The sequence below is a fragment of the Nonomuraea monospora genome (assembly GCF_039531895.1).
Lineage (GTDB): Bacteria > Actinomycetota > Actinomycetes > Streptosporangiales > Streptosporangiaceae > Nonomuraea > Nonomuraea monospora.
This window is the reverse complement of the sequence record NZ_BAAAQX010000021.1, coordinates 113285-208236: the sequence shown is the minus strand read 5'-3', so window position 1 is coordinate 208236 and position 94952 is coordinate 113285. Positions and strand designations below refer to the sequence as shown.

Here is a 94952-nt window from a genome sequence, read left to right as displayed (position 1 = left end):
CCCGCACCTGAGGATCAGGGACCTCCGGATCCGGCTTGCTTGCTCCCACGAAGGGATGTCTCCTTCCCCACCCTCAGCACAGAGTTTCATGCCTGTTTGCTACCTCTGTCCATTTTGACAGGGAGGGCAACGACACCGCTACGCTTGATCTCATTCGGCTACTTGCACCAGCCCACCAAGCCCGACGGTCCTGAAGCCGATCGGATCGAGGACGTCCGTGAACGCCTGCGCGATCCCGCGGTCGCCAAGGAGATCCTCGACCTGGACGGTCTGCATCCCCGCGTGCAGGACATAATCCTCAACACCCCCGGAGCTCCAGAGCCCATCGACAACCTCGTCGCCTACGCGCTCGTGCCCACCGGCCCGAAAGTGATCGCTCTTGGTTGCGCAGGCGGGAAACACCGTGCTGCTGGCCTGGTGGAGCTCACCGCCAGACGCGTTCCCGGCCGCGGGCGCGAGGTCGAAGCCGAGCACCTCCACGTCCACCTCCCCCGCGTGCTCGGGCGGGCCAGTTCGTGATCACTTCCTTGGCCCGGAAGGCGCCGCTGTCATCAAGCTGGGACGGGGTCGTCAGCAGAGCCGTCACCATACATGCTGCCCGCAGTGAGGCCCTCGACGAACGAGCGGAAGTCACCAGCCAGGACGAATTCCGCGTCGAGGTCGGTCTCGAACCACGTAACCGAAGGCTCTCCATCCCGCCCACAGGCGCGGTAGTCGAGCCCAAGCCAGCAGTGCCCATCGCCGGAGAGCAGCACAAGCGGTGCCGGCATACCCCACTCCTCGACCAAGTACGGGGTGTCGAGCAACGAGGTCATCCCGTCGCGTCGCCCGATGCCCATCAGGTTGTCGAAGGGAACGTGGTCTTCGCTCCACGAGGTCGGCTGACTGGCCGGGAACGCATCGTGATCAGCGGCCACGATGCCGCCGTTCTGAACCCGCAGAAGGTCCAGAAGGGCCGAGGGCAACGTCACACCGAGCACACGCTCAGCTTCTCGCACCATCTCGTCCGTCAGGGGCTGCTGGACACCGTAATCACCGTCACCCCAGAACGTCGCCGTGACCTCATCGAATCGCCCCATGGCACGCAGCCTACGGCTCAGCAGCACTGGCTTCAGCTTCAAGATCGTTTTATAGCCCGGAAAAGTGCTGCTGGCCTGGTGGCCCTCACCGTCAGATGCGTTTGTGCCTGCGGCCGCGACGTCGAGATCGAACGCCTCCACGCCCTCCTGCCCCGCGCCCTGAAGACGGCCTCGTCATGATCGCCGCTGGAATTGCTCGCATGCGCCTAACTTGTCGTTCAGAACGGCCACGACGAGCACTGCCACGAGCGCCCGTCGTACTCAACGACGAATGGGACCGCATGAGGAAGCGGTGCGCCCCACACCCGTTGGCCCAACCCACACAGAGCGCTGAGGCCGGTGGTGAGGCTCGCCACATGTCCTACGACGGCGACCGTCTCGCCTGGATGCTCAGCAGCGATCGAGGTGAGGGCAGCCACTATTCGCGCGGTGACCGCATGCCCGTCCTCTCCGTCGGCCACCGCTTCCCCGAGGTCCCCGTCCACGATCCACGAGCGGAGAACGGTCGCCGTGCGTGCTCGAATCTTGGGATCAACGGCGCCTTCTGAACGGCCGACGCCAACCTCGACAAGATCTTGCATTGGCACGACATCAACTCTGAGCGTTCGCGCCAGGATCTCAGCGGTTTGCCGAGCCCGAACCGCAGTGCTGGCATATATCCGCGTTATTCCCTCGTTGATCAGGCGCTTCGCCGCTTCGCCAGCCTGTAGACGTCCCTTTGCGGTCAGACTCGCGAGGGGAAGCGCGCCAGCGGCACCGGCTATGACGTTCTCGGACTCCGCGTGGCGCAGGCACAGCAGCCGAACATGATCACTCATGGCTTGACCCTACGAGCTTGCTCAGATTCGGCGTCCCTACAGGGGAATCAAGCTCGCAGTCCGGAAAGCGCGTATTGGGTGGGGCGTGCGTGCGAGATGGTTGTGCGTGTTCGTGAAGGCGTGCAGGTGTGGCGGACATTCGGGTTCGTGCGGGGTGCTCATGTGACGGTCGGTCGCGGTGGCGGGTGCGTACGTGGTGGTCATGCTTCCCTGCATGGACGGTGCAGCAACTCTCATCCGGCGGCATGGGCTGGCGGGCGGTCTCGTCCGGGCATGTGCCGAGTCAGCCCCGTCCGGGAAGGTGCCGGGCGGGGCTGCTCGGGAAGGGTGGGCCTACGTCGGGGTCATCGGACGGGCACTTGTGAGGCGGCCGTGCCGCCGTTTGGGGCCTGCCATCCGGCCACTACCACCGGGCGCGTGCCCAGGGCTCGGGTCAAGGGGACGGTGACGGTCGTGGTGCCCTTGGTGGAGATGGTTACGACACGGCTGGCCGCGGTGCCCTGGTCATCTCGTACGAACAGGTGTATTTCGCCTCGTGAGGTGCTCCGGAGAGTCACCTTCACCGCGTCAGCGCCGCCCGAGGTCGAGGCTGAGACGATGCGGCCGGTTTGGGAGGGCGGGGCGGCGGGGCCGGAGGGAGGGATGTTGACGCGTATGGACTGCTCCAGGGATTGGGGCGAGTCCAGGCTGGACAGGGCCGTGTTCGGGATGACCGGGTCTGGTGGGGTGGTGGGGCGGTCGGGTGGGGGTTGGTAGCCGGGCAGGGTGGCCAGGCCCCAGCGGTATGGGTCGCCTTGTACGCCGCCCCACGTTGACCAGCCGATGCGGGTCTGGCCGGTTCTGTCCTGGGTGTCGGAGTCGTAGACGAGGATGTTGAGGCCCAGGTGCCCGGGGTCGATGGCGCCTGGCAGGACCTGCAGCGGGATGGACATCTCCACCGTGTACTCGCCGGCGGACACCTTCGAGGCCACCCGCATGCCCGGGGCGGTCTCCTCGCCCGGGCCCTGCCGGTTGTCGGCGTCGCGCAGGTGGCAGGGCGGGCCCTCGGCCGTCACGGGCAGGACCGCGGTCTTGAACGTGGTGGAGGTGTTCTCGGAGGTGCCGCGCGGGTCGAGGGTGACCTCGACGGAGTCGGTACGCCAGTGCCGCTTGCAGTCGGAGGCGGCCAGTCGCGTGCCGAGGACGTCGTCCTGGACGTGAACCAGCACGTACAGCGTGTCATCGTGCCAGGTGATCTTGGCCGTGCCCGAGCAGTCGGCCGCCGAGGAGCACGCGGTGCCCTCCCAGAGGCGGGAGATGTTCAGCTCGGTGCCGCCGTACTCGCCGTGGGACTCGGCGCCGTCCACGGCCGGGGCGGTGGACGCCTGGGGGACTGAGGCGGCGGGGACCAGTTCCAGGGCTGGGCGGCTGGTGGTGGTGCCGTCCTCGCCGGTGGTGGTGATGGTGTAGGTGTAGTCGCCGCCCTCGTTCGAGGTCTTCAGGGTGGGGTCGGAGTTGGTGACGGTGAACGGGAGCGTTGTCGACGTGCCTGCCGCCAGGTCGGTGTACGAGGCCTGTACGCGGTCGGACGTGAAGCCCGGTGGCAGGTCGATGCGGACCATGCCGGAGGTGGCGGCGTCGCTGACGTTCGTGACGGTGATGCCGATCTGCCTGGTGCCGGACGAGGGGAGGGTCAGGACGGGGGTGACCAGGCCGCGGAGTTGGGGTACGGCGGTCTCGTCGGTCCACTTCTCGTACTGGGCGACCTGGGGGAGGGGTTGCTGGGCGGTGCGTACGGAACGGACGACCTCGACCTGGCGGTCCGTGTAGCCGGTGCCGCGTTCGGTGGTGAGTGCGGCCGCGATGCGGGCCCGGCCCAGGGTGGCCTGTGCTGGTGGGGTCACCTTGAACGTGGCCGAGGCGCCGCGCCCCGCGGCGAGCCTTCCCACGGTGGCGGACGGGTTTGTGGAGGTGGTCGCGTTCGTGGTGCTGACTTGCCACCCGGCGGGGACGTTCAGCGCGACCGATGAGCGGCCGAGCGGTTCGCGGGGCGGTGCCTTCATGGACACCTCGACCGTGAACGGTGTGCCGGGACGGACGTCGAACGTGCTGGTACGCAGCCCGAGCTGAGTCCCGAGCGGCACCGTGCCGTCCGCTCTCGTCAGGGCGCCGTCGAGGACGGACGTCGGCGCGGCGGCGGCCGGGCTGCCCGGTGCGGGGAACGGCACCCGGGCGTCCACCTGGGTGAAGAAGTCGCAGCCGAGCTGGGCGGGATCGGTCGGTACATCCGGGAAGCCGGCCCAGCCCTGCGAGGCGTACACGCGCTGCGCCTCCCGCTCCACGGCCGCCCACGTCTTGCCGCGGCTGGCTGAGGGGCGTCCGCTCCAGACGCCGAACACGTTCTGCGCCGCGTTGGCGGGACGGAACGTCGAGGCGCAGGCGGGGCCGGTCTGCGAGGTGCCGCGTGCGCCGCCGGTGAGCAGGCGCGCCGGTGCGAACGGGCGCAGGCCCTCGCGGCTGATCTGCTCGGGGAACGCCTTCGGGTCGGCCGCCGCGTAGAACGCCTCGATGGCCAGGCGGGCGGCCTCCTGGTGGTTGCCGTGGTTGCCCGGGGTGGGGGCCGGGTCCATGGTGAGCAGGATCTCCGGCCTCGTCATGCGGACGAGGCGGACCACCTTCTCCAGGGTGTCGCCGCCCCACACCTGGTCGGTGAGCGGGGCGCTGACCGTGTAGTAGAAGTCGACGTCGTCGAGGTTGAACACCTCCGTCACGGCTGCCTTGGCGACCGCCGTGCGTTCCTCGGCCTCGCGCAGGAGGCCGAGGGCCGGGCCCTCCTCGGGGCCGACGGCGTTTCCGCCGCCCTCGCCTCGGGTGACCGTGACTACGCCGGTGCGTACGTGGTGGTACTCGTTCCACTGGCCGAGGGTGGAGAGGGTGAAGGCCTCGTCGTCGGGGTGAGCGCCGATGAACAGGGCGTCGAGGTCGATGGGGGTCGCGGTGCCGCCGGTAAGAGCGGTGGCGTTGCGCAGGGCGGCGGTGGTCTCGGCGGTGGGTGGGGTGGCGTCGTTGGCTGGCGCTGAAGACGCGGGGGTGGCGGCCTCTGCGGTCGCGGTGGCGGCGGCGTCAGAGGGCGAGGTGGCGGTGGGCGCTGTGGTTGTGGCGGAGGCGGGGGTGCCGGGGAGCAGCGCGAGCGTGACAGCGGCGGCGGCCAGCACCGCCAGGCGGTTGCGCCGTGACACCGGGCGATTGCGCCGGGACACCGGGCGGCTGCGGCATGGCGCGGCGTGGCCGGGTTGCGGTGGGGAGGGGCTGGGGCGTGGCGCCGAGTCGCTGGGCTGCGGTGTCAGATGGCCAGGTTGTGGTGCCGAGGGGCTGAGGTGTGGCGCTGAGTCGCTGGGTTGCGGTGCCGAGGGGCTGAGAGGTGGTGCCGAGTCGCCGGGATGGCGCGCTGAGTCGCCGGGGTGTGGTGTCGGGTGGGAGGTGGGTGTGGACTGCGGGACGGTTGTGCGGGTGGTGGCTGTGGGTCCGGTCGCCGTTTTGGCGGGTTTGGTGCGCATCGAACCTCCGGAGGGTTACTCGCGGACCGCCCCCTGGAGCAGCCCGCGGACGAAGTGGCGCTGGAGGAACAGGTAGAAGATCACGACAGGCGTGGCCACGATGACCGAACCGGCCGCCAGCAGGGTGAACCCGGAGGTGTACTGCCCCTGGAAGAAGGCCAGCCCCAGCGGCGCCGTACGCAGCGACTCGCTGGTCACCATGATCAGCGGGATGAGGAACTCGTTCCACGTCCACATGAACACGAGCACGGTCAGCGTGACGACGGCGGGCCGCGCGGCGGGCAGCAGGACCTGCCACAGGATGCGCCAGCTCGACGCGCCGTCGATGCGGGCCGCCTCGACGATCGCGCGGTTCGAGGCCAGGAAGTACGCCCGCATCCAGAACGTGCCGAACGCCACAGACAGCGCCACCTGCGGCAGCGTGATCGACCAGAACGTGTCGATCAGCCCGAGGGAGCGCAGGTCGAAGTAGAGCGGCACCGCCACGGCCTCGCTCGGCATCATGATCCCGAGCATGAACAGGTAGAACAGCAGGGACCGGCCGCGGAAGCGCATCGTGCCGAACGCGTACCCGCTCATGATGGACAGCACGACGCTGACGACCACGACGAACACCGACACGGCCAGGCTGGTGCGCAGGTAGGAGCCGAAGCGGCCGATCTCCCAGGCGGCCGCGAAGTTCGCCAGGCCGGACGTGCCGCCGCTGTCGGCCGGGCCGAGGGCGGCCGTCAGGATGACGATGATCGGGTAGAGGGCGAAGGCGGCGAACACGGACAGGATGACGTAGTTCGCCACCCGCTCCCCGCGAGAAATCATGAAGCTCTCCCAGGTGGGCGGTGGGGGGTGACCAAGTCCCCGTACGGGCGGCGCCGGTTCATGAGACGTTCCTGTCCGCGAACCGGTTGATCCCGAACGAGATCACAAAGATCACCACAGTGAGCGTGACGCCGATGGCCGCCGCCGACCCCACCTGCCCCAGCCCGAAAGCACGGTGATAAACCTCGTAAGAAGGCACGGACGTGGAATCCCCCGGCCCCCCGCGCGTAGTCACGTAAACCAGGTCGAACGTGCGCAGCGCGGCGATCACCGTCAACGTCAGCGCCACCGCGATCTCCGCCCGCACCGACGGCAGCGTGACGGAGAAGAACTCGCGCACGGCCCCCGCCCCGTCCAGCCGCGCCGCCTCGTACAGGGACAGGGGGATGCGGCTCATGCCGGCCAGCAGCAGCACCGTCACCAGCCCCGTCTCGAACCAGGTGCCGACCACCCCCACCGCCGGCAGCGCGAAGGTGTAGTCGCCCAGCCAGCCGCGGGTCAGGGAGTCGAGCCCGAGCGCGCCGAGCAGCGTGTTGAGGGAGCCGTCCGGGGCGTAGACGCGCCGCCACGCCACCGCGACCACCACCATGGCGATGACCTGCGGCAGGAACACGACGGTGCGGAAGAAGCCCAGCCCGCGCACCTTGGCGTGGTTGAGTATCGCGGCCAGCGTCAGCCCGATGACGAGCGGCGCGCCGGCGTAGAAGATCATGAGGACCAGGGCGTGCGCGAAGGCCGCCCGCAGGCTCTCGTCGGCGACGATGGCCACGTAGTTGTCGAGCCCTGCCCAGGTGCCGAGGGACAGGCCGTCCCAGTCGAACAGGGAGATCTGCACGGCCCGGCCGATCGGGTACAGCAGGAAGATCGCGTAGACGGCGAAGGCGGGCAGCAGGTACAGGTAGGCGACGCGACGGGGCTCGCCGGGGGGTGCCGCCATGCTCAGCCGTTGCTCTCGGCGAAGGTCTTGTAGTCCTTCTCCAGGGTGGCGAGGAACTCCTGCGGCGCCGCCTTCTTGGCGAGCAGGTCCTGAAGGGCCGCGCCGAGGGTGTCGGCGAAGGTGGGGGTGGCGTAGTCGAGGTACGGCACCAGCCCGTCCTTGCCGGTCACCGTCCCGAACGCGGTGAACACGTCCTTCTGCGGACCCTCCGCCACCGTCTGCGCGGCGGTGTCGGCGACCGGCAGGTTGCCGGTCTCGGTGAGCACCTTCATCGCGTCGGCGTCGGTGATGAAGTCGATGTACGCCGCCGCCGCGTCCGGGTGCGGGCTCTTGGCCGTGACGGCGAACGGCAGGCCCGTCCCCCCGGTCGCCACCGGCGCCGCGTCCGGCGTGGCGCCCGGCGGCAGCATGAACGCGAGGTCCGCGCCGAGCGCCTTCTGCAGGTCGGCCAGCAGCCAGGTGCCCGCGATCAGGAAGACGCCCTGGCCCTTGCCGAACGCCTGCCACGCCGCGTCGTACCCCTGCCCGTTGAAGCCCTTGGCGAAGTACCCCTTGTCCACCCAGCTCACGAGCTGCTCGGCGGCCTTGACGTTCTCGGGGGTGTTCCAGGAGGCGCCCTTGCGGCCGAACGCGAGCGTGCCGATCTGGCCGGGCGGCACGGTACGGCCCTGCACGGTGCCGAACACGTGCACGGCCGGCCACTTGTCGAGGTTGCCGAACTGCAGGGGCACCTCGCCGGCCGCCTTGGCCTTGTCCAGGGCGGTCTCGAACTCGGCCCACGTCCTCGGCGGCTCCAGGCCGAGCCGCTTCAGCTTGGCGGCGTTGTAGAAGAGGCCGACGACCTCGCCGACCTGCGGCAGGCCGTACAGGTTGCCCTCGCCGAAGAGCTTGCCGTCGGCGCTGTAGCGGGAGTAGCGCAGCACCGACTCCGGGTAGCGCTGCTTCCAGCCGTACGCCTCCGCGTAGTCGTCCAGCGGACGGAGCTGGCCCGCCTTGACGAACGCGCCCATCGCGGAGCGGCCGTTGTTGGCCTCCACCACGTCGGGCGGCTCGTTGCCGCTCAGCGCCAGGCGCAGCGTGGTGTTCAGGTCGTCGAAGGAGCGGGAGACGCGGTTCAGCTTGATGTTGGGGTACTTGGCCTGGAACGCGGCGTTCAGCTTCTCCATCTGGGCGGCCTGGCCGCCGCGGACCTCCTGGTCCCAGACCGTCAGGGTGACGTTGCCGAGCGCGGAGGCGTCGGTGCGGACGGCCGTGGCGGACGGCTTCGAGGCGGCCGGGGGAGGGGCGGAGGAGCCGGGCGCGCACGCGGCCGAGCACACGGCCACGGCGCCCGCGGCCAGCAGGGCCAGCGCTCCGACCCGGTGCGGCCGTCGCCGGTGGGCGGTCGGGGTGCCGGCTTCGCGCGGCTGCGGCTTCTCGGCGGTCAACGGCTTCTCGGGGGTCAACGGCTTACTCCTTCTGCGCGGGCGCGCGAGGCGCATCCGGTTCCCCGCCGCCGGAGGGGTTCTCGCCGGCGGGGTGTGTCACGTTAGAGTCCGCACGCTTCCCCGGGACGGGCGGTGCCATGCCGACGTCGGCGTACCGGGCGATGGTGGCGGCGGCACGGCGCACGGCCCCCACCGGCACCGAGGGCACCAGCCGGTCGAGGAAGGCGTAGCGGCGGGCCAGCGCGCTGCCGTAGGCGCCGCTGTGGTCGGCGGCGGCCCGCACCTCGTGCCACCAGTCGGCGATGTCGCCCCATCCTGGCGCCGCCAGCGAGCCGCCGAACTGCTGCACCGCCAGCGCCGCGCACACCCCCGCGAACGCCAGCCGGTCGGCCAGCGGCCAGTGGGACAGCGTGCCGAGCACGATGCCGGCGCCGAACACGTCGCCCGCGCCGGTCGGGTCGAGCGCCGTCACGCGGGGCGCGGGCACGAACGCCTCCTCGCCCGTCGTCGAGTCGATCGCCATGGCGCCGTTGGCCCCGTCGGTCACCACGGCCAGCGGCACCTTGTCGGCGATCGCGTACAGCGCGTCCCTCGGCGTGTCCGTGCCGGTGTAGGCCATGGCCTCGGTCGCGTTCGGCATGAACGCGTGGCAGACGTCCAACTGGTCGAGCACCGAGCGCGACCAGACGCCCGACGGGTCCCAGCCCACGTCGGCGAAGATCAGCGAGCCCTCGCGGCGCGCCAGCTCCGCCCAGTTGCACGCGCTGCCGGGCTCGCCCAGCGGCTCCTCCGCGGACAGGCTCACGATCACCGCGCGGGAGCGCGGCGGCGAGCCGATCATCGCGGAAGCCGTCATGGGCGCGGGATGGCCGTGCGTGACCATGCTGCGGTCGCGGTCGACCGCCATGGAGACCGTCACCGGCGAGTGCCAGTGCTCGAACCGCCTGGACCTGGACAGGTCCACCGCTTCCTGCCGCTCCAGCGTGCGCCAGCAGAAGTCGCCGTAGTCGTCGTCGCCGAACGCCGCCGCCAGCGACGTGCGCAGCCCCAGCCGGCTGGTCGCGATGGCCAGGTTGGCGATGCCGCCGGGACACGAGCCCATGCCTTCGGCCCAGATCTCCGTGCCGGCCGCGGGCATCGCCGGCAGGCCGGTGAAGATGATGTCCAGGAAGACAGTCCCGGCCAGGAAGACGTCGAACTGCGGACCCTCCGGGGTGCGCTCGCCGGCGAGAGGGTCGTACGCCTGGACAGACACGGGAATAGGTCCTCCTCGACACACCGGTTGTGCGCAATCTTGCACGTTTGCTCGAACACTTCAAGTGCACGATGCTCACTTCTGCGCGAATTTGACTGATAGGATCCCGCTGTGCTCCAGCGCCTCCGGCATGCCGAGATCATGCGCCGCGTCCGCGTCTCCGGTGCCACGAGCGTGCGCGATCTCGCGAGTCAGCTCGGCGTGAGCCCGTCCACCATCCGCAGGGACCTCGAGGTGCTCGACCGCGACGGCACCCTGCGCCGCGTCCGGGGCGGCGCGCTGCCCTGCGCCGACGCCGACGCCGACCGGCCGTTCGCCGAGGTGGCGGGCACGGACGAGCAGGATAAGGAGGCGGTCGCCGCCCGTGCCGCCCGGCTCGTCGCCGACGGCGACGTGGTGCTGCTCGACATCGGCACCACCACGATGCGGCTGGCCCGGCGGCTGCGCGGGCGGCGTGTCACCGTGGTGACCTCCAGCCTGGCCGTCCTCGACGTGCTGCGCGCCGACCCGGAGGTGGAGCTGCTGCTGCTCGGGGGCATGGTGCGCAGGCCGTACCACTCGCTGGTGGGGGTGCTGACGGAGGCGGCGCTCGGGCAGGTGGTGGCCGACCGGGTGTTCCTGGGCGCCAGCGGGGTGCGTCCGGACGGGCAGCTCGTGGACACCACGCTGGCCGAGGTGCCGCTCAAGCGCGCCATGATGGCGGCGGCCGGGCAGGTCGTGCTGCTGGTGGACCGGCACAAGTTCCCCGGCACCGGCGCGCTGCGGGTGTGCGGGCCCGAGGACATCGATGTGCTCGTCACCAACGACGGCGCCGACGAGGCCACGCTGCGCGCCTGCGCGGCGGCGGGCGCGGAGGTCCTGCTCGCGTGAACGAGGTTCTCCTGAGGCGGCGAGGTCCTGCTCGCGTGAACGACGGGAAGGGATGCGGATGAGGCTGGCCGTTCTGGGCGGCGGGGGGTTCAGGGTCCCGCTCGTGTACGGCGCGCTGCTGCGCGACACCGCCACCAAGCCGCGGGTGGAGGAGGTGGTGCTGTACGACGTCTCGCCCGGACGGCTGGAGACCGTGTCCCACGTGCTGCGCGGCATGGCCGCCGGACACGACGACCCGCCGCTCGTCCGCACCACGACCGACCTCGACACCGCGCTGCGCGACGCGACCTTCGTCTTCTCCGCCATCCGGGTGGGCGGCCTGGCGGGCCGCACCGCCGACGAGCGCGTCGCGCTGGAGCTGGGCCTGGTCGGGCAGGAGACGACCGGTCCGGGCGGCGTCGCGTTCGGGCTGCGCACGGTGCCCGTCGCGGTGCGCGTGGCGGAACGGGTGGCCGCGCTCGCGCCCGGCGCGTGGGTCATCAACTTCACCAACCCGGCGGGCATGATCACCGAGGCGATGCGGCGGGTGCTCGGCGACCGCGTGATCGGCATCTGCGACTCGCCGATCGGGCTCGTACGGCGCGCCGCCGCCGCACTCGGGCTCGACCCCGCCCGCGTCTCACCCGACTACGCGGGGCTCAACCACCTCGGCTGGTTGCGCGGCCTCACCCACGACGGTCAGGACGTGCTGCCCAGACTTCTCGCCGACGACGCGCTGCTGGGGCAGGTCGAGGAGGCGCGGCTGTTCGGGCCCGGCTGGGTGCGGACGCTGGAGGCGCTGCCGAACGAGTACCTGTACTACTACTACTTCACGCGGGAGGCGGTGGCGGGAAGCTCGGGGCGTACCCGGGGGGAGTCGCTGCTGGAACAGCAGGACCGCTTCTACGCCGCCGTCCGCGCCCGGCCGGGGGAGGCGCTGGCCGAGTGGACGCGGGCGCGCAGGGAGCGGGACACCTCGTACATGGCGGAGGCCCGCGACGCCACGGGCGCGGGCGAGCGCTCCGCCGCCGACCTGGAGGCGGGCGGGTACGAAGGGATCGCGCTGGCCCTCATGGCCGCCATCGCGCGCGGCGAGCCCAGCACCATGATCCTCAACGTGCGCAACGGCACGGCGGTGCCGGGGCTGCCGCCGGACGCCGTCGTCGAGATCCCCTGCGCGGTGGACGGCGCCGGGGTCCGGCCGCTGGCCACCGGGGGGTTGCCCGGGCGGTTCCTGGGGCTGGTGCAGCAGGTCAAGGCGGTGGAGCAGACGGTTATCGAGGCGGCGCTGACAGGGTCGTCGCGGCTGGCGGTGGCGGCGTTCGCGTTGCATCCGCTGGTGGATTCGGTGAGCACGGCTGAGCGGCTGCTGGACGGGTATCGCGCCCGCATCCCGGAACTGGCGGCGGTCTTCCCGTCCTGACCCGCGACGCACGGCACGCGGCGCACGGCACGGCGCACGGCACGAGGGCGCCGCAGCCGCGCCCGCCCTTGCGCGGCTTCCGAAGGACCCCGGCCGAAGTACGGCGGGATCGTCGCGTCGGGAGGGTCAGGGGGCGGCGAACGGGTCGCGGCGGGTGAAGCGGGCCGTGGCGAACCGCCAAGCGATCTTGCCCGGCGTCAGCCACCGCACCCGGGCCCCGTTACGCGCCCCGCCGACCACCCGGTCAGCCAGCCAGGGCGCCACGGTCTCCACCCGATCGGCCAGGATCGACAACACCCGCGACGCCCGCCGCCGCTCCTCCTCCGAATACCCGAACGTCAGCAGATCGGTGACCACCATCCCGGGGCTGAGCAACCCCACCCCCACCCCCGGCGGCACCTCCTTGGCCAGCGCGTCCGTGAGGTAGCCGACGGCCCGCTTGGTGGCGCCGTACACGCCGAGCCCCGGCACGAGCCGCCCGTCGGTGCCGAGCCCCTCCATGTTCCACACGTGACCACCGCCCTGCGCCGCCATGCCGGCGATGGCGACGGCGCAGCCGTTCAGCACGCCGACGAGGTTCACGTCCACGACGTGCCTGGCCTGGTCGGCGGGCAGCCGCCAGGCGGGCTCGCGCGGATGTGAGACGCCCGCGTTGTTGATCCACACGTCCACCCGCCCGCAGGTGTCGGCGGCGTGGTCCCACAGCGCCTGGAGCTGGTCGCGGTCGGCCACGTCGGCGACGAGGCCGGGCAGGCCGCACGCCCGCACCCGTTCCGGGTCGGTGCCGCACACCACGACCTGGTGCCCCCGCTCCACCAGGGCCCGCGCCAGGCCGAGCCCGAGGCCCCGCGTGCCGCCCGTGATAACGACAGTGCTCATCCGGCCACCGCCTCGGCCCTGGCCGCCGCCGTGGCCTTGATGCCGCTCTCCAGGAACCGTCCGATGAGCCGCCGTTCCTCGGCCGTGAACGCCTCGATCGCCTCCGTCAGGTGCCGTCCGAGCGGGGCGAAGAAGCGGCGGGCCAGCACGGCGGCCTGCTCGTTCAGCGTGACCTCGACCTTGCGCCGGTCGGTGGCGCTGCGCCGCCGCTCGACGTGCCCTGCGTGCTCCAGCCGGTCGATCAGCGCGGTGGTGGCGGGCGGGCTGAGGTTGAGCGCCGTCCCGAGCCCGCCCGGCGTGAGCGGGGTGCCCGCGCGGGCGGCGTCGAGGATGACGACGAGCGCGTTGAGGTCGGTCCGGTGCAACCGGTGCAGGGCGGCGAAGCGTTCGGCGAACCGGTCGCTCTCCACGTTCAGTGCTCGCATCATCACCATCAGCTCGAACGCGCCGGGCGCGTCCTCGTTCGCTGTCATGCCCACTAGCATTCCATGATGGAAACATTCCATGATGGAAATACTTGAACGGAGTCCTCCCATGACAGCGCTGCGCAACGTCAGCGCGGGCCGCGCCCTCCTGCTCGGCGTGGCGGCCAGCGCGGCGATGACCGGGCTGATCTGGCTGCTCGGCGGACGGTTGCAGGGCATCGAGCTGCTGCCCGACCAGGGCGCGTCCTGGTACTACTGGAAGCTCCCGCACCCCACGCTCTGGACCAGGCTGTCGGCGTGGCTCGGCTACGCGGCCCACCAGATCGCGTTCTGGTGGCTGATCTACTACGCCCAGACCAGGGTCCGCCGCTACACCTCGGGCCTGCACCCGGTCAACGTCGTCGCGCTGGCCGTGAACACCGGCTTCATCGCCCTGCACACGCTGCAGACCCACCTGTTCTACGACGGGCTCGCCCAGGACGTGTCCATCTTCAGCTCGCAGGGCTCAGTGGTGCTGCTGCTCGTGGTCGTGCTGCTGATGGAGAACCGGCGGCGCGGCCTGTTCGCCGGCAAGCCCGTCCCCCTCGGCCGGGCCGTGGTCGACTTCGCCTGCCGCTACCACGGCTACCTGTTCAGCTGGGCCGCCGTCTACACCTTCTGGTACCACCCGGCGGAGGCCACCTCAGGCCACCTGATCGGCTTCTTCTACATGTTCCTGCTGCTTCTGCAGGGCTCGCTCTTCCTCACCAGAGCGCACACCAACCGCTGGTGGACGTTCACCCTGGAGGCCATGGTGGCCGTGCACGGCACGCTGGTGGCCGTCATGACCTCCGGGCCGGACGGGGCGTGGCCGATGTTCCTGTTCGGCTTCCTCGGGGTGTTCGTCATCACGCAGATGCACGGTCTCGGGCTGTCCGCCGCCGTCCGGTGGGTGCTGGCCGCCTGTTACGCCGGCGCCGCTCTTCTTGTGTACGGGGTGCGCGGCCATCTCGTCGGCGCGGTCACCGAGTCCGTCAGGATTCCCGTGATCGAGTACCTGCTGGTCGGTGTGCTCGCGCTGCTGCTGTGGCTCGGCCTGCGCGCCGCCGCGATCTTCAGACGGCCCTCGCCCCAGCCCCCGTCCCGGCCCTTGTCTCCGCCCTTGTCCGGGGGCCCGTCTGAGGCACCGTCCGAGATTCCGTCCGAGATTCCGTCCGAGATTCCGTCCGAGGTTCGGTCAGGAGCTCCGCGAGGTGGTCAGCGAGCGCGGTGAGCCGGTCCAGCGGCGCGCCGCCGCGCGCGACGCGGAACCCGTGGCGGCGGCCCCAGAACCCGGCCCGCACGGCGTGGAACTGAGCCCACCGCCGCACCCGCTCACGGTCCAGCCCGGCCTCCCCGGCGAACACGTCGAGGACGCGGTGCACGGCCGCGCCCAGCTCGTCCGCCTCGGCCAGCCTGAACGCGAGCGACTTGAGCAGCGTGCCGCCGTCGTAGGCGGGATCCCCCACATACCCCTTGGGGTCGACGGCCAGCCACGGCTCGCGGCCGGCGCGCAGGATGTTCCTCGGGTGCAGGTCGCCGTGGACGAGCAGGTCGGGCTGGGCGGGGCCGAGCTCGCGGGCGGTCGCCACGGCTTCGCCCACCACGCGGGCGGGCATCGTGTGCGGCAGCTCGGCGGCGTCCTCGCGCAGCTCCCGCTCCCACTCGCCGGCCTGCTCCCTCAACCGGGGCAGGCCGGGCGGGGCGGGGATCGCCAGCCGGCGGCTGAGGCGCCCCGCCACCGTCGCCATCTCCTCCACGTCGCCGCTCTCCGCCAGGGTTTCCGGCCGGACCCGTTCCAGCAGCATGGCGTACCGGTCGTCGGCGCGCTCGTACAGGTGGACGGCGCCGCGCCCGCCCCACACGGCGAAGGCGTCCGGCTCGTGCACGTTGCCGGGATGCGGGAACGACACCTTCAACACGGCCCCCACACCGCCGGCCCACCGCACGTCTTTTGCGCCGTCCGCCTGCCACACGGCGTCCCCTGCGTCCGCGTGCCGTGTGGCGTCCAATGCGTCGGCCTGCCGCATGGAGTCCCCTGCGTCCGCTTGTCGTATGGGGCCGTCGCCGTCCGTCCGGCGCACGGGGACGATCACGCCGACGCCGCCGTGCAGCACCTCGCCGTCGGGCACGCACTTCCACCGCTCCAGCAGCTCCGCCACGATCCCGGGCAGCTTCGCCAGCCAGGCCGCCCCGGCCGCGCCCTCCCGTTCGACCGCGGCGCGCGCGAACGTCTCCGGGATCACGCGTCGAACCAGGGCCGGCCGTCGGCCCAGTGCCGCACCCAGCCCGCGAAGCCGGGCTCGCCCGTCGTGTGGCCGAACTCGGCGCCGAAGGGGGCGGCGCCCTCGCCGGTGATGTTCCAGACGTGGCCGCGATGGGGGCCGGTGACGATCAGGTGCCAGTACATGCCGCAGCCGTCCGTGCCCAGCACGATCGAGCCCGCGTCGTAGACCGGGCCGAGCAGCGCCTCGATCTCCTCGTCCGGGCGCGGGTCGTCCTCCCACACCCACGGCTCGGTCAGCGGGAACGGCTCGGCCAGCACCCGTTCGGGCCGGTCGCCGCCCCAGTCGTCGGGCAGCTCGGCCAGCGCCTCCAGGCCGAAGTCGGGCGGGCCGGTGTGGGAGCCGTCGCAGATCTCGGCCACGAACGTGCGGTACGGCTCGGGCAGGACGACCCCGTGCTCGGCCTCGAAGGCGCGGACGGCGTCCCAGCCCAGGGGAGGACCGCCGCCGGGGAAGGCGGCCCGCAGGGCGGCGAGGTCGGCGGGGCTCGCGTGGTCGGTGTTCACGGTCACCATGATCACACCCCACCGGCGTGCGCGGTCACCGCGATCACCGTGATCCCAGCCCGCCGGTGTGCGCGGTCACCGCGATCACGTCTTGCGGGGACGCGTGATCACCGTGATCCCACCTCGTGCGGATGCGTGATCCCCGTGATCACGCCTCGCCGGGTCCGGCCACACCCGTCACCGAGCCGCCCGCGTCGGTCGTGTACCGCCCCTTGGACAGGTCGAGCAGCACCAGCACGTTCCCGAACGGATCGGCCACCACCGCCAACCGGCCCACCGGAATGTCAGCGGCCTCGGCCACCACCCGCCCGCCAGCCGCGACCACCTCGGCGGCGGCCTCGTCCGCCGAGGTGACCAGCCACGCCGGCGCCAGATCGCCCCCGGTGGACAGGACGATCTCCGCGTCGCTCTCGGGCAGCGCCAGCCCGGCCTGGCGGAGCTCGTCGTTGCGCCACAGCAGCTCGTGCCCGAGCCTGTCCCGGTAGAACCGCAGGCCAGCGTCGAGGTCAGGCACAGGGACGGCGACGGAGTCGATCTTCCTGATCAGCGGGGACACCGCGTCAGGCTCCCTCGTGGTTCATCGGGAAGAGCCGCTCGGTGACCGCCATCCACGCCGCGAACACCAGGCAGCCGCCCTCGAAGGCGACGAGCCGCGCGTCCCACGCCTCGCCGGGCTGCCCGGCCCGCGCCGACGCGCGCAGCAGCGCCAGCCCGCCCGCCAGGTTGGCCGCGCCCCACAGCAGGTTGACGCCCGGCCCGGACCGGCGCCCCGCCAGCGGGGTGAGATGGCGGCGGCCGGTGACGGCCGTGGCCAGGTGCGGGGCGCTGTTGCTCACCAGCAGCCCCGCCACGAACGACCGGGCGGCCGGCGTGAACCTCACCGGCCGACCCCCCACCCGTGGGTCTTCATCAGCCGGGCCGCGACCCGGGCGAACCGCTCGCCGTCGAGCACCGCGCCCTCGCGCCTGATGTCGTCCTCGTCGAGCACGAACACCCGGTCCAGCCGCACGTACGACGTCTTGCCGTCACGCCCCCACGCCCCCAGCTCCAGCCAGTCGGGCCCGTCGTCGCCCCTGCTGGACAGCATCATGCCCAGCAGCCGGCGGCCCGTGCGGCCCACGACCAGCAGCGGCCGGTCCTTGCCCCGCGACGGGTCCTCCTCGTACGGCACCCACGCCCAGATGATCTCCCCCGGGTCGGCCAGGCCGTCGAGGTCGGGGGAGTAGGCCAGGGTGACGGCCTCCCGGAGTGAGTGGATCTCGCGTACCGCGCCCCGGGACGGCCGGGGGTCCTCACCTAGATCGCGCATCTACCGGAGCTTACGGACCTCCGCGCGGGTCAGGCCAGCCCGGAGAAGAACTCGCGGACGTCCGCCACGAACAGATCAGGCGCCTGGAGCGCGGCGGGAAAGGGGTAGTGTGCGCGCTCGGCGGTTCGCCTGATCTCTGTCTAGAATATCGTTCTGTGACATCAGCGTTCTTCACGCACAAAAGGGACGAGCTGGTCCCCGCCCCCCACGCCCGCGGCCCCTGGTCCCCCGACATGCTCCACGGCCGCCTGCTCGGCGGGCTGGCCGCCCGTGCCCTGGAGGAGCGGTACGCCGAGCCGGGCCTGCGCTTCGCCCGGCTGACCGTGGACCTGTTCCGCAACAGCCCGATGCTCCCCGTCACCGTGGAGACCACGCTGGTCAGGGACGGCCGCAGGATCCGGGTGGCCGACGCCGTGATCTCCACCGAGCAGGGCGTGATCGCGCGGGCGTCCGGCGTGCTGCTGCGGGAGAGTGAGCAGCCCGGCGGCGAGCGGGCGCTGGTCACCCCCGCCTGGGACGAGCCGCCGCCCGCCGCGCCGCCGACCGAGGGTGACGGGTGGCGGCCGCCGTTCGATCTGTGGTGGGTGAGGCCGTTCGGTGAGCCGGGGCGGGCCTGGCTGCGTGAGAAGCACCCGCTGGTGGACGACGAGCCGCTGACCCCGTTCGTACGGACGGCGCTGGCCGCCGACTTCGCCAGCCCGCTCGCCAACGCCCAGCGGGACGGGCTGCGCTTCATCAACGCCGACTACACGCTGACGCTCGCCAGGCTGCCCGAGGGCGACCTGGTCGGGGTCGAGTCCACCGGGCACGCCAGCGCCGACGGCGTCGCCACAGGTCAGGTGACCATGCACGACACCGCCGGGCCCATCGGCTTCTGCCTGGTGACGGCGCTCGCCAACCCGGTGATCGGCAGCGGCCGCTGAGACCCGCCGCCGCACGGTCGGCGAGAGCCATGCCGGTCGCGTCCGTGCGGGCGGCAGAAGCCGTACGGGCGGTAGAAGCCGTGCGGGCGGTAGAAGCCGTGCGGGCGGCAGAAGCCGTGCGGGCGGCAGAAGCCGCGCCGGTCGGGCCGTACGAGAGCCGAGTGCTGCTCGCCGACCCGATGACAGACAGGTGAGGGCTACGCCGGCCGCTCCGTGCGGTCGCCGGACCAGTCCGTGTGGAAGGTGCCCTCCTTGTCCACCCGGCGGTAGGTGTGCGCGCCGAAGAAGTCGCGCAGTCCCTGCACCAGCGCCGCCGGGAGGCGGTCGCGGCGCAGCCCGTCATAGTAGGCCAGGGCCGAGGAGAAGCCGGGCGTCGGCACGCCGATCTGCACCGCGGTGGTGACGACGCGCCGCCACGACTCCTGCGCCGTCTCCAGCGCGCCCGCGAACGTCGGGTCGGCGAGCAGCGTCGGCAGGTTCGGGTTCGCGTCGTACGCCGCCCTGATCCGGTCGAGGAACTTGGCGCGGATGATGCAGCCGCCCCGCCAGATCGTGGCCATGGCGCCCAGGTCGAGGTCCCAGCCGTACTCCTTCGAGGCCGCCGCCATCTGGTCGAAGCCCTGGGCGTAGGCGACGATCTTGGAGGCGTACAGGGCCTGCCGCACGTCCTCGATCAGCTCGCGCCCGCCGACCCCGGACAGCTTCGGCCCGGCCAGCGACTGGGCGGCGGCGCGCTGCTCGGGGTGGCCCGACAGGGCCCGCGCGAACGTGGCCTCCGCGATGCCCGTCACGGGAACGCCCAGGTCGAGGGCGCTCTGCACGGTCCAGCGGCCGGTGCCCTTCTGCTCGGCCTGGTCGACCACGAGGTCCACGAACGGCTTTCCGGTCTCGGCGTCCACCTGGTCGAGCACCTCGGCGGTGATCTCGATCAGGTAGGAGTCGAGCTCGCCGCGGTTCCACTCCCTGAACACCTCGGCCAGCTCCGCCGGCGTCGCGCCCAGGGCCTGCCGCAGCAGGTCGTACGACTCCGCGATGAGCTGCATGTCGGAGTACTCGATGCCGTTGTGCACCATCTTCACGAAGTGCCCGGCGCCGTCGGGGCCGACGTGCACGGAACACGGCACGCCGTCCACCTTGGCCGCGATGTCCTGCAGGATCGGGCCGAGCGCCTCCCACGACTCCTTCGAGCCGCCCGGCATGATGCTCGGGCCGTTCAGCGCGCCCTCCTCGCCGCCGGAGATGCCGGTGCCGACGAAGTGCAGGCCGCGCTCGCGCAGCGCCGCCTCGCGCCGCCGGGTGTCCTCGAAGTGCGCGTTGCCGCCGTCGACGATCATGTCGCCCGGCTCCATCAGGTCGGCGAGCTGGTCGATCACCGCGTCGGTGCCGGCGCCCGCCTTCACCATGATGATCGCGCGCCGCGGCCGCTTCAGCGAGGCCACGAAGGCGGCGAGGTCCTCGGACGGGATGAACGTGCCCTCCCCGCCGAACTCCTTCACCAACTGCTCGGTACGGCTGTGCGACCGGTTGTGCACGGCCACGGCATAGCCGTGCCTGGCCAGGTTGCGGGCCAGGTTGCGCCCCATGGTCGCCAGACCGGTGACGCCGATGTCTGCCAAGTCCATCTCAGCTCCTCTTTGGGGAATACGCATGATCCAGCTCGGGGGTTCGCGGAGATATTCCCATGTCAATCACTTTGACGGACCCCGAGCTCGTCGAGCCGGTCGAGCATGTCCGCCGGGTCGGCGTACACCCTGAACGCGCCCGCGCGCTCCAGCTCGTCCCTGCCGTACCCGCCGGACAGCAGCCCGATGCCCAGCGAGCCGGCCCGGCGGGCGGCGAGCAGGTCCCAGACGCTGTCGCCCACCACCATGGCGTGCGCCGGATCGACCCGCACCAGCGCCGCACCGGCGAGGAACAGGTCGGGGTCCGGCTTGGCCCGGCGCACCAGGTCGCGGGTGACCATCGGGGTGTCGCCGGGCAGGTCGAGCATGCCCAGCGCGAGGCGGGCCGTCCGGGCGTACCCGCTGGTGCAGATCGCCCACGGCACGCTGCGCGCGCTCAGCTCGCCCAGCAGCTCCTTCGCGCCGGGCAGCGGCTTGACGGAGCCGACCTGCTGCTCGTACGCGTCGGCGTGGTGGGTCTGCAGCTCGTCGATCTGCTCCCGGGTCAGCTTGAGCCCGGTCTCGCGCAGCAGCGCGCTGACGAACAGCCCGCCGCTCATGCCGATGCGCCGGTGGATCCGCCACACCGACAGGTCGATGCCCATCCCGGACAGCGCCTGCCGCCAGGCCACCACGTGCTGGTAGACGCTGTCGATCAGGGTGCCGTCCAGGTCGAACAGGAACGCGGGGGTGGGTGCCTCCGGGAAGTCGTACATGCGTCCATGACACCATGGCCGCTATGCGGATCATCATCGCGGGGGGACACGGGAAGATCGCGCTGCGGCTGGCCGCCAGGCTCAAGTCGGGGGCGGTGGGTCTGGTACGCAATCCGGCGCACCTCGCCGACGTCGAGGCGACCGGGGCCGAGGCCGTGCTGTGCGACCTGGAACGGGCGAGCGTCGAGGAGGTCGCGCGGATCGTCGAGGGGGCCGACGCCGTCGTCTTCGCCGCGGGCGCGGGCCCCGGCAGCGGCGCGGCCCGCAAGGACACCGTCGACCGCGGCGCGTCCGCGCTGCTCGCCGACGCGGCCGAGCGGGCGGGCGTGCGGCGCTTCATCCAGATCTCCTCCATCGGCGCGGGCAAGCCGATCGCGCCCGGCCGTGACCCAGGTGATGACGAGGTGTGGGCCGCCTACATCAAGGCCAAGACGGAGGCCGAGGAGGACCTGCGGGGCCGCGATCTGGCCTGGACCATCCTGAGGCCCGGCCGCCTCACCGACGAGCCCGGCACGGGGCTGGTGCGGCTGGCGCCCGAGGTGCCGCCGGGCGCGGTGCCGCGCGACGACGTGGCCGCCGTGATCGTGGCGCTCCTGGACAACCCCGGCACGTCCGGGCGGACGCTGGAGCTCGTGTCCGGCGACACCCCGATCATCGACCTCGTGGCTTCGAACGAATGACCTCTTTACCGGTGGTTGGCGTTGTCATGCGGTGAGTGCGGCTAGATGTCCCCTGACTGCGAGGGGGACCTGTGATGTCGAGTTCGTTCTTCGGTGGAGACCCGTTCAGAGGGTTCGAGGAGCTCACCGGCCGCGTGTTCGGCGGCATGGAGGGCTGGCCGCCGTCCCGGCCCAGCGTCCAGCGGGTGGACGTGGGCCGGCTGCTCAGCGCCGAGGCCAGGGAGGTGCTGAGCGACGCGCTGGAGCGCGCGGGCCGGCGCGGCGCCGCCGACCTCGACGTGCTCGACCTGCTGGACGCGCTGACCGACCTCGACTCCGGGCAGGCGTTGCTGCGCGCGGCGGGCGTGGACGTGGGGCGGCTGCGCGACCGCATCGACGACGCCGCCGGGCCCGGCGAGCCCGCCGAGCCGCCCACCACGCTGTCCCCGGCGACCAAACGCGCCATCCTCGACGCCCAGCGCATCTCGCGGGCCCTGCAGTCGTCCTACATCGGCCCTGAGCACCTGCTGCTCGCGCTGGCCGCCAACCCCGACTCCGTCGCCGCCCGCCTCCTGCAGGAGCAGGGCGTCTCGGCGAACGAGCTGCAGCAGGCCCTCATGGCCCGCCCGGCGGGCGGCGGTGGCGGCGGGGGCCGGGGCGACGGCCGCCGCGCCAGTGACACGCCCTCGCTCGACGAGTACGGCCGCGACCTCACCGAGGAGGCCAGGCAGGGCCGCATCGACCCCGTCGTGGGCCGCGAGGACGAGATCGAGCAGTGCATCGAGGTGCTGTCGCGGCGCACCAAGAACAACCCGTGCCTGATCGGCGAGCCAGGCGTCGGCAAGACCGCGATCGTCGAGGGCATCGCCCAGCGCATCGTGAACGGCAGCGTCCCCGACACGCTCAAGGACCGCCGCGTCGTCGCCCTCGACCTGACAGGGATGGTGGCCGGGTCGAAGTACCGCGGCGAGTTCGAGGAGCGCATCAAGAAGGTCATCGACGAGGTGCGGGCGCACGCCGACGAGATCATCGTCTTCATCGACGAGGTGCACACCCTGGTCGGCGCGGGCTCCGCCGAGGGCGGCATGGACGCCGCCAACATTCTCAAGCCCGCCCTGGCCCGCGGCGAGCTGCACGTCGTCGCGGCCACCACCATCGACGAGTACCGCAAGAACATCGAGAAGGACGCCGCGCTCGAACGCCGCTTCCAGCCCATCCTGGTCGCCGAGCCCACCGTGGAGCAGACGGTCGAGATCCTGGCCGGCCTGCGGGACGCGTACGAGGCCCACCACCAGGTCCGCATCACCGACGAGGCCCTCGACGCGGCGGCCAACCTGTCGGCCCGCTACATCTCCGACCGGTTCCTGCCCGACAAGGCCATCGACCTCATCGACCAGGCCGCCGCCCGCGTCCGGCTGCGCTCCAGCACGCCCGGCAGCGACGTGCGCGAGCTGGAGGAACGCCTGCGGTCGCTGCGCCGCGACAAGGACCAGGCCGTCTCCGCCGACGACTTCGACCGCGCCAAGGAGCTGACCGTCCAGATCGACAAGCTCCGCCCCGAGGTGGACCGGGCCAGGCACGGCGAGGACAGCGTGCCGCAGGTCATGGTGGAGGACATCGCCGAGGTCGTCTCCCGCCGCACCGGCATCCCCGTCACCCAGCTCACCGAGCAGGAACGCGACCGGCTCATGCGGCTGGAGGAGCACCTGCACAAACGGGTCATCGGCCAGGACGAGGCCGTCGTCGCCATCGCCGAGGCCGTGCGCAGGGCCAGGGCCGGCCTGTCGGACCCGAACCGGCCCATCGGCAGCTTCCTGTTCCTCGGCCCCACAGGCGTCGGCAAGACCGAGCTGGCCAGGGCGCTCGCGGCGGCGCTGTTCGGCGGCGAGGAGCACATGGTGCGCATCGACATGAGCGAGTTCCAGGAGCGGCACACGGTCTCGCGGCTCATCGGGGCGCCGCCCGGCTACGTCGGGTACGAGGAGGCGGGGCAGCTCACCGAGGCCGTCCGCCGCCGCCCGCACTGTGTCGTCCTGCTCGACGAGATCGAGAAGGCCCACCCCGACGTCATGAACATCCTGCTGCAGATGCTGGACGACGGCCGCCTCACCGACGGCCAGGGACGCACCGTCGACTTCACCAACACGATCGTCATCATGACCAGCAACATCGGCGCGCAGCTCGTCCTGGAGGCCACCGGGGACGTCGAGCAGCAGCTCATGGACCTGCTGCGCCGCTCGCTGCGGCCCGAGCTGCTCAACCGCATCGACGAGACGATCATCTTCAAGCGGCTGGAGCGCGAGCAGCTCCGCCAGATCGTGGACCTGCTGCTGGAGCGGACCCGGCAGCGGCTGCGCGGCCAGGGCGTGACGCTGGAGGTCACGGACGCGGCCAAGGACTGGCTGGCCCAGCGGGGGTACCAGCCCGAGTTCGGGGCGCGGCCGTTGCGCCGGACGGTGCAGCGGGAGCTGGACAACCGGTTGTCGACGATGTTGCTGACCGGGGAGGTGGCGGAGCACGGGAAGGTGACGGTGGACGTCGAGGGCGACCGGCTGAGCCTCAAGGCGCACAACCCGGAACCGGCCGCTCCGGTCGCCTGACCTCCCGTCCTACTCCAGCGCGGCGCGAGCCCGTTCGCGGCATTCGTCCAGAGTGACCTCCGCGAGCGCCTCGCGCACCGCCGGGACGCACACGCCCGCCATCGACAGGCTCGTCACCCCCAGACCGACCAGCAGCGGCGCCAGCAACGGGTCGCCGGCCGCCTCGCCGCACACCCCGACCGGTTTGCCCGCCCGGACGCCCGCCTCCGCGCACCTGGCGATCAGCTCCAGCAGGGCCGGCTGGCGCGGGTCCAGCAGGTCGGCCAGGACGGAGTGCTGGCGGTCGGCGGCGAAGGTGTACTGGGCCAGGTCGTTGGTGCCGATGCTGAGGAAGTCCACCTCCCGCAGCAGCCGCCCCGCGCGCAGCGCCGCCGCCGGGACCTCCACCATCACGCCCACCCGCGCGATGCCCTTGGCGCGCGCCCGCCGGGCGAAGTCGCCCGCCTCCCCGGCCGTGGTCACCATGGGCGCCATCACCCAGGGCTCGGCGCCCGCCTGACGCGCCGCGGTGGCGATCGCGTCGAGCTGGGTGTCCAGGACGCCGGGCAGCAGCCGGTCCACCCGCAGGCCGCGCACGCCCAGCGCCGGGTTCTGCTCCCCGGGGAGGCCGAGGAAGGGCAGCGGCTTGTCGGTGCCGGCGTCGAGCGTGCGCACCACCACGTGCTCCGCCCGGGCGAACACCTCCGCGTAGGCCGAGACCTGCTCCTCGAACGACGGCGGCTGCTTGCGGTCGAGGAACAGGAACTCCGTCCTGAACAGCCCGACCCCTTCAGCGTCCGCCCCGTCCTCACCCTGGGGCAGGTCGGCGGCCGAGCCGATGTTGAGCAGCAGCTTCACCGCGTGCCCGTCGGCCGTGCCGCCCGGCCCGCGGCTCGCCTGGAGCCGGGCCCTGCGCGCCGTCTCACCCTGGACGACCTCGGACGTCTCCTGCTCGCTGAGCCCGATCGCCACCTCGCCGGTGCCGCCGTCCACACCGATCATCGTCCCGTCGTCGAGATCCATGACGCCCGCGCACGCCACCACGGCGGGCAGCCCCCTGCTCCTGGCCAGGATCGCGGTGTGGCTCGTGGGCCCGCCGCGCTCGGTGACCAGCGCCAGCACGTCCGGGCCGAGCCCGGCGGTGTCGGCGGGGGAGAGGTCGGTGGCGACCAGCACGTACGGGTGGCCGGGGGAGGGCAGGCCGGGCATCGGCAGGCCGAGGGCGGAGGCCACGGCGCGGTGCTTGAGATCGTCGAGGTCGGCGGCCCGTTCGGCGAGGTAGCCGCCGAGCGCGGCCAGGGCCTCGCGGTGCTTGGTGAAGGCGGCGTCCAGGGCGTGGGGGGCGGCGTGGCCGCCGGCCGTGTGCCGCTCGGCCTCCTCCAGCAGGATGGGGTCCTCGGCGATCATGGCGAGGGCCTCCAGGATCTCGGCCGCCTCGCCGCCCGCCGCCAGGGCGCGCCGGTTCAGCTCGGCGGCGACCGCCTCCAGCGCCTTGCCGACGGTGGCCGCCTCGGCGCCAGGATCCGTGACGGGGCCGGGGGCGGGCAGCTTCGGCGGCTCGCCCAGCCGGATCATCGGCCCGGCGGCCCGCCCCTGACTGACCCCCAGCCCGACCAGCCGCCCCCCGGCCCCCTCCCAGGGCCCCTTCATGTGCCCACGAGCGCCGCCGTCCCCGCTCGGGCGGTCATCAGCGCGCGCGCCGTCGTCGCGACGCGGGCCGTCGTCAGGCATCGAGGGCCTCTTCCGCGTCCAGGTCGCGGGCCAGCAGCGCCGCCAGCGCGTCCAGCGCCTCCTCGGCCCCCGGCCCCTCCGCCTCCAGCGTGACCTCCGTGCCCTGCACGACCCCGAGCGACAACACCCCCAGCATGCTCTTGGCCGGCACCGTCTTCTCCCCGGCCCGGATCGTCACCGGCACCCCCGACTTCACCGCCGCCTGCACGAACAGCTTGGCCGGACGGGCGTGCAGGCCGCTGGCAGAGCCCACGACCACGGTTCGCTGCGCCATCGCAAACCTCCTCTCAGGGTTCAATGGTGACCTTGATGGCCTCGCCACGGCGGACGAGGTCGATCCCGTCCAGCACGCGCGGCAGCGGCAGCCGGTGGGTGATCAGGTCGGACACCGGCACGGCGCCCTCCGCCACCAGCCGCAGCGCCTCGGCGTTGTGGGCAGGGCTGGAGCCGTTCGCGCCGACGATCGTCAGCTCCCGGTAGTGCACGAGGTTGGAGTCGAGCGCGATGATCGGGTCGTCCTTGGGCAGCCCGCCGAAGAAGCTGATCCGCCCTTGCCGGGCCGCCATCCGCACCGCCTGCTCCTGTGCGGCGCCCGACGCCGCCGCCGTGATCACGACGTCGGCGCCCCGGCCGCCGGTCAGCTTGAGCACCTGCTCGACGGGGTCGGCGTCGACGGCCGCGTCGGGACGGACGAGCTCGGCGGCCATCGCCAGGCGTTCGGCGTTGACGTCCACGAGGAACACCCGGTTCGCCCCGCGCGCCCGGGCCAGCCGCACATGCAGGCAGCCGATCGGGCCCGCGCCCATCACCACCACGTCGTCGCCTGGCCCGACGCGGGCGAGCGTCTGGCCGTTGAGCACGCACGCGAGCGGCTCGGCCACGGACGCCTCCGCGAAGCCCACGCCGTCGGGGATGGCGTTGACGCCGTCCACGGCCAGCACCTTCGCCGGAATGATCATGTACTCGGCGAACCCGCCGTCGTAGTGGTAGCCCATCGACTCCTGGTTCGGGCACACCGTACGGCGGCCGGCCGCGCAGTCGGGGCACGTGCCGCACGGGATCGCGGCGATCACCTGCACGCGGGCGCCGGTGTCCACCACCTCCCCGGCGATCTCGTGGCCCATCACGCGCGGCGGCACGATGTGGTGGTGCCCGAACTTGTAGATCTTGGCGTCGGTGCCGCAGGTCGAGCAGTTGCGTACCCGGATCTTCAGCTCGCCGGGGCCGGCGACCGGCTCGGGCGCGTCCTCGATCCTGATGTCGCCGGGCGCGTGGAAGCGCGCGACCTTCATGTTGTCAGCTCCTTGATGACGTCCGAGACCTCGGTGGCCTCGCGCAGTGCTCGCGCCCGGTCGGGGTCGAGCAGGATCTCGGCCAGCGCCGCCAGCAGCGGCACGTGACCGTCGTCCTTGGCGGCGATGCCGACGCAGAGCGTGACGTGCTCGCCGTCCCAGTCGACGCCGCCGGGGAAGCGCACGACGCAGATCGCGTCGCGCAGGACGTCCCCCTTGGAGGCGTTCGTCCCGTGCGGGATGGCCACGCCCTCGCCGACGTAGGTGGAGATCGACCGCTCGCGTTCGAGCATCGCCTCGATGTACGGCTCCGCGACCGCGCCCACCTCGACGAGCGCCCGCCCGCACCGGTGGATGGCCGCCGTGCGGTCGGGGGCGCTCTCGTGCAGCAGGACGGCCCGCGGGTCGAGCAGGTCGTCACGCATCGACCGTGCCGCCGTTCTTGATGGTGTTCACCAGCCGGGTCACCGCCGGGTCGCCGAGGAAGATCTGGAACGACACCAGTACCTTCCCCGGAGCGGCCGCCTTCGCACGCGCGGCCAGGCCCGAGTGGCACAGGACGACGTCGGCGTCGTCCGGGATGGAGTTGACCGGGGTGTGCTCCACGGTCACGCCGGTCCCCTTGAGCTGCTTCTTGAGCTGGGAGGCGAGCATGACGCTGCTGCCCATGCCCGCGTCGCAGGCCACGATGATCTTGTGGATGTCCTTGCTGTCGATGCCTGCCATGTCTCAGCTCTCCTTCTGGGTGGTTTCTGCGGCGTCGGCGGGCTCGGCCTTCTCGCCCCTGCCGAACCCGAGCAGGACGGCCGCGACGGCGAACGTCACGCCGGTCGCCACCAGGATCCCGAGGCTGGAGCTGAGCCAGCCGCCCTTCGGGGTGACCGCGAGGTAGGCGAAGATGCTGCCGGGTGACGGCGTGGCGACCAGGCCGGCGCCGGTGACCATGAACGTGAACACCCCGGCCGCGCCGCCCACGATGACGGCGAGGATGAGGCGGGGCTTCATGAGCACGTACGGGAAGTAGATCTCGTGGATGCCGCCGAAGAAGTGGATGATCATCGCGGCGGGGGTGGTCGGCCGCATGGCGCGCGGGCCGAAGAGCAGGAACGCCAGCAGCAGGCCCAGGCCGGGCCCCGGGTTCGACTCCAGCATGAACAGGATCGACTTGCCCGTCTCGGCGGCCTCTGCCACGCCCAGCGGGCTCAGCACGCCGTGGTTGATGGCGTTGTTCAGGAACAGCACCTTGGCCGGCTCGATCAGCACGGAGGAGATCGGCAGCAGGTTGTTGGTGATCAGCCACTCCACCGCGTTGCCTGCGGCGGTGGTGACGGTCTGGACGATCGGGCCGATGCCGTAGAAGCCGACGATGGCCATCGCGCCGCCCACGATGCCGGCGGAGAAGTTGTCCACCAGCATCTCGAAGCCGGCCTTGGTGCGCTCCTCCGTGAACTTGTCCACATATTTCAGGATCAGAGCGGTGAGCGGGCCGATGATCATGGCGCCGAGGAACATCGGCGATTCCGTGCCCACCACGACGCCCATCACCGCGACGGCGCCGACGACCGCACCGCGCTGCCCGTGCACCATCCGGCCGCCGGTGTAGGCGATGAGGACCGGGAGCAGCGTCCCGATGATGGGGCCGACCATCTTCGCGAGGTCCTCGTTGGGCAGCCAGCCCGTCGGGATGAACAGGGCGGTGATCAGGCCCCAGGCGATGAACGCGCCGATGTTCGGCATGATCATGCCGGCCAGGTGGCCGCCGATGCGCTGGATGGTGGCCTTGACTCCGGTCCCGGTGACCGGAGGGGTGTAGGTGTCGGCCATGGACGTGCTCCTTCTGGGGGGTTGAGCAGCCGCTTTCTCTGTCGGGATGCGTGCGCCGGGGCTCTTCAGACGAGGGAGTTCGGGGGCCCTCAGGAGAAGGGGGTTTCGGGTGAAGGGGAGGTCGGAGCTATCAGGCGAAGCGTTGGGGTGTAGGGGAAGGTCGGGGTTCAGGCGAAGGGTCGGAGTTCGGGCGAAGGGTCAGGGTTCAGGCGAATGGGGAGGTCGAGAGCGGGCGTTGGGGGTCGGGCGGGCCGATGGTGACGGCGCCGTGGTCGATGTCGGCGGGGCCCGGCATGCGGCTGCCGGGCAGTCGGACGGCGGCGGCGCCCCAGGCCAGCGCCTGTTCCAGCGCCTCGGGCCCGGAGCCTCCAGCGGCGAGGAAACCGGCCAGCATGGCGTCGCCCGCGCCGACGGAGCTGCGCGGCTCGGTGACGGCGGCCTCGCCGTACCAGCTGCCGCGCTCCTCGACGAGCACCGCGCCGTCGGCGCCCAGGCTGGCCAGCACGGTACGCGCGCCGGCCGCCCGCAGCTTGCCCGCCGCCTCGGCCACGTCGCCCAGGCTGCGGATCGGCATGCCGGTGGCCGCCGACAGCTCCTCCAGGTTCGGCTTGACCAGGGCGGGCGCGGCGCCGAGCGCGCAGGACAGCGCGGGCCCGCTGGTGTCGACGGCCATGTGGATGCCGGCGCCGGCGAACCTGCGGCACAGCCGGGCGTACACGTCGGCGGGCACCTCGGGCGGCAGGCTCCCCGAGGCCACCACCCAGTCGGCCCCCTGAACGCCCGCGTGGGCGGCGGCCAGCACGGCGTCGGCGATCGTGTCCAACTCGTCGGGAGACAGTGCGGTGCCCGGCTCGTTGATCTTGGTGACGGTGCCGTCGGGCTCGGCGAGCGTGACGTTCGACCGAGTCGGGCCCGTCACCGGGACGGTCACCATGTCGAGCCCCTCGGCGGCCAGCAGGCGGACGAGCTGCCTGCCCTCGTCCCCGCCGTACGGGATCACCGCCCTGCTCGCCACGTCGTTGGCCAGCAGGGCGCGCGAGACGTTCACCCCCTTGCCGCCGGGGTCGAGGTGGGCGGCGGCGGCGCGGATGACCGCGCCGCGGTCGAGCGAGGCGATCTCGATGGTGCGGTCGAGGCTGGGGTTGAGGGTCAGGGTGAGGATCACGCCCTGATCACCTCCGGACCGGCCGCCGCCAGGTCGGCGGCCAGCGTCATGTCGAGGCCGGTGTCGGTGATCACCACGTCGATCTCGCTCAGCTCCGCGAACGTGGACAGGTACGTGTTGCCGAACTTCGTGTGGTCGGCCAGCAGCACGCTGCGCTGCGCGGCCTTGACCATGGCCCGCTTGATCGCCGCCTCCGCCGGGTCGGGCGTGGTCAGGCCGCGGGTCGGCGAGCAGCCGTTGGTGGCCATGAACGCCACGTCCACGTTGAGGTAGGCCAGCGGGCGCAGCGCCCAGTCGTCCACCGTGGCGAGCGTCTTGCCGCGGACCCGGCCGCCCAGCATGATCACGTGCAGGTTGGCGCGGGCGGCCAGCACGGTGGCCAGCGGCGGGGAGTTGACCACCACGGTCAGCTCCCGGTCGGCGGGCAGCACCTGCACCAGGCGGCCCGTCGTGGTGCCCGCGTCGATGATCACGGACCCGTCCTCGGGCAGCTCGGCCAGCGCCGCCTTGGCGATGCGCTCCTTCTCAGCCGTCATGACCTCGTCGCGGGTGGCCAGCGCGGGCTCGAACCCCAGCCGCTCCACGGGGATCGCGCCCCCGTGCACGCGGCGCAGCACGCCCGCCCGCTCCAGCGACGTCAGGTCGCGGCGGATCGTCTCTGTGGTCACGTCGAGCTCGGCGGCCAGCGTCACCACGTCGACGCGGCCCGCTGCCCGCGCTCTCCGCAGGATCTCCTGCTGCCGCTCCTCGGCGTACATGATGTTGATTCACCGCCGTTTCGGGTTGGTTTCTTCTGTGTTTATACCCGCTTTCGTTGGTCGGTCAAGAGTGGGTTGGCGAAATCTGGTAGTTATAGGCGGGTGCGAATCTTGCCCACGGCCGCAACCCCGTTCGTCGCAGCTCCGCTCGTCGCGGTCCCTCTCGTCGCCGCCCCGCTCGCGAGCCCAGCCCACGCCACGCTCGCGAGTCCCGCCCACGCCGCACTCGCGAGTCCCGTTCGCGCAGCCGGGGCGGTCCAGCCGCCCCGCGTCCCGGCCGGGACGACCGCGGCCTGGGTGGTCTTCGACCGGCAGGCCGGCAAGATCGTCGCCACGCGGAACGCGCACCGGAAGTACCGCTCGGCCTCCGTCGTCAAGATCCTCATCGCGATCGACTACCTGGAGCGGCGCAAGAGCGTGCCCGCCGCCGACGCCAGGCTGCTGAAGATCATGCTGCGCTCCAGCGACGACGACGCCGCCTCCACCCTGTGGGACCGGCTGGGCAAGGGGCAGATCATCGTCAGGCAGGCACGCAGGCTCGGGCTGTCCGACACCGCGCCGCCGCCCGCGTCCAAGCCCGGGTTCTGGGGGTACACGTCGCTGAGCGCGTACGACATCGTGCGCACCTACCGCTACCTGCTCGACAGGGCCGAGCCCCGCGTCAGGGACACCATCCTCGGGCACCTGCGGCAGTCCACGCCGTGCGGCACCGACGGCTTCGACCAGACCTTCGGCATCCCCGACGGGGTGCCGCGGCCGTGGGCGGTCAAGCAGGGCTGGTCGGGCTTCGGCACCACGCCCCCGGTCCGATGCAACGCGCGCGCCGCCCAGACCGCCTCATCCTCCGTTTCGCCGCCCGCCGCCACGGCGGCGCCCGCTGTGTACACCACGGACGCCAGGGCCGTCGGGGCGCCCATCTCGTGGATCTCGCAGCGGGCCACCGGCTCGGGCGTGCCCGACTACGGCCGGCCGGTGCTGCACACGACCGGACTGGCGGGCAAGGGCGACCGGTTCGTCATGGCCGTGCTGACGGCGCACCCGGCGGGCGGCACGTGGAGCTCCTCGGTCAAGCGCACCACCGCGATCGCCCGCGACCTCTACCGCTACGTCACCCGCTGACCGACCACGCGCGGAGGCGTCACCCGCTGACCGGCCGCGCGCCGAGGCCGTCGGCGGACGAAACGTGAACACCCACCGCTCGGGCTCCAGCGCCATCGGCGGAGGTCAGCGAATGAACGTGAACATCCGCCGGTCAGGCTCCAGCGCCACCGGCGGACCGGCGTACCGGTGCACCCCGACCCCGTACTTGGTGCCCTCGCCCTCGACCGCCACCCGCTCGAACCCGCAGCCCTCGAACCACCCGCAGATCGCCGGCACCAGGTCGGGCTCGTGCCGCCCCCTGGTCCAGATCACCATCGCGCCGGGCGCGCAGAGCTGCGGCAGGGTGGCGACCGTGCGGCGGATGTCGTCGTCGGTGATGTTCCCGAACACCCCGCACACCAGCACCAGGTCCGCAGGCACGGCGCCCGCGTAGGCTCCCGTCACCGCCGCGTCCCCGCACACCACCTCGGCCCCTTCGGGCGCGGCGCTCCTGGCGACGGCGGCGTTCCGCTCGTCCAGCTCCACGAGCCGCGCCCGCACCTGGCCGCGCCGGGGATGCCCGGCCAGCACCGGCAGCAGGTCGCGGCCCTGCCCCGCGCACAGGCTGACCACCTGTGACGCGCCCTCGTCGAGCGCCGTCCCGACCCACCTGCGCACGTGGTCGAGGCGGTCTTTCAGGGACGAGCCCGGCTCGTCGTAGGCGTCATGCCAGCGCACCCAGTCCTGCTGCGTCATGATCAGTGATCCTGGTCGAGGGCGGGGGAGCGGGCAAGCGCTTTTCCCTCCGGCGCGAGGGCGCTCAGGACGTGGTCGATGAGTTTCCCCAGCTCCGCGCGGGTGTGCAGGTCGCCCTGGTGGAGCAGCAGGCGGTAGTAGACGGGGCCGTAGAGAAGCTCCAGGGCCAGGTCGAGGTCGGCATCGGGGTCGATCTGACCGTCGGTCTTCGCCTTGGTGAGGCGGGCTCGGGCCTCGTCGGCGCGCGGCCGGATCAGGTCGTCGTTCAGGCTGCGGGCCAGGTCGGGATCGTGCTGGGTGTCGGCGATCAGGCCGGTCAGCGCGCGCCCGGTGCGTGGCTCGGTCATGACGCCGTGCAGGAGCCCCCACATCTGGGCCTCCAGGTCGGCGCGGAGGTCGCCGGTGTCGGGGAACGCGATGGCGGGGTTGACGGTCTCGTCCAGCGCGTCCAGGACCACCGCGCCCTTGGACGGCCACCAGCGGTAGATCGTCTTCTTGCTCACCTTGGCGCGGGCGGCGATCGCCTCGACCGTGACGTGCCCGTACCCGTGCTCGGCGCACAGCTCCAGGGCGGCCTCGATGATCGCGGTCCGGCTCTTCTCGCTGCGTCGCTGCGGGTTGGGCTCCTGGGGCATGCGGCCCACCCTACAGGAAACGACACGGCGCGTGTTGACACACTCGGGGAGTGGATGGCAAGGTCTGCTGCGAGGAAACGACACGTGTCGTGTGTAGCGAAGGAGTATGTGATGACCAGCACGTATGAAGGGTTCACGGCCGAGGAGCGGGCCGCGATGCGGGACCACGCCAAGGAGCTGAAGACGGCCACGCGCCGCGGCTCGAAGGCGGACAAGGCGGAGGAGGCCAGGCGGGACGTCCTCGCGAAGATCGCCGAGATGCAGGAGCCGGACCGGACCCTGGCCGAGCGCGTCCACGCCGTCATCACCGCCAGCGCGCCGGAGCTCGCGCCCAAGCTCTGGTACGGCATGCCCGCCTACGCGCGGGACGGCAAGCTCGTCTGCCACTTCCAGCCCGCGGCCAAGTTCAAGACGCGGTACGCGACGCTCGGGTTCAGCGACCAGGCGCGGCTGGACGAAGGGGCGATGTGGCCGGCCGCCTTCGCGCTGACCGAGATGACGGCCGAGGTGGAGGCGCGGATCGGCGCGCTGGTGAAGCAGGCGGTGAGCTGAGCAGGGCGCCTGCCACCGGCGCACGCTGAACGGAGGGCCCGCCGTCTCCACGCACGGGCCGGGGCCCGCCGTCAGCACGCACGGGCCAGGGCCTGCCGTCGGCCCGCGCAGAGCTGGGGGTTGTCGTCGGCTGGCGCTGGGTCAGGCGCTCGAAGCAAGCGCGCGAGAGGCCGGGCGCGCGCGGAGGCGGACGCTCGCTGGCATGCGCGGGCCGGGGCGGGTGCTCGCCGCTAGAGCGTGCGTCCGGCGGCGAGCTCCTGCTCCAGCCGCACCTTCTTGGGTACGCACATCCGCCACGCCTCCAGCACCAGCTCCCGCATCTCCGCCACGTCGATGGCGGCGGTGCGCACCTCGACCCAGTGAAAACGCATGTCGGACTCCCGCGGAAGCAGGAACTTCTCAGGCTCGGCAGCCACCAGGGCGGCGCGTTCCTCCTTGGGAAACCCGAACCCCATCAGGCTCTCGTCACGCGAGAACGCCACGTAGACGATCTTGCCTACGCGGAACTTCACGCGGTCCCTGATGAGGTGCTCCGAGGAACGCGGGAGCGTGCGCGCGAACTGCCGTACGTCATCGACCGTCACCACACGGCCGACGCTACTACCTGATTACCTACCGGTTGCCCGCCGCGGCCGAGATGTCGGCGAGGGCGGAGTTCGGGTCGCGCTCCATGGCCAGGTCGCCCAGGCTGACGACGCCGACCGCGCGGCCGTCCTCGACCACAGGCAGGCGGCGCACGGCGTGCGTGCGCATGAGCTGGACGGCCTGGTCGATGCTGGTGTCGGGGCCGACGGCCTCGACGGACGGGCTGCACGCCTCGCGCACCGGGGTGTCGGGGCCGCGCTCGTCGGCGACGACGCGGACGGTGATGTCGCGGTCGGTGACGATGCCCTTGATGCGGCCGTTGTCGTTGACGATGACCGCGCCGGTGTCGTTGTCGCGCATGAGCGACGCCGCGACGGACACCGGCTGGTCGGCCTCAACCGTCGCCGGGTGAGAGGTCATCACATCTGCCACGGTCTTCGCCATGGGATCCTCCTGTAGGTCGGGTCAGCCGACCCCCTACCCGGGCGGATGTGCCTCTCACCGCCCCGCGCCGCTTCGCCGGGAGGGCGGGGCGTGCCGATCTCCCGCTAGACGCTAGAGCAGCGCCTTGGCCGCCAGGCGGATCTCGTCCAGGAGCACCACCAGGTCCTGCTCGGTGGTGTCCGGGTGCAGGATGCAGGTGCGCAGCGCGTCCCGCCCGCCGAGCCGGGTGCCGGTGAGGAACGCGTTGCCGCGCGCCTGCACCGCGACCGGGATGGCCCGGTTCAGCTCGTCCAGCCCGTCGGCCCGCGGGGTGTGCCGGAAGGCGGTGATGGAGGTGGTGACCGGGGCGAGCAGCTCGAAGTCGGGAGCCGCCTCGACCATCGCGCCGAGCGTGCGCGCCATCCCCGTCGTGTGGTCGACCAGGCGCTTGACGCCCGACCGGCCCAGGTGCGACAGCGTCGCCCAGGTCTTCAGCGCGCGGAACGGCCGGGTCTGCTCGGGCCCGTACTCGGCGAACCAGCCCAGGTCGCCCCCGTTCTCGTCCACCAGGTACGACGGCACCAGGCTGAACGCGGCCCGCGCGGCGGACGGGTCGCGCAGCAGCGCGCAGCCGCAGCCCACCGGCACGCCCAGCCACTTGTGCGGGTCGAGGGCCAGCGAGTCGGCCCGCTCCAGCCCCGCGTAGTGCGGCGCCGCCCCGTCGGCCAGCACGCCGAGCGCGCCGTAGGCCCCGTCCACGTGGAACCACAGCCCGTACGCCGCCGCCACGTCGGCGATCTCGTCGAGCGGGTCGACCGCGCCGGAGTTCACGGTGCCCGCGCTGCCCGCCACGCAGAACGGCCGCAGCCCCGCGTCCAGGTCCTCGGCGATCATCGCGCGCAGCGCCCGCACGTCCATCCGGTACGCCGCGTCCACCGGCACGGTCCGGACGTTCCGCGCGCCGAGGCCGAGGAGCTGGGCCGCCTTGTGCAGGCAGCTGTGCCCCTCCTCGGTGACGTACATGACCATGGGCGGACGCCCGGACAGGCCCTCCTCGCGGGCGTCCCAGCCGGCCGCGAGGGCCGCCTGCTGCCGGGCGGTGGCCAGGCAGATCACGGTCGCCATGGACGCGCCGCTGGTCAGCAGCCCGCCGCCGGGCGGGTGCGGGAAGCCGACGAGCCCGGCCAGCCAGCGCACCACCGCCCGCTCCAGGTGCGGGCCCGCGTGGTCGCCGCCCGCGCAGCTCGGGTTGAGCGCCGCGGCCAGCGGCTCGACCAGCACGCCCGCCGGGTTGGGCGGCGAGTTCACCCAGCCGAAGAAGCGCGGGTGGCCGTTGCCCATCGGGTACGGCAGCACGTGCTCGCGCGCGTCCTCCAGCAGCTCGTCGAGCGCGCGGCCGGTCTCGGGCAGCTCCTGGCCGGTGAGCCAGGCCAGCTCGCCGCCGGGCACCGGCTGCCACACCGGCCGCTCCGCGACGCCTTCGAGATGGTCGGCCATGATCTGGGCGGCCTTGAGGCCGGCGCGGCGAAGCTCATGCATCGGGGGAGTCCCTCCGTCGTTCGTGGTGCCCGGCTCCGCCCACCTCCATGGCGAGGTAGAAGACGCAGTCGGTGGTGCCGTGGTTGGCGTAGGCGTGGCGGCAGTCGCCCGGGTAGTAGACCGAGTCGCCGGCGGTCAGCTCGTACGGCCTGCCGTTGATCGTCAGCCGTAGGCCGCCGTGCTCGACGGCGAGGTACTCGCGGGAGCCGGGCGCGTGCGGCATGAACTCGCCCGCGTCCACGCCGGGGCCGATGGTCGTGCGCATGAACTCGAACTCCACCTCGCCGAGTACCGGCGACAGCACCCGCCGCTCCCAGCCGGACGGGTCGCGCAGGACCCGCTGCTCGGCGTGCCGCAGCACCCGCATCGCGCCGTGCGCGGGCTCGTCGAGCAGCCGCGAGATGGACGTGCCCAGCGCCGTGGCCAGCCGGTCGAGCACCAGCACGGTCGGCGTCTTCGTGCCCCGCTCGACCTCGGAGACCATGCTCCTGCTGATGCCGCTCAGCTCGGCCAGCCGCTCGATGGACAGCCCGCGCGCCTGCCGCTCACCGCGGATGCGCTGCCCCAGCTCGGCCATGGACAGGCCGCTGGACAGGACCCCTTCGCCTTCCATTCCTCCACTATAGCGGTGATTTATCCGCTTTAGTGGTGGATCAGCCGCCGCTGTCGCGTGCGGCGAGGGAGTCCTGGTACGCCGCCAGCACCTGCTTGCGCCGCTTGACCGGCAGTCGGTCGATGTAGAGGTAGCCGTCGAGATGGTCGGTCTCGTGCTGCAGGCACCGGGCCAGGAACCCGGTGCCCTCGACTGTCACGGGCTCGCCGGTCGTGTCGAAGCCGCGCACGGTGGCGCGGTCGGAGCGGGGGAGCGGCGCGTACTGGCCGGGCACCGACAGGCAGCCCTCGTCGCCGCCGTCGAGGTGCCGCTCGCCGAGCCCGGGCATCTCCAGCACGGGGTTGACCACGACGCCCTTGTGGCGCACGTCCTCGTCGTCCGGGCAGTCGTAGACGAACACGCGCAGCGGCACGCCGATCTGGTTGGCGGCCAGGCCGACGCCCTCGGCCGCGTACATGCTGGCGAACATGTCGTCCACGAGCGCCGCCAGTTCGCCGTCGAACCGGGTGACCGGCTCGCACGGGCGATGCAGCACCGGGTCCCCCACGGTCACGATCGGCCGGACCTCTCCCACCACCAGTGTCCCTTCCTCAAACGATTCCGGCACAAGTGTATGCAGTGCGGGATATGTCTTGAAATATAAGACAGATTCTCTTAAATAATGAGATGGCGTTAGGGTGGCGGCAACGTCGCCGAGAACGAGGGAGTTCACCGATGGACGCCGTCTACACCCATGGCCACCACGAGTCCGTGCTGCGCTCCCACCGCTGGCGCACCGCGGAGAACTCCGCCGCGTACCTGCTGCCGCACCTCAAGCCGCACATGAGGATCCTGGACGTCGGCAGCGGCCCCGGCACGATCACCGCCGACCTGGCGGCGCTCGTCCCCGACGGCCGGGTGACGGCGTCCGAGGTCACCGCGGACGCGCTGGAGCTGGCCAAGGCCGAGGTGGCGGCCAGAGGGCTGACGAACGTGGACTTCGCCGTGGCGGACGTGCACGCGCTGGACCACCCGGACGACACGTTCTGCGTGGTCCACGCCCACCAGGTGCTGCAGCACGTCGGCGACCCGGTGCGGGCGCTGCGGGAGATGCGGCGGGTCACCAAGCCGGGCGGGTTCGTGGCGGTGCGGGACAGCGACTACGCGGCGTTCACCTGGTGGCCGCGGGTGCCGGCGCTGGACGAGTGGATGGCGCTCTACCAGCGGGTCGCGCGCGGCAACGGGGGCGAGCCCGACGCGGGGCGGCGGCTGCTGTCCTGGGCGCGGCAGGCCGGTTTCGCGGACGTCACCGCCACGTCCAGCACCTGGACCTTCGCCAACCCGGAGGACCGGGCCTGGTGGGGCGGGATGTGGGCCGAGCGCGTCGTGAGCTCGGCGATGGCCGGGCAGGCGGTGGCCACCGGCGCCGCCACGGAGGCGGACCTGCGGCGCATGTCGGAGGGGTGGCAGGAGTGGGCGGCGGCCGGCGACGGATGGCTGTCCGTCCTGCACGGCGAGATCCTCTGCCGCGTCACCACCTGACCGCGAGCCGGAGGCCGAGGTGCCTGCCGGAAGCGGAACGCCGTCAAAAGCCCAGGGTGCGCACCCGCTGCCACTGCGGGTCGCGGTAGAGCACCATGTCGGCGCCCACCATCTCATCGGGCGCCGACAACATGGTGATCTCACCCGCCGCCTGCAACTGCAGCAGCAGGTCGCGCACCCGCGGCCCCACCGGCAGCCTGCCCGTGGGCAGCCCGAGCCCGTTGCGCACCGTGTCGGCCACCTCGGACAGCCGGAACGGCCCGTCGAAGGCAGCCACGACCCCGCGCACCACCGTGATCGTGATCAGATGCTCGGCCTCGGCGTGCGCGAGCTGCCAGGTCACCTGCTCCCTGCGCCGCCCGGTGCCCGCGCAGGACTGGCAGGGCCGGCTCAGCTCCGGCGCCACCTCCTCCTCGGCCGTGCCGAGGCAGGCCGAGCACAGGCCGTTCTCGGCGGCGTGCAGCTCGGCGGTCATCCGGCCGCCGAGGATCACGCCGCAGCCGCAGGCGAACGCGTCGCCCAGGATGCCGGACTGGGGGGAGATCGCATGCTCAGTCACCGAGCCGACTCTACCCCCGCCCCTGCCGTCACATGGCCACCATGCGTCACTTCGGCCTCACCCGCGGAGGTCGGCCAGCCCCCGCAACCGCCGCAACGCCTTGCGCGCCGCCGCCACCACCCGCTCGTCCGGATGATGGTCGATGAACACCCGCAGCACCTGCCCCGTCCACGGATGATCCCCGAACGCCAGGATCGCGATCGTGCCCGCCTGCTCCTCGGGCTTCATCCCCATCGCGATCGACTCGATCACCTCGCCCGTCTCCCCGCCGAACTCCAGCAGCGCCGCCGCCATGTCCACCAGCACCCAGGCGATCTCGTCCGGCGTCGGCTGCCGCTCCTCGCGCCCGGTCCTGGCCGCGATCACCGCCCCCAGCTTGGGCTCCTCCAGCAGCCGGGCCAGCGCCCGCCGTCCCTCCTCGCCGAACGCGGTGGACAGCAGCTCCACGCCGACCGCCCTGCTCAGCGGGCTCACGGTGCCCAGCACGGACGCGATCTCGTCCGCCGCCGCCTGCTCGTCGCGGCCCTCCAGCCATCCGGCCAGCTCCTCGCCGCGCTCGCTCTCCGGATACGACCGCAGCCCGTGCAGCAGCGCCGCCGCGTCGGCGCCGGCGAGCGTCCCCATGACGGGGATGTCCTGCCCGGTGGTCTCGGCGATGATCTGCCGCGCCACCCACAGCCCGAGCCAGCTCAACGTGTACGGCTCCGCCTGCCGTACCAGGCCGAGCCCCGTCAGCGTCGGGGACGCCTTGCCCCTGAGCGGCTCCCTCGACAGGAACAGCCGGACCAGCTCCAGCAGCAGCCCCTCGTCCCCGGCCAGCCGCTTGCGGCAGTGATCCGCCCAGAAGGCCAGCACCTCCGTGTCGTCACCCTCCGGCTGCAGCGCTCCGGCCATGGGAGCGGCGCGCACGGCGGACGCGAGCGTGGCCTTGTCGGGCAGCCGGATGGGGGGCTGCAGGGGCAGCGTGTCGTCGTCGTAGGAGCTCACCCGCCCATCCTTTCGCGAGTTATCCGCTAGAGTGGCCCGCCGACGCCGAAAAGTCAGAAGAAAGGAGGCGCACTGAGATGTTCGGCACGTTCCGTGGCGCTCAACGCGCCCGCTTCTGCTTCTCGGAGGATTCATGCGTTTCCGTCCCGCCGTCGAGGACGATCTAGACCGCCTGCTCGGCTGCGTCGTCGACGAGTCCATCAGCTGGTCCCACCCCGACCGGCTGCTGTCGTTCCTGGAGAGCGGCAACTACCGCTACGACCGCGTCTGGCTCGCCGAGGACGAGCCCGGCGGTGAGATCATGGCGCGCGCCGTGTGGTGGGGATTCCCCGGCGACCGGCCGCTCGCGCTCGACTGCCTGTACGTCGCCCCCTCGGCCCCCGACCGCGTCGGCCTGGCCGCCGAGCTGCTGCGCCGGGCCCACGCCGCGTTCGGCGAGTCGCCCGCGTACCACGTGTTCGTCTCCAACGGCTGGCGCGACGACCCGAAGGCCAGTGCGGCCATAGCCTGGCGCTGGGAGGCCGCGGGGCGCGCGGGGCTGACCGACGAGCTGGAACGCCTGCGTTACGAGTGGACGGCGGACGACGCGGGCGTGCCCGAGCCGTCCGGCCGGCTGGAGTTCCGCGCGGAGGACGACGACGAGGCGTTCGTGTCGGCGTTCGTCAGGGTGGCGGCCGGGACGCTCGACCACCACACCCGCCAGGCCCTGGCCACCATGGGCCCGGAGGAGCAGGCGCGCGAGGACCTCCGCGACCTCAGGTCCATGCCGGGCGACCGGGCGTGGTGGCGGCTCGCCCACGACAAGGCGGGCGAGCTGGTGGGGGTCGCGCTGCCGTCGGCGAACAACGCGGGGCCCGTCGTGGGCTACCTCGGGGTGGTGCCGGAGAAGCGCGGCCACGGCTACGTCGACGACCTGCTCGCCGAGATCACCCGCTGTCACGCGGAGCGCGGCGCGCAGCGCGTCGTGGCCGACACGGACGCGGGGAACGTGCCGATGGCCCGCGCGTTCGAACGGGCCGGATACCGGAATTTCTCCGTAAGACTGGTCCTGTCGGCTGATCCCGTGAACACGTGATGCGCGCACCCCTGTAGCGACACCCTGCGCGCCGTCACGCGGGTGCGGCAAGGTTCTCCTTCCGCACCCGCACCAGGAACTCCTCCACCCGCCCCCGATCCGGCTCCGGCGGCAGGGCGCCAGGCTCGGCGGCCAGTTCGGCGGACAGGGCGGCCCGCCAGGCGAGCAGCGCGTCCCACGGCACCTCGCCCCGCCGGACCGCCAGCAGCCGCTCCCTGTGGGCGGCCATCCCGACGAGCGGCTCGCCGTGCCGGACCAGGTGCAGCCCGCTGATCAGCAGCCGGATCATGTGCATGGCCTGCTTCCAGTTGGGCTGCTCCGGGTCGAGCCGCCGCAGTTGCGCCTCGGCGTACCCGGCGAAGGAGCGTCGCGCCCGTACGGACAGGAAGGCCTCGCGCAGGTCGCGCAAGCGCTGACCCGTGGGGGTGACGACCTCGACGAGAGGGGTCCACAGGCATTCCAGGATGGTGGGGTTCGCGTCGAGGGCCAGGCCGCAGAAGCGCTCCACCTCCCAGGAGAATTGTTCGGGCAGGGGCCCGTCCCGGTGTGTGGGTGGCTTGTCGAGGCGCCAGAAGGCCGAGGTCGGCGCCACGAACACGCCGCGCCGGTCGGTGTCGGACGCGTCGGTGTCCAGTTCGTACGCCCTCGACCCCACCACCACGGAAAGGATCACGTCATCGCTCACCCGGATATCTTGCGTCATGGGGCCGCGGGCTGTTCTGATCGACGGGTGAGCGCTTTCGACGAGGTCTACCGGCGCAGCATCGACCAGCCCGAGCGGTTCTGGGGGGAGGCGGCCCGCGGGATCGACTGGGACGTGCCGCCCGCGACCGTGTACGGCGAGGGCCGCTGGTTCCCCGACGGACGGCTCAACACCTGCCACAACGCCCTCGACCGGCATGTCGAGCGGGGCCGCGGCGAGCAGGCGGCGCTGATCTACGACAGCCCGGTGACCGGCACGGTCCGCGTGTACACCTATGCCGAGCTGCTGGACGAGGTGGCCAGGGCGGCGGGCATGCTGCGGGGCCTCGGGGTGGCGGCGGGCGACACCGTGGTGATCTACATGCCGATGGTGCCGGAGGCGGTGGTCGCGATGCTGGCCTGTGCCCGGCTCGGGGCGGTGCACTCGGTGGTGTTCGGCGGGTTCGCGGCCAGGGAGCTGGCGGTGCGGATCGACCACGCCAGGCCGAAGGTGGTGCTGTCGGCGTCGTGCGGGATCGAGCCGGCGCGGGTGGTGGCGTACAAGCCGCTGCTCGACGACGCGCTGGAGCAGGCGGAGCACCGCCCGGAGCGGTGCGTGATCCTGCAGCGCCCCCAGTGCGTGGCGGAGCTGCGCGAGGGACGGGACCTCGACTGGGCGCGGGCGGTGGCGGGCGCGCAGAGCGCGCCGTGCGTGAGCGTGGCCGCGACCGACCCGCTGTACATCCTCTACACCTCGGGCACGACCGGCACGCCGAAGGGGGTCGTGCGCGACAACGGCGGCCACGCGGTGGCGCTGCACTGGAGCATGGCGCACGTGTACGGCGCCGCCCCCGGCGAGGTCTACTGGGCCGCCTCCGACGTGGGCTGGGTGGTGGGCCACTCCTACATCGTGTACGCGCCGCTGCTGGCGGGCTGCACGACGGTCCTGTACGAGGGCAAGCCGGTCGGCACCCCCGACCCGGGCGCGTTCTGGCGGGTGGTGTCCACGCACGACGTGCGGACGCTGTTCACGGCGCCGACCGCGATCCGCGCCATCAAAAAAGAGGACCCTTCCGGCAATTTCGCGAAAAAGTGGGACCTGTCGGGGCTGCGGTACCTGTTCCTCGCGGGTGAGCGGCTCGACCCCGACACCTACCACTGGGCGGGCGACCTGCTCGGCATCCCCGTCATCGACCACTGGTGGCAGACCGAGACCGGCTGGCCGATCGCCGCCAACTGCGTCGGCATCGAGCCGCTGCCCATCAAGCCCGGCTCCCCGACCAGGCCGGTCCCGGGCTGGGACGTGCACGTCCTCGACGGCGAGGGCAACGACTGCCCGCCGGGCGCCGAGGGGTCGGTCACCGTGAAGCTGCCGCTGCCGCCCGGCGCGCTGCCCACCCTCTACCGCGACGAGGCCCGCTTCCACCGCTCCTACCTGGAGCGCTACCCCGGCCACTACCTGACGGGCGACGGCGGCCACCTCGACGCCGACGGCTACCTCTACGTCATGGGCCGCATCGACGACGTCATCAACGTGGCCGGGCACCGCCTGTCCACCGGCGCCATGGAGGAGGTCATCGCCGCCCACCCCGACGTCGCCGAATGCGCGGTGATCGGCGTGGCCGACGAGCTGAAGGGCCAGCTCCCGATGGGGTTCGTGGTGCTGAAGGCGGGCGCGGAGCGCGACCCGGAGGAGGTCGAGCGGGAGCTGACGGCGCTGGTGCGCGAGCGCATCGGCCCGGTGGCCGCGTTCCGCCGCGCCGTCGTGGTGTCCCGGCTGCCGAAGACCCGCTCGGGCAAGATCCTGCGCGCCACGATGCGCAACATCGCCGACGGCGACCCGTACGACATCCCCTCCACCATCGAGGACCCTGGCGCGCTGCCGGAGATAGCACAGGCCGTGAAAGGAACGTGACGCGCGGGTGACGTCTCGGTCGTCCTGGCGAACAAGCCTGCGCCGAACGGGGCGTTCATCGCATGATGGGACATCCCAGTCCCAGGGAGAAGGCCATGATCGACACCCCGAGCTACGCCGACGCCCTGCGGATTCTCGGCTGCAAGGACGGCAGGCTCGTCAAGGTGATCGGGCTCGCCTCCGAGGCCGAGCGCACCGGCTGGGCGCTGGCGGGCGGCACCCGGCTCACCACGAGCCTGCGCGACCTGCGCGACGGCATCGTCTCCTACGGCGAGGACGTCGTGCGCCGGATGCCCGAGCTGAAGAGCGGCGTGAACCGCTTCACCCGCACCCAGCGGCTGGCCGCCGCGCACGCCGCGATCGTCGTGGCGGCCTGGTTCGAGGCGCTCGGCGAGGCGAAGCTGCCGTTCACGCTGGACCAGCTCGACCGCGGCGACCGCATCTCCCACGGCGTGCCGACGGCAGAACGCCACGCCAGGCTGGTGGCGGGCCTGCTGCTGGAGCGGCTGCCCACCCCCGAGCCGCACGTGCCGTACGCCGAGACCCGCGCCGACGTGGAACGTGCCTACCTGCGCATGTCCGAGGCCATGACCGGGTACGTCGGCGGCCTGTCCGTCTGGGACGAACTGGCCGTGGAGGACCAGCTCGCGCTGCCCCGCCTGCTGTCGGAGGGGCCGACCGCGCACGCGCTGCGCATCTACGACGAGGACTATCGGTCGCTGGCGCTCGACAGCCACGAGTTCGGGGTGCGCAGCCTGGTCACCGAACGGCCGCAGCCTGCCACGGCGCTGTCGCGGGTGGCGTGGCTGCTCGCCGAGCTGGCCCCGCCCCGGGTCGGCGACCGCCCGATGATCCACCAGGTCAGGATGGCCGCCAACGCCCTCGACCAGCCGCTCCTGCTGGCCGGCAAGCTGCCCGAGGACGTCTACCTGCCGCTGCTCGGCGAGGGCTACCTCAGCCCGCGCTGCCGGGTGGCGGAGCTGAGCCGCGAGTCCTCGCCCGCCGAGCGGAGCTGGTGGGACAGGCAGCGGCTGCTGCCCGACGCGGAGGCGTTCCTGGTCGGCCACCTCACCTCGCTGCGCGCCACGCAGACGCCGCTGCTCGTGCTGGGCGAACCGGGCTCGGGCAAGACCAAGCTGACCGAGGTGCTGGGGGCCCGCCTGGCCAGGTCGGAGTTCCTGCCGTTCCGGGTGGAGCTGCGCGCCGTGCGGGCCCTGGCGGACCTGGACGGGCAGATCGAGCAGGCCGTCGGCGAGGTGCTGGGGCAGGAGGTGCCCTACGCCGACCTGGTGGCGGCGGGCGACGGCGCGATGCCGGTCATCCTGCTGGACGGCTTCGACGAGCTGGTGCAGGGCGGCCTCAGCCGCTACGACTACCTGGAGCGGGTGCGCGAGTTCCAGGCCAGGGAGGCGGCGCTCGGGCGGCCCGTCGCGGTGATCGTGACCAGCCGCACGGTGGTGGCCGACCGCGTCCGCTTCCCCGACGGGCTGCTGGCGCTGCAGCTCCTGCCGTTCGACGACGACCAGGTGCGCCAGTGGCTCGACATCTGGGACCAGGCCAACCGCGGCCTGCTCGCCAGGCGCGACCTCAAGCCGTTACCCGCGCAGGCGGCGCTGGTGCACGGCGAGATGGCCAGGCAGCCGCTGCTCCTGCTGCTGCTCGCGCTCTACGACGCCGGCGGCAACGCGCTGCAGCACGACCACGGCCCGCTGCGCAGGTCCCGCCTGTACGAGGTGCTGCTGCGCGACTACACAGAACGCGAGACGGGCGGCGCCCGCCGGGTCGTCATCGACCAGGAGCTGGTGCTGCTCGGCGCGGTGGCGCTGTCCATGCTGGCCCGCGGCAGCCAGGTCATCACCGACGAGCAGCTCGACCGCGACCTGCCCGCCCTGTGCCACGGCGGCGAGGACGACCAGGACGACGAGGAGGAACGCGTCGACTGGGCGCGCAAGGCCACCGAGCGCTTCTTCTTCGTGCGCAGGAAGGGGCACGCGTTCCTGCACTCCACGTTCGGCGAGTTCCTGGTGGCCTGGCTGACCCTGTACGCGCTGCGCGACCTCGACCGGCGCCGCCGCCTGGCGGGCGACGAGCCGCTCGCCGTCGTCCAGGCGGTCGACGACGACCTGCTGTACGCGGTCACGTCCCACTCGTGCCTGGCCGAGCGCGGCCCCACCGTCGGCTTCATCGTGGAGCTGCTGGAGGAGGTGCCCGCGGCGGTGCGGGCGCGCTGCGCCGAACTGCTGGCGGGCCTGCTGCGGCGGGCCCTTCACGAGCGGACGCGCCGCCACTTCACCGGCTTCCGCCCCGTCCGGCACACGGTCACCCGCCGCCTGGCCGCCTACTCGGCCAACCTCACCCTGCTCATCGTCGCCGTCTCGGACGAGCCCGTCGCGGTGTCGTCCATCCTGCCGGGGCCCGGCCACCTGGAGCGCTGGTCGGCGCTCACCCACCTGTGGAAGGGCCAGCTCGGCGCGGAAGGCTGGGCCGGGCTGGTCACCGCGCTGTCCGCGCACCGCGTGGTGGTGGACGGCGAGGAGGACGTCGTGCTCGGCGGCACGGAGCCCAGCGGGATGGGCGACGTCGTCGTCGCGGTCGCCACCGGGCACGCGCCCCGCCACCGCAGGCTGCTCGACCTGCTGCTGCGGGCGCTGGGGGAGGGGCAGGCGCTGCCGTTCCGCGACCGTGTCGGCATCCTGGACGAGCTGCTGCGCACCGTCGCCGTCCGCTCGCCCGCGATGCACCAGGCGCTCGGCGCGATGTGGCACGAGGAGGGCGCCGACAGGGCCGCGATCAAGCCGCTGCTGCGGGCGATGCTCGCCGACCCGGCCGACCGGATGGCGACGTGGGAGCAGCTCGTCAAGTCCGGCGTCCCCGAGAGCGCGCTGTGGGAGATCCACCAGGACGTCCTGCACCCGGACGGCTGATCATCACATCGCGGCGGGGTCGGCGGGCAGCTCCACCGTGATCGTCAGCCCGCCCTCCTCGCGCGGCCTGGCCAGCACCGTCCCGCCGTGCGCCTCCGCGATCACCCGCACGATCGACAGCCCGAGCCCGCTGCCCCGGTCCGACCGCAGCCGGTCGCCGTGCAGCCGCCGGAACGGCTCGAAGATCGTCTCTATCTCGTACGGCGGCACCTGCAGCCCGGTGTTGGCCACCACCAGCTCCACCCGGTCGGCCCGCCCGCGCGTCGTCACCCACACCTCGCCCTTGGGATGGTTGTGCCGGATCGCGTTCTCCACCAGGTTCTGCACCAGCCGCTCCACCAGCACCGCCTCCCCGGCCGTCGGCGCGGAGTCCAGCAGCCGGTGGATGCTCACCTCCCGCTCGGCCGCCTCGGCCGCCGCCTGGTCGAGGACGTGCTCGGCCACGTCCGTCAGGTCGAACGGCCGCCGGTCCAGCACCGCCTGCTCGCCCTCCGCCAGCGCCAGCAGGCCGTCGATGAGGCGTTCGTGGCGGGCGTTGACCAGCAGCAGCGACTCGCCGAGCCGCTTGACGTCGTCGGTGGCGTCGGGGCGGCGGACGGCCACGTCCACCAGCGTGCGGTTGATCGTCAGAGGGGTGCGCAGCTCGTGGGCGGCGTTGGCGACGAACCTGCGCTGCCCGTCGAACGAGCGGGCCAGCCGGGTGTGCATCGTGTCGAAGGTGTCGGCCAGCTCCTTGATCTCGTCGTGCGGCCCCTCGAACCCGATCCGCTGCTTGAGGTTCTGCCCCAGCAGGACCCGCTGCGGGTCCTGGCCCAGCAGGACTCGCTGCGCCGTCTCGTTGACCGACCGCAGCGGGCGCACCACCCATCCGGCCGAGCGCCAGCCCAGCCCGAAGGCGAGCCCGGCGCCGCCCAGCACGCCGACGGCGCCCCAGAGGCGCACATTGCGGAGCGTGTCGGCCTGGTAGACGGCGCGGACCTGGTCGGCCCGCTTCCTGGCGACCTCGTACTGCTGCGAGAAGCGCTCGAACCAGCCGGGGCCGTACTGCGCCGGCACCTCCACCTGGATGTGCGCCGGCGTGAGCAGGCCGTTGCGATACTCCAGGCTCTGCCGCACCACGAAGTAGACCACGGCCACCACGACGACGCCGACCAGCACGAACACGCCGGCGCAGGACAGCGCGAAACGCATGCGCACGCTCATGGGATGCGATACCCCGATCCCGGCACGGTCTCGATGACCTGCGGCTCGCCGAGCTTCTTGCGCAGCTTCATCATCGTCGTGCGCACCGTGTTCGTGAACGGGTCGATGTGCTCGTCCCACACCTTCTCCAGCAGCGTCTCCGCCGACACCACCGCCCCGCGCGCCCGCAGCAGCTCGGCCAGCACGCCGAACTCCTTGCGGGCCAGCGGCACGTACCGGCCGTCGCGGAACACCTGCCGGTGCGCCCAGTCCAGCCGCACCCCCGCCCGCTCCAGCATCGGCGGGTCCGCCCTGCGCGCCCGCCGCCCGAGCGCGTGCACCCGCGCCACCAGCTCCTCGAACGCGAACGGCTTGGGCAGGTAGTCGTCCGCTCCCAGCGACAGCCCCGCCACCCTGGCCCGCACGTCGGAGGCCGCCGTCAGCATCAGCACCCGCACCAGCCAGCCCTGCTCCACCACCGTCCTGCACACCTCGTCGCCGTGCGTGCCCGGCAGGTCCCTGTCGAGGATCAGCACGTCGTAGTCGTGCACCCCGAGCCGCTCCAGCGCCGCCTCGCCGTCGTAGGCGACGTCCACGGCCAGCGCCTCCCCGCGCAGCCCCTCGGCGATCGAGTCGGCGAGCATGCGCTCGTCCTCGGCGATCAGTACACGCACCCGCGCCCCCAAAGATCTTCAAATGCCGTTCAGTGTGGAGGGCCCGGCATAACGCGGGCATAACCACCACTTCCCTGGCAGGCTAGCGGGGTTTCCGATCAGACCCGGCCGCGCGCTCCGCGGGTTTTCGACCAGAGCCGGCCGCGCTCCGCGGGTTTCCGACCAGAGCGGGCCGCGCTTCCCCGCCGCGCGTCAGAGCCAGCCGCGCTCCTCAGCCACCCGGACGGCCTCCGCGCGGTTGCGCGCGCCCGTCTTGCCGATCGCCGACGACAGGTAGTTGCGGACGGTGCCCTCCGTCAGGAACAGCCGCCTGGCGATCGCCGCGACGGTCGGCTCGCCCGACGCCACCCGCAGCACCTCCGCCTCCCGCTGGGTGAGCGGGCTCGGGCCGGTGGTCAGCGCCGTCACGGCCAGCCTGGGATCGATGACCCGCTCGCCCGCCATCACCTTCCGGACGGCCGCGGCCAGCTCGGCGGCCGGCGCGTCCTTGACCACGAACCCGGCCACGCCCGCGTCCAGCGCCCTGCTGAGGTAGCCGGGCCTGCCGAACGTGGTCACGATGATCACGCGGCGGTCGCGGAGCCGTTCGGCCACCTCCAGGCCGGACAGGCCGGGCATCTCGATGTCGAGCAGGATCACGTCCGGGTCGTGCTCGTACGTCGCCGCCCGCACCTCGTCGCCCCGGCCGACCTCGGCCACCACCTCGATGTCGTCCTCCAGGCCGAGCAGCGCGGCCAGGCCGCCCCTGACGAGGTCCTGGTCGTCGGCGATCAGCACCCGGATCACGGCGCCGGTGCTCGCGCGGTCGCGGGTCACGGCGCCTCCACGGGGATCTGCGCGTAGAGGCGGTAGCCGCCCCCGGGCAGGGCGCCGACCTCCAGACGCCCGCCGGCGGCACCGATCCGCTCCGCCAGCCCCGTCAGCCCGTTACCCGCCCGCGCCCCCACCAGCCACTCATCCGGCCGCTCGTCCGGCGCGTCGCTCGCCCGCGCCCTCGTCGGCCGCTCGTCCGGCCGCGCCCTCGTCGGCTCCTCGTCCGGCGCGTCGCTCGCTCGCGCCCCCGCTGGCCCGTCATCCGGCGCGTCGCTCGGCCGCGTCCCCGCTGGCCCCGCGTCCGGCGCGTCGCCCGTCCGCGCCCCTCGCTCACGGGATGCGTCCGGCTCGCCGTCGTCACGGACCTCCACCGCCGCCATCCTCCCGTCCACCCCCAGGCGGATGTCGCACCGCCGGGCCCGGCTGTGGCGCAGCACGTTCGTGGCCGCCTCCCGTACGACCCAGGCGAGCTGCGCCTCGGCGCCGGCCGGGATGGGCCCGTCGGCGGGGGAGACCGTCACCTCGATCCCCGCCACCCCCAGGTTGCGGGTCGCGTTCTCCAGCTCCTGCGACAACGACGGCGCGCGATACCCGGCGATGGCGTGCCGAACCTCGTCCAGCGCCCGCCGCGCGGCCCTCTCCACCTCGGTCATCTCCCTGGCGGCCCGCCCGGCGTCGGACGCGGCCAGCCGCGCGGCGAGCTGGCTCCTGATCGTGATGGAGGTGAGCGTGTGCCCCAGGGTGTCATGCAGGTCCCTGGCGAAGCGCAGCCGCTCGTTCTCCACGGCCAGCCGCGCCACCTCGCCCCGCGCCTCGTTCAGGCGGGCGATGAGCAGCCCCATGCTCTTCATCGCCCCTCCTGCCATCGCCTGCACCGCGATGACCAGCGGCACCCACCACACCTGCGACGGCGGCACGCCGTCGGCCAGCAGCGCCGCCACCACCACGACCGCCGTCACGGCCGCCGACGCGGCGAAGGCGCGGGTGCCCATCGACGCGCCCAGCGCGCTGACCGCGAACACGAACGAGGTGTACGCCCACGGCGCCCCGAACAGCGGCAGCAGCGCCACCCCCGACCCGATCAGCCCCGCCAGCGCCCACGGCAGCGGCGTGCCCGCCGACGGGCTCAGCATCCGCCACATGATCATCAGCCAGCAGGCCGCGAACAGCGCCACCAGCCCCAGCGCCGCCGCCACCGCCGGCGGTTCGGGGGCGGCGGCGAAGAACGTCCAGAGCGGCCAGGAGATCAGCAGCAGCCAGGCGGCGGAGCCCACCCGGGCCGCCGTCCGGCCCCTGCCGACGTCGGGCTGCGAGAGCGTCATACTGCCCGACGCTAACGCCACAGGGCCGACGCGTGTCAGAGTGCCTGGCGGTAACGCCACAGGCTCGGCTCGCGTCATAGCGCCCGGCGGTAACGCCACAGGGCCAGCGCGGCGAAGAGCGCGGTCCACGCCGCCAGCACGGCCAGCGACGTGCCCGACGGCGCCAGCCCGTCCAGCGCCCGCCAGCCCAGCGAGCCCGCCGCGTAGGCCGGGCTGAGCTCGGCCACCGCGCGCATGCCCGCCGGCATGGCCTCCACGGGCAGCCACAGCCCGCCCAGGATGGTCAGCAGGAAGTAGACGATCATCATGGCCAGGTTCGCGGCCTGCCCCTGGATCGCGTACCCGAAGGCCGTGCCGAGCGCCGCGAACGGCAGCACGCCCGCCCAGATCAGCACGACCAGCAGCGGCCACGTCCCGAGCGGCAGCCGAACCCCCGACAGCAGCGCCCCGCCGGCCAGCACCACGACGATGCTCGGCAGCACCATGATCGCGCCGCTGACCAGCTTGGCCGTCACGTAGCCGTGCGCGGGCAGCGGCGTGATCGCGAGCTGCGCCAGCCAGCCCTTCGAGCGCTCCAGCGCGATGGCGCCCCCGATGAACAGCGCCGACCCCATCGCGCCGTACGTGGCCATCGACACCATCGCGTACGCCGCGAAGTCGTCCACCCCCGGCGGCGTGACGCTGAGCACCCGTGTGAACACCAGGTAGATGCCGAGCGGGAAGAACGTCGTCATGACCAGCCCCATCGGGTTGCGCAGCCCGCGCGTCAGCTCCAGCCGCAGGTACGACCCCATCAGTCCCGCCCTCCCGTCAGGCTCACGAACGCGCTCTCCAGGTCCGCGCTCTCCACCCGTACGTCCCTGACGTCGCCGAACATCGCGAACAGCGCCCGCAAGGTCGCGTCCGAGTCCTTCGTCCGCAGCGACACCGACCGGCCCTCCACGCTCACCCGCAGCACCCCCGGCAGGATCTCCAGGTCCGACAGGTCCGCGTCGTGCAGCGTGCACCGCACCTCGTTCCCGCCGACCAGCGACTTCACGGTGGCCACCGAGCCGTCCGCGACCACCCTGCCGCCTGCCAGCAGCACGACCCGGTCGGCGTAGTCGTCGGCCTCCGCCAGGTAGTGGGTGGCGAAGACGGCGGTACGGCCCTGCCCGGTCCGCGCCCGCAGCTCCTTCCACAGGGCGCGGCGGCCTTCCACGTCCAGGCCGACCGTAGGCTCGTCCAGCACCAGCAGGTCCGGATCGCCCACCACGCACAGCGCGAACCGCACCCGCTGCCGCTGCCCGCCCGACAGCCGCCCCACCCGCTGCCCGGCCAGCTCCTCGACGCCCGCCGCCCGCATCGCCCGCTCCGGCGTCAGCGGCGCGGGATACATCCCGGCGACCGCCGCCACCAGCTCGCCCACCCGCACGTCCTCCAGCAGCCCGGACTCCTGCAGCAGCACCCCGATCCGGCCCGCCCGCAACGCCTCCAGCGGCCTGCGTCCCAGCACCCTCGCGGTGCCCGAGCCGGGGGTGCGCAGGCCGAGCGCGATGGACAGCAACGTGCTCTTGCCCGCCCCGTTGGGGCCCAGCAGGGCCACCGTCTCGCCCTCGCCGACGTCCAGATCGACGTCCGCGAGCGCGGTCACCGGGCCGTAGTCCTTCGTCACGGCCCTCAACTCCAGTGCGCTTCCCGTCATGCGCCCAGCCTGGGTCAACGGGGCGGCGCGGGTGTAGTGCCGTACGTCAGCCGGGCCCGTATGACGGATGTCATGGGTACGGCGGCGGGCTCGCCGGGACGGCGCGGGTCATTACCGCCGCGGCTACGATCATGTTCTGTGTGTTCGCGGCGTTCGGCGCCTCCGACGATCGCGCGCTGCGCGTCATGGGGCCGTCGCGGTGCTGGTGGATGCCATTGTGGTGCGCCTGGTTCCGGTGCCGGTCGCCATGGAAGTGATCGGTGAGGGAAACCGGTGGTTTCCTGTCCTGACCTTTCGGAGGCTGACACCGAGGCGGAATCGTACGTAATATCCAGACATCACGAGCGTTGGGGGCGCCAGGGTGCCAGGACAGAACGTGGGTGTGGTAGTAGATCCGCAAGTGCCGCGCGAGGTGGCCGGTCTGTTACGCGCCAACGCCCCCTTACTGTCCAGGGTGAAAGCCGGTTGGGTGCCCCCCGCCGTGACCCCGGCGCGCCGCCGCAGCCCCTCCAGCGCGCTGCTGCTGGCCGCCACCCCCGTGGTGATCGCGCTCATGGCCGTCCTGCTGGCCTCGCAGGCCTCGGCGGCCGGGTTCGTGCTGCTCGGCACGTACGTCTTCATCGTCCTGGTGAAGATCGCCTCCATGAGCGAGACCCCCGAGGAGGAGCGCCCGCAGGAGCGCGGCGTGTACGAGCAGGCCCGCTGGTACGACGGCCGCTTCCTGCTCCCCGAGGACTTCGACCACGACGCCAGGCTCGTCCTGTCCAGGGCGCAACGCGCCATCGGCTCGGTGCTGCGCTCGCACGTCAACGCCGAGGGCCTGCTGGACGACGCCCGCAACGCGGTGATGCTGCCCGCGCAGGAGTGGGAGATCGCCCGCCTGCTGGCCAAGCTGTCGGCGCTGCGGCTGGAGCACAGGGAACTGCTGGCCAGAGGCATCGCGCCGGAGGTGGCGGCGGTGATCGAGCCGCTCGAACGGGCCCTGGTCAACAGCGAGGCCGCCGTGGTCGCGCGGGTCGAGGCGCTGGAACGTTACGCCGGGCACGTCGCCGAGGCCGAGCGCGCCTACCACGCCCGAGGCCAGATCGAGGAGCTGCGCGCCCGCCTGCCCCGCTACGAGGAGCTGCTGGCGGAGGCGGGCGCCGACCGGCTCGGCGTGGCGGAGATCGAACGGCTGGCGCAGGACGCCGACCTCCTGGAGCGCACCTTACGCCGCAGCGTCGAGTCCGCCCACGAGGCGTTCCGCCACCTGGAGAGCTGACACTCCGACAGAAAGTCACAGAGGATCGATAACGTGCCAGGACGTCAGGCGAAGGTGATAGTCGATCCGGCGGTGCCCGACGACGTCGCGGCCCTCCTGAAGGACCACCGCAAGCTGCTCATGCGCATGGAGTCGGGCTGGGTCCCGCCGCGCGGGAGGCGTTTCCCCGTGGCGGCCGCGGGAGCCAGGCTGGCCGCCGCCGCGACGGCTCTGGCGGCGGCGGTGTACGGGCTGGCGCTGTTCGTGGACGAGCGCTACACGCCCTTCGTGGTGATCATGACAGGTTCGGCGCTGCTGATGGTCAGCGTCCTGCTGCGGCCCCGGCCGGACGCCGAGGTGGAGCGGCGGCGCGCCAAGGAGCGCGAGGTGTACGAGGCCGCCCGCCGCCACGAGGGCCGCTACGTGCTGCGCGAGCGGCTCGACGACCCCGCCAGGACGCTCATGTCCCGCGCCCAGGCCGCCATCGAGCAGGTCGTCGACTCCAGCGTGAACGCCGAGGGCCTGCTGGACGACGTGCGCAACGGCGTGATGCTGCCCGCCCAGGAGTGGGAGATCGCCCGCCTGCTGGCCAAGCTGTCGCAGCTGCGGGCCGAGCACCAGGACGTCGTCGCCGAGGGCGTCACCCCCGAGGTGGCCGCCGTGGCCGAGCCGCTCGCCCACGCCCTCGACAGCAGCCAGGAGGCGGTGCTGGCCCGCGTCGAGGCCCTCGAACGGTACGCGGGCCACGTGGCCGACGCCGAGCGCGCCTACCGCGCCAGGAACCAGATCCAGCGCCTCAGCGCCAAGCTGCCCCGCTACGAGGAGCTGCTCGCGGAGTCGGGCGCGGACGGCTCCGCGGTGCCCGAGCTGGGCAGGTTGTCCGACGACGCCGACCGGCTCGAGCAGGCGCTGCGCGACAGCGTCAGCTCAGCTCACGAGGCTTTTCGTCACTTGAATAGCTGATTTCCCTTAGGATCCGGATTCGTGGCGGATGTGGTAGTAGACCCCGAGGTACCACCGGACGACGCCCAGCTCCTCAGGGACAGCCGTCAGGTTCTGATCAAGATGCGCCACGGCTGGACGCCCCAGCCGCGACCGTCCGTCTCCAGCGCGCACCGCCGCATGATGATGGCGTTCGCCGGGGCGGCCTTCTTCGGGCTCCTGATGGGCTTCGGCTCGCCGGCCCGCGGTCTCGGGCTGCTGATGATGGTGCTGTTCGGCATCCCGCTGGTGATCGTGCTGTTCGTCCGCAACGACGTGCCCGAGGACGACGAGGACGCCTACGAGCGCGAGGTCTACGACCAGCTCCGCTGGTACGAGGGCCGCTACGTGCTCACCGACGACCTCGACGAGTCCTCGGCCAGGCTCCTGGCCCGCGCCCAGCGCGCCATCGCCGCCGTGACCGGCTCCCGCGTCAACGCCGAGGGCCTGCTGGACGACGTGCGCAACGGCGTGATGCTGCCCGCGCAGGAGTGGGAGATCGCCCGGCTGCTGGCCAAGCTGTCCGCGTTGCGCGCCAAGCACAGGGAGACGGTCTCGCAGGGGCTCACCCCCGAGGTGGAGGCCGTCGCCCGGCCGCTGGCGCGGGCGCTGGACAACAGCGAGGAGGCCGTGCTGGGGCGCGTCGAGGCGCTCGAACGGTACGCGGCCAACGTGGCCGACGCCGAGCGGGCGTACGTGGCGCACCACCAGATCGAGGAGCTGCGCGGCCGGATGCACCAGTACGAGGAACTGGTGGCCGAGACGGGGGCCGACGGGTTCGTCGTACCGGAGCTGGAGCGCCTGGCCGCCGACGCCGACCGGCTGGAGCAGGCGCTGCGGCGCAGCGTGACCTCGGCGCAGGAGGCCTTCCGCCACCTGGAGCCGTGAAGGCCCAGAAGAGGGTCCAGAAGGCCTTCCGCCGCCCGGACCCGTACAGGTCCAGAAGGCGGAAGGTGGTCAGGCGTGGTGGGCGGCGCGCAACAGCAGGTCGCACAGCGCGTCGGCGGCGTCCAGCCGGCCCAGCTTGGCCGCCGCCTGCCCCATGCCCTGCCGCAGCCCGGGGTCGGCCAGCAGCGGCATCAGCTCGGCCAGCAGCATGTCGGCCGTGGGGTGCGGCTCCAGCAGCGCGCGGGCCGCGCCCGCGGAGGCCAGGTAGCCGGCGTTCTTGCGCTGCTCGTCGCCGCCGGTCGGGATGAGCGGGATCAGCACGGACGGCTTGCCGATGGCGGTCAGCTCCGACACCGTGCCGGCCCCGCTGCGGGAGATCACCACGTCGGCCGCCGCGAACAGGTCGGCCAGCTCGCCCCCCACGTACGGGACCGGGTGGTAGCGGTCGGCCAGCTCGGGCGGCAGCGCCACGGCGCGCATCTGGTCGATCCAGGCGGGCCCGCACTGGTGCACGATCTGCGCGTGCGGCAGCAGCCGGGGCAGGCTCTCCGCGATGAGCGTGTTGATCTGCTTGCTGCCCTGCGCGCCGCCCGTCACGTAGATGAGCGGCACCTCGAACGTCAGCCCGAACAGGTCGTAGGCCGCCGCGCGGTTGCCCTGCAGCAGCTCAGGCCTGATCGGGTTGCCGGTCACGACGGCCTTGGCGCGGGCCGAGGCGGGCAGGTACTGCAGCGAGGACTCGTGCGACAGCGCGATGGTGGTCGCCAGCCTGGACAGGATGCGGTTGGCCAGGCCCACCACGGTGGTCTGCTCGTGCATCACCAGCGGCCGGCGGATGATCTTGGCGGCCACGCCGATGGGCACCGCCACGTAACCCCCGGTCGACAGCACCACGTCCGGCAGGTAGCGGGCGGCGTGCCCGATCGCCTGGAACACCCCGACGGGGATGCGGAACACGTCGGCGATGTTGGTGCCCAGCTCCTTGAGGTTGGGCCGGCGGCGCAGCTTGCCCGTGGTGATCGCCTTGAACGGGATGCCGTGCTCGGCGGTGATCCGCGCCTCCAGGCCGTTGGCGGTGCCCACCCAGAGCACGTCGTGCGGCACCTGACGTCGCTGGACGGCCGACAGGGTCGTCAGAGCCGGATAGGTGTGACCGCCGGTGCCGCCGCCGGTGATCAACAGTCGCAGGGTTCGTGACATGCGATCAGCGTAGGGCCGCGCAGCGGAAGCCGGTGTGCCCGGTCGAGGAGTCGGGCGTGTTGTTCGTCCGCGCGGCCACCCGGTAACGGTTGCAGTAGGAGTCGTGACACAGGTACGACCCGCCGCGGATCACCTTGGCGGCGCCCTCGGCGGGCCCGGCCGGGTTGTCGGCGGACGGCTCCCACTCCACGCCCCACCAGTCGGCGGTCCACTCCCACACGTTGCCGGAGACGTTGTAGAGGCCGTAGCCGTTGGGCTGGAACGACTTGACCGGCATCGTCCCCTTGCTCGGCGCGGTAGGGAAGCGGCCCTGCCAGATGTTGCACCGCTGCCGCCCCTTGGGCGCCAGCTCGTCGCCCCACGGGTAACGCGCGCGCTCCAGGCCGCCCCTGGCCGCCATCTCCCACTCCGCCTCCGTGGGCAGCCGCTTGCCCGCCCAGGCGGCGTACGCGGTGGCGTCGTTCCACGAGACGTGCACGACGGGATGGTTCTGCCGGTCGCCGATCGTCGAGCCGGGGCCCTCGGGGGAGCGCCAGGCGGCCCCCTCGACGCCCGCCCACCAGGGCGCGCCCGGCACCGTCGCCTCCATCACGCCGGTCGTGGCGAACTGGCGGAAGACGAACGACCAGCCGATCCGCTCGGCCTCGGTGACGTAGCCGGTCTCCTTCACGAACGTGGCGAACTGCGCGTTCGTCACACATGTGGGGTCGATCCAGAACGGGTCGACCCGCACCTCGCGCACCGGGCCCTCGCCGTCCTCGGGGCGCCCGTCGGGGTCGTCGCCGCCCATGAGGAACGTGCCTCCGGGGATGCGCACCATCCCGCGTGGCGGCCCGCTCGGCGCGGGGCGCCGAACGGCGATCTGGACCTCGCCCGCCGGCCCGGCGGCGGGGTCGCGGCTCGGGCCACAACATGCGCTCAAGAGTCCCCCCAAAGTGTCACGACACCAAGGAAGGGTAGTGCCTGAGGCATGGCCAGGATGACGCGCCCGCCGCGCCGGGCGCACTCCTGCGTGAGCGCTCAGTCACTCCGTCCGTCACGTTGGAGGATCCGGTGCCCGTCGAGCTTCGCCACAGCCACCTCAGTTTCGCCGTAAAAGCCGCAGACCGGTAGCTTTCTACCATGCGACTCGGCGTGCTGGACATCGGCTCGAACACCGTCCACTTACTGGTCGTCGACGCCCACCGCGGCGCGCGGCCCATGCCTGCCTACTCCCACAAGGTCGACCTTCGCCTCACCGAGCACCTCGACAAGGACCAGAAGCTCGGCAAGGTCGGCGTCGAGCGGCTCGGCAGCTTCGTCGAGGAGGCCGTCCACCTCGCCGAGGACAAGGGGGTGGAGGACCTGCTGGCCTTCGCCACCTCCGCCGTGCGCGAGGCCGCCAACGGCGAGCAGGTGCTCGCCGAGATCGACAAGCGCTGCGGCGTGCACATCGCGGTGCTGTCCGGCCGCGACGAGGCCAGATTGACGTTCCTGGCGGTGCGGCGGTGGTTCGGCTGGTCGTCCGGCCGGTTGCTGGCCTTCGACATCGGGGGCGGCTCGCTGGAGATCGCCGCCGGGGTGGACGAGGAGCCCGACGTCGCCGTGTCGCTGCCGCTGGGCGCGGGGCGCCTGACGCGCGACTGGTTCACGGGTGACCCGCCGGGCAGCGACGAGGTGCGCAAGCTGCGCAAGCACGTACGGGCCGAGATCGCCCGCAGGGTCGGCGACGTGGTCAGGTTCGGCGAGCCCGACTGCGCCGTGGCCACGTCGAAGACGTTCAAGCAGCTCGCCAGGATCGCCGGGGCGGCGCCGTCGAGCGACGGGGCCTACGTGTCCCGCTCGCTGTCGCGCGAGGACATGGCCGACTGGGCCGTCAAGCTGACCAGCATGAAGTCGGCCGAGCGGGCCCAGCTCTCCGGCGTGTCCGAGGGGCGGGCGGCGCAGCTCGCGGCGGGCGCGCTGGTCGCCGACGCGGCCATGGACCTGTTCGAGGTGGACCGGCTGGAAGTGTGCCCGTGGGCGCTGCGCGAGGGCGTGATACTGCGCAGGCTCGACCTGCTGCCCGGGCGGCTCGACCAGCTCAACGGCGGCCCCGACCAGTGAGCCAGATCAAAGAGGTCAAGGTAAGGTCGATATATCCTTATTCGTTGGCATAAAGCGCTGGTGGGCGGGCATTTTTCGCCGAATGATGACAGTGCTCGGCGCGATCGGATCCCTGGCAGTCGTTCTCCTGCTCATCGTCCTGGCGGTGCTGCTCATCTCGGTCGTCGCGATGCTCGGCCTGCTCGCGATGGCGGCCTCGATGACCCACTGGAAACGGATCTGGAGGCGGCTGTCCAGGCGGGAGCCCCGGCTGGAGCTGAAGCTCAGCGGGGAGACGGTGCCCGAGCGGCGGCGGGCGGAGCTGAGCGGTAACGAGCCCCGGGTACGCCGCCGCTTCCTGCTCGGCGACGCACGGCCCCGAGAGGCGAAGCGCGGCCCCGGCCTGCGCGGCTACCGCCTGCACCGCCCGCTCGACAGGAGCACCAGGGTCTGAAAGGACGCGGAGGCCCCGCGTCGAAGTGCCGCACCGGAACCTTGGTTCCGGTGCGGCACTGGGTGGGTTGAACGGCGGGAGCTCCGCCTGGGGGTCAGGTGGCCATGAGGTGCTGCCCGGCGGCGCCCGGCGCGTAGCGCAGGCGTTTCTCCAGGCAGACCACGGAGCCGTGCTCCCGCCGGTTGGTGAAACGGATGTCGTCGGCGAGTGCCCGCATGATCTGCAGCCCACGCCCGTGCTCGGCGCCCGGTTCGGGCTCCGCCACCTCGCGCGGGTCGAATCCGTCGCCGTTGTCGACCACCTTGATCACACACAGGTGGTCGTGGACGGACGCGCTGACCGTGTAGTCGTCGCTGGGCGCCGCATGTCTGATCACATTGGAGCACGCCTCGGTGAGCATGAGCTCGATGTCATCTCGGACCTGGGGCTCGACGCCGAGCGACCGCAGCGTGCCGTCCAGCATCTGCCTGATCAGCGGGACGCTCGCCGCATCCCTGGGCAGTCGGAGTGCCATCGTAGCCTCCACTGCGCCTCCTCCCGTCTGGATGCGTGCGAGCCTTCTGCCCACGAATCCGTGTCCCAATCGTCGTTATCGGACGGGACGGGGCCGAAAACCTCATCGCTCCAGGAGGCGGTGGGCCACTTCCAGGCAGGCCTTGTGGATCTCGTCCTCGGACAGCTCGCCCTCCTTCATTAGCCACTTGCCCGCGTGCAGGGCGAACAGCGCCAGCGAATGACTGATGCGCTCGGCGGGCGGGGCGCCCGGCTCGCTGATCTCGGACGTGAGCTCTCCCATGCGCTGCCGGATCTTGATCAGCGTGGGGTGGTCGCGCAGCGCCGTCTGGTTGCGCTCCAGGAACCTGGCGATGCCGAGGTGCCGGGTCGCGCGGATCTTCTCGGCGTAGCGGTCGACCAGCTCGCGGCGCGTCTCCGGGCCCCTGGGCCGGCTCCTGACCCAGGCGAGCAGCTCGTCGAGCTCCTCCAGGCGCTGCTCGACCAGGCTCGCCACGATGTCGTCCTTGGTCTTGAAGTGGTAGTAAAGAGCGGCTTTCGTCACGCCGAGCTCCTCGGCGATCTCCCGCAGGGACGTCGCCTCGTACCCCTGCTCGGTGAACAGCCTCAGCGCGATCTCCTGGATTCGGGTTCGCGTGTCTTCCCGCACTTCGCACCTTTTCTACTTGACGGCCGGCAAGTAAGTATTTACCTTATCTTACGCTTGCCGGTCGGCAAGTAAGCAAACGTTCAACCATCTGGGGGTAAAGGATGACGGAGCCTGTTGCCGGCCGCCGCCGCGAGGTCATGGTCGTCCTGCCCGGCCTGATGCTCGCGATGGTGCTGGCCATGCTGGACAACATGATCGTGGGCACGGCCATGCCCCGCATCGTGGGGGAGCTGGGCGGGCTGACGTACCTGTCCTGGGTCGTGACGGCGTACGTGCTGGGCACGACCGTCTCCACGCCGATCTGGGGCAAGATCGGCGACCTGTACGGGCGCAAGACCATCTTCATCATCTCGATCCTCATCTTCATGGCCGGATCGGTGCTGTGCGGCATGGCGGGCTCCGCGATGTTCGGCGGCCCCGAGGGCGGCATGGCCGAGCTGATCGCGTTCCGCGCGGTGCAGGGCCTCGGCGCCGGCGGCCTCATGGTGAACGTCATGGCCATCATCGGCGACCTGGTGCCGCCCCGCGAGCGCGGCCAGTACCAGGGCATCACCGCCGGCGTCATGTCGCTGGCCATGATCGCCGGGCCGCTGGTCGGCGGGTTCATCACCGACCACCTCGACTGGCGCTGGGCCTTCTACGTGAACCTGCCCGTCGGCGCGATCGCGCTGGCCCTCATCATCGCCAAGCTGCACCTGCCCCCGGTGAACAGGACGAACGTGCGCATCGACTGGGCGGGCGCCGCCCTGCTGTCGATCAGCATCACCGCCATGGTGCTCATCACCACCTGGGGCGGCAACGACTACGCCTGGAACTCCTGGCAGATCCTCGGCCTCGGCGCGCTGGCCCTGATCACGCTGGCGGTGTTCATCCTGGTCGAGCGGCGCACCGTCGAGCCGATCATGCCGCTGCAGCTCTTCCGCAACCGCAACTTCACGCTGATCTCGATCATCGGCTTCCTGCTCGGCTTCGCCATGTTCGGCGCGATCAACTTCCTGCCGCTGTTCCAGCAGCTCGTGCAGGGCTCCACCGCCACCAACTCCGGCCTGCTCATGCTGCCCATGATGGGCGCCGCCATGGTCGTGTCGATCTTCGTGGGCCGGGCCATCACCAGCACGGGCAAGTACAAGATCTACCCCGTGATCGGCGGCCTCGGCATGGTCGCCGGCATGTGGCTGCTGTCCACCATGGACGTGGCCACGCCGTCCTGGGAGACCGGCCTCTACATCGCGGTGCTCGGCCTCGGCATGGGCTTCCTCATGCAGACCACGATGCTCATCGCGCAGAACAGCGTCGAGCAGCGCGACCTCGGCGTCGCCAGCAGCACCAGCACCTTCTTCCGCTCGATCGGCGGGTCCTTCGGCGTCTCCCTGTTCGGCGCGGTCTTCAACAACCACCTGCTGGCGGAGCTGACCGCCCGCTTCGGCGAGAGCGCGGCCGGGAGCATGGCGGGCAACGGCGCCAGGATGGACCCCGCGGCGGTCGCCCAGCTTCCCGCCCAGGCGCGCACCGGGCTGCTGGAGTCGCTGGCCGTCTCCATCTCCGGCGTGTTCTCGTGGGCCATCGCGTTCGCCGTCGTCGTGCCGGTGCTGGCGGTGTTCGTCAAGGAGATCCCGCTGCGCGGCGCCAGCCCGTCCGACGAGAAGGCGGCCACCCCCGCCGCCGGGTGAAAAATGGGAGGCGCCGGACCGGTCGCTTCCAGGACAATCCTGCCCATGCATACCATCCGCCGGCCACGCGTGGACGACGCCGCGGCCATCCACGAGCTCGTCGCCGCGAGCGACACGGCGGTCATCGGCGCCGCGGACTCCACCCTGGAGGACATCGCCGACGAGCTGGTCGAGCCCGGCTTCGACCGCGAGCGGGACGGCTGGCTGGCCCACGACGCCGGCGGCCGGCTCGACGGCTGGGCCTGGGCCTGCCGCAACGGCGACAGCGACCTCGTGGACGTCGAGGTCGTCGTCCGTCCCGGCGTGGACGGGCTGGCCGAGGAGCTGTGGCCCACCGTGCTGGCCCGCGCCGCCGAGCTGGGCAAGGAACGCGGCCACGACACCGTCACCCTGCATGTCGGCGTCTACCGCAGCGACGCGGCCAAGCGGGCGCGGGTGCAGGAGCTCGGCTTCGAGCCGGGCACCAGCTACCACCGCATGCGCATCGACCACGACGGCCCCGTGGAGCCGCTCGCCGCCCCCGCCGGGCTCACGCTGCAGTCCGGGGAGAGCGAGGAGGTGCGGCGCGAGGCGCACCTTGTGCACCAGAAGGGGTTCGCCGAGCACTTCGGGTTCGTCCCGGTCGGCTACGAGCAGTGGTACGAGCGCCGGCAGGCCTCCAGCACGAACGACTGGAGCCAGCTCGTGCTGGCCCGCCTCGACGGGCAGCCCGCCGCGGTGCTCATCGGCAGCAACGCCTTCGCGCTCGACGAGGGCTGCGGCTACGTGGCCACGCTCGCGGTGCTGCCCGAGTACCGGGGCCGGGGGCTGGGGCGGTTCCTGCTGCGGCACGCCTTCGCCGCCGACGCCGCGCGCGGGCGCAAGGGGACGATCCTGCACGTCGACTCCAACAACACGACCCCCGCGCTCGGCCTGTACGAGTCGGCGGGGATGCGGCTGGTCATGGCCATCGACGTCTGGCAGCGCAACCTGCCCTGACGTCCTGTCCTGAAGACCTGGCGCGGCGACCTGGCGCGAGGACGCGGTGGCTCAGACCCGGTGGCGGGCCAGGTGCTCCAGGACCGACTGGTTGGCCTCCCACCCGTCGGGGAACTTCACCGGCACCCCGAGCTGCACCGGCTCCGCCGAAGGGTGCGCGTCCAGCAGCTCGGCGATGCCCGCCCTGGCCACCACCACGCACGCGTGCCGATGCCGGGACGCCAGCACGCATAGCCGCCCCGACTCCAGGTGGAACGCCGTCGCGTCGCGCCGCCCCGACAGCGGGTGCAGCACGATCGTCACGTCGTACTCGCGGCCCTGCAGCCGGTTGGCGGTGTCCACGGTGATCTCCGCGGGCAGGCCCGCCGCACGGATGGCCGCCACCTGGTCCCTGTGCGCCGCCCCGACCGCGATCCGGTCCGCCGTCACCGGCCGCTCGCCCTGCTCGGACCCGGCCATCGCGCCGCGCTGCAGCAGCCGCTCGGCCAGCCGCGCCACCGCCTCCACGGCCTCGCCGTCGGTCCGGACGGTGTGCCGGTTCGGCAGCTCCAGCAGCGCCCACCCCGACCTGGCCGCCTCCTCCAGCGCCCGGTCGTGCACGCCGCCCATGCCGCCGGTCGACAGCTCCAGCCACCGGTCGCCGTGATCGGTGCCGGAGCGGAACCCGGTGAACGGGTAGAACGCCCGCGACACCACCGGCGCAGCCGAGGCGGGCAGCCGCCACGAGACCGGCAGCCGGTGCACCGGCAGGTCCGGGTTGTGCCGCAGCAGCACCGACACCGCGCTCTGCAGCGGGTCCCACGACAAGCCCGACCAGCGGTCGCCGTCCACGATCGAGAACGGGTCGAGCTGCCCGGGGTCGCCCACGAACAGCGCCCGCTCGAACAGCCCCGCGATGCGCAGCAGCTTGTCCGAGCGCATCTGGTACGCCTCGTCCACGATCGCCCACGGCCACACCCGGTCGCCGATCCACGCCCATTTGTCGGCCGTGGCGATGACGATGTCCGGGTCGCCCAGGTCCTGGATGCGGGTGCCGACCCGGACGCCGGGCAGCTCCAGCATGCGCAGCGGCGGCACGTACCCGCCGGCCGACAGGCGGCCCACGGTCAGGTGCGGGTGCTTGTCGCAGATCCGCGCCACCAGGTCGTCGACCTGCTCGTTGGTCTGCGCCACGATCATCAGCGGCTCGCCGGTCGCCGCGATGTGCGCCGCCGCCCGTACGACCAGCGTGGACTTGCCCGCCCCCGGCGGCGAGTCGACCACCACGCCCCGGTGGCGCGGCAGGTCGGCGAGGACGTTCCTGATGACCTGCTCCGGGCTGAGCGTCGTCTCCTCGCCGGTCACGACCATTCCTCCTGGGCGTCCTCGTCGTCGGGCACGTACTCCTGCGGCGGGCCGCCGTGCGTCCACGGCGTGGCCTCGGGCTCGGGCAGGGCGGGGGAGCCCTGGAAGTCGTCGGTCAGCGAGGTGTAGCAGACCCGCTCGCCGACCTCGGGCACCGCGCCGGGCGCCGGGGTCTTGCCCCGGCCCATGCCCTTGGTGATCTTGAGGGTGACCAGGCCCTGCGCGGCCTCCACCAGCTCGGCGCCCTGGCTGCGGCGCTGCGGGGTGCCCAGCGAGGTGCCGGGCGGCAGGCGTACCGGATCGTCGGTCTTGATCACCACGAGCGGGCGCAGCTTGCGCGAGCGGCCCTCGCCCTCGGTGTTGTCGGGCACCGTCTCGATCACCTCGCCCGCGAACGCCTCGCCGGTCAGCCGGTACTCGGCCATCACCAGCGGGTCGTCGTAGGCGCGCTGCACGTCGTAGGCGGCCTGGGCGCGCTCCATGCGGGCCAGCTTCGCCGCGGCGGTGACCGCGCCGTCGCGCCGCGCCTGCGGCGGCGCGCCCTCGGCGACGTGCACCGCCATGCCGCTGAACGAGCCGCGGTCCTGCTCCCACCGCTGCGCCACGCTCGCGCCCTCGGGCAGCCCGGCCAGCAGGTCGATCGCCTGCCACATCAGCCGCCAGGTGGGTTCGAGCTGGGTGCGCAGCGCCTCGGTGACGCGTTCTGCGGATTCGCTCTCCATCGCGGGGGCGAGCACCTCCGCGTCGAAGCCGGGGTCGGTGGCAGGGCCGGCGGGCGGCCAGATCAGCGGGTCCTCGGCCTCGTCGCTGGGCCCCGTGGTGATCCAGGCGAGCAGCGCCGCCAGGTTGGCGTCCTCCAGCGAGCTCTGCCCGCTGGCCCAGTGCCGGCCCAGCTCCTCGGTGGCGGCCAGCATCAGCGACGAGCCCGGGTACGCCGCCCGCTCCCCGAGATAGGTCAGCCACCGGCCCAGCAGCGGCACCGACTCCGGCACCGGGTAGGGGCCGTCGGTGCGGCGGAAGCGGGTCGAGCGGCCGAGCAGCCGGGTGAAGGCCACGCCCGTCTGGTTCGGGACGATCACCTGCGGGGCGTCGATCGCCCGCTCGTACGGGTCGGCGTTCTTGCGCTCCACCGACTCGGTGTCGTTCATGAAGCCCTCGATGTAGGGCAGCAGCACCGCGGCCACCTCGGCGGCCCAGGCGAAGCGCAGGTCGCGGTTGCGCGGCTGGGTGACCACGAGCAGCCGCGGCCGTTCCCGGTCGGTGCCGAGCATCGCGGCCAGCGGCGCGGCGGCCTCGCCCGACAGCTTGAGCGGGATGAACACCATGGGACGGTCGGACAGGTGGCAGTGCCTGACGGTCGCGACGGGCTGCGCGACGCCCTCGTCCAGGGCGCGCAGCCGGGCTAGCGAGGTCAGCAGGCTCATGTCGGGCGTCTCCGCGGCAGGCGGGTGGTCGGCGGCTTCAGGCTCGTCAGCGGCGCAGGCGGCTGAGGCGGCTGAGGGCGCTTCGTCGGCGGGGTCAATTGAGGCACTCTCTGCGCAGGCGTTCGGCGTTGCGGAGCAGCCGGGCGATCTCCTCCTGCCCCTCGGCCGGGTCGCGGGACCCGTCGGCCAGGCCCAGCGCCTCGGCCACCGAGGCGACCCCGCCCAGCTCGTCGCGCACCTGCCGGCCCAGCAGGTCGGAGGCGCCCTCCTGGCGGGCCTCGTCGCGGCAGAAGAAGCACAGGTCGCACGTGGACAGGCAGTCGGGCGCGTACCGGGCGGTGGTCCTGCGCAGAGCGTCGGCCAGCTCGGCCACCGGCCTGGTGGGCCGGCCGTCCTCGTCGGGCAGCAGGTCGAGGGTGAGGTCGTCGGGCAGGCCGTCGAGCAGCCGGTCGAGCGTGGTCATGCGGGCGAGCTGGCGGCGCAGCACGGCGAGCTGCTTGCGCACGTCCACCAGGGTCGCGACCGGCCGGTTGGCGAAGTTCTCCGGGCAGACCAGCACCACGTCGTGGGAGACCTTCAGCGGGTCGTGGCCCAGCTCCTCCAGCAGGTTGCGCAGCGCCAGCACGTACACCGCCGCCTGCCGCGCCGCCGCGGCCACCGCCGACGGCTCGGCCTGGCCGTCGATCACCGCGAACGACTTGATCTCCACGATGTGGAAGCGCCCGCCGAGCTGGAAGGCCACCACGTCGGGCTCCAGGTACGCGGTGTGCCCGGCGATGCGCAGGCTGAGCAGCGGATGGTCGTACAGGGTGCCCGCGTCCTGCCCCTCGCGCGCCGCCCGGTCGAACAGCGCCTTGGTGTGCGCGTGCCGCAGGTGCGCGCCGATGTTCTCCACGTCGTGGTAGGCCACCTCGGCGACGGGCAGGCCGAGCACCTCGCGCAGCATGCGCAGCAGCTCCGCGCAGCCGTCGGCCTTGACCAGCGCCTCGAACAGGTTGCCGCGCGTGATCGCGAACGGCGACTGGCCGAACGGCGCGGGGAAGCCGAGGTGCCGGGCGGCGGCGTCCTTGTCGATGCCGGCGCCGTCCATCAGGGCGCGGCGGGTGCAGCCGGGGTTCGCGGCCAGCGCCGCGATGGCGCGCGCGTCGTGCGGCTGCTGCGGGGTCGTGCCCCGCAGCGCGTCCAGCCGGTGCACCTGGTCGCCTTCGCGCTTCAAGCCGCTCACTTGGCCTTCTCCTTCTTGATCGTGCTCAGCGTAGCGGCGCCGAACAGCCGAGCGGCGTCATCGAGCTGTGCTTTGGCGCGTTCTGCCAGCTCGGCGCGATCCCGCGTGTCGCGATCCGCGTGCACGCGCAGCTCGGCGCGGGCCGCCTCGACCACCTGCGCGGGGTCGGGCAGGGCCAGGGTGCCGTCGGTGGCGCCGGGGATGTTCCTGGCCATTCGGACCAGTAAGCGCAGCGCCCGCTCGTCCTCCGAATAGTGTTCCGCCACCGCGATGGCGCAGGTCAGGAAGTCGACGCGGAGGCTGAGCGGGCCGACCACCCGCCGCTCCAGCGGCCAGGTGCTGAGCGTGAGCAGGCCGCGGGCGGGGGAGAGGCGGTCGGTGAGCGCGGCGCACAGGTAGTACGGGCGCCCGAACGGCGAGGAACGGAACGAGCGCTCCTCGTCCCTGCGCAGGCTGGTGAGCTGGCTGCTGCGGATGGTGCCGCCGAAGAACGCGTCGCTGACGGCCACGACCAGCCGGGGCTGGGCGGCGGCGCCGAGCAGCCGCAGCCCCTGGTGAACCTGCTCGCGTACGGTGACCAGCCGCGGCGGCTCCTCCTTGGAGGCCGGCTGCCGGCCGCTGACCAGGGCGTCCCAGGCGCGCTCTGTGCTGCGCAACTCCGCTCGCAGGACGCGGGCGGTCGCGCTGTCCCTGACCCGCATCGCCTTGCGCACGCCGGCCCGCAGCTCGTCGATCCGCCGTTCGAGATCGTCCAGCCGGTCACTCATGGCGCGACTGTACCAGCAGTCCCAGTATTTCCCAGTATTTTAGGAGATCTACGTCGTAAAGGCGTCCGGAACGGCCAGCACCCACGTGCGGTCGTCGGTGAGGAAGCGCTCCAGCCGCAGCCCCTCGGCCGCCAGCGCGGCGGCGAGCTCGTCGTCGGTGAGCCGCCTGGAGGAGAACGACTGGGTCCACACCTGGTCGTCGCCGTGCGTGTAGCGCATGGTGGCGTGGAACATGCCGGGCGAGACCTCCTCGACGGCCGCCATCGTGATCGTGATGTCGCCGTCCTGGCGGCCCAGGCCCACGTGCCAGCGGTCGTGCGCCTCGGCGGGCATCCACTGGATCAGGACCGCGCCGCCGGGCTTGACGTGCCGCGCGCAGGCGGCCAGCAGCGCCTGCCTGGCGGCGTCGTCCCCCGTGTTGACGAGCTGCGAGGCCAGCATGACCGTGTCGAACCGTTCGCCGAGCCGCAGCTCCTGCACCCGGGCGACCACCGTGCGCGCGCCGCGCACCCTGGCCAGCATCTCGGGCGACTCGTCCACCGCCACCACCTGAAAGCCCAGGCCGACGAGCGGGTGCGTCACCCGGCCGACGCCGGCGCCCAGCTCCAGCACGGAGCCGCCCGGCGGGGTGACCCCAGCCACGATCCCGGGCTCGTCGCCCGCCTCCAGCTTGCTGTAGAACTCGACGGGGGAGCCGTCAGGCGTGATGGGTCCTGGGCCCGTTCCTGTGTTCCGCATACGTCGAACCTAGCTCCGGATCAACGCGGTGGGCGATCATTGTTTCCAGCGGCTGACGGGATCGGCCCTCCGCGGCGGCCGGGCGCCGGCGGCGGAAGCGCAGGCTCAGCAGCGAGCCCCGCTCGGTGTGCTCCAGCACGACCTCGTCGCACAAATTCCGGATGACCCAGAGGCCGTAGCCGTGCGAGGCGGTGCGGTCGAGGTCGCCGGCGGTCAGGTGGTCGTGCGTCAGCAGGCCGGCGAAGTCGAGGACGTCCACGACGACGTGACCGGCGTCGGCGCGCGCGGTGATGAGGCCCGACTGGCCGCCGTGGTCGAACACGTTGGTGACCGCCTCGTTCACGGCCAGCACCAGATCCTCCAGCCGCCGGTCGGGCAGGCCGCAGTAGCGGCCGTGCAGGCGTACCAGATCCCTGATCAGGCCGAGGTCGGCCGTGATCGGACACCGTAGTTCGAACTCGAAGATCATCGCCATTCTGCCCGCCGAGGGCCGGGAGGATATCCGCGGGCCCTGTTCCAGCTTTCCCCGCCGAAGATCGGCAAACGTCAGCTTTCCGCGCCGCCCCCGTCGCCGGAGGGAGACGGACGGTAGCGTGGCTGCCACATCGCGTCCTGGACCTGCTGGACGGGGTCGTCCAGGGCCACCCTGGCCAGGCCCTCCTCGGCCGCCTGCCTGGCCACCGCGACGGCGACCGTGGCCGAGACCGCACGCAGGTTCTCCACCTCCGGCAGCAGCGACGCGCCCGGCGCCGACACGTCCACCATGCCCGCCACCGCCTCGGCCGCCGCCCGCAGCATGCCGTCGCTGACCCGCCTCGCCCGCGACACGACCACGCCCAGGCCCACCCCCGGGTACAGCAGCGCGTTGTTGGCCTGGGCGATCGAGTGGTCCACCCCGTCGTACGGGATCGGCTCGACCGGCACCCCGGTCGCCACCAGGGCCCGCCCGCCGGTCCAGCGGAGCAGGTCGTCCGGCGCGGCCTCCATGCGCTCGGTCGGGTTGGACAGCGGGAAGACGATCGGCCGCCCGGCCTTCATCGAGCGCACGACGTCCTCGGTGAACGCGCCCCGCGCCGTCGAGGTGCCCAGCAGCATCGTCGGCTGGACGCGGGCCACCACCTCGGCCAGCCCGATGCCGCCGTCCTCGTCCCTGGCCCAGCCCTCGGTCTCGGCGGGCGGGCGGGCGTAGGGGCGCTGGAAGTCGCGCAGCCCGGCCACGTCCTGGGTCAGCAGGCCCTGCTTGTCCACCGCCCAGACGCGGCGGACCGCCTCCTCCTCGTCCAGGCCGTCGCGCGCCATCGCGTCCCTGAGCTGGTCGGCGATGCCGATCCCGGCCGTGCCCGCGCCGAACACCACCACGCGCTGATCCCGCAGGCGCTGACCGGTGACGCGCATCGCGCCCAGCACGGCCGCCAGCACGATCGCGCCGGTGCCCTGCATGTCGTCGTTGAAGGTCGGGACGCGGCCGGTGTAGCGCTCCAGGATGCGGCGGGCGTTGGACGGGCCGAAGTCCTCCCAGTGCAGCAGCGCCTGCGGGAACAGGCGGGTGGCCGTCGAGACGTAGGCGTCGATGAAGGCGTCGTAGCGCTCGCCGCGGACCCGCGCGTGCCGCTCGCCCACGTAGAAGGGGCCGTTCAGGAGCGCCTCGTTGTCGGTGCCGACGTCCAGCGCCACGGGGATGACCCGGGCGGGGTCGATCCCGGCCGCCGCCGTGTAGACGGCCAGCTTGCCCGCCGTGATGCCCGCCCCGCCGCCGAGCCCCCAGTCGCCGATGCCGAGGATCTGCTCGGCGTCGGAGGCCACGATGAGGTCCACGTCGCCCGCGCCGAGGCCGAAGTTGCGCAGGGCCCGCTCGATGCCGCCGGGGTCGTCGATCGACAGGTAGACGCCACGGGGGCGGCGGTACTCGCGGCTGTAGTTCTCGATCACCTGGGCGATCGTGGGGTCGTACACGATGGGCAGCAGCTCGCGCAGGTGGTCGCTCAGCACCCGGTAGAAGAGCACCTCGTTACGGTCCTGGAGGCCGGACAGGAAGATGCTCCTGGCCAGGTCGGTCGGCTGGCGGCCGTACTGCATGTACGCGCGGGCCGCCTGCTCGTGCAGGCTCTCGACGACCGGCGGGATCAGCCCGTCCAGCCCCAGACTCGCCCGCTCCGCCGCGCTGAACGCGGTGTCCTTGTTCAGCAGCGGGTCTTCGAGCACGGCGGGGGAGTGCCGCCTCTGCCCGTGTTCGTACTCGCCCATGCGGTGCTGGCTGCCCCGCGCGGGGCAAGGCTAAGGGCGGCACTTCGAAGATCAATGATGGCCGGGGCGCGGTGGCCTCGCGGCGGTCGGCGTGATGAGGCCCCGGGCCAGGAGCCCGCATGGTGCCGCGTATCCCCATATGTCAGGGCAAACCTTGGTCAAGAGGAGGAGTGTCGCAGGTCAGCGGGACTATTCTGGGGCTTCTTGAGCACGGATGGGTGATCCGATGAGCACCTCCGACAGCGACACAAGAGGGGCGTTCCCAGCGGTCGCCGTGATCGACGCCGACGGCATCATGATCGGCTGGACCCGGTCGGCCGAGGACCTCACCGGCTACCCCGCCGCCGCCATCCTGGGCCGCCCCGTCACCACGCTCCTCCTGCCCGGCGCCGACCCCGGCTGGCGGCCTGGCAACGGCGCGGGCCTGGTGGAGCTGCGGCGGCGGGACGGCGGCAGGATCGTGGTGCGCGCCGAGGTCGCCCCGCTGGCCACCGCCAGGGCGGGGGAGTCGTGGCTGGTCTCGGCCATCCCCGCCGCCGACGACCTGTCCGGCCGCACGGGCTCCCTGCTGGAGGCGCTCATCAGCCACTTCCCGGTGGCCATGGCCATCTGGGACAAGGACCTGCGCTGCGTCTGGCTGAACGCGGCGGCGGCGAACCTGGAGGACGTCTTCCCCCACTACCGCATCGGCCGCTCCCTGGCCGACCCCATCCCCGGCACGGACACCGAGGCCGCGAAGGAGGCGATGCGCAGGGTGCTCGCCGACGGCGCCCCCATGATCGACCGCGAGGCCCGCTGGTCGGCTCCCGACGGCAGCCAGGAACGCATGCTGTCGACCTCGCTGTTCCGCCTGGAGGGCATGGAGGGCAGGCCCCTGGGCGTCTGCTCGCTGGCCCTGGACATCAGCCACAGCAGGGCCAGGGACCGCCTGGCCCTGCTGCGCGAGGCCAGCATCCGGATCGGCAGCACCCTGGACGTGGGCAGGACCGCGCAGGAGCTGGCCGACCTGGCCGTGCCCGTTCTGGCCGACTACGTGACCGTCGACCTGTCCGAGGCGACGCTCCCGGACGCCGAGCCGCTGCAGCGGCTGGCCGCCACGGAGGTCAGCGTCCCGGTCTTCCGCCGGGCGGGCGTGGCCTCCGTCCACGACGGGATCCCCGAGTCGCTGTGGCCCATCGGGGCAGCCGTGTTCGTGCCGCCCGACTCGCCGTTCACGAAGGTGCTGGCCTCGCGCCGGCCGCACTTCGAGGCCGTGCTGGACACCTCGCCGGGGAGCTGGCTCGGCCAGGACCCCGACCGGGCGCGGATCATCCACGGCACCGGCATGCACACGCTGATCATCGTCCCGCTGGAGGCGCGCGGCGACATCCTGGGCGTGGCGGTGTTCGTCCGCAACGCCAACCCCGCGGCGTTCACCAGGGACGACCTGCTGCTGGCCGAGGAGCTGGTCGCGCGGGCCGCGCTGAGCCTGGACAACGCGCGCCGCTACACGCGCGAGCGCAACACCGCGCTCGCGCTGCAGCGCGACCTGCTGCCGCGCCACCTGTCCGGCGGCGCCGCCGTCGAGGTGGCCTCCCGCTACCTGCCCTCCGACGTGCACGAGGGCGTCGGCGGCGACTGGTACGACGCCATCCGCCTGCCCGGCGCCCGCATCGCCCTGGTCGTCGGCGACGTGACCGGGCACGGCATCAACGCCGCCGCCACCATGGGCCGGCTGCGCACCGCCGTCCGCACCCTGTCGTACCTGGGGCTGGACCCGCACGAGCTGCTCGCGCACCTGGACCGGCTGGTGGTCGAGGACTCCTGCGGCGACCTCGACGCGGCGGGCGCCACCTGCCTGTACGCGATCTACGACCCGGCCACCCGCCGCTGCACCATGGCCGCCGCCGGGCATCCGCCGCCCGCGGTGGTGTCGCCGTCGGGCGAGGTGACGTTCCCGCCGCTGCCCAGCGGCACCCCGATCGGCCTCGGGCTGGGCGCGTTCGAGTCGCACGACCTGCACCTGGACGCCGGGACCGTGCTCGCCCTCTACACCGACGGCCTCATCGAGACGCGCCAGGCCGACCTGGACGCCGGCATGGCCAGGCTGGGCACGGCCCTGGCGGGCGCGGCGGCGCTGCCGACGCTGGAGGGCCTGTGCGCCGCCGTGGTCGGCGCGATCGTGGGCGACGGCCCCGCCGAGGACGACGTCGCCCTGCTCATGGCCCGCACCCGGGCCTGACGCTCACCAGTTGAACATGGTGCCGTCCTCCAGGCGGCTGACCGGCAGGTAGGCCCGCTGGTACGGGTACCGCTCCGCCAAATCGTCCCGGTAGTCCACGCCCAGCCCTGGAGCTTCGCCCGGATGCAGGTACCCGTCCGAGAAGGTGTAGGCGTGCGGGAAGACCTCGTCGGTCTCGGCGGTGTGCCGCATGTACTCCTGGATCCCGAAGTTCGGGATGGACAGGTCGAAGTGCAGCGCCGCCGCCATCGTGACGGGCGACAGGTCGGTGGCGCCGTGGCAACCGGTGCGCACCTGGTGCACCGCCGCGTACGCCGCCGCGGTGCGCAGATGGGTGATCCCGCCGCCGTGCACCACCGTCATCCGCAGGTAGTCGATGAGGTACTCGCGCAGCAGCAGCGTCGCGTCGTGAACGGTGCTGAAGATCTCCCCGACCGCGAGCGGCGTCGTGGTGTGCTGCCGGATCAACCTGAAGGCCTCCTGCTGCTCGGCGGGCGCCACGTCCTCCAGCCAGAACAGATGGTACGGCTCCAGCTCCCGCCCCAGCCTGCCCGCCTGGATCGGGGTGAGCCGGTGGTGGGCGTCGTGCAGCAGGTGCACCTCGTCGCCGTACTCCTCGCGCACCCTGGCGAACAGCGACGGCACCGTGGCCAGGTACTTCTCGGTGCTCCAGACGTCCTCCGCGGGCAGCCCCGCCTCGGCCGGCTCGTAGAACAGCTCACCCCTGCCCACGCCGTACGTGCCGGTCAGCCCCGGCACCCCCGCCTGCACACGGACCGCCTTGTACCCCAGGTCCAGGTACCGCCCGACCGCCTCCACGGCCTCGCCGGCGCTGTGGCCGTTGGCGTGCCCGTACACCAGGACGCCGGTCCTGCTCGCGCCGCCCAGCAGCTCGTAGACGGGCACGTTCAGCGCCTTGCCCTTGATGTCCCACAGCGCCATGTCGACCGCGCCGATCGCGGTCATCGTGACGGGGCCGCGCCGCCAGTAGGCGCCGCGGTAGAGGAACTGCCAGATGTCCTCGACCTGGAACGGGTTGCGGCCGATCAGACAGGGCGCCACATGGTCGCGCAGGTAGGCGGCGACGGCCAGCTCGCGGCCGTTGAGCGTGGCGTCGCCGAGCCCGTACAAACCCTCGTCGGTGTGCACGCGCAGCGTCACGAAGTTCCGTCCCGGGCTGGTGACCAGCACCTCGACGTCGGTGATCCTCATGCCAGCTCCAGGACGCGCACCCCGTACGGCGGCAGCTCGACGACACTGACCGGCGCGCCGTCCTCGTCGCGCAGCACCCCGCCGCGCACCGACGGCGCGGCCTTGAGCTCGGCGTCGCACTGGCTGACGCACCACACGAACACGCGGCCGTCCTCGTGCCGCATCAGCGCGGCGCTGACCAGCGGCGTCTCGAACGACACAGGCGTTTCCACGCCCGACTCGGCGGCCAGCGCCCGGTACAGGCGCCAGGTGGGCTCGGGGTTGGCGTGCGGCGTGACCGCCGCCATGTACTCCAGAGGGTAGGTCGCCAGCACCATCCAGCCCGCCCCGACGGCGTGCCGCAGCAGCGCGGGCCTGCCCGCGGCGTCCCTGGCCAGCACCTGCGCCCCGCTCGCTCCGTCCGGCTCGACCGGCAGGTACGAGCGCGAGTTCGCCGTCCCCGCCACCGGGAACACCAGCTCGTCGCCGGCCTTCAGGTCGCCCAGCGCGGCGGTCATGGTCAGCGTGACCGTGTCGCCGGGGATGGGCTCGACCAGGCCGTACCGCGACTGCTTGCGCACCCCGAACATCTCGTCCAGGCCCGGCCACCAGGAGCCGCGCTGGTTGTCGTGCTCGCCCGCGAACCAGGACGCGTACACGGTCGCCCCGGCGCGGGCCCGCTCCAGCAGCGCGCGCCAGCCGGGCGCGGTGAGCTGCTTGGCCGACGGCAGCAGATACAGCCGGCAGTCGTCCGGGATGCCGTCCTTCTCCCTGGCCACGCCGACGGCCAGATCGGCCTCGCGGGCCGCCACGTACGCCTGCCTGCACACGTCGAAGACCACCGTGGCGTCACGCGGCTGCGTGAACGGATAGCGGCTCTCCAGGTACGACGAGACGACCAGCGCCGCCTCCGCGTCGGGACGGGAGCAGCGCCGCAGATCCACCCGCTCGATCAGGGCCGCGAAGTCGCGCACCTCCCTGGCCTGCGCCTTCGGCCGCCCGGCGGCGTCCACCAGCCCGAAGTGCATCTCGAACGGGTGATGGCTGTACGGCTCGTCCGCCCACAGGTCGTCGTAGTCGGTGTTGTTCCACGCCAGCCAGCCGGTCGCGCCCGCCAGCAGCGTGTTGTGCAGGACCTGCCGGTAGTAGTGGGCCGCGTTCACCTCGCTGGTGTAGTCGCTGGTGAGGCCGAACTCCTCCATGACCACCGGCTCGCCGCCGAGATCGAGCAGCTCGCACACGAACGCCGCGCCGAGATGCTGCCGTACGGCGTCCGTCTCCATCCGGTAGACGTGCGGGCCGAGGAAGTCGACCAGCCCGGCCAGCTCACGCACCCGGAAGCCGTTGTCGTTGCCGGTGACCTCCACGCCCCACGCGCCGTCGCCGATCGAGACCGGCTGGGTGCCGCCGCCGGCGCGGACCGCGTCGATGAGGAGCTGCGCCCAGCTCGTCACCTGCTCGTGGTCGAGCGTGCCGATGCCGCGCGAGCGCCAGTCGCCGTAGATGGGGATCTCGTTGGTCAGCAGCCACGCGGCGACGGCCGGATGGTCCTTGAAGCGGGACGTCAGCTCGCGCACGTACCAGGCCTGGCGGGCCACGAACCACACGTCACCGAACAGGTCGCGGCCCTGCCGCCAGGCCGGGTCCCAGTTCTGCCCCGACATGTGGCCGACGATGAACGTCGGGATCGTGCGCATGCCGAGCGCCTCGTGCCGGTCGAGGAAGTCGGCGTAGCGGGCGATGAGCTCCTCGTCCAGGCTGCCGGGGGTGGGCATGAAGTCGGGCCAGTAGAAGAAGCTCCTGGTGACGGTCATGCCGTGCTCGCGCATGACCGCCAGCTCCGCGGAGACCACGTCAGGATCGTAGGAGCGCCACATGCGCGGCCCGCCCGCCCTGGACCAGAAGTTGACGCCGACCCAGAGGTCGCCGAGCCTGGCCGAATGCCGCTTCACCTGTGATGTCCTCCTCAGTCGCTGCCGGTGACGAAACTCTGGATGGCCACGACGGCGCCGCCGCGGGCCCACTCGCGGAAGTCGTCGGCCTCGATGACCACGTTCACCGAACCCGGCACGCCGCGCCGGTTGGCGGTCAGGGCCCGGCCCAGCTCGTCCTTGGCGATGCGGGCCAGCTCCACGCCCTCGCCCGCCAGGACCACGGTCTTGACCATGGACATCGTCGCCACCATCGCGATGAGCCTGCCCAGGGCCTGCGCCGCCTCACGCACCACGGACAGGCACACCCGGTCGCCCGCCGCGGCCAGCCGCATCACCTCGTCGTAGCCGACCTCCCGCCGCAGCGCCTGCCCGACGGTGCCCTCGATCGACCAGCTCGACAGGTACGCCGCCGCGCACCCCCGGTGCCCCTCCGGGCACAGCGGCCCGCCGGGATGCAGCACCAGGTGGCCGAACATGCCCAGGTCCGCCTCGGCCGCGGCCACCAGGTGGTCGTGCACGATGAGCGCGTAGCCGATGCCCGCGCCTATCGTGACCAGCGCGAAGTCCCGCAGGCCGCGTCCTGGGCCGAACCAGTGGTGCTGGTGCGCCAGCGCCGCCACGTCGTTCTTGACCACGCACGGCACGCCCAGCGCGCGCTCCATCAGCGGGCGCAGCTCCACCTGCTCCCAGCCCAGGTACGGCGCGTCCACGAGCTGCTCGCCGCCGATCTGCGTGGAGGCGCGCGCGTTGCCGCCGATCGTGATGCCCGCCCCGACGGGCGCGATCGCCCCGGTGGGCAACCCGCCGCCCAGCCCGCCCGTCAGCTCGTCCAGCAGTCGTCTGGCCTGGAGGCAGACCGCCTCCGGGGCGCGGTCGGTGATCGCCTCGTCGCGGCCCGCGATCACCTCGGCCCGCAGGTCCGTGACGACCGCGTGCACGCGGTCCGCGGTCAGCTTCAGCCCCAGGAACCGGTGCTCGCCCGCGGCCACGTCGAGGGGGCGGGTCGGCCGGCCATTGACCGGGTCGTGCACCACCTCGCCCTCGACCAGCAGCCCCGCGTCGACCAGGGGCTTGGTCAGCCGGGTCAGGCTCCCGGTGGACAGGTGCAGGGTCTTGGCCAGCGCGGTCCTGGACTGCGGGCCGTGGATGATCAGCTCCTTGACGATGGAGCGTGCGGCGTCGGGCAAGGCGTCCCACATGCCGCCCCATCTTCGGGGCCCAACCACCATCAGCGCCAGCCTCCTCCGCTTAGCTTCGCGCCAAAGCTAACACGCGCTCGGTGTCACATAACACTCACGTAATTTGTGCACAAGTAGTGACATGCGCCTCACTTCTTCTCTAAGTTGGCTTCCCTGCAAAGCCAACTCTGGGACTTTGCGTGGAAGGAGACGCGGGATGCGTAACAGAGGGGTCTCCGGCTCGATCACGGCGCTCGGACTGGCCGTCGTCCTGGCCGCCTGCTCATCGGGCACGGGAACGGACGCGGGCGGGGACGCCGCCGCGACGCAGGCGGCGCAGACCGGACCGGTCACGCTCAACTTCTGGTGCTGGAGCGCCGGCCAGAAGGAGAAGGTCGCGGCCTTCAACAAGGCCCATCCGGACATCCAGGTCAAGCACACCGACGCCGGCGGCGGCACCGACACCGCGACCAAGCTGCTCACGGCCAGCCGCGCGGGCAACGCCCCCGACGCCACCTGCCTGGAGTACCAGACGATCCCCGCCATGATCGTCGCGGGCGCGCTGGCCGACATCTCCACCCACACCGCCGACATCAAGGACGCCTTCACGCCCGAGGTGTGGTCGCTGACCAGCTTCGACGGCGCCGTCTACGGCGTGCCCCAGGACGTCGGCCCGATGGTCATGGTCTACAACAGGAAACGCTTCGACGAGCTGAAGATCGACGTGCCGAAGACGTGGCAGGAGTTCGCCACCGTGGCCGCCGACGTCCGCAAGAAGGATCCCGACGCCTACCTCGCCACCTTCGCCCCCGCCGAGTTCGGCAACTTCGCCGGGCTGGCCCAGCAGGCCGGCGCCACCTGGTGGAAGGTCCAGGACCAGACGTGGACGGTCGGCATCGCCGACGCCGCCTCCACCGAGGTCGCCGCCTACTGGCAGGGCCTCATCGACAAGGACCTCGTCAAGGCCCAGCCCCTGCTCACCCCCGAATGGAACAACCAGCTCAACAAGGGCAACATCCTGAGCTGGCCGAGCGCCCTGTGGGCCCCGGGCGTCCTGTACGGCATCGCCGAGAAGCAGGCCGGCGACTGGGCCATCGCGCCGCTGCCCCAGTGGACCCCCGGCGACGACCGGGTCGCCTTCCAGGGCGGCAGCGCCATCGCCGTCACCAAGAACTCCAAGCACACCCAGGCCGCCGCCACCTTCGCCAAGTGGATGAACACCGACAAGGCCGCCTACGACATCCAGATCGCCGCGGGCGAGTACCCGGCGTCGCTGGCCGGCCAGCAGGCCACCGCCTCCAGCGAGCCGCCCAAGCTGGTGTCCGGGCAGAAGGACTACTGGGAGGTCGCCACCAAGGCCGCGCAGCGCACCATCCCGCACATCAGCTGGGGCCCCAACGTCGGCACCGCCCAGAGCGCCTTCCAGGACGCCATGGCCGCCGCCATCCGCGACAAGACGCCCCTGCTCCAGGCGCTGCAGAAGACGCAGCAGGTCGTCGTGGACGACATGACGGCCACCGGCTTCAAGGTCGCCGGGCAGTGACCGACGCCGCCGGCGCCCGCCGCAGGTCGCGGGCGCCGTACCTGTTCGTCGCCCCGGCGGTGCTGCTGTTCCTGGCCTTCCTGGCCGTCCCCATCGGGTACGCCGTCTACCTCAGCGCCCGCGGCCTGCGGCTGGCCGGAACCGGCATCTTCGGCACCCGGCAGGAGGTCTTCGTCGGCCTCGACAACTACGCCAGGATCCTCACCGACGCCGAGTTCTGGGCCGGCTTCGGCCGCCTCGCCCTCTACGGGGCGATCAGCGTGCCGCTCACGCTCGGGCTCGCGCTGCTGTTCGCCCTCCTGCTCGACTACGCGGGCGCCCGCGGCCGGCGCTTCGCCCGTACGGCGATCTTCCTGCCGTACGCCATCCCCAGCGTGACCGCCTCACTTCTGTGGGGCTTCATGTACCTGCCCTCCACCAGCCCCTTCAGCTACCTCACCAGGGAGCTGGGGCTGGGCGAGATCCCCTTCCTCACCGGGGACGGCATCTACCCGTCACTGGCCAACATCGCCATCTGGGGCGGCGTCGGCTTCAACATGATCATCATCTTCACGTCCCTGCGCGGCATTCCCGCCGAGCTCTCCGACGCCGCCCGCATCGACGGCGCCTCAGAATGGCGCATCGCCTGGCACGTCAAGATCCCCCTCGTCGCGCCCGCGCTCGTCCTGACCGGCCTGTTCGCCCTCATCGGCACCCTCCAGGTGTACGGCGAGCCCACCACGCTCGCCCCGATGACCACCGAGATCTCCCAGACCTGGGTCCCGCTGATGCACATCTACCGCGACGCCTTCATCCGCGACGACCTCCCCCTCGCCTCGGCCGCCTCCGTCATCCTGGCCGCCGGCACCCTCGTCGTCTCCGTCGTCCTCCTGAAACTCACCCAGAAGCGCGCCTCGGGAGGCCTGTCATGACGACCGGGACCGGCCTGCTTCCCCACCAGCGCGCCAAGATCCTGCCCACCGTCGTCCTGCTCGTCGGCGCCCTCTACTGCCTGGTGCCGGTCGCCTGGGTCGTCGTCGCCGCCACCAAGTCCAGCGGCGAACTCTTCTCCACCTTCACCTTCGCCCCCGGCACCGGGCTGCTCGACAACCTGCGCGACCTGTTCTCCTACGGCGACGGCCGCTTCCTCCTGTGGGCCGCCAACAGCGCCCTCTACGCCGTCGTCGGCTCAGCCGCCTCCACCCTCATCTCCACCCTGGCCGGATATGCCATGGCCAAGTACGACTTCCGCGGGCGCACCTTGCTTTTCTACGCCATTCTGGCGGGGGTGCTGGTACCGGGCATGACGCTGGCCATTCCGCAGTACCTCATCATGTCCGAGACCAACCTGGTCGGCAGTTACTGGTCCGTTCTGCTGCCCAGCCTCATCTCGCCGTTCGGGATCTATCTGGCGCGTGTGTACGCCTTGTCGTCCGTGCCGGACGCGACCCTGGAAGCGGCCCGGATCGACGGGGCCAGCGAATATCGGATCTTCGGGGCCATCGGGTTGCCGATGATGCTTCCGGGGATGGTGACGATCTTCATGTTGCAGTTCGTGGGGACGTGGAACAACTTCCTGTTGCCGTACATCATGTTGTCGGACGAGTCGCGATTCCCGATCACTGTTGGTTTGTACACGTTGCTGGCCAAGGGCTCATCCGAGCCTGCTCTTTATGGCATCGCGATCGTCGGGGCCGCCGTGTCGGTCATCCCGCTCATCGCGTTGCTGCTGTTCCTGCAGCGATTCTGGCGGCTGGACCTGCTCAGCGGCGGCCTCAAGGGCTGACCCCGTCACTGCCCCCGCCCCCCGTCCGCGTCTGCGCGCGGCGGGGGGCGTCTGCGTTTTCGACCTCAAGAGCCAGAACAAGCCCTGACCACGCTTGAACGGCGGCCCTTTCGAGCGGATCCTAAGCACAATGTCCGATCATGACGCGCGCCGCCGAACGGCAGCCGCCCGACGAACATGGAGGACGCGTGACACAGGCCGATCACGCGGTTCACCGGCCGGCGGGCCACCCCGCCCTCCTCGGCCTTCGACGCTGATCACCCCCCGGGACAAGAAGCTGTCCCGGCCGCGAAGGAGACCACATGAGAACGGGAACCTGGCTGATCGGAGCACGCGGATCGGTCGCCGTCACGAGCATGATCGGAGCCCTGGCCGTCCGCGCGGGCCTGACTGCCCCGACGGGCTGCGTCCTGGAGTCGCCCGCCCTGCGCGAACGCGTCCGCCCCGGCATCGGCGACCTCGTCTTCGGCGGGCACGACGTCACGTCGGTGCCGCTGGAGAAGAAGGCGGCCGAGCTGGCGGGTTCGGGGGTGGTGCCGGCGGCGCTCGCGCTGGCCGTGAAGGACGACCTGGCCGCCGTCGAGCAGAACGTACGGCCGCTGCCCGCCGCCGCCACCCAGGCGGAGACGGCCCGCGAGATCGCGGCCGACCTCGAGAGCTTCCGCCGCCGGCACGACCTGGAACGCGTCATCGTCATCAACGTCTCGACCACCGAGCCCGTCCCGCCGCCGCACCCCGCCCACGCCTCACTCGCCGACCTGCGCGCCGCGCTGTCAGGCGCGGACTCCGGCGTGGACCCCGGCGTGGACCCCGGCGTGGACCCCGGCGTGGACCCCGGCGTGGACCCCGGCGTGGACCCCGGCGTGGACCCCGGCGTGGACTCCGCCGCGGACCCGGCTGCGGACCCGGCTGCGGACTCCGTCGCATCGCCGGTGCTGCCGCCCAGCTCGCTGGCCGCCTACGCCGCCCTGTCCGCCGGCTGCCCGTACGTCGACTTCACCCCCAGTGCGGGCGCCCGCCTGCCCGCCCTGGACACGCTCGCCCGCGAGCAGGGCCTCCCGTACGCCGGGCACGACGGGAAGACGGGGGAGACGCTGGTCAAGTCGGTGCTGGCGCCCATGTTCGCGCAGCGCAACCTGCGGGTGCGCACCTGGTCGGGCGTCAACCTGCTGGGCGGCGGCGACGGCGCCAACCTCGCCCAGCCGGGCGCGAACGCCGCCAAGTCCGCCAGCAAGCAGCGCGTCCTGCCCGAGACGCTCGGCTACCTGCCGCAGGGGGAGACCCGCATCGACTACCTGGAGGATCTGGGGGACTTCAAGACCGCGTGGGATCTGGTGACGTTCGAGGGGTTCCTGGGGACGGGCATGCGGATGGAGTTCACCTGGCACGGGTGCGACTCCGCGCTCGCGGCGCCCCTCGTCCTGGACCTGGCCCGGCTCACGGCCGCCGCCCATCGCGCGGGGCGCGCCGGGCCGCTGCCCGAGCTGGCGTTCTTCTTCAAGGATCCGCTGGGGGAGGTGCCGCACGGGCTGGCCGATCAGTGGCGCGTGCTGGTCGACTTCGTCACCGCCCTCACCCCGGAGCCCACCCCATGACCCCCACCCCGACAAGCAACCCCTTACGGCCCCAACTCCTGCCCCCCGACCGAGAGTCCGCCCCAACTCCGGGGGCCGCCCCACCTCCGGGGGCCGCACCGCCTCGAAGGGATGCGCCGCCTGTGCGGGTCGCGCTGCCTCTGGGGGACGTGCCGCCACCGAGGGACGTGCCGCCACCGGAAGACGCGCCACCACCAGGGGGCGCGCCACCACCGAGGGTCGCGCCGCCTCCGAGGGCTGCGTCGCCTCTCGGGACCGCGCCACCTCCAGGGGGCGCGCCATCACCGAGGGACGTGCCGCCTCCGAGGGACGTGCCGCCTCCGAGGGCTGCGCCGCCGCCAAGGGGCGCGCCGCCTCTGGAGGGCGCGCCGTCTGCGGGAGGTGCACCGCCTTCCACCAGGGGTGCGACACGCCTTCGTGTGAGGGACGTCACGACCGGTGCGCGATATAGTGCCGCTGGCCGACCCGGGTCGAGAGAGGCACGTCGATGACCGCGCTGCGGGACCTGCTCGAGCTCGTCCGGGCACCGGCCGCGCTGTCGGTCCCTGGCGACGTGGCCGCGGGCGCCGCGGCAGGGCGCGCGCTCGGCCCCCGGACGCTGGGCCTGGCCTGCTCCTCCGTCTGCCTGTACTGGGCGGGCATGGCCGCGAACGACTGGGCCGACCGCCACCTCGACGCCGTGGAACGCCCCGAACGGCCGATCCCCTCCGGCCGGGTGAGCCCGGGGACGGCCCTGGGCGTGGCGGCCGGGCTGACCGCCGCGGGTCTCGCCGCCGCCGCGCTGGCAGGGGGACGCCGGGCCATGGCGGTGGCCGTCCCGCTGGCGGGGGCGATCTGGGCGTACGACCTGGTCGCGAAGAACACGCGCGCGGGCCCGCTGGCGATGGCGGTGTGCCGGGGCCTGGACGTGCTGCTGGGCGCGACGCCGGCCCCGCGCACGCCGGCCCGCGAACCAGGAGCGGGGCTGCGAGGCCCGCTCCCCGCCGCCCTGACGGTCGCCGCCCACACCTACCTCCTCACCCACCTGTCCCGGGGCGAGACCTCCGGCACCGCCCGCCATCGCCCGGCCGCCACCCTCGCGGGCACGCTCGCCCTGGCCGCCACCACCGCCTGCTCGCCCTTCGGCCAGAACACCGGAACGCCCTCCCGCACGCGAACAGGCGCCGTACTGGCCACCTGGTACGCCTCCCAGTTCGGCACCCCACAGGCGAAGGCCATCGCCGACCCCTCGGCCCAGCAGGTGCGAGCCGCGGTCACGGCCGGGATCGTGAGCCTCCCGGCGCTCCAGGGCGCCCTGCTGGCCGGGGCCGGAGCCCCCCGTACAGGCCTGGCGCTGGCCGCGGTGATCCCGCTGGCCCGCAGGCTGGCACGAAAGTTGTCCCCGACATGATCAGATTCGGCTACGGCACCAACGGTTTCGCGAACCACCGCCTCCCCGACGCCCTGGACGTCATCGCCGACCTCGGCTACACCGGCGTGGCCCTCACCCTCGACCACCACCACCTCGACCCCTACGCCGACGGCCTGGCGCTGCGCGTGGCCAAGGCCGCCGACCGCCTGCGGACGCTCGGCCTCGGCGTCGTCGTCGAGACCGGCGCCCGCTACCTGCTCGACCCCCGCCGCAAGCACGCCCCCACGCTGCTGGACGACGACCGCGACAAGCGCATCGACTTCCTGAACAGGGCGGTGGCCGTCGGCGCCGACCTGGGCGCGGAGGCGGTGTCGTTCTGGTCGGGGGTGCGGCCGGCGCACGTGCCGCCGCAACTGGCTTGGGAGCGGCTGGTGGACGGGTGCGCGCGGGTCCTGGAGAGGGCGGGCGGGGTGCCGCTGGGGTTCGAGCCGGAGCCGGGCATGCTCGTCGACACGATCGCGGGCTGGCACGCGCTGCGGCGGGCGCTGGGCGGCGCGCAGGGCGGCTTCGGTCTCACCCTGGACATCGGCCATTGCCGGTGCAACGAGCCGGACCCGGTGCCCGACTGCGTGACGGCGGTGGGGCCGTACCTGGTGAACGTGCAGATCGACGACATGCGGCGCGGGACGCACGAGCACCTGGAGTTCGGCGAGGGGGAGATCGACTTTCCGCCCGTGCTGCGCGCGCTCGCCGACTCCGGTTACCGCGGGCTGGTCGCCGTCGAGCTGCCGCGCCACTCGCACGCCGCCCCGGACGTCGCCGCCCGCTCCCTCGCCTTCCTCCAGCAAGCCGAACGCAAGGCCCGCAACGCCGCAGAAGGCACAAAAGCCGCGCACGCTGAACGCGCCGCCGAGCAGCATGCCGGACGCGCCGCCGAGCGGCACGCCGAATGCGCCGCCGAGCGGCACGCCGAGCACACCCCCGAAGGAGGCAGCCCGTGATAGCCCCCGAGCGGCTCCACGCCGCACTCCACGAAACCCCCGCCGTCGGCCCCTGGCTGGACGAGGCCCTCTCCCACCCCGACACCTTCACCCGCTCCTTCGCCGCCGCAGGCAGGCGAGCCGGCCGCGCCCCACTCCCCGCCGCCCCCGGCTGGACGGCGGACGAGGCGGCCAGAGCCCTCCTCCTGGCGGCACTCCCACCGGACCGCGTCGCCACCGAGGCGACAGACCTCTACCACCACGGCGACGCCGACGAGAAGCGCGCCGTCCTCAAGGCGCTCCCCCTGCTGAAGGTGGACGACGAGGCGGTCCCTCTCCTGCGTGACGCGATCCGCACGAACGACGCCCGCCTGCTGGCCGCCGCCCTCGGCCCGTACGCGACCCACCTGGACCAGCAGGCGTGGCGGCAGGCGGTGCTGAAGTGCGTGTTCATGGGCGTCCCGCTGGCGGAGGTGGACCGGCTGGAGGAGCGGGCCGACGCCGAGCTGGCCGCCATGCTGGGGGCGTTCGCCGAGGAGCGGGCGGCGGCCGGCCGTCCGATGCCCGGCGACGCCGCCGCCCTGCTCAGCCGCCTCACGAGCCGCCCGCCGACCGAGGTGATCAGCCGCCCGCCAGCCGAGGAGATCAGCCGCCTCACCAGCCGCCCGCCGACCGTGGAGACCTGATGCGCATCTTCGACCCGCACATCCACATGACCTCGCGCACCACCGACGACTACGCGCGGATGGCCGCCGCCGGGGTGGCGGCCGTGGTGGAGCCGTCGTTCTGGCTGGGCCAGCCGCGCACCGGCCCCGGCTCGTTCACCGACTACTTCGACTCGCTGCTCGGCTGGGAGCCGTATCGGGCGGCCCAGTTCGGGGTGGTCCACCACGCCACGATCGCGCTGAACCCGAAGGAGGCGGGCGACCCGCGCTGCCGTCCCGTCCTGGACCTGCTGCCCCGCTACCTGGACAAGGACCGGGTGGTCGCGGTCGGCGAGATCGGCTACGACTCGATGACCCCGGAGGAGGACGACGCCTTCGAACGCCAGCTCGCCCTGGCCGTAGAGCACGAGCTGCCCGCGCTGGTGCACACCCCGCACCGCGACAAGGCGGCGGGCACCCGCCGCACGCTCGACCTGGTCAAGGCGTCCGGCATCGACCCCGGCCGGGTCGCCGTGGACCATCTGAACGAGGTGACCATCGAGCTGGTGCTCGGCTCCGGCTGCTGGATGGGCTTCTCCATCTACCCGGAGACCAAGATGTCGCCGCCGCGCATGGTCGAGCTGCTGCGCAAGTACGGCACCGAACGCGTCCTGGTCAACTCGGCCGCCGACTGGGGAGTCTCCGACCCGCTGCTCACGCTGGCGACCGCCGAGGCGATGCTGGCGGCGGGCTTCGGCGAGGACGACGTGGATCGCGTCATGTGGCGCAACCCCGTCGAGTTCTACGCCCAGTCGGGCCGCCTCGACCTGACCGGCGTCACCGGGGCGGCGGCGCCCACGTTCGCGGGCAGCAGCATCAAGCGCGGCGGCGAGTGATGCGGCTGCGGCACCGCTCGGGCACGACGCTGCACCTCGGCTACTGCACGAACGTGCACCCCGCCGAGGACCTGAGCGGCATCATCGCCCAGTTCGACACCTACGCGGTCCCGATCAGGGAGCGGCTCGGCACCGACGTCCTGGGGCTGGGCCTGTGGCTGGCGGCGCCCGTCGCCGAGGTGCTGGCCGCCGACCCGGCCCTGCGCGTCAAGCTGCGCGCGGAGCTGACCGCGCGGGGGCTGGAGGTGGTGACGCTGAACGGGTTCCCGTACCGTTCCTTTCACGACCCGGTCGTCAAGTACGCCGTCTACCGGCCCGACTGGACCACCAGGGAGCGGCTGTCGTACACCTTCGACCTGGCCCGCATCCTCGCCGACCTGCTGCCGGACGACGCGGCCAGGGGTTCGGTCTCCACCCTGCCGCTGGCCTGGCGCGAGCCCTGGTCCGCCACCATGGCCGACCAGGTGGCCCGCCGCCTCGACCAGCTCGCCGCCGGGCTGGCCGCCGTCCAGTCCTCGACCGGCCGCCAGGTGCGGGTGGCGTTCGAGCCGGAGCCGGGCTGCGTCGTGGAGACCATCGCGCAGGCGATCAGCCATCTGGCCCGTGCCGACACCGGCCGGCTCGGCATCTGCCTGGACCTGGCCCACCTGGCGTGCGCGTGGGAGCAGCCGGCCGCCGCGCTGAGGGCGCTGCGGACCAAGGGCCTGCCGATCGTGAAGGTGCAGCTCTCGGCGGCCCTGGAGAGCTCCGACCCGGAGGCGCTGCGCGAGTACGCCGAGCCGCGCTTCCTGCACCAGACCCGCAACCCGCACGGCGAGGCGGCCGACGACCTGCACGAGGCGTTCGCCCGCAACCTGCCGGGCCCGTGGCGGACGCACTACCATGTGCCGCTGCACGCCGACCCGGAGCCCCCGCTGCGGACCACCACGCCGGTGCTGCGCGAGGCGCTCAAGGAGCTGGCCGGCGGGCGCGTGCCGCTGTGCGACCACTACGACGTGGAGACCTACACCTGGGGCGTGCTGCCGCCCGCGCTGCGGCCCGGCACCCCGCGACAGCTCGCCGAGGGCATCGCCCGCGAGCTGGAGTTCGCCCGCGAGCAACTACGCGACCTCGGAGTGACGGCATGACCAAGCTGCTGGTCCTTGACGTGGTGGGGCTGACCCCGAGACTGCTGGCCCACATGCCGCGCCTGCGCGCCCTGGCCGGGAGCGGCTTCCAGGCGGAGCTGGGCACCGTCCTGCCGGCGGTGACGTGCCCGGCGCAGTCGACGTTCCTGACGGGCCTGCCGCCGTCCGGGCACGGCGTCGTGGGCAACGGCTGGTACTTCCGCGACCTCGGCGAGGTGCTGCTGTGGCGGCAGCACAACGCGCTGGTCGGCGGCGAGAAGCTGTGGCAGGCCGCCCGCCGCGACCGGCCCGGCTACACGGTGGCGAACGTGTGCTGGTGGTACGCCATGGGCGCCGACGTCGACTGGACCGTCACGCCCCGCCCCGTCTACCGCGCCGACGGCCGCAAGGACCCCGACTGCTACACCGACCCGCCGGAGCTGCACGACGAGCTGACCGCGAAGCTCGGCACGTTCCCGCTGTTCAGCTACTGGGGGCCGGGCGCGGGCCTCGCGTCGTCGTCCTGGATCTGCCGGGCCGCCGAGCACGTCATGGCCGTCCACGACCCCGACCTGACGCTCGTCTACGTCCCGCACCTCGACTACGACCTGCAGCGGTACGGCCCGTCAGACCCGCGCGCCGCCGCCGCGGCGGCCGAGCTGGACACCGTGCTGGCCCCGCTGCTCGACGCCGCCGCCGGCCGCACCACGGTCGTGCTGTCGGAGTACGGCATCACCGACGTCTCCCGCCCCGTGGACGTCAACCGCGCCCTGCGCGCCGAGGGGCTGCTGCGCGTGCACACCCAGGACGGCATGGAGTACCTGGACCCGTGGACGTCGCGCGCGTTCGCCGTCGCCGACCACCAGATCGCGCACGTCTACGTGCGCGACCCCGCCGACGTGCCCGCCGTCGCCAAGCTGTGCGCCGCCGTGGACGGCGTCGCCACCGTGCTCGACCAGGACGGCAAGGCCGCGCACGGCCTGGACCACCCGCGCTCGGGCGAGCTGGTCCTGCTCGCCGCGCCCGACGCCTGGTTCACCTACTACTACTGGCTCGACGACGCCCGCGCCCCCGACTTCGCCCGCGTCGTCGAGATCCACCGCAAGCCCGGCTACGACCCGGCGGAGCTGTTCTTCGACCCGGCGGGGCCCGGCGCGGCCAAGCGGCGGGCGGCGCTGGCGCTGCTGCGCAAGAAGGCGGGCCTGCGTTACGTGATGAGCGTCGTCGGCCTGGACGCGGGCGCCCGCGCGGTTCGCGGCTCCCACGGCCTGCCGCCCGCCGGCCCGGCCGACGCGCCCGTCCTGCTCTGCTCCGACCCCGCTCCGGCCAGGCCGCGGTACGAGGCCACGGAGGTCAAGGACCTCCTGCTGCGCCTGGCCCAGCCGTCATCCGGGCACGCCTGACCCACCCGGCCAGGATGACCAGCCACAGGATCTCGTCGTCGCCGAGCCGGGTGCGGCAGCCTCCCTGACAGACCGGAACGTAACCGGGGTAAGTGGCCGCTTCGCGGAAGATCGGATATCGCTCCGGCCCCGGCCGCCCCCGGCGTAAGGTGTGCCGATGTGACGCGCGACCGCCACCCCCGCCCGCTCCTGGCGGCCCTCGCGGGCCTGGCCGCACTCGCCCCCGTCTACTACCTGACCGAGGCCGCAGCCCGCTGCTTCCGCACCGGCCACGCCGCGTTCGCGCCCGCGCCCACCGGCCTGGCCTACCTGGCGGCGGTCGCGGTCATCGTCACGATCCTGTCCGCCTGGCCCGCCGCCGCGCTCGGCTGCGGCGTGCCGCTGACGGCGGCGGGCGTGCTGTTCGCCCTCGACCTGGACGCCGCGATGGGCCTGGCGGCCACCCTCCCGTGGGCGCGGTCGGGCGGCCTGCCGTGGTCCCCGCCGGACGGCGCGCCGTGGGCGGAGCTCACCGAGCCGCCCGGCACCCTGGCGGGCATGAGCGGCCTCTACACGCTCATCGGCGCGTTCCTGGTGCTGTCGGCGCTGCCCCGCGCCCGTAGGCGATCTATCCTGGACGGGTGAGCGGGCGAGATCCTGATCGGCGCAGGGCGCTGCTCGACGCGGCCGACCGGGTCATCATGACGGAGGGCCCCGCCGTGTCGATGGCGGCGATCGCCGCCGAGGCGGGCATCACCAAGCCCATCCTCTACCGCCACTTCGGCGACAAGCACGGCCTCTACCAGGCCCTGGCCGACCGGCACGTGCGCACGGTCATCGCCCAGCTCCGCCCGGAGCTGGCCGCGACCGGGGCCGACCTGCGGGGCAGGGCCAGGGCGGCGATCGGCGTCTACCTCGACCTGATCGCCGCCAACCTCAACCTCTACCGCTTCCTGTTCCACCGGGCGGGCGCGGAGGACAGCCGGGTCCGCTCGCACATGACCGCGCTGGTGCGCAGCCTGGGTGAGGAACTGGGCGGGATGCTGGCGGCCGAGCGGGTGGTGCCCGACCCGACACGCGCCCAGGTGCTCGGCCACGCGTTCGTCGGCATGGTGCAGACGACCGGCGACTGGTGGCTGGACCATCCGGAGGTGGGCCGCGACCAGGTGGTGGAGGGCCTGGTGGACGTGATCGCCACCGCCCTCACTCCCCGAACCGCGACAGCCGCCCGCGCCGCCGGGCATGGCCGAGCGCCCACGCGAACAACCCGAGTGCCCCCGCCAGGTAACCCACGTTGATCACGGACGCCCAGGCCAGCCGGTCCCACGGCAGCGCCCCGCCCGCCATGACCGCGCGCATGCCCTCGAACACGTGCGAGGCGGGCAGGAACCACGCCAGCTCCCGCAGCGGCTGCGGCAGCACCGCGATCGGGTAGAAGATCCCGGCCAGCGGCTGCACCACGAACACCAGCGACCAGGCGATCACCTGCGCCTTCTCGCCGAACCTGAGCACCGCCGCGATGCCGACCAGCCCCAGCGACCAGCCCAGCACGAGCAGCACCCCCATGAACGGCACCAGCCCGACGCCGATCGTGCTCACCCCGAACCCGTAGAGAACGAACGCCAGCGCCGCCAGCGCCGTCACCGCGAAGGCCACCTTGCCCAGCGCGAACAGCATCAGGCCCGTCAGGTACTCGACGCTGGACAGCGGGCTGACCTGCACGTTGAGCAGGTTGCGCGACCAGATGTCCTCCAGGAAGGCCAGCGAGATCTCGTTGCTGGCCTTCTGCAGCACCTGCCACAGCAGCACCGCGCCGAGCAGGAACGACACCGCGAACGGCACCCGCTGCGACTGGAGGAACGCCGAGACGAACCCCCACAGCACCAGCTCGACCATCGGCCAGAACAGGATCTCGAACATTCGGATCGGGCTGCGCCGCAGCGCCGCGTAGTCGCGCCGGACCACGCCGAGTATCCGCGTGCGGCGGGCGGCCCAGCTCAGCGGCGGCAGGGTCAGGGCGGTCATCCGCGCGCCACCTTCAGGAAGACCTCCTCCAGGTCCTCGGCCCCGTAACGCCCGGCCAGCTCGCGGGCGCTGCCCGCGGCCACGACGCGGCCCCCGGACAGGAAGTGGATGCGGTCGCACATGCGCTCCACCTCTCTCATGTTGTGCGAGGTGATCAGCATGGCGCCGCCCGTCTCCCTGGACAGGCGGGTCAGCAGGCTCCTGATCCGGTCTCCGGCGTCGGGGTCGAGGTTGGCGGTGGGCTCGTCCAGGATGAGCAGGCGGGGCGCGTTCAGCATCGCCTTGGCGAGCTGGACGCGGGTGCGCTGCCCCGACGAAAGGGCCATCATCTGGCGCTTCCTGAGCGGGCCCAGCTCGAACAGCTCGATCACCTCGGCCACCCGGCGGGCGGGGCGGCGCAGCGCGTACAGGCGGGCGAAGGCGTCGAGCACCTCGTGCACCCGCAGCACGCTGGGCAGGTCCACGTAGCTGGCGGCGAAGTTGAGCCGGCTCAGCACCTCGGTGCGGTGCCGGGCCAGCTCCCTGCCGAACAGCTCGATGCTGCCTGAGTCGGGGGTGATCAGGCCGAGCAGCATGTGCAGCGTCGTCGACTTGCCCGCGCCGTTGGGCCCGAGCAGCCCGGCGACCTCGCCCTCGCCGACGGTCAGGCTGACGTCGCGGACGGCGGTGATCGCGCCGAAGCGCTTGACCAGATGGGCGGCTCGCAGAATGGCCACCGACCCAGCGTGCGGTCACGGACGCGCCCCGGGCAACGGGTTTTCCCTCCGCTGACCGGTGAGCGCCGGGCCCCGGGTTTCCCGCCGGATGACGGGTCCTACCCGCCCTCGCGCAGCAGCCGCAGCAGATCCCACTCGTTCTCGCACACGCGCCGCCCGATCGCGGCCAGCTCCACGGAACGGGCCCCGCCGCGCAGATGCCGCATGGTCTGCATGACGCAGATGACGCCCCACTTGAGCACCCCGAACGTCTCCCACCAGCGCAGCGAGGCCCGATCGACGGCCTGCCCGCCCGCCTCCTCGTAGGCGTCCACGAGGTCGTCGTAGCCGCCGAACCCGCCCACCGGCAGCGGCGAGCCGAACCGCCACGCCTTCACGCACAGCCACCCGAGGTCCTCCAGGGGGTCGCCGGCGTGCGCGAGCTCCCAGTCGAGCACCGCCCTGATGCCCTCGGGCCCGACGATGAGGTTGCCGTTGCGGAAGTCGCCGTGCACGACCGTGCGCCGCCCGCCGCGCGGCCGGGTCTGCGCCAGCCGCCGCAGCGCCAGCTCGAACACCGGGTGCGGCTCGCCGAGCTGGTCGATCACCTCCCGCCAGCGCAGCAGCGGGTCCTGCGGCTCGGCCCGCCCCTCCTCGAGAGGCAGGGCGGACAGCGGCATGCGGTGGATGGCGGCCAGCGCCTGCCCGCACTGCCGCGCGAGCCGGGGCCTGGCGGCGGCGTAGGCGTCGTCCCGCAGGATCTTGCGCGGGATCGTCTCGCCGGGGACGCGGGTCATCAGGATGTACGACTCGCCGCAGGCGATGATCCGCGGCACCGGCACCCCGGCCCCTGCCGCGGCCCGCATCAGCCGGGCCTCCGCGGCCAGCCCCGCGCCCGCCTCGGGGGCGGCGCCGGGCGAGTCCAGGCGCAGGATCAGCTCGTGCCTGCCGTCGCCGGGCGTGGCCACGTCGAGCGCCCACGTCTCGCGCGACGCGCCGCCGGGCAGCCGGACGCCCGCCTCGATCGCCGCCCCGTCCCCGAACGCCTCAAGAACGATCGCCTCCCGGTCGTTCATCGCGGCACCTCGCGCAAGGTCGCGTTCCGATCGTTCATCGCGACGCCTCTCGCCTGGTCGCGCGCCGGTGGTTCATCGCGACACCTGGCGCGTGGTCGGGTTCCGGGCGTTCATCGCAGGCCGAACTCCCAGGAGCCGCCCGCCGCGTACTCGCCCAGGATCCGCCGCCCCACCGAGTCGATGTGCACCTCGTCGGGCCCGTCGTAGATGCGCCCGGCGCGGGCGTGCCGGTACATGCGGTCCAGCGGCGTGTCGGGGGTCAGCCCGGCGGCGCCGTACACCTGGATGGCCCGGTCGATCACGTTGTGCAGCATGCGCGCGCCGACCACCTTGATCGCGCCGATCTCCACCCGGGCCTGCGAGCCGCGGTCGATCGCCTCGGCGGCGTGCAGCGTGAGCAGCCGCGCGGACTGGATCTCGGCGTAGGAGTCGAACACGTGCTGCCGCATGAGCTGCTTGCTCGCCAGCGGCTGCCCGAACGCCGTGCGATCGTGCAGCCGCCGGCACATCAGGTCGAAGGCCCGCTGCGCCTGCCCCAGCCAGCGCATGCAGTGGAAGATGCGGCCGGGCCCGAGCCGCCGCTGCGCGATGACGAAGCCGCTGCCGCGCTCGCCGAGCAGGCTGGAGGCGGGCACGCGGACGTTGTCGTAGCGCACCTCGCAGTGCGCGCCGTCGAGCCCCAGCACCGGCGTCTCACGGACGATCGTGTAGCCCGGCGTGTCGGTCGGCACCACGATCATGGAGAAGGCGCGGTGGGGCGGCGCGTCCGGCTCGGTCCTGCACATCACGGTCGTGTACGCCGCCCGCGACGCCCCGGTCGTGAACCACTTGTGCCCGTTGATCACCCATTCGCCGCCGTCGAGCACGGCCGACGTGGTGATCTGCGTGGGGTCGCTGCTGGAGACGCCCGGCTCGGTCATCGCGAAGCTGGGGGAGATGTCGCCGCGCACCAGCGGCTCCAGGAACCGCTCGCGCTGCTCGGGCGAGGCGTGCTCGTGCAGCATCAGGGAGTCCTGCAGCGTGTACGTGCCCAGCGCGATCTGCCCGTACTCGCTGCGCCCCTGCACCTCGTTGACGTAGACGTAGTCGAGGAACGGCAGGCCGCCACCGCCCAGCTCGTGCGGGTGGCCGAGCGCCCACAGGCCCTCCTTCCTGGCCTCCGCGCGCAGCTCGTCCAGCGCCGCCGCGGCGGCGGGCCCGCCCGCGTGCAGCACCGGCTCGGCGGGCTCGACCCGCTCGGTCATGAACGCGTGCACGGCGTCGCGGATCGGCCGGACGCCGTCGGGGACGGCGAAGTTCATGAAACGAACCCAACCCGAAACCCGGGCGGCGGTCAACGGCTCACGGCAGCCAGCTCACCCGGCCGCGCAGGAAGGCGTACCCGACGAACGCGACGGCGTCGATGAGCGTGTGGGCCATGATCAGCGGCATGGTGCGCCCCCACCGCTGGTACAGCCGCCCGAACACCAGCCCCATCACCACGTTCCCGACGAACCCGCCGAAGCCCTGGTACAGGTGGTACGACCCGCGCAGCAGCGACGACACCGCCACCGCCTTCCACGGCGTCCACCCGGCCTGCCCGAGCCGGTGCAGCAGGTAGCCGGCGACGATGACCTCCTCCAGCACCCCGTTCTGCGCGGCGGCCAGCAGCAGCACCGGCACCTGCCACCACTCCTCGGGCAGCGCGCCCGGCACGACGGTCAGGTTCACCCCCGACGCCCACACCACGAGGTAGAACGCCAGCCCCGTGCCGCCGATCGCGGCGGCGAGCAGCGCGCCGCGCGCCAGGTCGCCGCCCGGGCGGCGGAAGTCCGCGCCGATCGTGCGCAGCGACTCGCCCGAGCGCACCATCAGGTACGCCACCAGCCCCACCGGCGCCACCGCGATCGCGATCTGCGCGAGCTGCAGCGCCAGGTCCAGCCAGGGCCGGCCGGGCGCCATGGACCCGACGAGCACGGCCTGCTGGCCCTTGAGCTCGCGCGGCGCCGTCAGCGACCCGATCAGCCGCACCATGGCGATCAGGGCGCTGGCGCCCAGCGAGACCGACATGACGACGAAGATCTCGGCCTTGATGAGGCGGGGCGCGAGCACGTATGCCGGATCGAGGGGGGACTGAGTGTGCATGTGCGCAGACTATCCGCTACATGATCGGACCCCGATAAAAGGTGACATGTCGCCCGGCTCTGGGGAAGCAGGCGCCTGGCTCTTGGGAAGCGGGCGTCCGCTCTGCTAGGCAGGGGGTGTGACACGCACCCCACCGCACGACGTCCCCGCAGCGGCCGAGCTGGTGGCCGCCGTCCGCGACTTCCTGGAGACCGACGTGCTGCCCGCCGTCGAGGGCCGCGTCCGCTACCACACCCGTGTGGCCATCAACGTGCTCGGCATGGTCGAGCGGGAGATCGAGCTGGGCCCCGCCCAGGCGGAGCGGCACGCCGCGAGCCTGGCCGCGCTGGGCGTGGCGGACGACGCCGAGCTGGCCGCCGCCGTCCGCGAGGGCCGCCTCGCCGACGACGGCGCCCTCATGGCGGCCCTGGAGCAGGCGGTGCGCGCCAAGCTGGAGGTGGCCAACCCCGGCTACCCGACCCGGGAGTGACGACGCGG

Annotated in this window: 93 protein-coding genes and 1 pseudogene; 35 read left to right on the top strand and 59 right to left on the bottom strand. The window is 72.6% G+C overall.

From position 1 onward, the window contains the following. Nucleotides 1–39 precede the first annotated feature (39 nt). Nucleotides 40–519, top strand: coding sequence for a RapZ C-terminal domain-containing protein (locus ABD331_RS61065; protein WP_425566106.1), 480 nt, complete (start codon nucleotides 40–42; stop codon nucleotides 517–519). A gap of 32 nt (nucleotides 520–551) precedes the next feature. Here ABD331_RS61065 and ABD331_RS35085 read toward each other — a convergent pair whose 3' ends face one another. The 7 genes from ABD331_RS35085 to ABD331_RS35055 form a co-directional block, all read right to left on the bottom strand. Next, on the bottom strand, nucleotides 552–1220 hold the full coding sequence (locus tag ABD331_RS35085; protein ID WP_344484542.1) for an SMI1/KNR4 family protein: 669 nt from the start codon (nucleotides 1218–1220) through the stop codon (nucleotides 552–554). A gap of 77 nt (nucleotides 1221–1297) precedes the next feature. Further along, the gene (locus ABD331_RS35080) at nucleotides 1298–1897 is read right to left on the bottom strand and encodes a histidine phosphatase family protein (RefSeq protein ID WP_344484539.1); all 600 of its coding nucleotides are present in this window, start codon (nucleotides 1895–1897) and stop codon (nucleotides 1298–1300) included. A 344-nt stretch (nucleotides 1898–2241) separates the two neighbouring features. Continuing rightward, the gene (locus ABD331_RS35075) at nucleotides 2242–5115 is read right to left on the bottom strand and encodes a sugar-binding protein (protein ID WP_344484536.1); all 2874 of its coding nucleotides are present in this window, start codon (nucleotides 5113–5115) and stop codon (nucleotides 2242–2244) included. 333 nt (nucleotides 5116–5448) lie between these two features. Further along, nucleotides 5449–6249, bottom strand: coding sequence for a carbohydrate ABC transporter permease (locus tag ABD331_RS35070; RefSeq protein WP_344484533.1), 801 nt, complete (start codon nucleotides 6247–6249; stop codon nucleotides 5449–5451). A gap of 58 nt (nucleotides 6250–6307) precedes the next feature. Continuing rightward, nucleotides 6308–7186, bottom strand: coding sequence for a carbohydrate ABC transporter permease (locus tag ABD331_RS35065; protein WP_344484530.1), 879 nt, complete (start codon nucleotides 7184–7186; stop codon nucleotides 6308–6310). 2 nt (nucleotides 7187–7188) lie between these two features. Beyond that, complete coding sequence (locus ABD331_RS35060) at nucleotides 7189–8631, bottom strand: extracellular solute-binding protein (RefSeq protein ID WP_344484527.1); 1443 nt, start codon at nucleotides 8629–8631, stop codon at nucleotides 7189–7191. 4 nt (nucleotides 8632–8635) lie between these two features. After that, nucleotides 8636–9868, bottom strand: coding sequence for a PfkB family carbohydrate kinase (locus tag ABD331_RS35055; RefSeq protein ID WP_344484524.1), 1233 nt, complete (start codon nucleotides 9866–9868; stop codon nucleotides 8636–8638). A gap of 111 nt (nucleotides 9869–9979) precedes the next feature. Here ABD331_RS35055 and ABD331_RS35050 point away from each other — a divergent pair, with 111 nt between their 5' ends. Both ABD331_RS35050 and ABD331_RS35045 read left to right on the top strand, forming a co-directional pair. Beyond that, a complete protein-coding gene (locus ABD331_RS35050) occupies nucleotides 9980–10738 on the top strand; it encodes a DeoR/GlpR family DNA-binding transcription regulator (RefSeq protein WP_344484521.1) in 759 nt (252 codons plus the stop codon). Nucleotides 10739–10796: 58 nt separating this feature from the next. Further along, a complete protein-coding gene (locus ABD331_RS35045; RefSeq protein ID WP_344484518.1) occupies nucleotides 10797–12140 on the top strand; it encodes a 6-phospho-beta-glucosidase in 1344 nt (447 codons plus the stop codon). A 126-nt stretch (nucleotides 12141–12266) separates the two neighbouring features. Here the strand turns inward: ABD331_RS35045 and ABD331_RS35040 are convergent, their stop codons facing one another. Both ABD331_RS35040 and ABD331_RS35035 read right to left on the bottom strand, forming a co-directional pair. Beyond that, on the bottom strand, nucleotides 12267–13019 hold the full coding sequence (locus ABD331_RS35040) for an SDR family oxidoreductase (RefSeq protein ID WP_344484515.1): 753 nt from the start codon (nucleotides 13017–13019) through the stop codon (nucleotides 12267–12269). After that, nucleotides 13016–13492 carry a MarR family winged helix-turn-helix transcriptional regulator gene (locus ABD331_RS35035; RefSeq protein WP_344484512.1) on the bottom strand — a complete coding sequence of 159 codons (477 nt, stop codon included), beginning with the start codon at nucleotides 13490–13492 and terminating at the stop codon, nucleotides 13016–13018. Before ABD331_RS35035 ends, ABD331_RS35040 begins: the two co-directional genes overlap by 4 nt. A gap of 61 nt (nucleotides 13493–13553) precedes the next feature. Between ABD331_RS35035 and ABD331_RS35030 the strand changes: the two genes are divergently transcribed. Continuing rightward, entirely contained in the window at nucleotides 13554–14696 is a 1143-nt protein-coding gene (locus tag ABD331_RS35030; RefSeq protein ID WP_344484509.1) for a hypothetical protein, read from the top strand. A 49-nt stretch (nucleotides 14697–14745) separates the two neighbouring features. Here the strand turns inward: ABD331_RS35030 and ABD331_RS35025 are convergent. From ABD331_RS35025 to ABD331_RS35005, 5 genes and pseudogenes are all read right to left on the bottom strand, one after another. Next, nucleotides 14746–15492, bottom strand: a pseudogene (locus ABD331_RS35025) (aminoglycoside phosphotransferase family protein); the annotation flags it as partial. A gap of 212 nt (nucleotides 15493–15704) precedes the next feature. Further along, complete coding sequence (locus ABD331_RS35020; RefSeq protein ID WP_344484506.1) at nucleotides 15705–16253, bottom strand: SMI1/KNR4 family protein; 549 nt, start codon at nucleotides 16251–16253, stop codon at nucleotides 15705–15707. Between the two features lie 148 nt (nucleotides 16254–16401). After that, complete coding sequence (locus ABD331_RS35015) at nucleotides 16402–16809, bottom strand: VOC family protein (protein WP_344484503.1); 408 nt, start codon at nucleotides 16807–16809, stop codon at nucleotides 16402–16404. A gap of 4 nt (nucleotides 16810–16813) precedes the next feature. Next, nucleotides 16814–17134 (bottom strand): hypothetical protein, encoded by a 321-nt coding sequence (locus ABD331_RS35010; protein ID WP_344484500.1) that lies wholly within the window; start codon nucleotides 17132–17134, stop codon nucleotides 16814–16816. Then, complete coding sequence (locus tag ABD331_RS35005) at nucleotides 17131–17562, bottom strand: type II toxin-antitoxin system PemK/MazF family toxin (protein WP_344484497.1); 432 nt, start codon at nucleotides 17560–17562, stop codon at nucleotides 17131–17133. The genes ABD331_RS35010 and ABD331_RS35005 overlap by 4 nt, the downstream gene beginning before the upstream one ends. Before the next feature lie 155 nt (nucleotides 17563–17717). Between ABD331_RS35005 and ABD331_RS35000 the strand changes: the two genes are divergently transcribed. Together ABD331_RS35000 and ABD331_RS34995 are read left to right on the top strand one after the other, a co-directional pair. Then, the gene (locus ABD331_RS35000) at nucleotides 17718–18485 is read left to right on the top strand and encodes an acyl-CoA thioesterase domain-containing protein (protein ID WP_344484494.1); all 768 of its coding nucleotides are present in this window, start codon (nucleotides 17718–17720) and stop codon (nucleotides 18483–18485) included. A 29-nt stretch (nucleotides 18486–18514) separates the two neighbouring features. Continuing rightward, nucleotides 18515–18679, top strand: coding sequence for a hypothetical protein (locus ABD331_RS34995; protein ID WP_344484491.1), 165 nt, complete (start codon nucleotides 18515–18517; stop codon nucleotides 18677–18679). A 3-nt stretch (nucleotides 18680–18682) separates the two neighbouring features. On the opposite strand, the gene gndA is transcribed toward ABD331_RS34995, so the two are convergent. Both gndA and ABD331_RS34985 read right to left on the bottom strand, forming a co-directional pair. Next, nucleotides 18683–20107 (bottom strand): NADP-dependent phosphogluconate dehydrogenase, encoded by a 1425-nt coding sequence (gndA, locus tag ABD331_RS34990; protein WP_344484487.1) that lies wholly within the window; start codon nucleotides 20105–20107, stop codon nucleotides 18683–18685. 62 nt (nucleotides 20108–20169) lie between these two features. Next, a complete protein-coding gene (locus tag ABD331_RS34985; protein ID WP_344484484.1) occupies nucleotides 20170–20862 on the bottom strand; it encodes an HAD family hydrolase in 693 nt (230 codons plus the stop codon). A 23-nt stretch (nucleotides 20863–20885) separates the two neighbouring features. Here ABD331_RS34985 and ABD331_RS34980 point away from each other — a divergent pair, with 23 nt between their 5' ends. Together ABD331_RS34980 and ABD331_RS34975 are read left to right on the top strand one after the other, a co-directional pair. Continuing rightward, nucleotides 20886–21542: an SDR family oxidoreductase gene (locus tag ABD331_RS34980; protein WP_344484481.1), complete on the top strand. Its 657-nt coding sequence runs from the start codon at nucleotides 20886–20888 to the stop codon at nucleotides 21540–21542. Between the two features lie 74 nt (nucleotides 21543–21616). Next, on the top strand, nucleotides 21617–24121 hold the full coding sequence (locus ABD331_RS34975) for an ATP-dependent Clp protease ATP-binding subunit (protein WP_344484478.1): 2505 nt from the start codon (nucleotides 21617–21619) through the stop codon (nucleotides 24119–24121). A gap of 9 nt (nucleotides 24122–24130) precedes the next feature. Here the strand turns inward: ABD331_RS34975 and ptsP are convergent, their stop codons facing one another. From ptsP to ABD331_RS34935, 8 genes are all read right to left on the bottom strand, one after another. Beyond that, nucleotides 24131–25750: a phosphoenolpyruvate--protein phosphotransferase gene (ptsP, locus tag ABD331_RS34970; protein WP_344484475.1), complete on the bottom strand. Its 1620-nt coding sequence runs from the start codon at nucleotides 25748–25750 to the stop codon at nucleotides 24131–24133. A 73-nt stretch (nucleotides 25751–25823) separates the two neighbouring features. Further along, nucleotides 25824–26105, bottom strand: a complete 282-nt coding sequence (locus tag ABD331_RS34965; protein WP_344484472.1) for an HPr family phosphocarrier protein — start codon at nucleotides 26103–26105, stop codon at nucleotides 25824–25826. Nucleotides 26106–26118: 13 nt separating this feature from the next. Further along, nucleotides 26119–27123 (bottom strand): zinc-dependent dehydrogenase, encoded by a 1005-nt coding sequence (locus tag ABD331_RS34960; protein ID WP_148442501.1) that lies wholly within the window; start codon nucleotides 27121–27123, stop codon nucleotides 26119–26121. Continuing rightward, nucleotides 27120–27548 carry a PTS mannitol transporter subunit IIA gene (locus ABD331_RS34955; RefSeq protein ID WP_344484465.1) on the bottom strand — a complete coding sequence of 143 codons (429 nt, stop codon included), beginning with the start codon at nucleotides 27546–27548 and terminating at the stop codon, nucleotides 27120–27122. The genes ABD331_RS34960 and ABD331_RS34955 overlap by 4 nt, the downstream gene beginning before the upstream one ends. Further along, nucleotides 27541–27849: a PTS sugar transporter subunit IIBC family protein gene (locus tag ABD331_RS34950; protein WP_222871875.1), complete on the bottom strand. Its 309-nt coding sequence runs from the start codon at nucleotides 27847–27849 to the stop codon at nucleotides 27541–27543. The genes ABD331_RS34955 and ABD331_RS34950 overlap by 8 nt, the downstream gene beginning before the upstream one ends. A 3-nt stretch (nucleotides 27850–27852) precedes the next feature. Next, on the bottom strand, nucleotides 27853–28947 hold the full coding sequence (mtlA, locus tag ABD331_RS34945) for a mannitol-specific PTS transporter subunit IIC (protein WP_344484459.1): 1095 nt from the start codon (nucleotides 28945–28947) through the stop codon (nucleotides 27853–27855). Nucleotides 28948–29152: 205 nt separating this feature from the next. Then, nucleotides 29153–30112 carry a 1-phosphofructokinase gene (gene pfkB / locus ABD331_RS34940; RefSeq protein WP_344484456.1) on the bottom strand — a complete coding sequence of 320 codons (960 nt, stop codon included), beginning with the start codon at nucleotides 30110–30112 and terminating at the stop codon, nucleotides 29153–29155. Continuing rightward, nucleotides 30109–30870 carry a DeoR/GlpR family DNA-binding transcription regulator gene (locus ABD331_RS34935; RefSeq protein WP_344484453.1) on the bottom strand — a complete coding sequence of 254 codons (762 nt, stop codon included), beginning with the start codon at nucleotides 30868–30870 and terminating at the stop codon, nucleotides 30109–30111. Before ABD331_RS34935 ends, pfkB begins: the two co-directional genes overlap by 4 nt. Before the next feature lie 111 nt (nucleotides 30871–30981). Between ABD331_RS34935 and ABD331_RS34930 the strand changes: the two genes are divergently transcribed. Continuing rightward, nucleotides 30982–31989: a D-alanyl-D-alanine carboxypeptidase family protein gene (locus ABD331_RS34930; protein WP_344484450.1), complete on the top strand. Its 1008-nt coding sequence runs from the start codon at nucleotides 30982–30984 to the stop codon at nucleotides 31987–31989. 105 nt (nucleotides 31990–32094) lie between these two features. Here ABD331_RS34930 and ABD331_RS34925 read toward each other — a convergent pair whose 3' ends face one another. Both ABD331_RS34925 and ABD331_RS34920 read right to left on the bottom strand, forming a co-directional pair. Continuing rightward, nucleotides 32095–32706, bottom strand: coding sequence for a class I SAM-dependent methyltransferase (locus ABD331_RS34925; RefSeq protein ID WP_344484447.1), 612 nt, complete (start codon nucleotides 32704–32706; stop codon nucleotides 32095–32097). A gap of 2 nt (nucleotides 32707–32708) precedes the next feature. Then, nucleotides 32709–33341, bottom strand: a complete 633-nt coding sequence (locus ABD331_RS34920) for a TetR/AcrR family transcriptional regulator (protein WP_344484444.1) — start codon at nucleotides 33339–33341, stop codon at nucleotides 32709–32711. Nucleotides 33342–33452: 111 nt separating this feature from the next. Between ABD331_RS34920 and ABD331_RS34915 the strand changes: the two genes are divergently transcribed. Then, nucleotides 33453–33893 carry an iron chaperone gene (locus tag ABD331_RS34915; RefSeq protein ID WP_344484441.1) on the top strand — a complete coding sequence of 147 codons (441 nt, stop codon included), beginning with the start codon at nucleotides 33453–33455 and terminating at the stop codon, nucleotides 33891–33893. 230 nt (nucleotides 33894–34123) lie between these two features. Here the strand turns inward: ABD331_RS34915 and ABD331_RS34910 are convergent, their stop codons facing one another. The 5 genes from ABD331_RS34910 to def all read right to left on the bottom strand — a co-directional run bounded on the left by ABD331_RS34910 (nucleotide 34124) and on the right by def (nucleotide 37630). Continuing rightward, nucleotides 34124–34480, bottom strand: coding sequence for an MmcQ/YjbR family DNA-binding protein (locus tag ABD331_RS34910; protein ID WP_344484438.1), 357 nt, complete (start codon nucleotides 34478–34480; stop codon nucleotides 34124–34126). A 25-nt stretch (nucleotides 34481–34505) separates the two neighbouring features. Continuing rightward, nucleotides 34506–34922: a CBS domain-containing protein gene (locus ABD331_RS34905; protein ID WP_148442510.1), complete on the bottom strand. Its 417-nt coding sequence runs from the start codon at nucleotides 34920–34922 to the stop codon at nucleotides 34506–34508. Between the two features lie 111 nt (nucleotides 34923–35033). Continuing rightward, nucleotides 35034–36440, bottom strand: a complete 1407-nt coding sequence (locus ABD331_RS34900; RefSeq protein ID WP_344484434.1) for a pyridoxal phosphate-dependent decarboxylase family protein — start codon at nucleotides 36438–36440, stop codon at nucleotides 35034–35036. Then, complete coding sequence (locus ABD331_RS34895; RefSeq protein WP_344484432.1) at nucleotides 36433–37053, bottom strand: helix-turn-helix domain-containing protein; 621 nt, start codon at nucleotides 37051–37053, stop codon at nucleotides 36433–36435. Before ABD331_RS34895 ends, ABD331_RS34900 begins: the two co-directional genes overlap by 8 nt. Nucleotides 37054–37093: 40 nt before the next feature. Then, nucleotides 37094–37630 (bottom strand): peptide deformylase, encoded by a 537-nt coding sequence (gene def, locus ABD331_RS34890; RefSeq protein ID WP_344484430.1) that lies wholly within the window; start codon nucleotides 37628–37630, stop codon nucleotides 37094–37096. A 137-nt stretch (nucleotides 37631–37767) separates the two neighbouring features. On the opposite strand from def, the gene ABD331_RS34885 reads away from it, so the two are divergent. Further along, a complete protein-coding gene (locus ABD331_RS34885; RefSeq protein WP_344484428.1) occupies nucleotides 37768–38574 on the top strand; it encodes a class I SAM-dependent methyltransferase in 807 nt (268 codons plus the stop codon). 43 nt (nucleotides 38575–38617) lie between these two features. On the opposite strand, the gene ABD331_RS34880 is transcribed toward ABD331_RS34885, so the two are convergent. Both ABD331_RS34880 and ABD331_RS34875 read right to left on the bottom strand, forming a co-directional pair. Further along, nucleotides 38618–39133 carry a hypothetical protein gene (locus ABD331_RS34880; RefSeq protein WP_344484424.1) on the bottom strand — a complete coding sequence of 172 codons (516 nt, stop codon included), beginning with the start codon at nucleotides 39131–39133 and terminating at the stop codon, nucleotides 38618–38620. A 57-nt stretch (nucleotides 39134–39190) separates the two neighbouring features. Further along, a complete protein-coding gene (locus ABD331_RS34875; protein WP_344484421.1) occupies nucleotides 39191–40120 on the bottom strand; it encodes a hypothetical protein in 930 nt (309 codons plus the stop codon). Nucleotides 40121–40253: 133 nt separating this feature from the next. Here ABD331_RS34875 and ABD331_RS34870 point away from each other — a divergent pair, with 133 nt between their 5' ends. Beyond that, nucleotides 40254–41195, top strand: a complete 942-nt coding sequence (locus ABD331_RS34870; protein WP_344484418.1) for a GNAT family N-acetyltransferase — start codon at nucleotides 40254–40256, stop codon at nucleotides 41193–41195. Nucleotides 41196–41229: 34 nt separating this feature from the next. On the opposite strand, the gene ABD331_RS34865 is transcribed toward ABD331_RS34870, so the two are convergent. After that, a complete protein-coding gene (locus ABD331_RS34865; protein ID WP_344484415.1) occupies nucleotides 41230–41880 on the bottom strand; it encodes a nucleotidyltransferase domain-containing protein in 651 nt (216 codons plus the stop codon). A 45-nt stretch (nucleotides 41881–41925) separates the two neighbouring features. Between ABD331_RS34865 and ABD331_RS34860 the strand changes: the two genes are divergently transcribed. Both ABD331_RS34860 and ABD331_RS34855 read left to right on the top strand, forming a co-directional pair. Continuing rightward, the gene (locus tag ABD331_RS34860; RefSeq protein WP_344484412.1) at nucleotides 41926–43791 is read left to right on the top strand and encodes a propionyl-CoA synthetase; all 1866 of its coding nucleotides are present in this window, start codon (nucleotides 41926–41928) and stop codon (nucleotides 43789–43791) included. Between the two features lie 95 nt (nucleotides 43792–43886). Beyond that, entirely contained in the window at nucleotides 43887–46715 is a 2829-nt protein-coding gene (locus ABD331_RS34855; protein WP_344484409.1) for an NACHT domain-containing protein, read from the top strand. A 3-nt stretch (nucleotides 46716–46718) separates the two neighbouring features. Here ABD331_RS34855 and ABD331_RS34850 read toward each other — a convergent pair whose 3' ends face one another. From ABD331_RS34850 to ABD331_RS34825, 6 genes are all read right to left on the bottom strand, one after another. Continuing rightward, entirely contained in the window at nucleotides 46719–47906 is a 1188-nt protein-coding gene (locus ABD331_RS34850) for a sensor histidine kinase (protein ID WP_344484566.1), read from the bottom strand. Between the two features lie 8 nt (nucleotides 47907–47914). After that, nucleotides 47915–48571, bottom strand: a complete 657-nt coding sequence (locus ABD331_RS34845) for a response regulator transcription factor (protein WP_344484406.1) — start codon at nucleotides 48569–48571, stop codon at nucleotides 47915–47917. Nucleotides 48572–48763: 192 nt separating this feature from the next. Next, nucleotides 48764–49357, bottom strand: coding sequence for a response regulator (locus ABD331_RS34840; protein WP_344484563.1), 594 nt, complete (start codon nucleotides 49355–49357; stop codon nucleotides 48764–48766). A 26-nt stretch (nucleotides 49358–49383) separates the two neighbouring features. Then, nucleotides 49384–50706, bottom strand: a complete 1323-nt coding sequence (locus ABD331_RS34835) for a histidine kinase (RefSeq protein WP_344484403.1) — start codon at nucleotides 50704–50706, stop codon at nucleotides 49384–49386. Nucleotides 50707–50780: 74 nt separating this feature from the next. Continuing rightward, entirely contained in the window at nucleotides 50781–51500 is a 720-nt protein-coding gene (locus ABD331_RS34830; protein ID WP_344484400.1) for an ABC transporter permease, read from the bottom strand. Next, the gene (locus ABD331_RS34825) at nucleotides 51500–52390 is read right to left on the bottom strand and encodes an ABC transporter ATP-binding protein (protein ID WP_344484397.1); all 891 of its coding nucleotides are present in this window, start codon (nucleotides 52388–52390) and stop codon (nucleotides 51500–51502) included. Before ABD331_RS34825 ends, ABD331_RS34830 begins: the two co-directional genes overlap by 1 nt. 469 nt (nucleotides 52391–52859) lie before the next feature. Here ABD331_RS34825 and ABD331_RS34820 point away from each other — a divergent pair, with 469 nt between their 5' ends. The 3 genes from ABD331_RS34820 to ABD331_RS34810 are packed head-to-tail and all read left to right on the top strand — an operon-like array spanning nucleotide 52860 to nucleotide 55499. After that, entirely contained in the window at nucleotides 52860–53651 is a 792-nt protein-coding gene (locus tag ABD331_RS34820) for a hypothetical protein (protein ID WP_344484394.1), read from the top strand. Between the two features lie 33 nt (nucleotides 53652–53684). Next, nucleotides 53685–54593, top strand: a complete 909-nt coding sequence (locus ABD331_RS34815) for a hypothetical protein (RefSeq protein WP_344484391.1) — start codon at nucleotides 53685–53687, stop codon at nucleotides 54591–54593. A 21-nt stretch (nucleotides 54594–54614) separates the two neighbouring features. Next, on the top strand, nucleotides 54615–55499 hold the full coding sequence (locus ABD331_RS34810) for a hypothetical protein (RefSeq protein WP_344484388.1): 885 nt from the start codon (nucleotides 54615–54617) through the stop codon (nucleotides 55497–55499). A 69-nt stretch (nucleotides 55500–55568) separates the two neighbouring features. On the opposite strand, the gene ABD331_RS34805 is transcribed toward ABD331_RS34810, so the two are convergent. Continuing rightward, nucleotides 55569–56699, bottom strand: a complete 1131-nt coding sequence (locus ABD331_RS34805; RefSeq protein WP_344484385.1) for a UDP-N-acetylglucosamine--N-acetylmuramyl-(pentapeptide) pyrophosphoryl-undecaprenol N-acetylglucosamine transferase — start codon at nucleotides 56697–56699, stop codon at nucleotides 55569–55571. A gap of 4 nt (nucleotides 56700–56703) precedes the next feature. Then, nucleotides 56704–57519 carry a formylglycine-generating enzyme family protein gene (locus ABD331_RS34800; RefSeq protein ID WP_425566105.1) on the bottom strand — a complete coding sequence of 272 codons (816 nt, stop codon included), beginning with the start codon at nucleotides 57517–57519 and terminating at the stop codon, nucleotides 56704–56706. A gap of 302 nt (nucleotides 57520–57821) precedes the next feature. Here ABD331_RS34800 and ABD331_RS34795 point away from each other — a divergent pair, with 302 nt between their 5' ends. Further along, nucleotides 57822–58784, top strand: coding sequence for a Ppx/GppA family phosphatase (locus ABD331_RS34795; protein WP_344484379.1), 963 nt, complete (start codon nucleotides 57822–57824; stop codon nucleotides 58782–58784). A gap of 82 nt (nucleotides 58785–58866) precedes the next feature. Continuing rightward, entirely contained in the window at nucleotides 58867–59217 is a 351-nt protein-coding gene (locus tag ABD331_RS34790) for a hypothetical protein (RefSeq protein ID WP_344484376.1), read from the top strand. A gap of 94 nt (nucleotides 59218–59311) precedes the next feature. Here ABD331_RS34790 and ABD331_RS34785 read toward each other — a convergent pair whose 3' ends face one another. Together ABD331_RS34785 and ABD331_RS34780 are read right to left on the bottom strand one after the other, a co-directional pair. After that, nucleotides 59312–59731 carry an ATP-binding protein gene (locus ABD331_RS34785; RefSeq protein ID WP_262380483.1) on the bottom strand — a complete coding sequence of 140 codons (420 nt, stop codon included), beginning with the start codon at nucleotides 59729–59731 and terminating at the stop codon, nucleotides 59312–59314. A 102-nt stretch (nucleotides 59732–59833) separates the two neighbouring features. Then, on the bottom strand, nucleotides 59834–60379 hold the full coding sequence (locus ABD331_RS34780) for a TetR/AcrR family transcriptional regulator (protein WP_148442539.1): 546 nt from the start codon (nucleotides 60377–60379) through the stop codon (nucleotides 59834–59836). Between the two features lie 101 nt (nucleotides 60380–60480). Here ABD331_RS34780 and ABD331_RS34775 point away from each other — a divergent pair, with 101 nt between their 5' ends. Further along, nucleotides 60481–62049, top strand: a complete 1569-nt coding sequence (locus ABD331_RS34775) for an MDR family MFS transporter (protein WP_344484370.1) — start codon at nucleotides 60481–60483, stop codon at nucleotides 62047–62049. 45 nt (nucleotides 62050–62094) lie between these two features. Then, nucleotides 62095–63027, top strand: coding sequence for a GNAT family N-acetyltransferase (locus ABD331_RS34770; protein ID WP_344484367.1), 933 nt, complete (start codon nucleotides 62095–62097; stop codon nucleotides 63025–63027). Nucleotides 63028–63078: 51 nt separating this feature from the next. Here ABD331_RS34770 and ABD331_RS34765 read toward each other — a convergent pair whose 3' ends face one another. From ABD331_RS34765 to ABD331_RS34735, 7 genes are all read right to left on the bottom strand, one after another. Then, the gene (locus ABD331_RS34765; protein WP_344484364.1) at nucleotides 63079–64377 is read right to left on the bottom strand and encodes an AAA family ATPase; all 1299 of its coding nucleotides are present in this window, start codon (nucleotides 64375–64377) and stop codon (nucleotides 63079–63081) included. Further along, the gene (locus tag ABD331_RS34760; protein WP_344484360.1) at nucleotides 64368–65795 is read right to left on the bottom strand and encodes a hypothetical protein; all 1428 of its coding nucleotides are present in this window, start codon (nucleotides 65793–65795) and stop codon (nucleotides 64368–64370) included. Before ABD331_RS34760 ends, ABD331_RS34765 begins: the two co-directional genes overlap by 10 nt. Before the next feature lie 94 nt (nucleotides 65796–65889). Next, the gene (locus tag ABD331_RS34755; protein ID WP_344484357.1) at nucleotides 65890–67020 is read right to left on the bottom strand and encodes a hypothetical protein; all 1131 of its coding nucleotides are present in this window, start codon (nucleotides 67018–67020) and stop codon (nucleotides 65890–65892) included. Further along, complete coding sequence (locus ABD331_RS34750) at nucleotides 67017–67787, bottom strand: hypothetical protein (RefSeq protein WP_344484354.1); 771 nt, start codon at nucleotides 67785–67787, stop codon at nucleotides 67017–67019. The genes ABD331_RS34755 and ABD331_RS34750 overlap by 4 nt, the downstream gene beginning before the upstream one ends. 48 nt (nucleotides 67788–67835) lie before the next feature. Beyond that, on the bottom strand, nucleotides 67836–68525 hold the full coding sequence (locus ABD331_RS34745) for a class I SAM-dependent methyltransferase (protein WP_344484350.1): 690 nt from the start codon (nucleotides 68523–68525) through the stop codon (nucleotides 67836–67838). Further along, nucleotides 68485–68994: an ATP-binding protein gene (locus ABD331_RS34740; protein WP_344484347.1), complete on the bottom strand. Its 510-nt coding sequence runs from the start codon at nucleotides 68992–68994 to the stop codon at nucleotides 68485–68487. The genes ABD331_RS34745 and ABD331_RS34740 overlap by 41 nt, the downstream gene beginning before the upstream one ends. Before the next feature lie 77 nt (nucleotides 68995–69071). Further along, nucleotides 69072–70769, bottom strand: coding sequence for an NAD-dependent malic enzyme (locus tag ABD331_RS34735; RefSeq protein WP_344484344.1), 1698 nt, complete (start codon nucleotides 70767–70769; stop codon nucleotides 69072–69074). A gap of 226 nt (nucleotides 70770–70995) precedes the next feature. On the opposite strand from ABD331_RS34735, the gene ABD331_RS34730 reads away from it, so the two are divergent. Beyond that, the gene (locus ABD331_RS34730; protein ID WP_344484341.1) at nucleotides 70996–72990 is read left to right on the top strand and encodes a SpoIIE family protein phosphatase; all 1995 of its coding nucleotides are present in this window, start codon (nucleotides 70996–70998) and stop codon (nucleotides 72988–72990) included. A gap of 3 nt (nucleotides 72991–72993) precedes the next feature. Here the strand turns inward: ABD331_RS34730 and manD are convergent, their stop codons facing one another. Genes manD through ABD331_RS34715 form a run of 3 tightly spaced genes read right to left on the bottom strand, consistent with a single transcriptional unit; the run spans nucleotide 72994 to nucleotide 77314 of the window. Next, complete coding sequence (gene manD / locus ABD331_RS34725; RefSeq protein WP_344484338.1) at nucleotides 72994–74202, bottom strand: D-mannonate dehydratase ManD; 1209 nt, start codon at nucleotides 74200–74202, stop codon at nucleotides 72994–72996. Then, the gene (locus tag ABD331_RS34720; protein WP_344484335.1) at nucleotides 74199–76133 is read right to left on the bottom strand and encodes a glycoside hydrolase 5 family protein; all 1935 of its coding nucleotides are present in this window, start codon (nucleotides 76131–76133) and stop codon (nucleotides 74199–74201) included. The genes manD and ABD331_RS34720 overlap by 4 nt, the downstream gene beginning before the upstream one ends. A gap of 14 nt (nucleotides 76134–76147) precedes the next feature. Next, entirely contained in the window at nucleotides 76148–77314 is a 1167-nt protein-coding gene (locus ABD331_RS34715; RefSeq protein ID WP_344484333.1) for an ROK family protein, read from the bottom strand. A 196-nt stretch (nucleotides 77315–77510) separates the two neighbouring features. Between ABD331_RS34715 and ABD331_RS34710 the strand changes: the two genes are divergently transcribed. The 12 genes from ABD331_RS34710 (at nucleotide 77511) to ABD331_RS34655 (ending at nucleotide 89853) form a co-directional block, all read left to right on the top strand. Further along, entirely contained in the window at nucleotides 77511–78836 is a 1326-nt protein-coding gene (locus tag ABD331_RS34710) for an ABC transporter substrate-binding protein (protein ID WP_344484330.1), read from the top strand. After that, nucleotides 78833–79747 carry a carbohydrate ABC transporter permease gene (locus ABD331_RS34705; RefSeq protein ID WP_344484327.1) on the top strand — a complete coding sequence of 305 codons (915 nt, stop codon included), beginning with the start codon at nucleotides 78833–78835 and terminating at the stop codon, nucleotides 79745–79747. The genes ABD331_RS34710 and ABD331_RS34705 overlap by 4 nt, the downstream gene beginning before the upstream one ends. Next, a complete protein-coding gene (locus ABD331_RS34700; protein ID WP_344484325.1) occupies nucleotides 79744–80601 on the top strand; it encodes a carbohydrate ABC transporter permease in 858 nt (285 codons plus the stop codon). Before ABD331_RS34705 ends, ABD331_RS34700 begins: the two co-directional genes overlap by 4 nt. Nucleotides 80602–80903: 302 nt before the next feature. Beyond that, complete coding sequence (locus ABD331_RS34695; RefSeq protein WP_344484323.1) at nucleotides 80904–82196, top strand: inositol-3-phosphate synthase; 1293 nt, start codon at nucleotides 80904–80906, stop codon at nucleotides 82194–82196. A 487-nt stretch (nucleotides 82197–82683) separates the two neighbouring features. Further along, nucleotides 82684–83586 carry an SCO3242 family prenyltransferase gene (locus ABD331_RS34690; RefSeq protein ID WP_344484321.1) on the top strand — a complete coding sequence of 301 codons (903 nt, stop codon included), beginning with the start codon at nucleotides 82684–82686 and terminating at the stop codon, nucleotides 83584–83586. Beyond that, nucleotides 83583–84548 (top strand): sugar phosphate isomerase/epimerase family protein, encoded by a 966-nt coding sequence (locus ABD331_RS34685; protein ID WP_344484319.1) that lies wholly within the window; start codon nucleotides 83583–83585, stop codon nucleotides 84546–84548. The genes ABD331_RS34690 and ABD331_RS34685 overlap by 4 nt, the downstream gene beginning before the upstream one ends. Further along, complete coding sequence (locus ABD331_RS34680) at nucleotides 84545–85213, top strand: EboA domain-containing protein (protein ID WP_344484316.1); 669 nt, start codon at nucleotides 84545–84547, stop codon at nucleotides 85211–85213. The genes ABD331_RS34685 and ABD331_RS34680 overlap by 4 nt, the downstream gene beginning before the upstream one ends. Then, on the top strand, nucleotides 85213–86067 hold the full coding sequence (locus ABD331_RS34675) for a TatD family hydrolase (RefSeq protein WP_344484314.1): 855 nt from the start codon (nucleotides 85213–85215) through the stop codon (nucleotides 86065–86067). Before ABD331_RS34680 ends, ABD331_RS34675 begins: the two co-directional genes overlap by 1 nt. Then, nucleotides 86067–87194 carry a metabolite traffic protein EboE gene (gene eboE, locus ABD331_RS34670; RefSeq protein ID WP_344484311.1) on the top strand — a complete coding sequence of 376 codons (1128 nt, stop codon included), beginning with the start codon at nucleotides 86067–86069 and terminating at the stop codon, nucleotides 87192–87194. Before ABD331_RS34675 ends, eboE begins: the two co-directional genes overlap by 1 nt. Further along, entirely contained in the window at nucleotides 87191–88576 is a 1386-nt protein-coding gene (locus tag ABD331_RS34665) for an alkaline phosphatase family protein (RefSeq protein WP_344484308.1), read from the top strand. Before eboE ends, ABD331_RS34665 begins: the two co-directional genes overlap by 4 nt. Before the next feature lie 159 nt (nucleotides 88577–88735). Further along, the gene (locus ABD331_RS34660) at nucleotides 88736–89200 is read left to right on the top strand and encodes a hypothetical protein (protein ID WP_344484305.1); all 465 of its coding nucleotides are present in this window, start codon (nucleotides 88736–88738) and stop codon (nucleotides 89198–89200) included. Next, entirely contained in the window at nucleotides 89197–89853 is a 657-nt protein-coding gene (locus tag ABD331_RS34655) for a TetR/AcrR family transcriptional regulator (RefSeq protein ID WP_344484302.1), read from the top strand. Before ABD331_RS34660 ends, ABD331_RS34655 begins: the two co-directional genes overlap by 4 nt. Here the strand turns inward: ABD331_RS34655 and ABD331_RS34650 are convergent. From ABD331_RS34650 to ABD331_RS34630, 5 genes are all read right to left on the bottom strand, one after another. Next, the gene (locus tag ABD331_RS34650; RefSeq protein WP_344484299.1) at nucleotides 89759–90580 is read right to left on the bottom strand and encodes an ABC transporter permease; all 822 of its coding nucleotides are present in this window, start codon (nucleotides 90578–90580) and stop codon (nucleotides 89759–89761) included. The two genes, ABD331_RS34655 and ABD331_RS34650, sit on opposite strands and share 95 nt — an antisense overlap. After that, nucleotides 90577–91296 (bottom strand): ABC transporter ATP-binding protein, encoded by a 720-nt coding sequence (locus ABD331_RS34645; RefSeq protein WP_344484296.1) that lies wholly within the window; start codon nucleotides 91294–91296, stop codon nucleotides 90577–90579. Before ABD331_RS34645 ends, ABD331_RS34650 begins: the two co-directional genes overlap by 4 nt. 98 nt (nucleotides 91297–91394) lie before the next feature. Next, complete coding sequence (locus ABD331_RS34640; protein WP_344484293.1) at nucleotides 91395–92351, bottom strand: phosphotransferase family protein; 957 nt, start codon at nucleotides 92349–92351, stop codon at nucleotides 91395–91397. A 110-nt stretch (nucleotides 92352–92461) separates the two neighbouring features. Continuing rightward, complete coding sequence (locus ABD331_RS34635) at nucleotides 92462–93652, bottom strand: acyl-CoA dehydrogenase family protein (RefSeq protein WP_344484290.1); 1191 nt, start codon at nucleotides 93650–93652, stop codon at nucleotides 92462–92464. 40 nt (nucleotides 93653–93692) lie between these two features. Then, on the bottom strand, nucleotides 93693–94475 hold the full coding sequence (locus tag ABD331_RS34630; protein ID WP_344484287.1) for a CPBP family intramembrane glutamic endopeptidase: 783 nt from the start codon (nucleotides 94473–94475) through the stop codon (nucleotides 93693–93695). A 118-nt stretch (nucleotides 94476–94593) separates the two neighbouring features. Between ABD331_RS34630 and ABD331_RS34625 the strand changes: the two genes are divergently transcribed. Further along, nucleotides 94594–94944, top strand: coding sequence for a DUF6285 domain-containing protein (locus ABD331_RS34625; protein WP_344484284.1), 351 nt, complete (start codon nucleotides 94594–94596; stop codon nucleotides 94942–94944). The last annotated feature ends 8 nt before the right edge of the window (nucleotides 94945–94952 follow it).

Bases quoted from the DNA above. Each gene is read 5' to 3' on its own strand.
- ABD331_RS35080 (WP_344484539.1), bottom strand. From the start codon at position 1,897: ATGAGTGATCATGTTCGGCTGCTGTGCCTGCGCCACGCGGAGTCCGAG.
- ABD331_RS35070 (WP_344484533.1), bottom strand. From the start codon at position 6,249: ATGATTTCTCGCGGGGAGCGGGTGGCGAACTACGTCATCCTGTCCGTG.
- ABD331_RS35065 (WP_344484530.1), bottom strand. From the start codon at position 7,186: ATGGCGGCACCCCCCGGCGAGCCCCGTCGCGTCGCCTACCTGTACCTG.
- ABD331_RS35045 (WP_344484518.1), top strand. From the start codon at position 10,797: ATGAGGCTGGCCGTTCTGGGCGGCGGGGGGTTCAGGGTCCCGCTCGTG.
- ABD331_RS35040 (WP_344484515.1), bottom strand. From the start codon at position 13,019: ATGAGCACTGTCGTTATCACGGGCGGCACGCGGGGCCTCGGGCTCGGC.
- ABD331_RS35035 (WP_344484512.1), bottom strand. From the start codon at position 13,492: ATGACAGCGAACGAGGACGCGCCCGGCGCGTTCGAGCTGATGGTGATG.
- ABD331_RS35030 (WP_344484509.1), top strand. From the start codon at position 13,554: ATGACAGCGCTGCGCAACGTCAGCGCGGGCCGCGCCCTCCTGCTCGGC.
- ABD331_RS35005 (WP_344484497.1), bottom strand. From the start codon at position 17,562: ATGCGCGATCTAGGTGAGGACCCCCGGCCGTCCCGGGGCGCGGTACGC.
- ABD331_RS34995 (WP_344484491.1), top strand. From the start codon at position 18,515: ATGCCGGTCGCGTCCGTGCGGGCGGCAGAAGCCGTACGGGCGGTAGAA.
- gndA (WP_344484487.1), bottom strand. From the start codon at position 20,107: ATGGACTTGGCAGACATCGGCGTCACCGGTCTGGCGACCATGGGGCGC.
- ABD331_RS34985 (WP_344484484.1), bottom strand. From the start codon at position 20,862: ATGTACGACTTCCCGGAGGCACCCACCCCCGCGTTCCTGTTCGACCTG.
- ABD331_RS34980 (WP_344484481.1), top strand. From the start codon at position 20,886: ATGCGGATCATCATCGCGGGGGGACACGGGAAGATCGCGCTGCGGCTG.
- ABD331_RS34975 (WP_344484478.1), top strand. From the start codon at position 21,617: ATGTCGAGTTCGTTCTTCGGTGGAGACCCGTTCAGAGGGTTCGAGGAG.
- ptsP (WP_344484475.1), bottom strand. From the start codon at position 25,750: ATGAAGGGGCCCTGGGAGGGGGCCGGGGGGCGGCTGGTCGGGCTGGGG.
- ABD331_RS34965 (WP_344484472.1), bottom strand. From the start codon at position 26,105: ATGGCGCAGCGAACCGTGGTCGTGGGCTCTGCCAGCGGCCTGCACGCC.
- ABD331_RS34960 (WP_148442501.1), bottom strand. From the start codon at position 27,123: ATGAAGGTCGCGCGCTTCCACGCGCCCGGCGACATCAGGATCGAGGAC.
- ABD331_RS34955 (WP_344484465.1), bottom strand. From the start codon at position 27,548: ATGCGTGACGACCTGCTCGACCCGCGGGCCGTCCTGCTGCACGAGAGC.
- ABD331_RS34950 (WP_222871875.1), bottom strand. From the start codon at position 27,849: ATGGCAGGCATCGACAGCAAGGACATCCACAAGATCATCGTGGCCTGC.
- mtlA (WP_344484459.1), bottom strand. From the start codon at position 28,947: ATGGCCGACACCTACACCCCTCCGGTCACCGGGACCGGAGTCAAGGCC.
- ABD331_RS34935 (WP_344484453.1), bottom strand. From the start codon at position 30,870: ATGTACGCCGAGGAGCGGCAGCAGGAGATCCTGCGGAGAGCGCGGGCA.
- ABD331_RS34925 (WP_344484447.1), bottom strand. From the start codon at position 32,706: ATGACGCAGCAGGACTGGGTGCGCTGGCATGACGCCTACGACGAGCCG.
- ABD331_RS34920 (WP_344484444.1), bottom strand. From the start codon at position 33,341: ATGCCCCAGGAGCCCAACCCGCAGCGACGCAGCGAGAAGAGCCGGACC.
- ABD331_RS34915 (WP_344484441.1), top strand. From the start codon at position 33,453: ATGACCAGCACGTATGAAGGGTTCACGGCCGAGGAGCGGGCCGCGATG.
- ABD331_RS34905 (WP_148442510.1), bottom strand. From the start codon at position 34,922: ATGGCGAAGACCGTGGCAGATGTGATGACCTCTCACCCGGCGACGGTT.
- ABD331_RS34900 (WP_344484434.1), bottom strand. From the start codon at position 36,440: ATGCATGAGCTTCGCCGCGCCGGCCTCAAGGCCGCCCAGATCATGGCC.
- ABD331_RS34895 (WP_344484432.1), bottom strand. From the start codon at position 37,053: ATGGAAGGCGAAGGGGTCCTGTCCAGCGGCCTGTCCATGGCCGAGCTG.
- ABD331_RS34885 (WP_344484428.1), top strand. From the start codon at position 37,768: ATGGACGCCGTCTACACCCATGGCCACCACGAGTCCGTGCTGCGCTCC.
- ABD331_RS34870 (WP_344484418.1), top strand. From the start codon at position 40,254: ATGCGTTTCCGTCCCGCCGTCGAGGACGATCTAGACCGCCTGCTCGGC.
- ABD331_RS34855 (WP_344484409.1), top strand. From the start codon at position 43,887: ATGATCGACACCCCGAGCTACGCCGACGCCCTGCGGATTCTCGGCTGC.
- ABD331_RS34850 (WP_344484566.1), bottom strand. From the start codon at position 47,906: ATGCGTTTCGCGCTGTCCTGCGCCGGCGTGTTCGTGCTGGTCGGCGTC.
- ABD331_RS34835 (WP_344484403.1), bottom strand. From the start codon at position 50,706: ATGACGCTCTCGCAGCCCGACGTCGGCAGGGGCCGGACGGCGGCCCGG.
- ABD331_RS34830 (WP_344484400.1), bottom strand. From the start codon at position 51,500: ATGGGGTCGTACCTGCGGCTGGAGCTGACGCGCGGGCTGCGCAACCCG.
- ABD331_RS34825 (WP_344484397.1), bottom strand. From the start codon at position 52,390: ATGACGGGAAGCGCACTGGAGTTGAGGGCCGTGACGAAGGACTACGGC.
- ABD331_RS34805 (WP_344484385.1), bottom strand. From the start codon at position 56,699: ATGTCACGAACCCTGCGACTGTTGATCACCGGCGGCGGCACCGGCGGT.
- ABD331_RS34800 (WP_425566105.1), bottom strand. From the start codon at position 57,519: ATGGTGCGCATCCCCGGAGGCACGTTCCTCATGGGCGGCGACGACCCC.
- ABD331_RS34795 (WP_344484379.1), top strand. From the start codon at position 57,822: ATGCGACTCGGCGTGCTGGACATCGGCTCGAACACCGTCCACTTACTG.
- ABD331_RS34790 (WP_344484376.1), top strand. From the start codon at position 58,867: ATGATGACAGTGCTCGGCGCGATCGGATCCCTGGCAGTCGTTCTCCTG.
- ABD331_RS34785 (WP_262380483.1), bottom strand. From the start codon at position 59,731: ATGGCACTCCGACTGCCCAGGGATGCGGCGAGCGTCCCGCTGATCAGG.
- ABD331_RS34775 (WP_344484370.1), top strand. From the start codon at position 60,481: ATGACGGAGCCTGTTGCCGGCCGCCGCCGCGAGGTCATGGTCGTCCTG.
- ABD331_RS34770 (WP_344484367.1), top strand. From the start codon at position 62,095: ATGCATACCATCCGCCGGCCACGCGTGGACGACGCCGCGGCCATCCAC.
- ABD331_RS34765 (WP_344484364.1), bottom strand. From the start codon at position 64,377: ATGGTCGTGACCGGCGAGGAGACGACGCTCAGCCCGGAGCAGGTCATC.
- ABD331_RS34760 (WP_344484360.1), bottom strand. From the start codon at position 65,795: ATGAGCCTGCTGACCTCGCTAGCCCGGCTGCGCGCCCTGGACGAGGGC.
- ABD331_RS34750 (WP_344484354.1), bottom strand. From the start codon at position 67,787: ATGAGTGACCGGCTGGACGATCTCGAACGGCGGATCGACGAGCTGCGG.
- ABD331_RS34745 (WP_344484350.1), bottom strand. From the start codon at position 68,525: ATGCGGAACACAGGAACGGGCCCAGGACCCATCACGCCTGACGGCTCC.
- ABD331_RS34740 (WP_344484347.1), bottom strand. From the start codon at position 68,994: ATGATCTTCGAGTTCGAACTACGGTGTCCGATCACGGCCGACCTCGGC.
- ABD331_RS34735 (WP_344484344.1), bottom strand. From the start codon at position 70,769: ATGGGCGAGTACGAACACGGGCAGAGGCGGCACTCCCCCGCCGTGCTC.
- ABD331_RS34730 (WP_344484341.1), top strand. From the start codon at position 70,996: ATGAGCACCTCCGACAGCGACACAAGAGGGGCGTTCCCAGCGGTCGCC.
- manD (WP_344484338.1), bottom strand. From the start codon at position 74,202: ATGAGGATCACCGACGTCGAGGTGCTGGTCACCAGCCCGGGACGGAAC.
- ABD331_RS34715 (WP_344484333.1), bottom strand. From the start codon at position 77,314: ATGTGGGACGCCTTGCCCGACGCCGCACGCTCCATCGTCAAGGAGCTG.
- ABD331_RS34710 (WP_344484330.1), top strand. From the start codon at position 77,511: ATGCGTAACAGAGGGGTCTCCGGCTCGATCACGGCGCTCGGACTGGCC.
- ABD331_RS34700 (WP_344484325.1), top strand. From the start codon at position 79,744: ATGACGACCGGGACCGGCCTGCTTCCCCACCAGCGCGCCAAGATCCTG.
- ABD331_RS34695 (WP_344484323.1), top strand. From the start codon at position 80,904: ATGAGAACGGGAACCTGGCTGATCGGAGCACGCGGATCGGTCGCCGTC.
- ABD331_RS34690 (WP_344484321.1), top strand. From the start codon at position 82,684: ATGACCGCGCTGCGGGACCTGCTCGAGCTCGTCCGGGCACCGGCCGCG.
- ABD331_RS34685 (WP_344484319.1), top strand. From the start codon at position 83,583: ATGATCAGATTCGGCTACGGCACCAACGGTTTCGCGAACCACCGCCTC.
- ABD331_RS34675 (WP_344484314.1), top strand. From the start codon at position 85,213: ATGCGCATCTTCGACCCGCACATCCACATGACCTCGCGCACCACCGAC.
- eboE (WP_344484311.1), top strand. From the start codon at position 86,067: ATGCGGCTGCGGCACCGCTCGGGCACGACGCTGCACCTCGGCTACTGC.
- ABD331_RS34665 (WP_344484308.1), top strand. From the start codon at position 87,191: ATGACCAAGCTGCTGGTCCTTGACGTGGTGGGGCTGACCCCGAGACTG.
- ABD331_RS34650 (WP_344484299.1), bottom strand. From the start codon at position 90,580: ATGACCGCCCTGACCCTGCCGCCGCTGAGCTGGGCCGCCCGCCGCACG.
- ABD331_RS34640 (WP_344484293.1), bottom strand. From the start codon at position 92,351: ATGAACGACCGGGAGGCGATCGTTCTTGAGGCGTTCGGGGACGGGGCG.
- ABD331_RS34635 (WP_344484290.1), bottom strand. From the start codon at position 93,652: ATGAACTTCGCCGTCCCCGACGGCGTCCGGCCGATCCGCGACGCCGTG.
- ABD331_RS34630 (WP_344484287.1), bottom strand. From the start codon at position 94,475: ATGCACACTCAGTCCCCCCTCGATCCGGCATACGTGCTCGCGCCCCGC.